At 54.1% G+C, this 114372-nt stretch carries 112 protein-coding genes, 3 rRNA genes and 3 pseudogenes (1 of these 118 running past the window's edge); 43 read left to right on the top strand and 75 right to left on the bottom strand.

The window, feature by feature from the left end; genetic code table 11:
• The 10 genes from panC to dksA form a co-directional block, all read right to left on the bottom strand.
• Nucleotides 1-813, bottom strand: the 5' portion of a protein-coding gene (panC, locus tag HZS52_RS02425; protein WP_190374086.1) for a pantoate--beta-alanine ligase. 60 nt of this gene lie to the left of the window's left edge; only the first 813 of its 873 coding nucleotides appear in the window; its start codon is at nt 811-813; the stop codon falls past the left edge of the window.
• 59 nt (nt 814-872) lie between these two features.
• Complete coding sequence (gene panB, locus HZS52_RS02420) at nt 873-1664, bottom strand: 3-methyl-2-oxobutanoate hydroxymethyltransferase (protein WP_022520694.1); 792 nt, start codon at nt 1662-1664, stop codon at nt 873-875.
• A 158-nt stretch (nt 1665-1822) separates the two neighbouring features.
• Nucleotides 1823-2317 carry a 2-amino-4-hydroxy-6-hydroxymethyldihydropteridine diphosphokinase gene (folK, locus tag HZS52_RS02415; protein WP_138801359.1) on the bottom strand — a complete coding sequence of 165 codons (495 nt, stop codon included), beginning with the start codon at nt 2315-2317 and terminating at the stop codon, nt 1823-1825.
• Nucleotides 2317-3699, bottom strand: coding sequence for a polynucleotide adenylyltransferase PcnB (pcnB, locus tag HZS52_RS02410; RefSeq protein ID WP_190374085.1), 1383 nt, complete (start codon nt 3697-3699; stop codon nt 2317-2319). Before pcnB ends, folK begins: the two co-directional genes overlap by 1 nt.
• Before the next feature lie 928 nt (nt 3700-4627).
• Nucleotides 4628-6022: a sigma-54-dependent transcriptional regulator gene (locus HZS52_RS02405; RefSeq protein ID WP_138801358.1), complete on the bottom strand. Its 1395-nt coding sequence runs from the start codon at nt 6020-6022 to the stop codon at nt 4628-4630.
• A complete protein-coding gene (locus HZS52_RS02400; protein ID WP_141441472.1) occupies nt 6000-8948 on the bottom strand; it encodes an ATP-binding protein in 2949 nt (982 codons plus the stop codon). Before HZS52_RS02400 ends, HZS52_RS02405 begins: the two co-directional genes overlap by 23 nt.
• A gap of 1 nt (nt 8949) precedes the next feature.
• Nucleotides 8950-9126 carry a hypothetical protein gene (locus HZS52_RS02395; protein ID WP_007111811.1) on the bottom strand — a complete coding sequence of 59 codons (177 nt, stop codon included), beginning with the start codon at nt 9124-9126 and terminating at the stop codon, nt 8950-8952.
• A 1-nt stretch (nt 9127) separates the two neighbouring features.
• A complete protein-coding gene (gene gluQRS / locus HZS52_RS02390) occupies nt 9128-10039 on the bottom strand; it encodes a tRNA glutamyl-Q(34) synthetase GluQRS (RefSeq protein WP_190374084.1) in 912 nt (303 codons plus the stop codon).
• Between the two features lie 113 nt (nt 10040-10152).
• Nucleotides 10153-11510, bottom strand: a protein-coding gene (locus HZS52_RS02385) for an IS3 family transposase (RefSeq protein ID WP_223828035.1) whose coding sequence is annotated in 2 segments (ribosomal slippage) — nt 10153-11028 and nt 11031-11510 — 1356 coding nt in all. Because the reading frame shifts where the segments join, the coding sequence is not laid out codon by codon here.
• An 89-nt stretch (nt 11511-11599) separates the two neighbouring features.
• A complete protein-coding gene (gene dksA / locus HZS52_RS02380; RefSeq protein ID WP_007111809.1) occupies nt 11600-12037 on the bottom strand; it encodes an RNA polymerase-binding protein DksA in 438 nt (145 codons plus the stop codon).
• Nucleotides 12038-12252: 215 nt separating this feature from the next.
• Between dksA and HZS52_RS02375 the strand changes: the two genes are divergently transcribed.
• Both HZS52_RS02375 and sfsA read left to right on the top strand, forming a co-directional pair.
• Nucleotides 12253-13413 carry an aminotransferase class I/II-fold pyridoxal phosphate-dependent enzyme gene (locus HZS52_RS02375; protein WP_190374083.1) on the top strand — a complete coding sequence of 387 codons (1161 nt, stop codon included), beginning with the start codon at nt 12253-12255 and terminating at the stop codon, nt 13411-13413.
• Entirely contained in the window at nt 13413-14141 is a 729-nt protein-coding gene (gene sfsA, locus HZS52_RS02370; protein WP_190374082.1) for a DNA/RNA nuclease SfsA, read from the top strand. Before HZS52_RS02375 ends, sfsA begins: the two co-directional genes overlap by 1 nt.
• Before the next feature lie 160 nt (nt 14142-14301).
• On the opposite strand, the gene HZS52_RS02365 is transcribed toward sfsA, so the two are convergent.
• From HZS52_RS02365 to HZS52_RS02340, 6 genes are all read right to left on the bottom strand, one after another.
• Nucleotides 14302-14751: a DUF4426 domain-containing protein gene (locus tag HZS52_RS02365; RefSeq protein ID WP_022520688.1), complete on the bottom strand. Its 450-nt coding sequence runs from the start codon at nt 14749-14751 to the stop codon at nt 14302-14304.
• A gap of 39 nt (nt 14752-14790) precedes the next feature.
• Nucleotides 14791-15384, bottom strand: a complete 594-nt coding sequence (gene metW / locus HZS52_RS02360) for a methionine biosynthesis protein MetW (RefSeq protein ID WP_027958266.1) — start codon at nt 15382-15384, stop codon at nt 14791-14793.
• Nucleotides 15384-16610, bottom strand: a complete 1227-nt coding sequence (metX, locus tag HZS52_RS02355; RefSeq protein WP_009287944.1) for a homoserine O-succinyltransferase MetX — start codon at nt 16608-16610, stop codon at nt 15384-15386. Before metX ends, metW begins: the two co-directional genes overlap by 1 nt.
• A gap of 217 nt (nt 16611-16827) precedes the next feature.
• Nucleotides 16828-17421, bottom strand: a complete 594-nt coding sequence (locus HZS52_RS02350; protein WP_190374081.1) for a YggT family protein — start codon at nt 17419-17421, stop codon at nt 16828-16830.
• Nucleotides 17422-17476: 55 nt separating this feature from the next.
• Nucleotides 17477-18301, bottom strand: a complete 825-nt coding sequence (gene proC / locus HZS52_RS02345; RefSeq protein WP_009287946.1) for a pyrroline-5-carboxylate reductase — start codon at nt 18299-18301, stop codon at nt 17477-17479.
• A 55-nt stretch (nt 18302-18356) separates the two neighbouring features.
• On the bottom strand, nt 18357-19073 hold the full coding sequence (locus HZS52_RS02340; protein WP_190374080.1) for a YggS family pyridoxal phosphate-dependent enzyme: 717 nt from the start codon (nt 19071-19073) through the stop codon (nt 18357-18359).
• Between the two features lie 32 nt (nt 19074-19105).
• Here HZS52_RS02340 and HZS52_RS02335 point away from each other — a divergent pair, with 32 nt between their 5' ends.
• The gene (locus tag HZS52_RS02335; RefSeq protein WP_022520685.1) at nt 19106-20149 is read left to right on the top strand and encodes a type IV pilus twitching motility protein PilT; all 1044 of its coding nucleotides are present in this window, start codon (nt 19106-19108) and stop codon (nt 20147-20149) included.
• A gap of 65 nt (nt 20150-20214) precedes the next feature.
• Here HZS52_RS02335 and HZS52_RS02330 read toward each other — a convergent pair whose 3' ends face one another.
• Entirely contained in the window at nt 20215-21354 is a 1140-nt protein-coding gene (locus HZS52_RS02330; RefSeq protein WP_027958271.1) for an anhydro-N-acetylmuramic acid kinase, read from the bottom strand.
• Between the two features lie 145 nt (nt 21355-21499).
• On the opposite strand from HZS52_RS02330, the gene tyrS reads away from it, so the two are divergent.
• From tyrS to HZS52_RS02300, 6 genes are all read left to right on the top strand, one after another.
• Entirely contained in the window at nt 21500-22699 is a 1200-nt protein-coding gene (tyrS, locus tag HZS52_RS02325; RefSeq protein ID WP_190374079.1) for a tyrosine--tRNA ligase, read from the top strand.
• Nucleotides 22700-23174: 475 nt separating this feature from the next.
• A 16S ribosomal RNA gene (locus tag HZS52_RS02320) occupies nt 23175-24707 on the top strand.
• A 247-nt stretch (nt 24708-24954) separates the two neighbouring features.
• Nucleotides 24955-27852, top strand: a 23S ribosomal RNA gene (locus tag HZS52_RS02315).
• A gap of 155 nt (nt 27853-28007) precedes the next feature.
• Nucleotides 28008-28123: ribosomal RNA gene (rrf, locus tag HZS52_RS02310) — 5S ribosomal RNA — on the top strand.
• The 16S, 23S and 5S rRNA genes sit together here, the layout of an rRNA operon.
• Before the next feature lie 350 nt (nt 28124-28473).
• A complete protein-coding gene (locus tag HZS52_RS02305; RefSeq protein WP_022520373.1) occupies nt 28474-28662 on the top strand; it encodes a hypothetical protein in 189 nt (62 codons plus the stop codon).
• 114 nt (nt 28663-28776) lie between these two features.
• A complete protein-coding gene (locus tag HZS52_RS02300) occupies nt 28777-29352 on the top strand; it encodes an isochorismatase family protein (protein WP_022520372.1) in 576 nt (191 codons plus the stop codon).
• Nucleotides 29353-29362: 10 nt separating this feature from the next.
• On the opposite strand, the gene yaaA is transcribed toward HZS52_RS02300, so the two are convergent.
• A complete protein-coding gene (yaaA, locus tag HZS52_RS02295; protein ID WP_022520371.1) occupies nt 29363-30142 on the bottom strand; it encodes a peroxide stress protein YaaA in 780 nt (259 codons plus the stop codon).
• Nucleotides 30143-30275: 133 nt separating this feature from the next.
• Nucleotides 30276-31307, bottom strand: coding sequence for an NADP(H)-dependent aldo-keto reductase (locus HZS52_RS02290; RefSeq protein ID WP_022520370.1), 1032 nt, complete (start codon nt 31305-31307; stop codon nt 30276-30278).
• Between the two features lie 249 nt (nt 31308-31556).
• Here HZS52_RS02290 and HZS52_RS02285 point away from each other — a divergent pair, with 249 nt between their 5' ends.
• Together HZS52_RS02285 and HZS52_RS02280 are read left to right on the top strand one after the other, a co-directional pair.
• Nucleotides 31557-32051, top strand: a complete 495-nt coding sequence (locus HZS52_RS02285) for a tetratricopeptide repeat protein (RefSeq protein ID WP_009288545.1) — start codon at nt 31557-31559, stop codon at nt 32049-32051.
• A 34-nt stretch (nt 32052-32085) separates the two neighbouring features.
• A complete protein-coding gene (locus HZS52_RS02280; protein WP_190374078.1) occupies nt 32086-32598 on the top strand; it encodes a hypothetical protein in 513 nt (170 codons plus the stop codon).
• A gap of 20 nt (nt 32599-32618) precedes the next feature.
• On the opposite strand, the gene HZS52_RS02275 is transcribed toward HZS52_RS02280, so the two are convergent.
• The 6 genes from HZS52_RS02275 to HZS52_RS02250 all read right to left on the bottom strand — a co-directional run bounded on the left by HZS52_RS02275 (nt 32619) and on the right by HZS52_RS02250 (nt 35915).
• Nucleotides 32619-33161: an LOG family protein gene (locus tag HZS52_RS02275; RefSeq protein WP_009288546.1), complete on the bottom strand. Its 543-nt coding sequence runs from the start codon at nt 33159-33161 to the stop codon at nt 32619-32621.
• Nucleotides 33162-33252: 91 nt separating this feature from the next.
• Entirely contained in the window at nt 33253-33774 is a 522-nt protein-coding gene (locus HZS52_RS02270) for a DUF501 domain-containing protein (protein WP_009288547.1), read from the bottom strand.
• Nucleotides 33775-33786: 12 nt separating this feature from the next.
• The gene (locus HZS52_RS02265; RefSeq protein WP_007111787.1) at nt 33787-34089 is read right to left on the bottom strand and encodes a hypothetical protein; all 303 of its coding nucleotides are present in this window, start codon (nt 34087-34089) and stop codon (nt 33787-33789) included.
• A 41-nt stretch (nt 34090-34130) separates the two neighbouring features.
• Entirely contained in the window at nt 34131-34538 is a 408-nt protein-coding gene (locus HZS52_RS02260) for an acyl-CoA thioesterase (RefSeq protein WP_027957662.1), read from the bottom strand.
• Nucleotides 34539-34624: 86 nt separating this feature from the next.
• A complete protein-coding gene (locus tag HZS52_RS02255) occupies nt 34625-35431 on the bottom strand; it encodes a hypothetical protein (protein WP_009288548.1) in 807 nt (268 codons plus the stop codon).
• Between the two features lie 52 nt (nt 35432-35483).
• Nucleotides 35484-35915, bottom strand: a complete 432-nt coding sequence (locus HZS52_RS02250) for a hypothetical protein (protein WP_022520367.1) — start codon at nt 35913-35915, stop codon at nt 35484-35486.
• Between the two features lie 37 nt (nt 35916-35952).
• Here HZS52_RS02250 and HZS52_RS02245 point away from each other — a divergent pair, with 37 nt between their 5' ends.
• Nucleotides 35953-37119 (top strand): MalY/PatB family protein, encoded by a 1167-nt coding sequence (locus tag HZS52_RS02245; protein WP_190374077.1) that lies wholly within the window; start codon nt 35953-35955, stop codon nt 37117-37119.
• A gap of 16 nt (nt 37120-37135) precedes the next feature.
• Here HZS52_RS02245 and HZS52_RS02240 read toward each other — a convergent pair whose 3' ends face one another.
• Entirely contained in the window at nt 37136-38080 is a 945-nt protein-coding gene (locus HZS52_RS02240; protein WP_190374076.1) for a co-chaperone YbbN, read from the bottom strand.
• Between the two features lie 207 nt (nt 38081-38287).
• Complete coding sequence (locus HZS52_RS02235; protein ID WP_190374075.1) at nt 38288-39346, bottom strand: SDR family oxidoreductase; 1059 nt, start codon at nt 39344-39346, stop codon at nt 38288-38290.
• Between the two features lie 140 nt (nt 39347-39486).
• Between HZS52_RS02235 and HZS52_RS02230 the strand changes: the two genes are divergently transcribed.
• Nucleotides 39487-40425 carry a LysR family transcriptional regulator gene (locus HZS52_RS02230; protein WP_141440076.1) on the top strand — a complete coding sequence of 313 codons (939 nt, stop codon included), beginning with the start codon at nt 39487-39489 and terminating at the stop codon, nt 40423-40425.
• Between the two features lie 488 nt (nt 40426-40913).
• Here HZS52_RS02230 and HZS52_RS02225 read toward each other — a convergent pair whose 3' ends face one another.
• Together HZS52_RS02225 and HZS52_RS02220 are read right to left on the bottom strand one after the other, a co-directional pair.
• Nucleotides 40914-42623, bottom strand: coding sequence for an ATP-dependent helicase (locus tag HZS52_RS02225; RefSeq protein WP_190374074.1), 1710 nt, complete (start codon nt 42621-42623; stop codon nt 40914-40916).
• Nucleotides 42623-44368 (bottom strand): ATP-dependent nuclease, encoded by a 1746-nt coding sequence (locus HZS52_RS02220; RefSeq protein WP_022520324.1) that lies wholly within the window; start codon nt 44366-44368, stop codon nt 42623-42625. Before HZS52_RS02220 ends, HZS52_RS02225 begins: the two co-directional genes overlap by 1 nt.
• A 416-nt stretch (nt 44369-44784) precedes the next feature.
• On the opposite strand from HZS52_RS02220, the gene HZS52_RS02215 reads away from it, so the two are divergent.
• The 3 genes from HZS52_RS02215 to HZS52_RS02205 all read left to right on the top strand — a co-directional run bounded on the left by HZS52_RS02215 (nt 44785) and on the right by HZS52_RS02205 (nt 48841).
• Nucleotides 44785-45627 (top strand): hypothetical protein, encoded by an 843-nt coding sequence (locus HZS52_RS02215; protein WP_022520323.1) that lies wholly within the window; start codon nt 44785-44787, stop codon nt 45625-45627.
• Nucleotides 45628-45936: 309 nt separating this feature from the next.
• Nucleotides 45937-46896 carry a toll/interleukin-1 receptor domain-containing protein gene (locus HZS52_RS02210; RefSeq protein WP_022520322.1) on the top strand — a complete coding sequence of 320 codons (960 nt, stop codon included), beginning with the start codon at nt 45937-45939 and terminating at the stop codon, nt 46894-46896.
• A 598-nt stretch (nt 46897-47494) separates the two neighbouring features.
• A complete protein-coding gene (locus tag HZS52_RS02205) occupies nt 47495-48841 on the top strand; it encodes a hypothetical protein (protein ID WP_190374073.1) in 1347 nt (448 codons plus the stop codon).
• 26 nt (nt 48842-48867) lie between these two features.
• Here the strand turns inward: HZS52_RS02205 and merR are convergent, their stop codons facing one another.
• Nucleotides 48868-49302: an Hg(II)-responsive transcriptional regulator gene (gene merR, locus HZS52_RS02200; protein ID WP_005798840.1), complete on the bottom strand. Its 435-nt coding sequence runs from the start codon at nt 49300-49302 to the stop codon at nt 48868-48870.
• Between the two features lie 71 nt (nt 49303-49373).
• Between merR and merT the strand changes: the two genes are divergently transcribed.
• From merT to HZS52_RS02165, 8 genes are read left to right on the top strand one after another with little or no spacing between them, the layout of a single operon-like run.
• On the top strand, nt 49374-49724 hold the full coding sequence (gene merT / locus HZS52_RS02195; protein ID WP_005798838.1) for a mercuric ion transporter MerT: 351 nt from the start codon (nt 49374-49376) through the stop codon (nt 49722-49724).
• Between the two features lie 13 nt (nt 49725-49737).
• Nucleotides 49738-50013: a mercury resistance system periplasmic binding protein MerP gene (gene merP / locus HZS52_RS02190; protein WP_004178136.1), complete on the top strand. Its 276-nt coding sequence runs from the start codon at nt 49738-49740 to the stop codon at nt 50011-50013.
• 27 nt (nt 50014-50040) lie between these two features.
• A complete protein-coding gene (gene merC, locus HZS52_RS02185) occupies nt 50041-50466 on the top strand; it encodes an organomercurial transporter MerC (RefSeq protein WP_000522996.1) in 426 nt (141 codons plus the stop codon).
• 38 nt (nt 50467-50504) lie between these two features.
• Nucleotides 50505-52190: a mercury(II) reductase gene (gene merA / locus HZS52_RS02180; protein ID WP_005798829.1), complete on the top strand. Its 1686-nt coding sequence runs from the start codon at nt 50505-50507 to the stop codon at nt 52188-52190.
• Nucleotides 52191-52207: 17 nt separating this feature from the next.
• The gene (merD, locus tag HZS52_RS02175) at nt 52208-52573 is read left to right on the top strand and encodes a mercury resistance co-regulator MerD (protein ID WP_005798827.1); all 366 of its coding nucleotides are present in this window, start codon (nt 52208-52210) and stop codon (nt 52571-52573) included.
• Complete coding sequence (merE, locus tag HZS52_RS02170; protein ID WP_005413392.1) at nt 52570-52806, top strand: broad-spectrum mercury transporter MerE; 237 nt, start codon at nt 52570-52572, stop codon at nt 52804-52806. Before merD ends, merE begins: the two co-directional genes overlap by 4 nt.
• Nucleotides 52803-52952: a hypothetical protein gene (locus HZS52_RS24810; RefSeq protein WP_223828161.1), complete on the top strand. Its 150-nt coding sequence runs from the start codon at nt 52803-52805 to the stop codon at nt 52950-52952. The genes merE and HZS52_RS24810 overlap by 4 nt, the downstream gene beginning before the upstream one ends.
• The gene (locus HZS52_RS02165; protein ID WP_005413391.1) at nt 52939-53142 is read left to right on the top strand and encodes a DUF3330 domain-containing protein; all 204 of its coding nucleotides are present in this window, start codon (nt 52939-52941) and stop codon (nt 53140-53142) included. The genes HZS52_RS24810 and HZS52_RS02165 overlap by 14 nt, the downstream gene beginning before the upstream one ends.
• Nucleotides 53143-53180: 38 nt before the next feature.
• On the opposite strand, the gene HZS52_RS02160 is transcribed toward HZS52_RS02165, so the two are convergent.
• From HZS52_RS02160 to HZS52_RS02145, 4 genes are read right to left on the bottom strand one after another with little or no spacing between them, the layout of a single operon-like run.
• Entirely contained in the window at nt 53181-53795 is a 615-nt protein-coding gene (locus HZS52_RS02160; RefSeq protein WP_010981357.1) for a recombinase family protein, read from the bottom strand.
• Between the two features lie 60 nt (nt 53796-53855).
• A complete protein-coding gene (locus HZS52_RS02155; protein ID WP_009288528.1) occupies nt 53856-55073 on the bottom strand; it encodes a TniQ family protein in 1218 nt (405 codons plus the stop codon).
• Nucleotides 55070-55978, bottom strand: coding sequence for a TniB family NTP-binding protein (locus HZS52_RS02150; RefSeq protein ID WP_190374072.1), 909 nt, complete (start codon nt 55976-55978; stop codon nt 55070-55072). Before HZS52_RS02150 ends, HZS52_RS02155 begins: the two co-directional genes overlap by 4 nt.
• Before the next feature lie 2 nt (nt 55979-55980).
• Nucleotides 55981-57663, bottom strand: a complete 1683-nt coding sequence (locus tag HZS52_RS02145; RefSeq protein WP_011494284.1) for a Mu transposase C-terminal domain-containing protein — start codon at nt 57661-57663, stop codon at nt 55981-55983.
• A 135-nt stretch (nt 57664-57798) separates the two neighbouring features.
• On the opposite strand from HZS52_RS02145, the gene HZS52_RS02140 reads away from it, so the two are divergent.
• From HZS52_RS02140 to HZS52_RS02110, 7 genes are all read left to right on the top strand, one after another.
• On the top strand, nt 57799-59493 hold the full coding sequence (locus tag HZS52_RS02140; protein WP_223828034.1) for a KAP family P-loop NTPase fold protein: 1695 nt from the start codon (nt 57799-57801) through the stop codon (nt 59491-59493).
• The gene (locus tag HZS52_RS02135) at nt 59493-60323 is read left to right on the top strand and encodes a hypothetical protein (RefSeq protein WP_009288526.1); all 831 of its coding nucleotides are present in this window, start codon (nt 59493-59495) and stop codon (nt 60321-60323) included. The genes HZS52_RS02140 and HZS52_RS02135 overlap by 1 nt, the downstream gene beginning before the upstream one ends.
• The gene (qatC, locus tag HZS52_RS02130) at nt 60320-61585 is read left to right on the top strand and encodes a Qat anti-phage system QueC-like protein QatC (protein WP_009288525.1); all 1266 of its coding nucleotides are present in this window, start codon (nt 60320-60322) and stop codon (nt 61583-61585) included. Before HZS52_RS02135 ends, qatC begins: the two co-directional genes overlap by 4 nt.
• Entirely contained in the window at nt 61582-62340 is a 759-nt protein-coding gene (qatD, locus tag HZS52_RS02125; RefSeq protein WP_009288524.1) for a Qat anti-phage system TatD family nuclease QatD, read from the top strand. Before qatC ends, qatD begins: the two co-directional genes overlap by 4 nt.
• Nucleotides 62341-62609: 269 nt before the next feature.
• A complete protein-coding gene (locus HZS52_RS02120; protein WP_223828033.1) occupies nt 62610-63035 on the top strand; it encodes a hypothetical protein in 426 nt (141 codons plus the stop codon).
• An 835-nt stretch (nt 63036-63870) separates the two neighbouring features.
• A complete protein-coding gene (gene abiEi / locus HZS52_RS02115) occupies nt 63871-64401 on the top strand; it encodes a type IV toxin-antitoxin system AbiEi family antitoxin (protein WP_223828160.1) in 531 nt (176 codons plus the stop codon).
• Nucleotides 64388-64675: a hypothetical protein gene (locus HZS52_RS02110; protein ID WP_039860691.1), complete on the top strand. Its 288-nt coding sequence runs from the start codon at nt 64388-64390 to the stop codon at nt 64673-64675. The genes abiEi and HZS52_RS02110 overlap by 14 nt, the downstream gene beginning before the upstream one ends.
• Here the strand turns inward: HZS52_RS02110 and HZS52_RS02105 are convergent.
• Entirely contained in the window at nt 64672-65145 is a 474-nt protein-coding gene (locus HZS52_RS02105; protein ID WP_190374069.1) for a DUF1440 domain-containing protein, read from the bottom strand. The two genes, HZS52_RS02110 and HZS52_RS02105, sit on opposite strands and share 4 nt — an antisense overlap.
• Nucleotides 65146-65445: 300 nt before the next feature.
• Between HZS52_RS02105 and HZS52_RS02100 the strand changes: the two genes are divergently transcribed.
• Nucleotides 65446-66189 carry an antitoxin Xre/MbcA/ParS toxin-binding domain-containing protein gene (locus tag HZS52_RS02100; protein ID WP_009288520.1) on the top strand — a complete coding sequence of 248 codons (744 nt, stop codon included), beginning with the start codon at nt 65446-65448 and terminating at the stop codon, nt 66187-66189.
• Nucleotides 66190-66811: 622 nt separating this feature from the next.
• Here the strand turns inward: HZS52_RS02100 and HZS52_RS02095 are convergent.
• The 19 genes and pseudogenes from HZS52_RS02095 to HZS52_RS01990 all read right to left on the bottom strand — a co-directional run bounded on the left by HZS52_RS02095 (nt 66812) and on the right by HZS52_RS01990 (nt 86462).
• Nucleotides 66812-67024 (bottom strand): hypothetical protein, encoded by a 213-nt coding sequence (locus tag HZS52_RS02095; RefSeq protein ID WP_039860689.1) that lies wholly within the window; start codon nt 67022-67024, stop codon nt 66812-66814.
• Nucleotides 67025-67404: 380 nt separating this feature from the next.
• Nucleotides 67405-67887, bottom strand: coding sequence for an AbrB/MazE/SpoVT family DNA-binding domain-containing protein (locus tag HZS52_RS02090; RefSeq protein ID WP_190374068.1), 483 nt, complete (start codon nt 67885-67887; stop codon nt 67405-67407).
• Between the two features lie 101 nt (nt 67888-67988).
• Entirely contained in the window at nt 67989-70472 is a 2484-nt protein-coding gene (locus HZS52_RS02085; protein ID WP_009288518.1) for an EAL domain-containing protein, read from the bottom strand.
• 272 nt (nt 70473-70744) lie between these two features.
• A complete protein-coding gene (locus HZS52_RS02080; protein WP_039860685.1) occupies nt 70745-72082 on the bottom strand; it encodes an APC family permease in 1338 nt (445 codons plus the stop codon).
• Between the two features lie 163 nt (nt 72083-72245).
• On the bottom strand, nt 72246-72998 hold the full coding sequence (locus HZS52_RS02075; protein WP_039860683.1) for a glutaredoxin: 753 nt from the start codon (nt 72996-72998) through the stop codon (nt 72246-72248).
• Between the two features lie 481 nt (nt 72999-73479).
• Nucleotides 73480-75764: pseudogene (locus HZS52_RS24725) on the bottom strand (IS3 family transposase).
• A gap of 247 nt (nt 75765-76011) precedes the next feature.
• Nucleotides 76012-76254, bottom strand: a pseudogene (locus HZS52_RS02050) (transposase); the annotation flags it as partial.
• A gap of 78 nt (nt 76255-76332) precedes the next feature.
• Nucleotides 76333-78645, bottom strand: a complete 2313-nt coding sequence (locus HZS52_RS02045; RefSeq protein WP_190374064.1) for a heavy metal translocating P-type ATPase — start codon at nt 78643-78645, stop codon at nt 76333-76335.
• Nucleotides 78638-79096 carry a hypothetical protein gene (locus HZS52_RS02040; RefSeq protein WP_008958467.1) on the bottom strand — a complete coding sequence of 153 codons (459 nt, stop codon included), beginning with the start codon at nt 79094-79096 and terminating at the stop codon, nt 78638-78640. Before HZS52_RS02040 ends, HZS52_RS02045 begins: the two co-directional genes overlap by 8 nt.
• Nucleotides 79097-79123: 27 nt before the next feature.
• Nucleotides 79124-80461: an APC family permease gene (locus HZS52_RS02035; RefSeq protein ID WP_008958468.1), complete on the bottom strand. Its 1338-nt coding sequence runs from the start codon at nt 80459-80461 to the stop codon at nt 79124-79126.
• Between the two features lie 220 nt (nt 80462-80681).
• Complete coding sequence (locus HZS52_RS02030; protein WP_022522184.1) at nt 80682-81026, bottom strand: hypothetical protein; 345 nt, start codon at nt 81024-81026, stop codon at nt 80682-80684.
• A 40-nt stretch (nt 81027-81066) separates the two neighbouring features.
• Nucleotides 81067-81243 carry a DUF2933 domain-containing protein gene (locus HZS52_RS02025; protein WP_008958470.1) on the bottom strand — a complete coding sequence of 59 codons (177 nt, stop codon included), beginning with the start codon at nt 81241-81243 and terminating at the stop codon, nt 81067-81069.
• 1370 nt (nt 81244-82613) lie between these two features.
• Nucleotides 82614-83024, bottom strand: a complete 411-nt coding sequence (locus tag HZS52_RS02020; protein ID WP_223828032.1) for a c-type cytochrome — start codon at nt 83022-83024, stop codon at nt 82614-82616.
• Nucleotides 83025-83076: 52 nt separating this feature from the next.
• A complete protein-coding gene (locus tag HZS52_RS02015) occupies nt 83077-83943 on the bottom strand; it encodes a WD40/YVTN/BNR-like repeat-containing protein (protein WP_008958473.1) in 867 nt (288 codons plus the stop codon).
• A 23-nt stretch (nt 83944-83966) separates the two neighbouring features.
• On the bottom strand, nt 83967-84710 hold the full coding sequence (locus HZS52_RS02010) for a cytochrome c biogenesis CcdA family protein (RefSeq protein ID WP_008958474.1): 744 nt from the start codon (nt 84708-84710) through the stop codon (nt 83967-83969).
• 15 nt (nt 84711-84725) lie between these two features.
• The gene (locus HZS52_RS02005; RefSeq protein ID WP_008958475.1) at nt 84726-85109 is read right to left on the bottom strand and encodes a hypothetical protein; all 384 of its coding nucleotides are present in this window, start codon (nt 85107-85109) and stop codon (nt 84726-84728) included.
• Between the two features lie 12 nt (nt 85110-85121).
• The gene (locus tag HZS52_RS02000; RefSeq protein WP_008958476.1) at nt 85122-85670 is read right to left on the bottom strand and encodes a TlpA family protein disulfide reductase; all 549 of its coding nucleotides are present in this window, start codon (nt 85668-85670) and stop codon (nt 85122-85124) included.
• Between the two features lie 14 nt (nt 85671-85684).
• On the bottom strand, nt 85685-86125 hold the full coding sequence (locus tag HZS52_RS01995) for a DUF411 domain-containing protein (RefSeq protein WP_008958477.1): 441 nt from the start codon (nt 86123-86125) through the stop codon (nt 85685-85687).
• A gap of 100 nt (nt 86126-86225) precedes the next feature.
• The gene (locus HZS52_RS01990; protein WP_190374062.1) at nt 86226-86462 is read right to left on the bottom strand and encodes a hypothetical protein; all 237 of its coding nucleotides are present in this window, start codon (nt 86460-86462) and stop codon (nt 86226-86228) included.
• 245 nt (nt 86463-86707) lie between these two features.
• Here HZS52_RS01990 and HZS52_RS01985 point away from each other — a divergent pair, with 245 nt between their 5' ends.
• Nucleotides 86708-87133, top strand: a complete 426-nt coding sequence (locus HZS52_RS01985; protein ID WP_008958479.1) for a MerR family transcriptional regulator — start codon at nt 86708-86710, stop codon at nt 87131-87133.
• Here the strand turns inward: HZS52_RS01985 and HZS52_RS01980 are convergent.
• From HZS52_RS01980 to HZS52_RS01940, 10 genes and pseudogenes are all read right to left on the bottom strand, one after another.
• Nucleotides 87130-87865, bottom strand: a pseudogene (locus tag HZS52_RS01980) (sulfite exporter TauE/SafE family protein). The gene HZS52_RS01985 and the pseudogene HZS52_RS01980 overlap by 4 nt on opposite strands.
• Entirely contained in the window at nt 87866-88408 is a 543-nt protein-coding gene (locus HZS52_RS01975) for a protein-disulfide reductase DsbD N-terminal domain-containing protein (RefSeq protein WP_008958483.1), read from the bottom strand.
• Entirely contained in the window at nt 88405-89217 is an 813-nt protein-coding gene (gene lgt / locus HZS52_RS01970; RefSeq protein ID WP_008958484.1) for a prolipoprotein diacylglyceryl transferase, read from the bottom strand. Before lgt ends, HZS52_RS01975 begins: the two co-directional genes overlap by 4 nt.
• A 67-nt stretch (nt 89218-89284) precedes the next feature.
• The gene (locus tag HZS52_RS01965; RefSeq protein WP_035586998.1) at nt 89285-89812 is read right to left on the bottom strand and encodes a DsbE family thiol:disulfide interchange protein; all 528 of its coding nucleotides are present in this window, start codon (nt 89810-89812) and stop codon (nt 89285-89287) included.
• Between the two features lie 89 nt (nt 89813-89901).
• Complete coding sequence (locus tag HZS52_RS01960; RefSeq protein ID WP_008958486.1) at nt 89902-90579, bottom strand: TVP38/TMEM64 family protein; 678 nt, start codon at nt 90577-90579, stop codon at nt 89902-89904.
• A 62-nt stretch (nt 90580-90641) separates the two neighbouring features.
• A complete protein-coding gene (dsbG, locus tag HZS52_RS01955; protein ID WP_008958487.1) occupies nt 90642-91472 on the bottom strand; it encodes a thiol:disulfide interchange protein DsbG in 831 nt (276 codons plus the stop codon).
• Between the two features lie 65 nt (nt 91473-91537).
• Nucleotides 91538-91666, bottom strand: a complete 129-nt coding sequence (locus HZS52_RS24600) for a hypothetical protein (protein WP_008958488.1) — start codon at nt 91664-91666, stop codon at nt 91538-91540.
• Nucleotides 91667-91699: 33 nt separating this feature from the next.
• On the bottom strand, nt 91700-94174 hold the full coding sequence (locus HZS52_RS01950) for a heavy metal translocating P-type ATPase (RefSeq protein WP_138801702.1): 2475 nt from the start codon (nt 94172-94174) through the stop codon (nt 91700-91702).
• A gap of 79 nt (nt 94175-94253) precedes the next feature.
• The gene (locus tag HZS52_RS01945) at nt 94254-94661 is read right to left on the bottom strand and encodes a heavy metal-responsive transcriptional regulator (RefSeq protein WP_008958490.1); all 408 of its coding nucleotides are present in this window, start codon (nt 94659-94661) and stop codon (nt 94254-94256) included.
• Nucleotides 94662-94732: 71 nt separating this feature from the next.
• Nucleotides 94733-95368: a peroxiredoxin gene (locus tag HZS52_RS01940; RefSeq protein WP_083023027.1), complete on the bottom strand. Its 636-nt coding sequence runs from the start codon at nt 95366-95368 to the stop codon at nt 94733-94735.
• Between the two features lie 246 nt (nt 95369-95614).
• On the opposite strand from HZS52_RS01940, the gene HZS52_RS01935 reads away from it, so the two are divergent.
• Nucleotides 95615-96337 (top strand): cytochrome c biogenesis CcdA family protein, encoded by a 723-nt coding sequence (locus HZS52_RS01935; RefSeq protein WP_144815962.1) that lies wholly within the window; start codon nt 95615-95617, stop codon nt 96335-96337.
• 420 nt (nt 96338-96757) lie between these two features.
• Nucleotides 96758-97087, top strand: coding sequence for a four-helix bundle copper-binding protein (locus HZS52_RS01930; RefSeq protein ID WP_101146744.1), 330 nt, complete (start codon nt 96758-96760; stop codon nt 97085-97087).
• A gap of 160 nt (nt 97088-97247) precedes the next feature.
• On the opposite strand, the gene HZS52_RS01925 is transcribed toward HZS52_RS01930, so the two are convergent.
• The 6 genes from HZS52_RS01925 to HZS52_RS01900 form a co-directional block, all read right to left on the bottom strand.
• Nucleotides 97248-97664, bottom strand: coding sequence for a hypothetical protein (locus HZS52_RS01925; protein ID WP_139041537.1), 417 nt, complete (start codon nt 97662-97664; stop codon nt 97248-97250).
• 130 nt (nt 97665-97794) lie between these two features.
• The gene (locus HZS52_RS01920; protein ID WP_008957453.1) at nt 97795-98559 is read right to left on the bottom strand and encodes a copper resistance protein B; all 765 of its coding nucleotides are present in this window, start codon (nt 98557-98559) and stop codon (nt 97795-97797) included.
• A 9-nt stretch (nt 98560-98568) separates the two neighbouring features.
• Nucleotides 98569-100422, bottom strand: a complete 1854-nt coding sequence (locus HZS52_RS01915; protein ID WP_144815965.1) for a copper resistance system multicopper oxidase — start codon at nt 100420-100422, stop codon at nt 98569-98571.
• A gap of 68 nt (nt 100423-100490) precedes the next feature.
• Entirely contained in the window at nt 100491-101825 is a 1335-nt protein-coding gene (locus tag HZS52_RS01910) for a sensor histidine kinase (protein WP_144815969.1), read from the bottom strand.
• Complete coding sequence (locus HZS52_RS01905; protein WP_008957450.1) at nt 101812-102477, bottom strand: response regulator transcription factor; 666 nt, start codon at nt 102475-102477, stop codon at nt 101812-101814. Before HZS52_RS01905 ends, HZS52_RS01910 begins: the two co-directional genes overlap by 14 nt.
• Nucleotides 102478-102491: 14 nt before the next feature.
• Nucleotides 102492-102992 (bottom strand): cupredoxin domain-containing protein, encoded by a 501-nt coding sequence (locus HZS52_RS01900; RefSeq protein WP_022522201.1) that lies wholly within the window; start codon nt 102990-102992, stop codon nt 102492-102494.
• A gap of 560 nt (nt 102993-103552) precedes the next feature.
• Here HZS52_RS01900 and HZS52_RS01895 point away from each other — a divergent pair.
• Both HZS52_RS01895 and HZS52_RS24305 read left to right on the top strand, forming a co-directional pair.
• The gene (locus HZS52_RS01895; RefSeq protein WP_008957448.1) at nt 103553-104803 is read left to right on the top strand and encodes an ATP-grasp domain-containing protein; all 1251 of its coding nucleotides are present in this window, start codon (nt 103553-103555) and stop codon (nt 104801-104803) included.
• A 928-nt stretch (nt 104804-105731) separates the two neighbouring features.
• Complete coding sequence (locus HZS52_RS24305; protein WP_197672011.1) at nt 105732-106046, top strand: hypothetical protein; 315 nt, start codon at nt 105732-105734, stop codon at nt 106044-106046.
• Between the two features lie 149 nt (nt 106047-106195).
• Here the strand turns inward: HZS52_RS24305 and HZS52_RS01885 are convergent, their stop codons facing one another.
• Nucleotides 106196-106939 carry a copper resistance D family protein gene (locus tag HZS52_RS01885; protein ID WP_223828031.1) on the bottom strand — a complete coding sequence of 248 codons (744 nt, stop codon included), beginning with the start codon at nt 106937-106939 and terminating at the stop codon, nt 106196-106198.
• Between the two features lie 165 nt (nt 106940-107104).
• On the bottom strand, nt 107105-107476 hold the full coding sequence (locus tag HZS52_RS01880; protein WP_008957445.1) for a copper resistance CopC family protein: 372 nt from the start codon (nt 107474-107476) through the stop codon (nt 107105-107107).
• Nucleotides 107477-107834: 358 nt separating this feature from the next.
• Here HZS52_RS01880 and HZS52_RS01875 point away from each other — a divergent pair, with 358 nt between their 5' ends.
• Genes HZS52_RS01875 through HZS52_RS01870 form a run of 3 tightly spaced genes read left to right on the top strand, consistent with a single transcriptional unit; the run spans nt 107835 to nt 109011 of the window.
• Entirely contained in the window at nt 107835-108386 is a 552-nt protein-coding gene (locus tag HZS52_RS01875; protein ID WP_008957444.1) for a hypothetical protein, read from the top strand.
• A 36-nt stretch (nt 108387-108422) separates the two neighbouring features.
• On the top strand, nt 108423-108557 hold the full coding sequence (locus tag HZS52_RS24595) for a hypothetical protein (protein ID WP_008957443.1): 135 nt from the start codon (nt 108423-108425) through the stop codon (nt 108555-108557).
• A 13-nt stretch (nt 108558-108570) separates the two neighbouring features.
• Nucleotides 108571-109011: a DUF411 domain-containing protein gene (locus HZS52_RS01870; RefSeq protein ID WP_008957442.1), complete on the top strand. Its 441-nt coding sequence runs from the start codon at nt 108571-108573 to the stop codon at nt 109009-109011.
• Nucleotides 109012-109237: 226 nt separating this feature from the next.
• Here the strand turns inward: HZS52_RS01870 and HZS52_RS01865 are convergent, their stop codons facing one another.
• The 3 genes from HZS52_RS01865 to HZS52_RS01855 are packed head-to-tail and all read right to left on the bottom strand — an operon-like array spanning nt 109238 to nt 111961.
• Nucleotides 109238-110527, bottom strand: a complete 1290-nt coding sequence (locus HZS52_RS01865) for an ISL3-like element ISPpu12 family transposase (protein ID WP_004574636.1) — start codon at nt 110525-110527, stop codon at nt 109238-109240.
• A 21-nt stretch (nt 110528-110548) separates the two neighbouring features.
• Nucleotides 110549-111061, bottom strand: a complete 513-nt coding sequence (gene lspA / locus HZS52_RS01860; protein ID WP_004863699.1) for a signal peptidase II — start codon at nt 111059-111061, stop codon at nt 110549-110551.
• Nucleotides 111062-111064: 3 nt separating this feature from the next.
• The gene (locus HZS52_RS01855; protein ID WP_004574643.1) at nt 111065-111961 is read right to left on the bottom strand and encodes a cation efflux transmembrane domain-containing protein; all 897 of its coding nucleotides are present in this window, start codon (nt 111959-111961) and stop codon (nt 111065-111067) included.
• A 95-nt stretch (nt 111962-112056) separates the two neighbouring features.
• On the opposite strand from HZS52_RS01855, the gene cadR reads away from it, so the two are divergent.
• The 3 genes from cadR to HZS52_RS01840 all read left to right on the top strand — a co-directional run bounded on the left by cadR (nt 112057) and on the right by HZS52_RS01840 (nt 114285).
• Nucleotides 112057-112464, top strand: coding sequence for a Cd(II)/Pb(II)-responsive transcriptional regulator (cadR, locus tag HZS52_RS01850; protein WP_004364961.1), 408 nt, complete (start codon nt 112057-112059; stop codon nt 112462-112464).
• Nucleotides 112465-113162: 698 nt separating this feature from the next.
• Nucleotides 113163-113600, top strand: coding sequence for a DUF411 domain-containing protein (locus tag HZS52_RS01845; RefSeq protein ID WP_009288253.1), 438 nt, complete (start codon nt 113163-113165; stop codon nt 113598-113600).
• Between the two features lie 19 nt (nt 113601-113619).
• The gene (locus tag HZS52_RS01840) at nt 113620-114285 is read left to right on the top strand and encodes a class I SAM-dependent methyltransferase (protein WP_009288254.1); all 666 of its coding nucleotides are present in this window, start codon (nt 113620-113622) and stop codon (nt 114283-114285) included.
• Nucleotides 114286-114372: the final 87 nt, after the last annotated feature.

Raw genomic sequence — 114372 nt, 5'->3', positions numbered from 1 at the left:
TCGCGCCGGGCCCAGCTTGGCGGCGGCCAGCAGTACCGCATGGCGGGTCGCTAGGTTAATGGGGCCTAGCGTGACATCGCGCAGTTCCAAATAGTCCAGCGTAAAGCCCGCATCATACAGCGCGGTGTTGCCCTGGTGTAGTACCTTTTCGATAGGTTCTCCGCGCTCTAGCGCATCGCGAAGCGTACACAGCGTGCGGTAAAGCGCAGGGGCGATTGCACGCTCCTCGCTACTTAAATAGCCATTGCGTGATGACAGTGCCAGGCCATCTTCTGCGCGTACGATGGGCACGCCGATAATTTCGATGGGCATGTGCAGATCGCACACCAGCTTACGAATCACCGCAAGCTGTTGGTAATCCTTCTCCCCAAAGCAGGCGACGTCGGGCTGCACCAAATTAAACAGCATGCTAACCACGGTGGAGACACCGTCAAAATGGCCGGGGCGTGAGCCACCACACAGACCCTCACCCACCACGGGCACATGCACGCGGGTCTGGGCGTCCAAGCCGTTGGGGTAGAGCGAGCTCACCGCCGGGGCGAACAGCACGTCGCAGCCAGCCTCGATAAGCTGCGCTTGGTCGGCATCAAAGGTACGCGGGTAACCGTCTAAATCTTCGCCTGGGCCAAACTGCATCGGATTGACAAACAGGCTTGCGACCACGATATCGGCGTGCTGGCGCGCGCAGGCGACCAGCGCTAGGTGCCCGGCATGTAGGTTGCCCATGGTGGGTACCAGGGCAATACGCTGGCCGCATTGGCGGTAATCTCGCAGCGTGCTGCGTAGCTGATCAATGTCTCGCAAAGTGCGCATAGTCGTTTCGTATTAGTGACAAAAGGTGGTCGATAGACTAGATGTCTTAACCGTCATCTTTAAAAGCAGTGCTCTTGGGCTGGGAAAGTGCGTGTTTTGACCGCTTCATGGTAGCGCTGAAACGCAGTTTGAATACTGTCCGCCTCAACCATAAAGTTTTTCACAAAGCGCGGTGTGCGTCCGTGGGTGACGCCCAGCACATCGTGCATCACCAGAATCTGGCCATCGGTATCCGGCCCTGCGCCAATGCCAATCACCGGTACATCCAGCGCTTCGGTGACCGCTTTGCCCAGGCTGGCAGGGACGCACTCAAGCAGAATCACCGAGGCGCCCGCCTCGACAAGCACTTTTGCGTCATTAATGATGCGCTCAGCGTGAGCGGCGTCGCGCCCCTGCACTTTATAGCCACCTAGCTGATGCACGGTTTGTGGGGTTAAGCCCAGGTGGGCACATACCGGTACGCCGCGGCGGGTGAGTTCACGAATGCCATCTGCCATCCACGCTTCGCCTTCCAGTTTGACCAGCTCCGCCCCCGCGCGCATCACGGCACCGGCGTCTTCCAGCAGGCGCTCGGTGGTGGCGTTGCTCATAAAGGGTAGATCCACCATCAACAGGCTATGGCCTTTGCCACGCGCAGCGCAGCGGGTGTGGTAAACGATGTCTTCAATGGTGACGGGCAGAGTGCTGTTATGGCCCTGTAGCACCATGCCCAGCGAATCACCGACGAGCAGGACATCAATGCCTGCTTGGCTTGCCGCATGGGCAAAGGAGGCGTCGTAAGCGGTTAGGCAACTGAATGTCTCGCCAGCCTGCTTATAGGCCTGCAGCGTGCTTAGGGTGACGGTTTTCATGGCGTGCTCTCATGTTTTACGTGAGGCCGCTGCGACATAGGCAGCCGACCATTATTGATGCTGCATCCCTGCATACGCGAAGTGGCGTAACCGGCAATTGTTACCTGAATGGGGTGTCGGTGTCGAGATTTGTGTCAAATGGTAGCGTTAGCCGCACATTAGGCGTTAGATAAGCGTTCCAAGCCTTGGTTCTCAACACGTTCAAGCCAGGTGGATAGCGGCTGTTGGAGAAGGTCTAGAGAGGGGGCGATCTCTGCGAGGGGGAGCAGTACAAAGGCCCGGGCAGTCATTTGCGGGTGCGGTACGCGTAAACGCGGCGAGTTGATGTGCTCATTGGCGTAGAGCAGCAGGTCAAGATCGAGCGTGCGGGGCCCCCAGTGGCGCTGGCGGCGGCGGCGATGCTGCTGCTCTAACGCCTGAAGCTGGTCGAGTAGCGCCAGCGGCGAGAGCCGTGTCTCCAGCGCGGCCACCGCGTTGATAAAGTCCGGCTGATCCTGCGGCCCCACCGGGCGGCTGGCGTAAAGCGATGATGCTGCCACTAATCGGCTTAGCGGTAGCATTGCCAGCTCGTTGAGGGCCTCGCGAACCTGCTCGATAGGCGACTCTAGATTACTACCCAAGCCAATATAGGCGAGCTGGGGAGGAGTACCCACTACTCTGGCGCGCTCGGCTTACGGCGCCGTTTGCGGCGACGATCGCCCTGGCTGGCGGGGTCGCCGCCAACTTTTTGCAGCAGGCGACGCTGTTCGTGCTCATCGCCGCGCTGAAACGCCGTCCACCATTCGCCTAAACCACTGGGTATCTCGCCCGCCTGTTCGCGCAGCAGCAGCAGGTCATAGCCCGCTCTGAAACGCGAATGTTCGCGGGTTTGAAAGGCCTTTTTACCGCGCCGCTGGGGTAGGCGCTGCTGTAATTCCCAAATTTCCCGCATCGGGATGCCAAAGCGCTTGGGAATCGATGTGAACTCTAACTGACGGGAGACCACCTGCTGAGCGGCTGCTTGAAGCGCCGGAATGGGCGGCATGCCCTCTTGCTCCAGCGCTTCCTGGCGATGCTTGACCGGGGCCCATAAAAACGCTGCCAGCAGGAAGGCCGGGGTGACGGGGCGCTCTTCGGCAATACGTTTATCGGTGTTGGTCAGCGCCTGCTCAATCAGCTCTTCGGCCCAGGCGGCATCGGCCATGGCTTCTTCGGCCTCGGGGAACAGCATGCCGAACAGGCCGTAGTGGCTGAGTAGCCGGAAGGTGACCAAACCGTGGCCCGACATAAACAGCTTGAGGACTTCATCGAATAGCCGTGCTGGTGGAATCTGCAGCAGCAGCGGTGCCTGATCGTACATCGGCGCTTCGGTGGCGGGGTCTAGCGTGAAGTCGAGCTTAGCCGCAAAGCGCACCGCCCGCAGCATCCGTACCGGGTCTTCGCGGTAGCGTGTCGCCGGGTCGCCAATCAGGCGCAGGGTGCGGGTCTTAATATCCTCGGCACCATTGGCAAAATCAGTGATGCTGAAGTCGGCGATATTGTAGTAGAGCGCATTAACGGTAAAGTCGCGGCGCAGCGCGTCTTCTTCGATATTGCCCCATACATTGTCGCGCAGCAGTAACCCTTCATCGGACTGGTGGACAATGTGGTCGCCATGCTCGTCTTGGGGTTTGCCACGGAAGGTGGTGACCTCAATGACCTCGCGGCCAAAGCGCACATGGACAATCCGAAAACGGCGGCCGATCAGGCGCGAGTTACGAAATAGATCGCGAACCTGCTCTGGAGTGGCGTTGGTGGCGACATCAAAATCTTTGGGCATCTTGCCCAGCAGCGCATCACGAATGCAACCGCCCACCAAATAGGCGTCGAAACCCGCGCCGCTAAGGCGATAAAGCACTTTTAACGCGGCATCGCTAATATGCTGGCGAGAAACAGGGTGCTCTGACCGAGGGATGTTGCGCGGAGTGAGGGCGCTGGTGGTGCTCTCTTGGGGATCAAGCAAGGTTTTCAATTGCTCCCCCGGGCTGTGTAGGAAACGGGTAAATCCTTTAAACATGCGACGATTTCAACTCGCAGGTACGAAAAAATGGTCGTAAAAATAGTCGTTAGAAAACACTTCAAACGAGTACTGAACATAAACCACGAGTGGCTGAGTGTAGCCGACCCTTCATGGCTTGCAAAGAGCGGCTTGCAAAGTAGCGGCTTGCAAAGCACTTGACGCTGGCGGGGGCTAACACAGGTTTTAAACCCAGGCTCCAAACACGGAAAGGGGAGGCTAAAAGAGCCTCCCCTATCAAGCAATTAATCAGCGTCCGTGCTGCTATTTTTCTTCATGATGGCACATCGCCCTGAATACGCACCGCAGTCGGTAGGCGTAAGGATCACGATGGTTCCGACCGCCTCGTATTCAAAACAATAATCCAACCGCGAACTTTTCTCCCCCCGGGGTATTATTATTGGCGCCGGGGTGTACACACTGACAGCTATTGTTGTTGTTAGGATGCCAAGTCACATTGCACGTCGCGTCCTTTCGGGCCACTTGCTAACTTTTGTTGTTGTTCGCTGCGCCTGTGTTGCCTGCGCAAGCAAGTAATGAGATTCAAGTCTGTTGTTCTTGTTAGTACCGTTATCTCTACCTGGCCCTGTTGTTTTTGTTGTGGCTCAGGTTGTGGCGAGGTCATGTTGTTTTTGTTGGTGACCTGGCGCTATGCCCAGTTTGTTTTTCTTACCCAGTAATACTGCAGACCCTGTGCCACCTATTTAATAAATTATAAATTTCAGAAGGTTGGAGTTTTTTAAGTCGCTGCGGAACTTTACGGCGCGAGAAGTGTTACCCCTTTCGCGCCCGTTTGTGCGCGGTGTTGTGTGGGAAGGTAACAGTACCTGGGTAGCGAAAGGCAGAATATTTCTTATTTAAATCAGTATATTAGACGATGGTCGTAGGGGTGGTGTGGAGGCACGAGTGGATAGCAATGCCCAGGTGCTTAACCTGGGCGCCGGGCGGTTTTTTTGCGCGGTATGCCAAGCCGCTGGCGTCGTTCCCAAAGGTTTTTACGGCTAATGCCCAGTTTTTGTGCCAATTCGGTTTCACTCATTTGGTCTTGGTGTTCGAGGACAAAGTGCTGAAAATAATCTTCTAAAGAGAGATCATCTTCATTCTCTTCAGCACTTTTATCACCGCCACCACTGGCAGCAGGTGTGCTGGACGCGCCAGAGGACGGATGGGGGCGTGGGGTGGTCGGCGCTAGGCCCAGGTCATCCGGGTGGATCAGATGCCCTTCGGCAAGAATCACCCCGCGCTCAAGGGCATTTTCCAGCTCGCGAACGTTACCCGGCCAAGGGTAGTCGCGCAGATCCTGGCGGGCTGCGCGGGACAAACGCAGGCCCGTGCGTTCGTGGCGCTTACACGCCTTGTCGAGCAGAATGTCGGCGATCTCAAGCACGTCGTCCTCGCGCTCGCGTAGCGGCGGCAGTTCGATCTGCATCACGTTCAGCCGGTAGTAAAGATCAAGGCGGAATTCGCCGGTTTTTGACAGTGCTCGCAGGTCACGATGGGTGGCCGCAATCAGGCGGACATTGACGTGGCGGGTTTCCACCGAGCCAATTTTACGAATTTCACCCTCTTGAAGAACGCGCAGCAGACGCGCCTGGGCATCCAGCGGTAGTTCACCAATCTCATCCAAAAATAGCGTACCGCCATCAGCGGCTTCGACTAACCCGGTGCGCGCAGCGCTGGCGCCGGTAAAAGCGCCTTTCTCATGGCCAAACAGCTCTGACTCGATCAGCGTTTCAGGAATCGCCGCGCAGTTGACGCAGATCAACGGTGCCTTGGCGCGCTTGCTCTGCTGGTGAATGGCGCGTGCCACCAGCTCCTTGCCGGTACCTGACTCGCCAAGAATCAATACGGTGACATCGGCCGGGGCGGTTTTACTAATACGGGTGTAGACCTGCTGCATGGCAACGCAGTTGCCGATCATGGTTTGCCGGCTGCCGCCTGCATCGGTGATATCCGGGGGCGGACTCTGCTGCATCGACTGCTTGTGCAGGATCCGCTCAACGGTCTCCAATAGCTCCGCGTGGTCAAAGGGCTTGGCAACGTAGTCCACGGCCCCCTGTTTGAGCGCTTCCACCGCAGAGCGCATGCTGGCGTAGCTGGTCATGATCAATACCGGCACGGGGGCTGCGGCGGTGATCAGCGAGGTGCCCGGTTCGCCCGGCAGACGCAGGTCGCTGATGATGAGGTCGAACCCTGCGAGCTCAAGCTGGCTGGCCTCCTCAGCGCTGCCTGCTTCGCTGACCGTATAGTCGTGGCGTTCCAGAAGGCGCTTTAGCGCGCTGCGAATAATCGCTTCATCTTCAACAATCAGAATCCTGGGCATGGGTTGGCTGATCATCCTGTTGGTAAAGCGGCAGCCATAACGTAATGGCCGTGCCGCGAGGCTGTCCGGGGGGTGGCGAAGCCACGTCTATTTTACCCTGGTGCTCATTGATAATCTGGTAGGCCAATGAAAGGCCCAGACCGGTGCCCTCGCCGGCGGGTTTGGTGGTGGTAAAGGGCTCGAATAGGTGCTCGCGCACTCGTGGGTCGATGCCCTGACCGTTATCGGTTATCCGCCACCATGCAAGCTGCTCGTGGCGCCCTGCGGTCATGTGAACTTCTCCCCCTTGGCCGCAGGCATCCCGGGCATTGCTCAGCAGGTTGACCATCACTTGCGTTAATCGCTGGGCATCGCCGCGCACCACCACGTCGTCAGGCGTTTCATTGGTTAAGGTAACATCCTCTCCCGAGCGGGCGAGGTGGATCAAGTGCAGTGCATCTTCGCTAATGGATGCAAGTGCCACAGGTGAGGCAGGGAGCGGTACCGATTGGCGTCCCCCATGGGCAAAACCAACCAGTGAGTTAACGATTTTGGTGACCCGCTGGGTTAGCTGCTGGATTTGGTCGGCGGTCTCCAGCAGGGCGGGATCGTTGGTGTCGTAGCGAAGGTTTTGCGCCAGCGACGAGATGCCGGTAATCGGGTTGCCAATTTCGTGGGCGACCCCAGCGGCTAACTGGCCGATGGAGGCAAGGCGTGCTGCATGCACCAACTCATCTTCTAACCACTTCATTTCGGTATGGTCTTCAATCAGAATAACGCTGCCGCCACGGCTGTCACTACCGCTGAGAATCGCTTTGTGCAGGGTCAAAAAATAGTCTTTACCGTGCAGCGTGACCGCCTGTTTGTAGAGCGGTGTTGACGTGGTTTCCAGCACGCCGCCGAGTAGGCTGGGCCAGGGGGCAGGCAGGCTGTCGCGACGTGAACCGATCACGCTTTCACCGCTAATACCCGAGAGTTGAGAGAGCGCCTGATTCCACATTAGCAGCTCATCATCATCGCCCAGAACACACAGCCCCACCGGTAAATACGCCAGGGTTTGGCGATGATGGCGGCGCAAACCGTCGAGTTCACGGGCTAACCCTGTCAGGCGTGACCGGTAGGCTTCCAAGCGGCTCTCGACAAAATGAATATCGTCGGTTTCAGGGGTGTCGTCGTGGCGGTAGGGTAGATAGCGATCAACAATATCCCGTGCCACCGATGGGCCCATTAGGCCCGAGAGATTGGCCTGAATACGGTCACGCAAGCGACGCAGCGCGTAGGGCCGGCGCTCCTGGGGCGTTAAATTGAGTGCTTGCAATGCCCGCTTCACTTCACGGCTAGCCGCCTCATCGCCGAGGGCATGGGCTAAGTGAGTCGAAAAATCGCTCGCTGTGGCGGCTTCCAGTGGAAAGCGCTTGGAGCGGATAACGGCATCGACGGAGCACGCTTCCGCGGCGGACTGCTCACCTTCAGAAATACGCGTAAACAGCGATATCACAATCAACAGCAGGATATTGACCGCTAACGAGAGCAGCGTGACGTTGTACCAAACCGGCGCACCAGTGTCGGTAAGCGGGGTAAAGGGCAGCGTCGGTACGGGTAGCGAGAACATGAGCGGCAGCCATAGCCCCCATAGCCATACGCCGACGCCTGCGATGAGGCCAATAATCATGCCTTTACGGTTAGCGCCCGGCCAGTAGAGCAGCGCCAGCATGCCAGGCAGGCACTGGGCCATGCCGACAAACGCGGCTAATCCCAAACCGATAAGCCCATGATGGCGACCTACCCACTGGTAAAACACCCAGCCGCTGATAATCACAGCGACCACTAGCCCACGGCGCAGCCACAGCAGCCAGCCGTAGAGATCACTGCGCGCTTCCGGGGGCCTCGCTACCAGTACAATATGATTAAGCACCATGCCGGAAAGCGCCAGCGCAATCATAATCATGGTGCCGCTGGCGGCGGCTAGCCCGCCGATAAACGCCAGCGCCCCTACCCACCAGTGTTCGGTCATTAGGTAGGCGGCATAGGCGGCGATGGGTATGTCGGGATTGACCGACTGCGCGGCCCACCAAATCAACGGCACGGGTAGCGCCATTAACAGCAGGAAAAGCGGCAGCGCCCAGCTCGCTTGTAGCAGGGTATGCCGGGATAGACTTTCTGAAAAACTGATATGAAACAAATGCGGCATCATAAACGCCGCCGCAAAAAACAGCAGCAGGAGAGTTCGCCACTGGGCCGGGTCAAGTTTGGGTGTCTGTTGTTGGAGGAGAGCGCCAGGGCCCTCCAGCCACAGCTGCAGGTCGCCTGGGCCGTCAAACACCATCCATAGCGCCACCACGCCGAGCCCCAGCATGGCCAGCAGTTTAACAATGGATTCAAACGCAATGGCGCTAAGCAGAGTGTCGTGGCGGCCGTGAGACTGGCTGTGGCGGGCACCGAAAATAACCGCAAAGGCGGCAATTACGGCGCAAAAAAGTAGCGCAACGCTACCTCCCGCTTGGCTGGCGGTGATGATATTGATGGCTTCGCCCAGGGTTTGGACTTGAATGCCGAGCAGTGGCAGCACCGCCAGTAGACTGACGATGGTGACCAGCGTACCCGCCCAACGAGAGCGAAAGCGAAAGGCAAACAGATCCGCCAATGACGTTAGTTGATAGGTGCGGGTGATGCGCTGGATGGGCACCAGTAGCACAGGGGCGAGCAAGAAGGCGCCCGCTGCGCCCAGGTAGTAGGCGAGGAAGCCAAACCCCGCGTGGGCAGCCATTTCCACGCTGCCGTAAATCGCCCAGGCGCTGGCATAAACACCCAGGGCAAGGGTGTAAACAATCGGGTGGCGGGTAATACGCACCGGCACCCAGCCGCGCTCTACCGCAAAACCGCAGCCAAACAGCAGTGCCAGGTAGCCTAGCCCAAGCAGTAGGACGCCGACTATCTCAACGTGCATCTCAACGTTCATCAAGCTTTCTCTTCTGCTCCAGCCAGAGGGTTAACGCAATCAACCCACCCCAAATCGCAAACGGCCGGTACCAGGCGGCCTCAGGGTCGCTCCAGCCATTCATCAGCAGCGGAGAGAGCAGGTAGCCGCCAAACACCAAAAACAGCATGATGCGATAGACATACATATCAATCTCCTACTGGAGGTGAAGAGGGATTTAAACGGTGTGCCGTTGGGTTTAAACGTGCCAACGACCAGTTCGCTACCGCCCAGTGTAGCTGAGTCGCGGGGGGCTCTGAGGCCAGTTCTTGTGGCGGCGCTTGATCAAGCGCTTCCAGCGCCTGAAAGAGCTGCTGGCGCACTTTCTGCTCGTCTTCTGCCAGGGCCGGGGCCAGGTTTTGCTTGGAGAGCTTTTGCCCTTCAGCGGTCACAATGAGTGGCAGATGCAGGTAACGCGGCTGCGGTAGCTGAAGTGCGCTCTGCAATTGGCGCTGCCAAGGGGTGTTATCGAGCAAATCGAGCCCGCGTACCACATCGGTAATCTGCTGCTCGGCGTCATCCACTACCACGGCGAGCTGATACGCCCATAGGTCATCTTTGCGCTTTAATACCACATCGCCTAGTTCAGCCGGGTCAAACTGCTGCTCGCCGAACAGCCGGTCTTGCCAGCGGATAGGGCGCTCGCCACGGTCGCTGCGCAGCCGCCAGGCCACCGGTTTACTCGCATCGCAAACGCCATCGCGGCACCAGCCGGGGTAGATATCAAACGCCTGCCACTGCTTGCGCGAACAGCTGCAGGGATAGGCCAGGCCGAGTTGGACAAGCTGGTCAAGCGCCTGTTGGTAAGCATCGCCGCGGGTGTGCTGCCACATTACCGCTTCGTCCCACTCCAGCCCGAAGGTTTCCAGCTGGCGAAGGATAGTGCTCGCCGCACCTTCAGGGCAGCGCGGTGGGTCGATATCTTCAATGCGCACCAGCCACTGCCCATCGGCCGCGCGGGCATCTAAATAGCTGCCTAAGGCGGCGACCAAAGAGCCAAAGTGCAGCGGGCCAGAGGGCGTAGGGGCAAAGCGCCCCCGGTAGCGAGCAAAATCAATCATGGTAGCGTCATTGTTGAGAGGGGCTGGTTATTTACAAAAAGCTATTCACAAAAAGCCATTCACAAAAACGGGCACCCTAATGAACTGACCCCATAAACTTGGACAGTGAAAAACTAAGCGGCCAAGGCCTGATTTCGGTACTGCACCGGACTCAGGCCTTTTAATTTGGTCTTAATCCGCTCGTGATTGTAGTAATGGATATAGTGCCGAATGCCCGCCTGTAATTGCTCAATGGTGTCAAAGCGGTTCAGGTAAAAATATTCTGACTTCAGCGTACCAAAGAAGCTCTCCATTGCGGCATTATCCAGGCAATTGCCTTTGCGTGACATGCTCTGAATCACGCCATGCTCGCTGAGCTTACGCCGGTAAGCTGACATCTGATATTGCCAGCCTTGATCAGAATGCAGTAAAGGCGCGTCTTGGTCGGCCAACTTAGCCAAGGCTTTCTTGAGCATCCCCCCTACCAGCGAGTACTGCGGCTGTTTCTGCATTGAGTAGGACACGATTTCCCCGTTGTAGAGATCCATCACAGGCGACAAGTACAGCTTTTCGCCTCGGATATTAAACTCCGTGACGTCGGTTACCCACTTTTGGTTGGGTCGTTCAGCATGAAACTGGCGGGCAAGAAGATTGGGAACACTGGCCTGTTGTCCACGATAGGAGCGGTATTTCTTCGGGCGTACCAACGACTTCAAGCCTAGATGCTGCATTAGGCGCTGGACTGTCTTATGGTTGACCTGCTCGCCCGACTGACGCAACGCTGCTGTGATTCGGCGATAACCGTAGCGGCCTTTGTGATGCTCGTAGAGGACGTGAATGCGTCGCTTCAGACCAGCATGCCGATCTTCCAACTGCTGAGCCCTTGCCTGATAATAGAACGTACTACGCGACAATTCTGCTACTTTTAGCAGCACCGCCAAAGGGTGGCCTTGCTTCAGCTCAAGGACTATCTGCGCTTTTTCTGCGCGGCTTGTTCTTTTGCCTGACGCAAGGCCCTCAACTTTTTTAGGTAGGTCACCTCAGCACGCAAGTACTCATTCTCTTGGAGCAGCTGCTCCAGCGAGCTCTTATCAGTCAGTGGAAGTGGGGGCTTTGGGGGCTCTGTTGTAGGCATCTTCGTCGGACGTCCTCGGGCTTTAGGCTCCAACGCTTGGAAGCCTCCTTCATGATACTGGCTTTCCCACTGCCGTACGATGCTCGTACCACCTCGAATATCGAACAGAGTCGTCGCTTGTAAGGCTGATAGCTCCTCTTGCCTCATCTGTTGCAACACCGCTAATTTGAACTCAGCGCTGTAGTGGGTGAACTTTTTCTGCAAGCCACTTAGACCATGCTGTTCAAAGTGTTTAACCCAACGCCTGACGGTTGTAGGGCCAAGACCGTACTGTCTGGCCAGACTCTTGTAACCCTGCTGTCCTTCTGCGTAGCGTTGCACTACTAGTAACTTGAACGCTTCATTATGTTTCGTCATGAAAAACACCCCAATCGTTGGATGAGTGTCCAACTTTTGGGGTGCAGTTCATAAGGTGCCCGCGTTCGAGTAGCACGGTCTTTTAGCGCTCAGCCGCCTAGCTGTTTCTCTTTGAGTTCCGCCAGGGTTTTGCAATCCACACAAAGGGTGGCGGTGGGGCGAGCTTCTAAACGACGAATGCCGATTTCAACGCCGCAGGCTTCGCAGAAGCCATAATCATCATCATCGATGTTATCTAGCGTCTCGTTAATTTTCTTGAGCAGCTTACGCTCGCGATCCCGGGTACGCAGTTCCAGGCTAAAGCCCTCTTCCTGGGTAGCACGGTCGGCGGGGTCGGCGTAGTTGTTCGCATCTTCCTGCAGGTGGCGTACGGTACGATCCACCTCTTCCATGAGATCCTGTTTCCAATCCAGCAGCAGCTGACGGAAGTGCGCTAGCTGCTGCTCGTTCATATACTCTTCACCCGGCGCTGGCTCATACGGAGTGAAGGACTTGGACGCTTCCGGTTTCTTTTCTGCTACTGGCATGGGACTGCCCCTTACATATGTGACTACTGATCGACCATGAGCGATTGTCACGATCTCACGCCAAAGGGATGCTTGTTTAGCTGAAAAATGACTGGGTTGCAAGCATAATGGTGAGCTGTCGACGATTGTTTGGCCTTGAATATGACTAGCGCCATGTTTTAGTTAGTTTTTCAATATTTGTCCAGTTTCAAAAATGATTAGATGAAGGAGCCGTTATGGCCTGGAATTCGCGTGTCGATCACGTTGCCCCTTTTCGGGTCATGCATTTGCTGGAAATGGCCCAGGCGCGGGAAGCCGCCGGCCACGATGTGATTCACCTGGAAGTAGGCGAGCCGGATTTTGCTACCCCCGAGCCCATTATCGCTGCCGGGCAGCAGGCGTTGGCCAGTGGCCATACCCGCTACACCCCAGCGGCTGGGCTGCCCGCACTGCGCGAGGCGATCGCCGGACATTACGCCGAGCACTTTAACGCTACGGTGGATCCTGCGTGTATTTTGGTAACGCCCGGGGCGTCGGGGGCGCTGCTGCTGGCAAGCCAGTTATTAGTCGAAACCGGCTCGCGGGTGCTGATGGCTGACCCTAACTACCCCTGCAATCGTCACTTTATGGCGCTAGCTGGCGCTGAGATTGATGCGGTATCCGTGGGGCGAGATAGCGGCTGGCAGTTGGACGCTGCCCTGGTCGCCCAGCATTGGTGTGAGGACACAAGCCTAGCGATGTTGGCGTCGCCCTCTAACCCTACCGGCCACACGTTGAGCGCGCAACAGCTCTCTGCAGTGCTGGCAGCGGTCGCAGAGCGCGAAGGCGAGGTCATCGTCGATGAGATCTACCAGGGCCTCAACTACGACGATGCACCGCTCTCAGCGACCTCGCTCTCCGCCAACGCCTTTGTGGTCAACAGCTTCTCAAAATATTTTGGTATGACCGGCTGGCGCCTGGGCTGGCTGGTGGCGCCAGAGCATGCAGTGGAGCCATTAACGCGGCTGGCGCAGAATATGTTTCTGGCCGCGGCGACGCCGTCGCAGCATGCCGCCCTGGCGGCGTTTACGCCCAAGTGCCGGGGTATTCTTGAACAGCGCCGTGAAACCCTGAAAGAGCGCCGCCAGGTGCTGCTGGAGGGCCTTGCAGGCTTGGGGCTGGCACCGGATCTCCCGCCCCAGGGGGCGTTTTATTTGTGGCTGGATATCTCCCGCTACAGCCGGGATAGCCAGGCCTTCTGTGAGCGCCTGCTGCAGGAAGAAAACGTGGCGATTACCCCGGGTATTGATTTTGCCGTACGTGGCGGCGAACACCATGTGCGCATTGCTTTCACCAATGATGTGGCTCGGCTGGAAGAGGCGGTGGCTCGGATTGCACGCTTTGTGGGCAGGCTGTGATGCTGACTTATCCGGCGCTGGTGCCGGGCACGCTGATCAAGCGTTATAAGCGCTTTCTCGCCGATGTGCGTTTGGATGATGGTCGCGAAGTCGTCGCCCACTGCCCCAATACCGGCTCGATGAAGGCGGTGAACGTGCCAGGGTGCCGAGTGTGGTTGTCACCCAGCGATAACCCCAAGCGCAAGCTTGCCTGGACGTGGGAGTTTATCGAGCTGCCCCAAGCGGATGGGCAGGTGGCGCTCGCCTCGGTGCATACCGGCCGCGCTAACCGCATCGTGGAAGCGGCGCTGGAGGCGGGGGCTTTGGCACCGTTGGCAGGCTACGCCACTCTGCGCCGGGAGGTGAAAGTGGCCGACGCCCGCCTCGATTTTAGGCTGGATGACCCAGAGCGGGGGCGGGCGTATATCGAGGTGAAGCAGGTCACCCTCAAAGAGCAGGACGGCCACGGCTACTTTCCGGACTCGGTGAGCGTGCGTGGTACCAAGCATCTGCATTCGCTGCGAGTGCTGGCAGAGCAGGGTGAACGGGCGGTGCTGCTGTTTTGTGTCGCCCATGAAGGTATTGCCGATGTGGCCGCCGCAGCCCATATCGACGCGACTTACGCGGCAGCCCTAGCGGAGGCCTCGGCCAGCGGGGTGGAAGTGCTGGCCTATGGTATTGAGGTGGTGCGGGAGCAACAGCGTCCCATTGGAGTGCGGTTAACCCGTAGCCTGCCTGTACGGCTGTAGATAGAGCAAGCTTTGCATACGTTGGCCTATGACCAGCGGCCGTGGGTAGTTGTAAGCAAGGGTCTTTCGCCATGGATGGCGAAAGTAGCGCCCAAGGATGGGTTTACAGCGCCCTTGCGTCAATCTACCTACGGCATGTCGAGAGCTATACAGGATTGACTTAGCGATCAATATAAAAACGCTGAATAAAGTTCACCGGTTCGGGGGCGGCGTTGCGGTCGTAGCGCACGCTTAGCTCAAAGCGCATGTTCTCATCGTCGAGTAGGGTAAAAGGCGCCAGGTGGTAGGTGGCATCGCCGTCGTGCACGGTGCGAAAGCTGAGCGACTCCTGGGCGCCTGTCAAGCCGCTTACGTGGCCCTGTACGCTGGCGTTAACGGGGCGGGTACTGCCATCCTCCTGGCGCTCGCGAACGCTTACATTAACCAGGCCGCGGTTGGCGCTGCGCTGGAGGTTGTTCGCTTGGGCCACTTCCGGGGTCAAAAAGCTGCTGTTCACCGCGCTGTAGTGAATCTCGTAATCGCCCACGCTGACGAACTGCTCAGCGTGGGCCCCAGCGGCGGCGAAGAGCATGCCGACAAGGGCGGCACTCATCATTAATCTGCGTAACATGGCGTGGCTCCTTGGGTTGCGTTTAAGCGCGATGAATATCTAGCGGCGACGAACGCGGAAAATGGCAATTTCACCAAATAGATTGGGCCATAGCCGCGATTTCCAGTGACCTTGATGATCCCCCACGCCCACCGCGCGATCAACAATCATCAAGCCCTTCTCGCGGCACAGATGCTCAAAGTCGTTGAACGTTGAGAGATGGATGTTGGGTGTGTCGTACCAGGCGTGGGGCAGCGATTTGGATACCGGCATATAGCCGCGCAGACCCAAATGAACACGGTGACGCCAGTAGGCGAAGTTGGGGAAAGTGATGATGCCCTCTTCGGCGACACGCAGCATTTCATCGAGCATCTTGTCCGGACGGCGCAGCGCCTGAAGCGCCTGGGTCATGATTACCTGGTCATAACTGTTATCGCAGAAGCTGCTTAAACCGTCATCCAGGTTGTGCTCAATCACGCTGACGCCCCGGGCGACGCAGGCATTAATGCCGTCATGGTCGATCTCTAAGCCATAGCCAGTCACGCCTTTATTGTTCGCCAGGGTCTCAAGCAGCTCGCCGTCGCCACAGGCGAGGTCGAGCACGTGCGCCCCTTCGGGCACCCAGTCATAAATCAGTTCAAGATCGGCGCGCATCATGGCGTCTCCTCTGAGCTCGTTGCATCTTCGCTTGCTTCATCTTTACCCACTTCGGCGAGGTTAAGCTCGCCGGCAGCGCGGTTCATAAAAGCGCTGAAGATGGCGTCGTAGCGCGGCTCTGAGAGTAAGAAAGCATCGTGCCCATGGGGCGAGTCGATGTTGGCGTAGCTAACCGCTTTGCCCGCACGAATGAGCGCATCGACCAGCTCGCGGGAGCGCGAGGGCGGAAAGCGCCAGTCGGTGGTAAAGCTGACAATCAAAAACGGGCACTGCGCTGGGGCCAGGGCTTTGGCTAAGTCGCCCCCTTGGGTCGCGGATGGGTCAAAGTAGTCCAGCGCTTTGGTCATCAGCAGGTAAGTATTGGCATCAAAGGCGGTGGAGAAGGTGTCGCCCTGATAGCGCAAGTAGGACTCCACCTGGAACTCAACGTCAAAGCCGAAGTTAAGGTCGTCGCTACGCAAATCGCGGCCAAACTTGCTGCCCATGGCGTCTTCGGACAGATAGGTGATATGGCCCACCATGCGCGCGAGCTTAAGCCCGCGTTTGGGTACGGTGTCGTGCTCGGCATACCAGCCGTCAAAAAACTCCGGATCAGAGCGAATCGCCTGACGGGCTACTTCGTTGAAAGCGATATTTTGCGCCGAGAGTCGTGGCGTGGCGGCAATCACCACCGCATTAGCCACCCGTTCCGGGTAGGTCATTGTCCATTGCATCACCTGCATGCCGCCCAGACTGCCGCCCACCGCGGCGGCCCAGCGCTCAATTCCCAGGTGGTCGGCAAGCCGCGCCTGGCTGGCCACCCAATCGCTCACCGTGACCATGGGGAACTCAGGCCCCCACTGGCGGCCGGTGTCGGGGTTATGACTGACCGGCCCGGTGCTGCCATGGCAGCCCCCCAGGTTATTGAGTGACACAACAAAAAAGCGGTTGGTGTCGATCGCTTTGCCGGGGCCAATATGGGCATCCCACCAGCCGGGCTTGCGGTCTTCTTCGCTGTGGTAGCCCGCGGCGTGGTGGTGACCCGAGAGCGCGTGGCAAATCAGTACCGCGTTACTGCGATCGGCATTCAATGTGCCGTAGGTTTCGTAAATCAGCTCGTAGGCAGGCAGCACTTTGCCGCAGGCGAGAGCGAGCGGCGTGTCGAAGCGTGCCACGTGCGGGGTGACCACGCCGACGGAGCCCGCCGGTCGGTCTGCAAATGCAAGCGTATCTGAGTCAGGCATTGAAGGCGCTAGTCCTGCTGAAAGAGGGCGACTGAAGTAGATCCTGTAAACCTCTGATTAACTATTGCGCTTGCCCATACGGCGTTAAAAATCGCCTCAAAATGCTCATTTACAACCTGTAAATTCCGCTTTTTCGTTGATTTTTGCCTTGTCTGGCCTGCACTCATTACGTTAATCAGAGGCTTCCTTGCTAAGAATACGGAGATGGCAGTTGCCATCACAGCCCGACCAGCGCGCCGGAAATGCCCGCCGCACGAATCAGGGCGCCGACCACCAAACCATCGATCAGGTTAATGGCGATAAACACCACGATAGGCGATAGATCGATCATGCCCAGCGGAGGAATCACTTTGCGTACCGGGGCCATAATCGGCTCTACCAACTGCATAACCAGCAGCGCACCTGGATGGCTGGCGTTGGGCGCTACCCAGCTCAAAATAATCATCACAATCAGGGCGAAGAAGTAGATTTTTAAAATTGCATTCGCCAAGGCGGCCGCACCGGCAATCAGCAGTCCAGCAATGGGTGGCATGCCAACGCCAATCACCATAAAAATGGCGATGATGCTAGCCACTTTCAATACAAAGCCTGCTGCTAAGGTGGCGAGGTCGAAGCGGCCAGCCACAGGGCCTAAAAAGCCTTGAAATAGCCCCACTACCGGCTGGGTGATTTTGACCACCGATTGGCTTAACGGGTTGTAGTAATCCGTCCGCGACGCTTGCAGCAGGAAGCGCAGCATGAGTAAAAAGAGGTAAATATTGATGAGGGTATTTACCAGCATTAACCCTGCACTGCCCAATTCATTGCCCATTATTATGTCTCCTTGATGATCCGGTAGCTTAGGCTGTGTTAGCCGAATGGCTGCATTAGCTGCCGCTTAGTTCCTTGGCCATTGCCTGGGCGCGGTCGGCGCAGGCCTGCATGGCGTCGGCAATCGTGGTGCGCAATTGTGCCTCTTCCATATGTTGAATGGCACGTTCGGTGGTGCCGCCCGGCGACATAACGTTCTGTTTCAGCGTGGCGGGGTCTTTATCACTCTGCTGCGCCATGGTGGCGGCACCCAGCGCGGTTTGAATAGCCAGGCGGCGCGCGGTAGCGGCAGGTAGGCCGAGTTTAACCGCGGCTTCTTCCATGGCTTCGAACATCAGAAAGAAGTAGGCCGGGGCGCTACCAGAAACAGCGGTGACTGCGTCTAACAGGGCTTCTTCTTCCACCCACTCCACAATGCCGACCGCTTCCATTAACTGGGTGGCCACGTCACGCTGGGCATCGCTGACGTTGGCATTGGCGTAGAGGCCGCTGGCGCCATAACCGACCAGCGAGGGCGTATTGGGCATGCAGCGTACGATGGCATTCTGGCCGCCTAGCCACTGGTCGATCGTGCCGGCATCCAGGCCGGCAGCAATCGAGATGACCAACGGCTGCTGGCGCTGAACGCTGTCGCGCAACGCTTCGCATACGTTGCGCATGATTTGCGGCTTCACCGCGAGTACCACCACATCGGCCTCAGCCACCGCCGCATTGTTGTCGGTGTCTGTATTGATGCCTAAGCGTTGTTTAATCGATGTCAGTTCGCTGTCATTCGGCGCGGTGGCGGTAATAGTAGAAGGCGCGACGCCGCTGTCGATTAGGCCGCCGATAATGGCGCTGGCCATATTGCCGGCCCCAATGAAGGTAATCTTATTCGCCATGGTAGGTGTCCCTTAAGTAAAAGTGTTCTACGTAAAAAAGTGGGCTACTTTTCGTCTAAGCCGATGGGCGAGCGCCGAAAATTGCAGTGCCCAAACGCACCAGCGTGGCGCCTTCCAGCACCGCTGCTTCTAAATCGTCGCTCATGCCCATCGAGAGCGTATCAAGGGGCGCGTCTGGCAAGCTGCTTTGTAAGGCGGTAAAAGCTTCGCGTAGTGCTGCCAAAGGCTGGCGCTGAGCACTTATATCCTCTGTTGGAGCGGGGATCGCCATTAAACCGCGCAGGCGCAGATTAGGCAGCGTGGCGACTTCTTTGGCCAATTCCTCTAACTCCTCGGGCAGCACACCAGCTTTGCTCTCTTCTCGGCTGATATTAATCTGCAGGCAGATATTGAGCGGCGCAAGGTGCGTTGGGCGCTGCTCGTTAAGGCGTTTGGCAATTTTTAGCCGATCGACGCTGTGTACCCAGTCAAAGTGCTCGGCCACAGAGCGGGTTTTGTTGGACTGCAGGGGGCCAATGAAATGCCATACAATGCCGTCAAGATCAGTAAGTTCGGCCTGCTTTTCCAGCGCTTCTTGCAAATAGTTTTCACCAAATTCACGCTGACCCAACTGCCAAACCTGACGAATCATCGCCGCAGGCTTGGTTTTGCTGACGGCCAGTAGCTTGGCTGCACCCTGGGCGCGCCCCGCGTTTTCTAATGCATTATGCAGGCGTTCAAGCGCCTGAGCGTATGAATGGCCGAGTGACTCGTTAAACGCGATGTCTGTCATACTCAAGCACCTTACCGCAGCTGGGAAGAGAGATGGATATTACCGAACTGCTAGCATTCTCGGCAAAGCAGAATGCCTCTGACTTGCACCTTTCGGCCGGTTTGCCGCCCATGATACGTGTTGATGGCGATATTCGTCGGCTCAATGTGCCCGCTATCGATAATAACGATGTGCGTAAATTGATCTACGCCATCATGAATGATCGTCAGCGGCGCGACTACGAAGAGCACCTGGAAATTGATTTTTCCTTTGAAGTGCCGGGGATCGCCCGCTTTCGTGTTAACGCCTTTACGCAAGCTCGCGGGGCGGGGGCGGTGTTTCGCACCATTCCCAATCAAGTACTTTCCATACAAACCCTTGGGCTCGGTGAGGTGTTCGAGCGCCTGGCGATGTTACCGCGGGGCCTGGTGCTGGTGACTGGGCCAACGGGGTCGGGCAAAAGCACCACGCTGGCCGCCATGATCGATTACATTAACGATCATCGTTACGAGCACATTCTCACCATTGAAGACCCCGTCGAGTTTGTCCACGTTAGCAAGCGCTGTTTGATTAACCAACGCGAAGTGCATCGCGACACCCATAGCTTTGCCGATGCGTTGCGTAGCGCGCTGCGTGAAGACCCGGATGTGATTCTGGTCGGCGAGCTGCGTGATCTGGAGACTATCCGCTTAGCACTGACCGCTGCTGAAACCGGTCATCTGGTGCTGGGAACGCTGCATACCACCTCTGCCGTCAAGACAATCGACCGGATCATCGATGTTTTTCCCAGCGAAGAGAAAGCCATGGTGCGCTCCATGCTTTCGGAATCGCTCCAGGCAGTGGTGTCGCAATCGCTGCTTAAACGTCAGGGCGGCGGGCGCGTAGCGGCCCACGAAATCCTCATGGCCACTTCTGCAGTGCGCAACTTGATCCGCGAAGACAAAGTGGCACAGATGTACTCAGCCATTCAAACCGGTGGTAGCCTGGGTATGCAAACGCTGGATGCCGCGCTGTCTCGGTTAGTCAATGAGGGCGTTGTAAGCATAGAGGAAGCCCAGGCTCAGGCTAAAGGCACTCTCGCCGCAAAAGCTGAATAATTTAAGCCTTGTGACGTACCCACTGCTTTTCTTTGAGGTCTAGGGGCGTATTCAAACAATGAGTATTAGGGGGCATAGATTCCGCCCAATACCCGGGGGCCCTGCGCGCCGGTGACTGAGGGCAAGTTGCCTGGCAGGTGGTGCAGACGCTGGTGCGCCAACCAGGCAAAGGCGCCCGCTTCAATCCAGTCTTCAGGCCAGCCGTACGCCGCTGGCGAAGTGAGCGTGGCGCGAGGGAGATGATAGGCAAGGCGCTGCATCAAATAGGCGTTGTGGGCGCCGCCGCCAGCGGTGATCAGCGTCAGCGGGCCACTACCGATCCGCAGTTGTTCAATGCCGTGAGCGACACTGACGGCGGTGAGTTCAGCCAGCGTCGCCTGAACATCGGCGGCGGCTTCCTGGCCGCTAAGATGTTTTCGTAGCCAATCCAGATGAAACAGCTCACGCCCTGTGCTTCTCGGCGGTGGTTGCTGGAAAAACGGTTCTGATAACAACCGAGCTAACAGCGCTTCATCTATCTTTCCACTAGCGGCCCAGTCGCCGTCCTGGTCAAAGCGGCCGCCCTGGTGCAAGGCAAACCAGCCATCCAGTAAAACATTCGCGGGGCCGGTATCAAATCCGATCACTGGATCGGTCGGCTGGCTAGAAAGCCAGGTGAGGTTGGCAAAGCCGCCTAAATTAAGTACCAGCTGATGCGCGTCTGCTCGCCCAAATAGTGCCTGATGAAAGGCCGGTGCCAGCGGTGCCGCTTGACCGCCTGCGGCTAAGTCTCTGCGACGAAAATCGGCGACCACCGTGCAGCCGGTGAGTTCTGCCAGCAAGCTTGGATTATCCAACTGCAGTGTATACGCCGGGCCGTCGCTGTGGCCTGCGGGGGCATGCTCAATGGTTTGGCCGTGACTGCCGATAGCACTGATCTGTTCTATACCCACTGAAAGGGGTGCTAATAAGTGCTGCACGGCTTGGGCCTGGCATTGGCAGAACGCGTGTTCCGCTGCTGCGAGCTGCGCAAAACTGACCTGCTCTGCATGGCACAGCTTAAACAGTAGGCGATGAAGCTCGTCCGGCATCGGTTCGGCATGGGTTGCCAACAGGTGCGGCGGCGAATCACCTTCGATGGCGATAAGTGCTGCATCGATACCGTCCAGACTAGTGCCGGACATCAGGCCAATATAGTAAAGCGGCGTAGCGGTAGGCGTTTTCATAAGCGAACTCGTACAAAGCTGGGCTGAGACTAAACCAGGGTGAGAGCGAAACCAAGGCTCAACCAAGGCGAGCGAGCATGGTAACATCGTCGGCTATTTATCACCTGAGCCCGGTAAGGGCGGTTCTTTATAGTGGAGAGAGGCAATGAGTGAGGTGGATCAGGCTTTAGCGCTGCTGTCGCGGGGTACGCATGAAATCCTGGTAGAGGATGAGCTAAAACAGAAGCTGGCTTCAGGCCGCAAACTGCGTATCAAAGCGGGTTTTGATCCCACGGCCCCTGACTTACACCTGGGGCACAGCGTATTGCTGACCAAAATGCGCCAGTTTCAGGATTTGGGGCACACGGTTATCTTTTTGATCGGTGACTTTACCGGGCGTATTGGTGACCCTACCGGTAAGAACGTGACGCGCAAACCGCTCACTGAAGAGGATGTGAAAGCCAACGCCGAAACCTATAAAGAGCAAGTGTTTAAAATCCTCGACCCTGAAAAGACCGAGGTACGTTTTAACGCCGAATGGTTTGGCGAGCTCTCCGCTGCCAAAATGATTGAGCTGGCTGCCCAAAGCACCGTCGCCCGTATGCTGGAACGGGATGACTTTGAAAAGCGCTATAAAGCCAATCAGTCCATTGCCATTCACGAATTTCTCTACCCGCTGGTACAGGGCTACGACTCGGTAGCGCTTGAGGCGGACGTGGAGCTGGGCGGCACTGACCAGAAGTTCAACCTGCTGATGGGGCGCGAAATTCAAAAACACTTCGGCCAGGAGCCCCAGGTGGTCATTACCATGCCGCTGTTGGAAGGGTTAGACGGCGTGCAGAAGATGTCGAAGTCCCTGGGCAACTACATTGGTGTCGATGAAGCGCCGGGCTCCATGTTCAATAAGCTGGTCTCCATGCCGGATAGCTTGATGTGGCGCTATTTTGAGCTGCTCTCTTTGAAATCGAACGAAGAGATTGACGCGCTCAAGCAGAGCGTTGAGCAGGGCGCGAACCCGCGGGATATCAAAATGGAGCTGGCCCGTGAGCTAATTGCCCGCTACCACGGCGATGAAGCAGCCGCCAATGCGCACAAGTCTGCGGGTAATCAACTGGCCGATGGCGAACTTCCGGAAGACCTGCCCGAAGTCACGGTCGATTTCGAAGGCAGCGAGCAAGCGCCCATTGCGGCAGTGCTCAATCGAGCAGAGCTCGCGAACAACAGTGCCCAAGCCAAAGATATGCTGGGTAATGGCCGGGTCAAAGTCGACGGCGACGTCGTTGCCAAAGACACCATGCTGGCGACAGGTAAGAGCTATGTTATCCAGGCGGGTAAGAAACGTTACGCCCGTGTGACGCTTATTTGAACTTTCTGTCAAAAAGCCCTTGCCAACCCGGCAGCGAATCCGTAAAGTACGCATCCGCTGCCGGGGACGCCAAGCGTTACCAGCGGTGAATGAAGGTGAAAACCTTCGGTTTGTCAGGAGGTTAGAGCAGGTTGTATCGCTCGCCTCGCTCGCTAAAAAAACAGCGATTGACAAACACCAGGAAATGCGTAGAATACGCCTTCCTCGCTGAGGCAAGCCAAGTCAACGGCAGCCCGGTTGCTTTCACAGCAACCTAACAGCGAAACAGCTCTTTAACAATTTGATCAGGTAATTCATGTGGGCGCTTGCTGATGTTGGTGACAAATCACCCAATATCAAGGCAAGCGACTCAAGCAATAAGGTTTTAAAGGATTCGTCCTTTGGGATCTGTTTTGAATGAATTCGTTTGAACCTTGAGCCAAGTTTGATCCGCTTTTGTTGCCTTCGGGTGACATGTAAGGATCACATAGATCTTAAACTGAAGAGTTTGATCATGGCTCAGATTGAACGCTGGCGGCAGGCCTAACACATGCAAGTCGAGCGGTAACAGGGGTAGCTTGCTACCCGCTGACGAGCGGCGGACGGGTGAGTAATGCATAGGAATCTGCCCGATAGTGGGGGATAACCTGGGGAAACCCAGGCTAATACCGCATACGTCCTACGGGAGAAAGGGGGCTTCGGCTCCCGCTATTGGATGAGCCTATGTCGGATTAGCTAGTTGGTGAGGTAATGGCTCACCAAGGCAACGATCCGTAGCTGGTCTGAGAGGATGATCAGCCACATCGGGACTGAGACACGGCCCGAACTCCTACGGGAGGCAGCAGTGGGGAATATTGGACAATGGGGGCAACCCTGATCCAGCCATGCCGCGTGTGTGAAGAAGGCCCTCGGGTTGTAAAGCACTTTCAGCGAGGAAGAACGCCTATCGGTTAATACCCGGTAGGAAAGACATCACTCGCAGAAGAAGCACCGGCTAACTCCGTGCCAGCAGCCGCGGTAATACGGAGGGTGCAAGCGTTAATCGGAATTACTGGGCGTAAAGCGCGCGTAGGTGGCTTGATAAGCCGGTTGTGAAAGCCCCGGGCTCAACCTGGGAACGGCATCCGGAACTGTCAGGCTAGAGTGCAGGAGAGGAAGGTAGAATTCCCGGTGTAGCGGTGAAATGCGTAGAGATCGGGAGGAATACCAGTGGCGAAGGCGGCCTTCTGGACTGACACTGACACTGAGGTGCGAAAGCGTGGGTAGCAAACAGGATTAGATACCCTGGTAGTCCACGCCGTAAACGATGTCGACCAGCCGTTGGGTGCCTAGAGCACTTTGTGGCGAAGTTAACGCGATAAGTCGACCGCCTGGGGAGTACGGCCGCAAGGTTAAAACTCAAATGAATTGACGGGGGCCCGCACAAGCGGTGGAGCATGTGGTTTAATTCGATGCAACGCGAAGAACCTTACCTACCCTTGACATCTACAGAAGCCGGAAGAGATTCTGGTGTGCCTTCGGGAACTGTAAGACAGGTGCTGCATGGCTGTCGTCAGCTCGTGTTGTGAAATGTTGGGTTAAGTCCCGTAACGAGCGCAACCCTTGTCCTTATTTGCCAGCGAGTAATGTCGGGAACTCTAAGGAGACTGCCGGTGACAAACCGGAGGAAGGTGGGGACGACGTCAAGTCATCATGGCCCTTACGGGTAGGGCTACACACGTGCTACAATGGCCGGTACAAAGGGCTGCGAGCTCGCGAGAGTCAGCGAATCCCTTAAAGCCGGTCTCAGTCCGGATCGGAGTCTGCAACTCGACTCCGTGAAGTCGGAATCGCTAGTAATCGTGAATCAGAATGTCACGGTGAATACGTTCCCGGGCCTTGTACACACCGCCCGTCACACCATGGGAGTGGACTGCACCAGAAGTGGTTAGCCTAACGCAAGAGGGCGATCACCACGGTGTGGTTCATGACTGGGGTGAAGTCGTAACAAGGTAGCCGTAGGGGAACCTGCGGCTGGATCACCTCCTTAAACGATGCGTCACGCGTTAGTAAGCGTCCACAATGAATTACCTGATCAGATAGCTGTTGATGCGCAGTGATAAGCCAGCCGCCTACGGCGTTGCCTTATCACTGCGTATAGCAGTCGCTCTTTAACAATGTATATCATGCTGACAAGAACACTTCGCAAGAAGTGCTTCTTAAATTGTGATACGTCTCAAGCGTATCCGGCAAAATGAAACGTGATCATTGCGAGTCCAGACTCCTTCGGGTTATAGGGTCAAGCAATGAAGCGCACACGGTGGATGCCTAGGCAGCCAGAGGCGATGAAAGACGTGGTAGCCTGCGATAAGGCTCGGTGAGGTGGCAACAACCTGTGACCCGGGCATTTCTGAATGGGGAAACCCACTCATCACAAGATGAGTATCGTGCACTGAATACATAGGTGTACGAGGCGAACCAGGGGAACTGAAACATCTAAGTACCCTGAGGAAAAGAAATCAACCGAGATTCCCCTAGTAGCGGCGAGCGAACGGGGACCAGCCCTTAAGCATGAGACTGATTAGGCGAACACGCTGGGAAGCGTGGCCGTAGCGGGTGATAGCCCCGTAGTCGAAAATCTGATCATGTGAAATCGAGTAGGTCGGGGCACGAGAAACCTTGACTGAAGACGGGGGGACCATCCTCCAAGGCTAAATACTCCTGGCTGACCGATAGTGAACCAGTACCGTGAGGGAAAGGCGAAAAGAACCCCGGAGAGGGGAGTGAAATAGATCCTGAAACCGTGTGCGTACAAGCAGTAGGAGCAGACTTGTTCTGTGACTGCGTACCTTTTGTATAATGGGTCAGCGACTTATATTCAGTGGCGAGGTTAACCGTATAGGGGAGCCGTAGGGAAACCGAGTCTTAACTGGGCGACACAGTCGCTGGATATAGACCCGAAACCGAGCGATCTATCCATGAGCAGGGTGAAGATTGAGTAACATCAATTGGAGGCCCGAACCAGGATCTGTTGAAAAAGATTTGGATGACTTGTGGATCGGAGTGAAAGGCTAATCAAGCTCGGAGATAGCTGGTTCTCCTCGAAAGCTATTTAGGTAGCGCCTCACGTAGTACCGCCGGGGGTAGAGCACTGTTTCGGCTAGGGGGTCATCCCGACTTACCAACCCGAGGCAAACTCCGAATACCGGTGAGTAGAGCGTGGGAGACACACGGCGGGTGCTAACGTCCGTCGTGAAAAGGGAAACAACCCAGACCGTCAGCTAAGGTCCCGAAATCCTGGTTAAGTGGGAAACGATGTGGGAAGGCTCAGACAGCTAGGAGGTTGGCTTAGAAGCAGCCATCCTTTAAAGAAAGCGTAATAGCTCACTAGTCGAGTCGGCCTGCGCGGAAGATGTAACGGGGCTAAACCAGGTACCGAAGCTACGGGTGAGTTTCTATTTCGATAGGAATTCGCGGTAGAGGAGCGTCGTGTAAGCCAATGAAGGTGAATTGAGAAGTTCGCTGGAGGTATCACGAGTGCGAATGCTGACATGAGTAACGATAAAGGGAGTGAAAAACTCCCTCGCCGGAAGACCAAGGGTTTCTGTTCGACGCTAATCGGAGCAGAGTGAGTCGGCCCCTAAGGCGAGGCCGAAAGGCGTAGTCGATGGGAAACGGGTCAATATTCCCGTACCGGACATGGTTGCGATGGGGGGACGAAGAAGGCTAGGTGAGCCAGGCGTTGGTAGTCCTGGTGAAAGTGAGTAGGCCGAGACCTTAGGTAAATCCGGGGTCTTAAAGCCGAGACACGAGACGAACTGACCACGGTCAGGAAGTCACTGATGCCACGCTTCCAGGAAAAGCCTCTAAGCTTCAGATCATGTGCGACCGTACCCCAAACCGACACAGGTGGTCAGGGTGAGAATCCCAAGGCGCTTGAGAGAACTCGGGTGAAGGAACTAGGCAAAATGGTGCCGTAACTTCGGGAGAAGGCACGCCGGCGTAGGGTGAAGAGACTTGCTCTCCTAGCCCGAACCGGTCGAAGATACCAGGTGGCTGCAACTGTTTATTAAAAACACAGCACTCTGCTAACGCGCAAGCGGACGTATAGGGTGTGACGCCTGCCCGGTGCCGGAAGGTTAAATGATGGTGTTAGCCGCAAGGCGAAGCTCTTGATTGAAGCCCCGGTAAACGGCGGCCGTAACTATAACGGTCCTAAGGTAGCGAAATTCCTTGTCGGGTAAGTTCCGACCTGCACGAATGGCGTAATGATGGCCACGCTGTCTCCACCCGAGACTCAGTGAAATTGAAATCGCCGTGAAGATGCGGTGTACCCGCGGCTAGACGGAAAGACCCCGTGAACCTTTACTATAGCTTCACACTGGACGCTGATGTTGCCTGTGTAGGATAGCTGGGAGGCTTAGAACTCTGGACGCCAGTTCGGAGGGAGCCAACCTTGAAATACCAGCCTGGCATCATTGGCGTTCTCACTCAGGTCCGTTATCCGGATCGAGGACAGTGTGTGGTGGGTAGTTTGACTGGGGCGGTCTCCTCCTAAAGAGTAACGGAGGAGCACGAAGGTACCCTCAGCACGGTCGGACATCGTGCAATGAGTGCAAGAGCATAAGGGTGCTTGACTGCGAGACAGACACGTCGAGCAGGTGCGAAAGCAGGTTCTAGTGATCCGGTGGTTCTGTATGGAAGGGCCATCGCTCAACGGATAAAAGGTACTCCGGGGATAACAGGCTGATACCGCCCAAGAGTTCACATCGACGGCGGTGTTTGGCACCTCGATGTCGGCTCATCACATCCTGGGGCTGAAGTCGGTCCCAAGGGTATGGCTGTTCGCCATTTAAAGTGGTACGCGAGCTGGGTTTAGAACGTCGTGAGACAGTTCGGTCCCTATCTGCCGTGGGCGTTGGATGTTTGAGAAGGGCTGCTCCTAGTACGAGAGGACCGGAGTGGACGACCCTCTGGTGTTCCGGTTGTCACGCCAGTGGCATTGCCGGGTAGCTATGGTCGGACGGGATAACCGCTGAAAGCATCTAAGCGGGAAGCCCCCTTCAAGATGAGACATCCCTGAGGCCTAGAGCCTCCTGAAGGGCCCAGCGAGACCAGCTGGTTGATAGGCACGGTGTGGAAGCGCTGCAAGGCGTTGAGCTAACGTGTACTAATGGCCCGTGAGGCTTGACCCTATAACACCCAAGGGGTCTGGTCGCGATGATGACGTCAATGAAAACCGGATACGCAGCGTGTGGCCCAAGCGACATAACGCCAGGGCGACAGGCGATGAGACGCACACAATTAGCAAGCAACGCTAGAGTCAGCATGATGTACATTAACAGTTACGCCTGACGACCATAGCACGCGTGAACCACCTGATCCCTTGCCGAACTCAGAAGTGAAACCGCTTAGCGCCGATGGTAGTGTGGGGTCTCCCCATGCGAGAGTAGGTCATCGTCAGGCACTTATTTGAAAAAATCCCTCGGGGCTGATGCTCTGGGGGATTTTTTTTGCATGGTCGTGAGGGGGAAGGCGTGAGGGGTAAATAGTGAGGAGTGAGGGGGAATAGTGGGTAGAAAACGGTGGTGTAGGGGTAGCTAACGAATATCCTGTTCCACCTCACACCTCACACCTCACACCTCACACCTCACACCTCACACCTCACACCTCACACCTCACACCTCAGCGCGATTTCCAGGCATTTTATTCCAGATATAACAATAGCTTGTGCATTTAACATGGTATTGTTGCCACGCAGCATCTAGTATTATGTTGCACGTACCCAGAAGTAAAATCTCAGGAGGAGAAACGGTATGACGACGCAAGTAGCCAAGAAGTTAGCAATCGCTCTATTTATGGCTTTGATGGCAGGCGGACTGATCGCTTGTGATGATCAAGGGCCTGCTGAAGAAGCGGGTGAAAGCATTGATGACGCCGCAGAAGATGCCGGGGAGAGCATGGAAGAGCTCGGCGAAGATATGGAAGAAGCGGCCGAGAACTAGGCCGAGCATTTGTTTGATGAGTTAACCGAAGCAGTCGCTGAAAAGCGGCTGCTTTATTGTTTGTATCGCGTCTATTATGGTTAGCCTGAATAACGATAAAAATGAGGTGGCAACGTGCTACTACAACGCGATAAAAGCCTGTTGTTAATGGTCGATTTCCAGGCGGGTCTGCTGCCTGTAATCGATGGTGGTCAAGAAGCCATGAATGAAGCGGCTTGGCTAGGCGAAATGGCGTGCTTGCTTGAGGTGCCTGTATGGTTAACCGAGCAGTCTCCAGAAAAACTGGGAGGATCCTCGGCATCACTGCTCGCCTGCCTGAATGACTATCGGCTCTGGCAGAAACAGCATTTTGGGGCCATGGCGGAAACTGAATTTCGTGAAGCGCTAAACGCAACGGGTAAAACACAGATTGTACTGTGTGGAACAGAAGCGCACATCTGCGTGCTGCAAACGGGTTTAGGGCTATTAGAGGCAGGCTACGAGTTGTACTGGCTGAGCGACGCCTCTGCCAGCCGACGCCCGCAAGAGGCTGCGTTTGCCCGTGAGCGCGCCTGCGCGAGCGGTGCTGTGGCGGTGACGGCAGATATGGTGGCTTATGAGTGGCTTCACCGTTGCGATACAGCGCTGTTCAAAGAGGCGCACCAGCGCTTTTTAAAGCCGCGCGCGTCACGCCCCGTACGTTTCTATTAGGCCATTCGCTTTAGCGATCGGCTTCTTTACGAGTGAAAACGAAGGTATCCCCCTGGGATGCCGATGCATCGAAACGATAACCTGCCACATCGAACGCCTTGAGTTCATCTGGATCGTTGACCTGTTCCTGGATAAGCCAAGCGCTCATCAGTCCACGCGCTTTTTTGGCGTAGAAGCTGATGATTTTAAAGGTGCCGTTTTTCTCATCTTTAAACACCGGCGTAATGATCCGGGCATTAAGCTGCTTGGTATCTACCGCTTTGAAGTACTCATTCGAGGCGAGATTAACCAGCACGTTGGAGCCGCTTTCTGCAATGGCTTCATTAAGTGCAGGTGCCAGGATGGGCTTCCAATAGGCATACAGATCCTTACCGGCACTGTTAGGCAGCTTGGTGCCCATTTCCAGGCGGTAGGCCTGAATCAAATCCAGCGGCCGCAGCAGGCCATATAGGCCAGAAAGTATGCGCAGATGCGACTGTGCGTAACGGTTCTCCGCTTCGCTGAAGTTTTCTGCTTGCAGGCCGGTATAAACGTCGCCCTGAAAAGCCTGTGCAGCAGGTTTGGCATTGCTCAGAGTGAAAGGAGGGTGCCACTCCTCAAAACGCGCCGCATTCAGGCCCGCCAATTTATCGCTGATACCCATGAGTTCGCTGATTTGCTGCGGCGAGTAATCACGCAAAATAGTGATAAGCGCTTGGCTGTGTTTCAGAAAGTCGGGTTGTGACACTTGCTCTGTGGTCGGTGGGGTTTCAAAGTCCAGCGTTTTGGCGGGAGAGATAACGCTCAGCATCGCATGCTCCTGGTCGTGCCCTGATAAATAAAAGCCTGATATAAGTGGGCTCAGTATACCAAGCCTCGGCAAAGGCCGAGGCTATAGCGGTGATAGCCTTATGAGAGTCGGCTGTTTTTAAGGGCTGTTTGTTTTAAGGACAGGGATTGGGCATACGGCGGTGAATATCTTCGATTGCCTCTAGCACTTCGTTGTCCAGCTTGAGGCTCTCGCTGGCAAGATTGCTTTCCAACTGCTCCATGGTGGTCGCACCAATGATATTGCTGGTCAAGAAGCTGCGCGAGTTAACAAACGCCAGCGCCATTTGCGCAGGATCTAGCTCGTGCTTTTCAGCAAGCGCAACGTAAGCCTGGGTGGCCGCTTCGGCTTCGGGCGAAGTGTAACGCTTGAAGCGCTCATACAGCGTCAAACGACCTTTAGGTGGCTGCGCGCCATTCAGATATTTACCTGAGAGTACCCCAAACCCTAGCGGTGAATAGGCAAGTAGGCCGACATCTTCACGGTGGGCAATTTCCGCCAAGCCGACTTCAAAAGAGCGGTTAAGAAGGTTATAGGGGTTTTGAATAGACGCCACGCGCGGTAAATCCAGCTTATCGGCAAGCTGCAGTGAGCGCATCACGCCCCAGGGCGTGTCATTAGAGAGCCCAATAGCCCGTACTTTGCCTGCATCAACCAGCTCTTTCAGCGCATCAAGCGTCTCTTCTAGCGGCGTCGCATCTTCGTCTTCGCTATGAACGTAGCCTAGCTTGCCAAAGAAATTGGTTTGACGGTCGGGCCAGTGCAGTTGGTAAAGGTCAACGTAATCGGTGTTCAAGCGCTCCAGGCTTGTATCGATGGCCTGATGAATATGCTCACGGGTTAAACGCGGGCCACCCCGTATATGGTCAAGCCCTGGGCCTGCGGCCTTGGTGGCTATGATCAGATCGTCCCTGGCGCCACGCTGCTTAAGCCAACTGCCAATATAGCGCTCAGTTAAGCCCTGGGTCTGGGCCATGGGCGGAACGGGGTACATTTCTGCGGTATCAATAAAATTGATGCCAAACGCCACGGCTCTATCAAGCTGTTCGTGGGCTTCAGCTTCGCTGTTTTGCTCGCCAAACGTCATCGTGCCTAAACAGAGTCGACTTACCTCCATGCCGGTTCTGCCAAGTGGGCGCGTTTGCATTTTTATCTCCTTACTAAGGCGGAATTGCCACAAGATAAGCCGCCATTACCAGGCTGGTAAACGGCGTATGAATGGCATGTTAGCGAGGCTCATTGCAAGCAGCAAATTAATGGGGTTGAGTCGTCGCAAAGGCAGGCGTATGCTTGCCAGCCCATCGACCGGCTAAAGGCCGGTTTCTCGTGTGGTTGGCAGCTATTTTTGTGACTGCTAGCCCAAGGTTCCAACAGACGACAGGCAGGGTGGTTTGCCATGCTGCAGGCATCAACGTTGTTTACTCGGCTAGAATTTCGCCTAGCTGAACGGCTGTTTCATAATCACTGGCTGTTGCCGCGTTCACCGCGGACCCAGCGTTTAACGATGCGCTTGTTTAAGCGCTGTGCGGAAGCGGGTCACCCAGACGCGCTCTCCGTATACGGCCATATGCTGTTTCATCGCAGTCAGACGCCCCAGGACAAAGCGCGCGGAGCGCGGTACGTTCTGGAAGCTGCGCATGCCGGGGATGTAAAGTCACAGTACCAGGTGGCACAAATCCACGAACATGGCTGTGCCCAGTACCCGCGCCGTGAAGATTACGCGGTGACCTGGTACGCACGCGCCGCCCAGTCTGGGCACTATCTCGCCGCAGAGCGGCTTGCTCGCGCTTATCGCCTGGGTGAATTAGGCTTGGCGGTAGATGGTGAGCGTGCGGCTTACTGGCAGCGACAGGCGGATCAGCTGGCACTAAATAGCGTGGCCGCCGCATGAAGCGTTACCGCGTTTTGATTGAGTGAGGAAGGTTGTGTCCGAGACGCTACCCACAGTGCTAGATATTGAAGCGTCCGGATTTGGGCGCGGCAGCTACCCCATTGAAGTAGGCATCGCCCGTGCCGATGGAAGCAGCTGTGCTTTTCTCATTCAACCGCTGGAAGAGTGGACGCACTGGGATCCCAAGGCTGAACTGCTGCATGGCATCTCCCGTGATCGCCTTATTCAGGAGGGCTACCCGGTACGCCAGGTCGCCCACTGGCTGAACGATGAACTACGCGAGCTGGGTAAGGCGTACAGCGATAGTTGGGGGTACGACAATACCTGGCTGTCGCTGCTCTTCCATCATGCGGGTATGCTGCCGCGTTTTCGCCTTGAGGCGCTAAGAATTCTGCTTAGCGAAGAGCAGCAGGCAGTGTGGAGCGACACCAAAGAAGCGCTGATCGCCGAACAGGGTATTCACCGCCACCGGGCAGGTGAAGATGCCCGTTTACTGCAGCTGACCTATCAGCATACCCGCAAGCTCACCGAGCACCCGGGACGTTAGTAACTCTTCCCTCACCAGTTTTATAGCTGGGCCTCCAGCGCCTCAAGCAACTCATTGGGGGACGGTGCATCGAGCAGCATTTCGCGGGTGGGAGACGCCAAAAAGCCATGACTAACCGTGCTGTCTAAAAAGGTCAGTAGCGGCGAATAGAACTCGTCGATGTTCAGCAACCCCATCGGTTTTTCATGCAGGCCTAGATAGCCCCACGTCCATATTTCAAACAGCTCTTCCAAGGTGCCAATCCCGCCGGGTAAGGCAATAAAAGCATCGGCGTTGGCCGCCATGGTGGCTTTGCGTTCGTGCATGTTGCGCACCCGAATCAGCTCGCTCAAGCCAAAGTGGGCCTGTTCGCGCTCTACCAGGTGGTCGGGCATCACACCAATGACTTCACCACCGGCCTCAAGTGCTGCGTTAGCCAGCTCGCCCATCAGGCCAACGCGTGCCCCACCATAAACCAACGTGTGGCCGCGTTCAGCGAGGGTGCGCCCCAGTTGATTGGTGGCCTGGCGGAAGGCAGGGCTGTTACCTTCACGGGAGCCAAGATAAACGCAAATTCGAGCCATTCGTTTATTTCCTGTCGTTAAAAAATGAACGTGACTAAAACCGTAGCCAAAAAGAAAACGAGATTACTACGAGGCTTAGGTTAAAAGGGGCTTAGGGTAAACAGCGGTCTACCTGATGATGCTCATCCATCCACTGCCCAATCACATTATCACCGCACAGGTGGTGGGCGTACTGGGTGTGCAGGCAGCGTATCTGATGCCAGTTGCTAATGCCGCCAATGCCGCGTTCGGTCATCACGTTGGTGTAACCCAGCTTAGCGACTTCTTCACGCTGAGCATTACTCATATAGTCCCAGCGAGCGGTCACATAGTCGCGATGGCTCTGTTGGTAAGCCTCAAGAAATTCAGGCTCTTCCTGTAGGCGTTGTTCGAGCGCTTTGATAACCCCAACGGCTTCGATGCGGGAAATCTCAACTTTCAGAACATCGGAACAGAGCCAATACAGGGTGGGGAAGGGTTTACCATCGACAATCGGCGCCATACGCAGTACTAGCGGTGTACCTTCACCGTCGGTGGCGGCTACCGCTTCGATACCACGCGGTGCGCGGCCAAGCTGCTGGGCAATAATGGCGAGCTGACGTTCGTCAGGCGCTTGGTTGGTGCGTATCACCATTGGGTTGGTCTCTCACGAACGGTCGTCTTGAACAAATTTAGTCGAGCGGCCAACGGCACGGAAAAAGCAGCGATTGAGCTGTTCAGGCGAAGCGACATAGCACCACGTCCGCTCACAGTATTCAGCGGCTCGTGCCATTAGCACGTCATAAAGGCGATTGAAGGGGGCATCATAATCGTAGGGATCGGCACCAAACAAGCGGATATGCGGATAGTCGGCAAAGCGCTCAATAAAATAGCGCTCAAGGTCTGCCTCCACGGCGCGATGCTGGGCGACGTTGTCAGGGTCTATCCAGAGGTTGTAGCGGATTGCCATTATAAGGCTCCTGTTGCCCCGGTAGTGCAGGGCAGCGTCGATCAGGCGGGCTCAGGCGCGTCTTGAAGGTGCGACATTAGCGCCTCGCGCAGGTCACCCTCAATAGGCATGGCGCACTTGGCCTGGTGGTCATACTGCACCATAACCGTATGGCCCAGGTTAGTGAGCTTGCCGTGCTGCCGCGCCTCTTGGGTGACTGTAAACGAGCTATTGCCTAATCGCGTTAAGTAAGTACGTATTTCGATATCGTGACCGTAAAACAGTTCAGCCCGGTAGTCGACTTCCATGCGCGCCATAATCAAGCGCCACTGCTTGGGGTTTAAATCAGGGGTAAAGAGTTTGAACAAGTCATTTCGGGCAAGCTCAAACCACGCTGGCAGGCGGGTGTTGTTAATGTGCCCTAAGGCGTCAGTATCGTAAAAGGCGGGCTCAATGGTACGGGTAAACATGGCTTGTCCTTGTTATTAAAAAAACAGGTTATTAGTAAGGGTAATCGCAACGGCAACGTTTAGGATTAACCCAAGCAAGCGCTTGGTCAAGCGGTGCGGCGTTGATACCACGCAATGAGTTGCATCCACCCCAACAGCCATAGCGTGGCAGCAGCGAAGCCGACCAATGTGCCCCATAGCAACCCTAGTGTGCTGTAAGTATAGGAAACACATAGCGTGTAACTCAGTAGCGAGCCAAGTCCCATCGGGTAGTGCTTGATCACCGTCGCCACCGGCGCTGCCCCATGGTTCAGGTGTAGGATCAGCAAAAAAGGCAGCATCGTGACGGGAAAGGCGGCCAACGTTCCCGCCCAGGCGGGCGGCAGCCAGTGGGCCAGGCTGGTAATGGTAAATATGATCACCGTGGCAAGTGCCGCGCGGGCGGCAAGCGCCGGTAACGAAAACGTTCTGCTGGCGGGTATCCTGACATCAGTAATGCTGCGAAATAAGCCGCTGAACAGAGCAATGGCGCATAGCGTCACCAGCGTGCCGCTCAAACGCGTGAAGTTAAACTGAGCGAGCAGCGTGCTAACGGCGAGCCAGGCAACCAAGCCGCCCGCCACGCCGCCAATGACACCTTTAACGCCCGGCTGTCGTCCTGCCATCCAATAACCGGCCCCTAGCGCCATTGTGGCCGTAAAGCCCGCCAGGGTATGCACCGCACTTTGGGTCGCAAACTGAGGGGAAATTTCCAAGCCGATAAAAAATAGCGCCAAGGCCGTGCCTAACGGATAGCCCGCCAGCAGGCCCGCCATGCGCGGGCTAGCACGCACAGCAATCGCGCCTAGCCCCAGCACCATGCTGATCGAGAGCCCTAATTTCGCTAGCTGCCAAGTGAGAGGGACTTCAATCATGCGGCGTCATCCTTGCTGTTTTTGTTTGGGTGCTGTCAGCGCGCGCTTTTAATTAAACCAAGCGCAGGCCTTGCTGGTCGCGCCATGCGGCCTCAAGGGCATCTTTTAGGGGCGCTTTCAAGTGCGCGGGGAGCGCCTCCTGCGCCGCTTGGAGTGAATCAAACGAGCGGTTGCGTAGCCAGCAGTACGCCCAGGCGCAGGCTTCGGCGTCGCTATCGGGGGTCGGGCGAGCGGGCATTTGATTGAGCAGAAAGACCGCAGTGCGCGGCGCCCATAGCGGCATTTCACCTAGCTCATCCTGGCTCCACTGCTCCAGGGTGGCGCCGCTGGGCGTGGCGTCGGGTGTACCTAATTTAGCTACCCGTGCTGTTTCGGCCAAAATGAGCGCTAGCTGATCCGTATTCGCTTGCCCAAGCGAGCGCCATTGCCGCAACAGCGCCGATAGCCCCGCCCGCATCTTGGTATAAAAGTCATCTTGCGGCATGCTTGGCACAACCCCTATTGAATGAGTGAGATTTTTCATGGCCTACGATTTTGCCACGCCTGTGGAGCGACGCCACCCAGAAGGTGGCTGGGCATCGCAAAAATGGCACCGCTACGGCGACGACGTACTGCCTCTTTGGGTCGCCGATATGGATTTCCGCTCCCCACCTGCGGTGATTGATGCACTGCAGGCGCGGGTGGCCCACGGTGTATTTGGCTATGGCGAAGTGCCCGCTACGTTAACAGAAACCCTGTGCCAGTGGAGTGCCCACCACTATGACTGGCCCATTCAGCCGGAGTGGCAGCAGTGGCTGCCGGGCGTAGTGCCAGCTTTGCACCTGGCCGCGTTAGCGCTGACCGAGCCAGGCGACGGTGTCTTGACGGTGGCGCCGATCTACCCGCCATTTTTAGAGGTTGCAAAGCGCACAGGCCGATTGCCCCAGCAGGCGATGCTGGCAGCGCCTTCAACCCCCAATGAGCCTTGGCAGCTCGATATTGCCGCCTTGGAGGCCGCTATTACGCCGCGTACGCGCTTGCTGCTGTGGTGCCAGCCCCACAACCCTACGGGGCGAGTGTGGCGCCATGAGGAACTTGCAGCGCTGGCTGAGCTAGTGGAGCGCCACGACCTTTGGGTGGTCTCCGATGAGCTGCACTGCGACCTGTTATTGGACGAAGGCGCCCAGCACCGCCCGTTAGCCGCGGCATTTCCTGAATTAGCGAAGCGCACCATTACGCTATGGGCACCGTCGAAAACCTTTAACCTGGCGGGCTTAACCAGCGCCTGCGCGGTGATTCCCGACCCCGCACTGCGTGAGCGCTTTGCGACGGCTACCAAGGGGTTACTTCCCGATGGCAACGTGCTCGGCTTGGTCGCGGCGGAAGCAGCGTATCGACATGGCGAGCCGTGGCGCCAGGAGCTGTTAAGCGTGTTACGTGAGCATCGTGGGACGCTGCAGGCACGCGTAGCGGCTTGGCCGGGCGTGCGCTGGAGTGCGCCGGAGTCGACCTATCTAGCTTGGCTGGATATGCGCGAGGCAGGGTTAGGTGAGGCGCCCTACAAGACGTTGCTGAAAGAGGCGGGAGTAGCGCTTTCGGACGGGGCGGCCTTTGGCTGCCCCGGCTTTGTGCGGCTTAACTTTGGTACCACCGCTTCCCAGCTGGAAGCGGCGCTGTCTCGTATGGATTCCCTGCTGAAGCGGGATTGAAAGCCTTCAGAAGACCTTAGTACAGCATCGCAAAAAGCTTACGGCGGTAAGCAACGGTCAGCGGGTGGTCGGCGCCCAGGGCGTCGAATACCTGCAGTAGCGTTTTACGCGCCGCGTCATCGTTATAGGCGCGATCCTGCTTCATCAGCGCCAGCAGCGCCTCCAGCCCTTCATCATAATGACCGTCGGCCACTTGGCGCAGGGCGCGCTGGTACTGCGCTTCGCTATCGGTGCGATTGCCCAGGGCCGCAATCTCCTCGGCTGAGAGTGCCTGCTCACTAAACTCGATGCTGGCGCGTACGCCACGCGCAGGTGCCGCGTCGCGCTCTTCCGGGGGCAGGTTATCGAGTACTTCACGGGCCTCACTGCCGCGCCCTTCGGCCACCAATACCCGTGCGAAGGCTACCTGGTAGGCATAGTGCTCTGGGTACTGGCCCATTAGGGTTTGATAAATCTCTCGGGCAGCGGCGGTGTCACCGGCTTTAAGCGCTTCTTCCGCCTGCTCTTCAGGGGTTGGGGGCGCTTCGCCGGGGGCGGGGAAGTAGCGATTGAGCCACTCGCGCACCTCTTTCTCCGGCAGCGCACCCTGGAATCCATCGACTAAGCCACCCTGGCTAATCAGCTTCACATCGGGCACTGAACGCACGCCCAGCTGGCCGCCGATTTCGGGGTTTGCTTCAATATCGAGCTTGCCGAGCAGGAAAGCGCCCGCGTACTCAACCACCAGCTTCTCCAGCACCGCGAGCAGGGTGCTGCTGCTTGCGTTGGACGGCGAGTAGCAGCCCATTAGCACCGGCACCTGCATGGACGCTTCAAGCACTTGCTGAATATTGCCAGCATTGAGCTCGATAATGACATCTTCAGGGCGCACCGCCGCTTGTTCAGCGTTAGGCGCGGTAGCGTCAGCACTTCCGGTATCCGCCGTAAGCGGCTTACCTGAGCGGGGATCGATAATTTGCATGGGTAGACTCGGCATCAAAAAATGAACAATAGTTCCCCATGATATGCAGGCATTTGCCGGTGGATTCAAGGAAGAGGAGGGAAATAAAACTCACTGCTAGTGGGTATCAAGCTACATGAACCTGATAAAGCAGAAACAGGGCGCGGTTAGGCGCCCTGGATGAGCTACTATTTTTGGCATTGTTTCTGAAATTGCTTCTGAAATTACTTAAGGAATGATGCGCTCCGCGCGTAGGCGAGCGAACAGATCGAAAAACGCCGCGCGTGTTTCACGGAAGTGATCAAAGCCGAAATCTCGCGACTTGGTGACATCGTTGACGCACTCAAGCTCGCGCCCCAGGTCGGCATCGGTGTGCCACCAGGAGGCTAACTTGCTGACATCGGCTTCGACTAGCTCGTTCTTTTCGGCAATCTCGGCCCAGGTAGGCGCAATGTCGGCCATCTGGGTTTCGAGCGGCTGTGGCGTTTCCGGGCAGTCGGCTACTTCAAGCTCGAAGAATTCGCCAATTTCATGCCACAGTCGACGCCAGCGGAACACATCGCCATTGACCGTGTTAAAGGCCTCATTGTGGGCACCGGGCGTGGTCGCCGCCCACTCCATCTGCCGCGCCAACACCAGCGAATCGGTTAGATCGGTCAAGGCGTTCCACTGCACCTGCGAGCCAGGGAAGGTAAACGGCTTGCCCGTTGCCTTGCAGATAGAGGCGTAAACCGCCAGCGTCACGCCCATGTTCATGGCGTTACCGCGGGCATAGCCGATGACCGTGTGTGGTCGGTGCACGTTCCAGCTAAAGCCGTCCCGATCCGCCTTCGCGAACATGATGTCTTCGAGGGTGTAGTAAAAGTTCTCGCCAGGTACGCGGGGTGCTGATTCACGAAACGGCGTCTCGGTCTTGCCGCTACCGTAGTTCTCGAAGGCACCCAGATACTGCTTGGTGCCGGTCACCAACGAGACATGTGCCAAGCTTGCGCCCTGCAGGGCGTCGAGGAGGTTGTGCATCATCGCGCCGTTGGCCTCGACGTTAGCCTTTTCATTTTCGCGCCGCACCCAAGTGCAATAAAACACGTGGGTGATGGGTAGCCCCGCCAGTGCTTCCGCCGTAGCCTCGCGATCTAACAGATCGGCAGCGACGGGAATTACCCCTGCTTGATCAGAGGGGCGACGAGATAATCCATAGACACTCCACCCGCTAGCGGTGAGGTAGCTGGCTAAGTTGCCACCAGTGATGCCGGTCGCGCCGACGACTAATGCGGTGCCTTTGCGCATCGTTAACTCCTTTTGTAGACAAAATTTTCGGAACGGGCAGTGGAAATGTGCTTTGTGTCCGATGAAAAGCAGTCTGGTCGCCAAGGATCATTGCTACAATTGGAAAAATCGCAAATCTTTATTGTGCTAGGAGCAACTCGATGGATCTCAATGCGCTACGCATCTTTGAGCGCGTCGCCGCGACAGGAAGTTTTACCGCCACCGCACGCCACTTTCATCGCGCCGTGTCGTCGGTTTCGCGTCAGATTGCCTCTTTAGAGGAGGCGCTTGGTCAGCAACTGTTCTATCGCCACACCCGTGCCGTGACGCTGACCGAGGCAGGTTTGCGCTACTATCAGGAAGTTCGCGAGATACTTGAACGACTCGACCTGGCGACGGAAGCGCTAACGGCCCCCAATACAGCGCCTAGCGGCGTGCTGCGCCTCAATGCTCCCGTGGCTTTCGGCCAGCGCCAAATCGTGCCGATTCTGCATCACTTTCAACGCCGCTACCCGGCGATCAAATCCGAACTGATGTTAACCGATCAACTGACCGACCCGGTGCGCGAGGGCATCGATATTACCTTTCGTGTCGGCGAATTGGCCGATTCAACGCTGGTGGCACGCCGCCTAGCGTCAATGAACTACGTTGTGGTTGCTGCCCCCACCTATATACAGCGCTGCGGTAGGCCCAATACCCCAGATGACCTTGAACACCACGACTGCCTGCTCTACCAAGGTGAAATGGGTCGTCAGCGCTGGTACTTCCATCATGCCGAGCAGCCGCAAGCCTTTGCTTACAAAGTCGACGGCAGCCTGTATAGCAACGATGCCGAGAGCCTGGTGCGTGCCGCGCTAATGGGGCAGGGACTGGTGATGTTTCCCACCTGGCTGATCGCTGATGAGCTGGCCTCGGGCAAACTGCTGCCTCTGCTCGAAGCGTGGCGATGTGAAGTCGTGCCAGGCAGGCGCGATATCCACGTGCTCTACGCCCAGCGTCGGCTGCACACCCGCAAGGTAAGCGCTTTTTTGGATCATCTGTTTGAGATGGTTGGATCTACACCAGAATGGGATCGCTGGCGTGAGCAGCTGGCGGTGTAAGGGTTCAGGCACAAAAAAGCCGCTGCCTTTCGATAACGGCTTTCTCTGTTGTATTGGATAGCGAGATTCGCTGGCTTTGGCTTTAGAATAAAAGCGAACCGATGGCCTTCAGGGGGGATGAGACGCTGAACCCGAGAGCTTTTCTGACTACTCTCACCGAACTCTAGGCAATAAAAAAAGGCAGACCAGTAAGTAACTGATCTGCCTTTAAAAATATTGGTAGCGGGGACCGGATTTGAACCGATGACGGTTATGAGACTGATGAAATAGGGACATATTATATGTCCTAAAATTGCATCTAATGTTCTAAAATCATCATTAAAAAGGGTTTTTTTATAGGTTGCCTTCGTGGAGGCAGTGTCACTTAAGAACACATGAGGGAATTTATATTTGGCACAGAAGTAGGAGGAATTCCTTGAAAGGAAGTGACCTTCGGGCCAATCACAGGGCACAGTCAAGCTGTTGAGATAGGTCGAACGTAGATGACCTTATGCCTCAGTTTCCTGAAAGCCAAGATCGAGTAATCCTGGCCGTAAATCAACTAACGCACTGGCTGGCACACCAAGCCAAAACAAGTTCCGGGCGCGGGTAACCGCAACATAGCCAATACGCCCGATCTCTGTATCCACGCCGTTCATTAAGCCTTCGGCATGTTCCTTGTTTGTCAAATACAGCACTGCATCCAGGCTTTCTCCCTTCGCCTGATGAACTGTGTCAACGCGAATTCGGGGTCGGTAATTATTCCCATTCAGGTCAGCGGCAGATAGTAACGGTCCATCAGGCAAATCTCTTGTAGTGAGTTTGCTACCAAGCTTATCGACGCTCGTCAGACCACATTCTTTATTAATTTGAGCCAGTAAAGTTTTGACTCTATTAAGTAATAGGGGGTGCCACTGCGCTTTTCCATTGAGCGATACACCGGGCAGTCCCATATCAGGATTGCGAGTAAAAGCCCAGATGAGCCGACGTAACGCCTGATCCTCATGTTGGGATGTTAGCTTAGCCAACATCCCATTTGGAGCATCAACGAGTAGGTTGACGATACCGATAGCCACCAGCCTGAATGCACCTTGATAGTCTTTAAAACGCTCGCGCAGAATTGCAGCCTGTGTAAACCGTTTGACGATGCCCCAGCCCGGAGACCCTTTGTTGCCAGCCAGTTTATCTGCCTGTTTGCGTCCGCGGCAGAGTACCGCCGAACGCTCCAACCTAAGGCCAGCGGCCTCCACTGCTCTCTGAAACGAAACAATGAGTTGCTCTCTGTCATTCTTACCGTAAGCTACAAAGAAGGTACCATGGACTGTATCAGGCGCTTCCCTATCTGCGGCATCGGTTCGTCCGGCCAGATGGTTGGCCAGATCAAGGATTGGTGGCACGGACCGGAAGTTTCTCTTCAATTCGAGGCTATTTACGCCGTCACGTTGCCCGTACTTTGACAAGAACGCCCCATCAGCACTGGCAAATTCATAAATACCCTGATTTGGATCTCCTATCAGCGAGACCTGGCAACCAACACTCACTAGCTGCTCGATGATGACCTGATGAACCGTTCCGATATCCTGAGCCTCGTCAATCAGGATATGCGGATAACGGTGAACCAGAGCACGCAGAATCCCAGGTTGATCTGCTAACGTGCGATAGCACCAGTAACGCCCGAGGTTGTGTGTGTAGGCACCGATCCGCCCAAGGCGATGCACCACGTCTGCAGCTTGGGCAGTATTGAGCCTGTGCATTTCACTTTTAATATCCGAGTAGCAGAAGTAGACACCTCCAGCGTCAATACCGACCTGCATTTCATTGATAGCGCGCGGGTAAGGATCCGTTTGAAAGGTGAATCCTTTCAGAAATGCTTCTCCACCGGTCACAAGGAAAGCCGTCTGTTGCGCGCCCATCGTCCGATAGGCATGAGGGCGCAACACATTGCTGGTGATGAAAGTATCCAGCGTATTTATGTCCACGCGGTTGTTGACGTTGCTGCTGAGCCCCAGATCTTGATATTCCTTTCGGAAAGTATCTACAGCGACATTGGAGAAGGACAGGAGTGCCACACGTCCACGATGATTACCAAGTTTTTGACGAATATTGGCCAGACGTCGCACGGCAGTGAATGTCTTGCCGCTGCCAGCACAGGCAATTACTGACAAGGGCTCTACTGAGGCATCTATAACCTGCGTCTGCTCTTCGGAAGGGTGGTTCACTACTTGGCCTCCGCTGTTTGACAGGCATGAGAAATCGCATTCTGGATATAGTCTGGCACTACAAAAGCATTGCCTTCGGCAATAACTTGCGCCAGTGACTGGCCAAAGCGGCCCTTCTGCACATTATTTTGTTTGCGCTCAAACATGCCGCTGAATAAAGTCCGTGCTTTGGCTGCATCGCCATCTTCCTCTTCGACCTTAGTCTGGAGGTCTTGCGCGATTCTCGGGTGCATATTTCTAAGTGCAGCCAGCATTGCGATGCGATTAACGTCAACCAACGCCAGATCATATTCGAGAGTTTTGAGACCGCAGAAAACCTTAACGAGGGAATCCTCGTTTTTCTTCATCCTGGCGGTATTGTTTGAAACCCTAATTTCCTCGTCGAACGTGGGATAAACGGCCACCGTTTCTCCGGTTTCATCCGCTTCACTTACTGGATCCGCGTCGGTGATCACGGATACTGGAATTTTCAGGGCCTCCTCGCCAAACAGAGGCAAAAAAGAGTCAAAATTGAGTCCTTCGACACTGATTAGGCTGACGCCGTGCTTGCGCAGGTTATAGCCACACATTTCCGCGAGCACATTGACCAGCATCAATTCGGCCGCGCCTTCAACGAAGATGATACGACGGGCAAAAAACAGTTCAGCGCGGGTCACATCAAGGTAGCGTTCGAGCTTTTCTCTTTTTCCCCTTTCAAATTGGATGGTGCGTGGGAAGAAAGTCTCCACGCCAGTGGCTGTTTCGACCAGACAGGTGAGACTGTCGAGATTAGCAATGCTGGCGAAGTTGGGGGAATGGCTAGAAACAAACAACTGAACGGGCTTCTCACCCTCCCCATCTTGAATCGATTCCAGGTAATCTAGCAACACCGCCTGCAACTGCGGATGCAAGTGTGCCTCAGGCTCCTCAATGATCAGGCCTCGGTAACTCGCGTCAGCGTTCCTGGCCAGCTCACAGAGAACCACCGCCATGTAAATCAGATTGTTAAATCCAAGGCCGTTCTGTTCAATTTCGAAGTCGTCCACTACTAACGACAGGCGTGATGCCAGCTTCTGAAAATCGCTTCCGCTCAATCCCAAATCCAACACTTGGGCTAGCTGAGACCCTAGCATCGTGTCATGCCGACTTGTGATGGCCGAGTGAGCGGTAATAATCGGATCGTGGCCCCTTAGCTCTTCATCGAGCAGTTTAAGTGCTTCATTAATTCCATCACGACCTTCATCATCGGCAAGGAGCTGAAATAGTCGAGCCAGCTTGCTATGGCGATTGGGCTTGAGACCCTGTGAAGCATCTCTAAGAGGTGGCAGGTAGACACCGCGAAGGTTCTCGATCATATCCGCGGTCAGGCCTATCTCTTCATGGTCTCCACACCAACGCCTTACTCGCAGCCTGCCAATCTTGTCAGCTTCTGAATAACGGATGTTAATGTGAGCTTCAAACCTGCCATCTTCGTCCGGCTTCAGTGCTGCCAGAAAGTCTGCTTCGTCGTCTACGTCCAAATCCTGGAAGACGTACTTAAACTGGATGTCACCTGCCGGATCGCCCCCCTTTGGTCGATGCATATCGTCGTTGTTAAAGCGCGGGTATGGCTCGTCGTATCCTGCAAGTAGCGCGCGCAATGCATCAACAATAGCGGTCTTGCCAATGTTATTAGAGCCGACCAGGACGTTCAGCCCGGGCTGAAACTCAAGGTCAACAGATTGCAATTTTCTGAAGTTCGTTATTTTCAGTTTTGCTAGATACACTGATGTAGCGCCCCCTGTGGATCGGTTTTTAATTCATCCATTGTTATCACGACTGTGTAATCAACACATCACCTGCGCCCCATTCCAGAAAAGGTCATAAGCGGTTACCCCAGCAATAGCATGCTTCTATACCAATGTGATACCCCAAACCCTGGGGAGGAAAAGGGCTATTTCCGCTCCCTAAATAAATTTTATCCCGCTAGCCCTTTCTTAAATCGTTTCAAACCTTCGCGGTTACTGGGAGGCCACAGTGGCCTCAAGCCTGCCATATTTTGTACGCCTTGAGAGTGCTTACTAAAATTAGATATGCTTGTGGCAACAGGTACCTAAAGCTCATTAGAAATAAACGGTTTCGGGTACCGACAGCCTGAGAGAAGGCCGGTAAGCTATCTTTCAAACTTCACGGAGATAAGCACATGACCCACCTCAAGCCGCCAGCCTCTCCCCTAGCCGTTTGCGAAGACATTCTGCGAAAGAGTAAACAATACAATTTGGAGCATCACTGTTTGCCGAGTGAGAGCAGAGTGATTGATAGACTGTTGAACAGAGGCCACGAGCTGGAAAGCGCCTATCTGGAACTGCACCGTAAGCTCGGCCATCACCCTCATGCACTGCAGGAATTTCTCGCCAAGCTTTTGAGTACAGCCGCATTTTGGAAACCGGAAGACATGAAGGCCGCCCGTGCTAGTCGATATCGTCTCATTGAGGTCAATCGGCAGATTGCGGACAAGGCTATGGAGCTCTCGACGCTGCTGGATGAGCGCAGCGTGCTCCATAATCTTTCCGGCTTCGCCAGCAATACCCATTATCATGTCTGCGAAGTAATCGAAGAAGCCTCTGAACACAACCCTTTGTTTGGAATGGAGATTGGGGATAAGCTTAGCCGCTTACACTATCAATATGACCTAAAATATTGGCCATCACTAAGCGACTTCATGGACGAACTAGCCCAGGATGCTAGCGACGCAGATATTGAAGCTACTGATCCGCTAACCAAGGCGGCCACGGAGAGCTCTAGATCGTCAAAAGGTGATTTTCTCAGGGCCTTCCTCGCTGCCATCGAGGAAAGCAGTGCTCAGGTGTTTGGGCGGCTGCCCAGTGACTTGAAGATCACGGACAATACCATGGCCTCCTTGATTAACTGCGCACTGGAGCTAAAGGTGGACGAGATGGCATCCGCCGACTATGTGAAGCGCTTCCGGCAGAAGGAACGCGAGCGCAGTAGAAGGACATCCTATTGGACATCAGCCAGCAATTGAAAAGATTAAATAAACACTCTGCTCGGAAATACCTGATTCGAACAAAATTTCAATTTAAAAGTAGAGCGGTATAACCATATTGGATGTGCTATGCGTCACATGCTGCATCAACGCAAATGCTCCCATCATGAACGCTAACCGGGTCTCACAGTGCAAACAGGTCGTTTATTATCACTGGCTGCTTTGCGCCGTTGTGTGCATGCCATAGATAGGACGGATAACCTCTTGCCGAAATGCTAAATATATTTTTCTTTAAGAGCTGAAAAAGTCGTAAGATCAGGCAGGTCTTATAGGCTTGGAGTACTCATTTTGCCAAACGTTTTTTTCTCATACTGTCACGCTGACGAGGTGCTGAGAGATCAGCTAGAAAAGCAGCTCGCGATGCTCAAGCGTCAAGGTGTTATCGACAGCTGGCACGATCGAAGAATTGGTGCTGGTCAGGAAATCGACGCAGCCATTGATCAACATATCAACAGCGATGAGATAATTTTGCTGTTAGTGAGTCCTGATTTCATTGCTTCCGACTATTGCTACAACATAGAGATGGCGCGTGCCATGGAACGCCACAACGCTAAGGAGGCAATCGTCATTCCAGTGATTTTGCGAGCATGCGATTGGCACCACGCCCCATTTGGAAAGCTGCTTGGCACCCCCCAGGATGGAAAGCCGGTCACTCTCTGGCCGGATAGAGACGAAGCATTGTTACAGGTCGCGAAGGAGGTTCGCAAAGCGGCTGAAAGGTGGCGAAGCACTCAATCAAGCGCCGAACGCGTGGATGTTGGGGCTTTGATGCATACCCAGCAGTCTGTAGTTGCCGGCCCGCGTTCGAGTAACCTTCGAGTCGCTAAGACCTTTACTCAGCTGGACAAAGACCGGTTCCAAATCGACACATTTGAATACATTGCGCGCTTTTTCGAAAACTCTCTGAATGAGCTCCAAGCACGGAACCCAGGTTACGAAGGTGTATTTCGTCGAATCGATGCTAATCGTTTTTTTGCGACCATCTATAAAGATGGAGAGAGCGTCGCGACGGCGACAGTGTATGTTGGAGGGCAAATGGGAGCAGGGATCTATTACAGTCAGGGTGGTGACTCTTTCAGCAGTAACTCCTTTAACGAGGCTCTTTCGGTGCAAGCAGACGACCAAGCCCTTTACCTAACGAGCATGGGAATGGCTTTCCAAGGGCGTCAACATCAGAAGCTATCTCAGGAAGGGGCAGCAGAAATGCTTTGGGAAATCGTTATCGCGCCACTTCAGCGTGCAAGATAACTTCTCTATCGGAAACTGGGCCCCTGCTGATTCATGGGTGGTAAACCCTATCCCAAAATAGACTTTGCATGGGATAGGTTATTCCGATGGCTACCTTCTGAGTCTGCCTAGCGCTTGGGTGCTGGAACGTCTGTTGGGCCCACGCTCACTTTGGACGATTGTGACATCAAACTCGTCAATTACCAGTGAGCAGTGATAGTTGCCTTTTGCCCACGATACCTACTTAGAGTTAAGCAACTGTTTCCCTCAAAGTGGCCAAAGATATTTGGGCGCACCGCTAGTTGGTGCCCTAAAAATTTTTTGCCACCACTTGTGAACCACGCCACTCAGGCAACCCCTGGTCTGTCGTGCATGTAACGTTAAATGTTGTCTGGGCATGCCACACCTGTTCACGAGGTTTAGCAAGGCAGAATTTGTTTGGCTGGTGGCGACACCATCTTTAGTTATATGAGTAATCCAAAATGGCAGGTTGACAGCTCTGGTGCGCAACTACTTTGGCTACTCGTGCTTGGTATCAAGAGATATTGGTGGCTATCACTATTATTTATATGTTTTTTAGATATATAGTAACTGTCTATATAAGAATGAATAAGTCGTAATGGTAGAGCATACGTTCGCGGTCAAAAGAGACGATATAAGCACTGGTAAGCAAATAGCGCGCTTTGGCCACCCCTATCGCGATATATGCCAATGGGCTGCCCAGCATGATCTCAGTGATGCTCTGGAACTGGCTTTTTGGACGCTTGGATTGGATCACCAGGTCGTCGCGATTGGCAACCTGGTTAATGAATTTCACCATCCTGAATCAAAAGACATTCTGGCTCGATGGCGGCAAAATCCCACCCTTGCCTCGCTAGATGATCTGGCGAAAGCCATTCGTCAAGATCCCTTGATCAACCTTCAGTATCCTGCATTTCCTCATGCAGGAGACGCTACAAAAACGAAACAAACATATAAAGGCAGCCTTAAAGAGCAAACGTTTCTTATAACATTAATTACTTACCCGCTGCCTGGGGCGGAGCAATCATCTGAATACGTGTTAAGGCGTGCGCTACGCTTGTGGTTGATCGCGCAGGCGGCGAATCGGGTAGTGACAGAGCAGTGCTTAGCGGATCGAAATATCAGTACCGCAGCGCGCTTTTTGATTGCAGACCGCTATAAAGCGCAGTGGCAACTCGTTGATGATGTCTTGCGCCGTGCCCGACGTTACCTGACACCTGATATTTGGACATTTGAACGTTTTACTGACGCGTTGTCTTTGGCTGCTGAGCAGTACAAGCAAAGCCATACATTTGGTAAAAGTGGCACCGCATTCATCAATGCCATCATCGAGATTGCCAGTGGTGATACAAAACCTTTCACCACTCAGCGCGATTTCCCTCCGCAGCCTTTTGTGCATGCTGAGTTATCTGCACCCATTTCTGAGCCGACACCGTTAATAAGCCTTGATGAGTCATCTGAACAGTTCATAGAAGTATGTCCTAACCCGGCGGGGTTGTTAGATGAAGAGGCTAATGAGGCGATTTACTTACTGCCGGTTGATGCAACAGATACTCAGGCTCAACAAGAACTGACCGGGCGTAGCTTTTATCAACAACAAGCGGAAACGTCCCATTATCTACCGTGGAGCTATTCCAAGCTTTTACCACCTGAGCGTTTGCTGATTGAGCAGTGGATTACCCAGCAATTCAAGCATACTGATCAACGAGAGCGATTGGGCGGAACGTTAGTGTGGCTCGCGATACGTTTTTCGCGGTCTCTCAGCCAAGTGCTTGCAATGGGTATTGGAGATGCGCCCCAAGGGGAGTGGTCTTTATCATCAAACCTCAAGCAAATGCACCGCCTGCCACCGCTGTCATTTTCAGAAGGCGATAGCACGAATTATCAAAAGTCGGCCGCACGGTTTTTTCTGACGGTTGACGTCACCTCAGAAAACGGAAAATAAAGCACGCTTAGGCGTAGTTCCCTTGGCTACACCGCGTCGGTACTGCGCGGTTCTTTCTTCCCTTGCAGTGAAGCAATCAGCGGGCAAGAAACATTCCCCTGCCGCAGGTGGCAGGCACACACAAGTTCGGAAAGCACCGACTCCATACGCGCCAAGTCAGTCATTTTTTCGCGCACGTCCTTGAGCTTGTGCTCGGCCAGACTACTGGCTTCCTCGCAATGGGTGCCATCCTCCAGCCGCAGCAGTTCGGCTATTTCATCCAGACTGAAGCCCAGCCGCTGGGCTGATTTCACGAACCGCACCCGCGTTACATCCGCCTCGCCATAGCGGCGGATGCTGCCGTAAGGCTTGTCCGGCTCCGGCAACAAGCCCTTGCGCTGATAGAACCGGATGGTCTCTACGTTGACCCCGGCCGCCTTGGCGAAAACGCCGATGGTCAGATTTTCCAAATTGTTTTCCATATTGCTTGACTCCGTACATGACTACGGAAGTAAGGTTACGCTATCCAATTTAAATTCGAAAGGACACGCGCATGTCTGAACCACAAAACGGGCGCGGGGCGCTCTTCGCCGGCGGGCTGGCTGCCATCCTCGCCTCGGCCTGCTGCCTGGGGCCGCTGGTTCTGGTCACCTTGGGGTTCAGCGGCGCTTGGATCGGCAACCTGACGGTATTGGAGCCGTATCGGCCGATCTTCATCGGCGCGGCGCTGGTTGCACTGTTCTTTGCCTGGCGGCGCATCGTCCGACCGACCGCAGCCTGCAAGCCGGGCGAGGTGTGCGCGATTCCGCAAGTGCGCACCACCTACAAGCTCATTTTCTGGTTCGTCGCCGTGTTGGTCTTGGTCGCGCTTGGTTTTCCCTACGTCATGCCATTTTTCTACTAATCAGGAGTTCATCATGAAAAAGCTGTTTGCCTCCCTCGCTCTCGCCGCTTTCGTTGCCCCCGTGTTCGCCGCCACTCAGACCGTCACGCTGTCCGTGCCTGGCATGACCTGCGCCTCTTGCCCGATCACTGTCAAGCACGCGCTTTCCAAGGTTGAGGGCGTGAGCAAGACCGACGTAAGTTTCGACAAGCGCCAGGCCGTCGTCACCTTCGACGATGCCAAGACCAACGTCCAGAAGTTGACCAAGGCGACCGAGGACGCGGGCTATCCGTCCAGCCTCAAACGCTGATCCGTTAACCGAACTCGGGAGCGACACATGGGACTCATCACGCGCATCGCTGGCAAAACCGGCGCGCTCGGCAGCGTCGTTTCCGCGATGGGCTGCGCCGCCTGTTTTCCTGCCATCGCCAGCTTTGGCGCGGCCATCGGACTGGGCTTCTTGAGCCAGTACGAGGGGCTATTCATTGGCATCCTGCTGCCGATGTTCGCCGGCATCGCGTTACTCGCCAATGCTATCGCTTGGCTCAATCATCGACAGTGGCGACGCACGGCGCTCGGCACGATAGGCCCGATCTTGGTGCTGGCAGCGGTGTTTTTAATGCGGGCTTACGGCTGGCAGAGCGGTGGACTGCTCTATGTCGGCCTGGCCTTGATGGTTGGGGTGTCGGTCTGGGATTTCATCTCGCCAGCACATCGCCGCTGCGGGCCGGACAGCTGTGAATTGCCAGAACAACGTGGCTGACGGCAACAGCCGTAGCCACCACAGAAAAGGAAAAATACATGACCACCCTGAAAATCACCGGGATGACCTGCGACTCGTGCGCGGCTCACGTCAAGGAAGCCTTGGAGAAAGTGCCCGGCGTGCAATCGGCGCTGGTGTCCTATCCGAAGGGCACAGCGCAACTCGCCATTGAGGCGGGCACGTCATCGGATGCGCTGACTACCGCCGTGGCCGGACTGGGCTACGAGGCAACGCTTGCCGATGCGCCACCGACGGACAACCGCGCCGGCCTGCTCGACAAGATGCGCGGCTGGATAGGGGCCGCTGATAAGCCCAGTGGCAACGAACGCCCGTTGCAGGTCGTCGTCATTGGTAGCGGTGGCGCGGCAATGGCGGCAGCACTGAAGGCCGTCGAGCAAGGCGCGCACGTCTCGCTGATCGAGCGCGGCACCATCGGCGGCACCTGCGTCAACGTCGGCTGCGTGCCGTCCAAGATCATGATTCGCGCCGCCCACATCGCCCATTTACGTCGGGAAAGTCCGTTCGACGGCGGTATCGCGGCGACTGTGCCTGCGATTGACCGCAGCAAACTACTGGCCCAGCAGCAGGCGCGCGTCGAAGAACTGCGCCATGCCAAGTACGAAGGCATTCTGGACGGCAACCCGGCCATCACCGTTGTACATGGTGAGGCGCGTTTCAAGGATGAGCAGAGCCTGGTCGTCCGTTTAAACGATGGTGGCGAGCGCGTGGTAGCTTTCGACCGCTGCTTAGTCGCCACGGGTGCCAGCCCGGCCGTGCCGCCGATTCCGGGCCTGAAAGAGTCACCCTACTGGACTTCGACCGAGGCCCTGGTCAGCGACACCCTTCCCGAACGCCTAGCCGTGATCGGCTCGTCGGTGGTCGCGCTGGAACTGGCGCAAGCCTTCGCCCGGCTGGGCAGCCAGGTCACGATCCTAGCTCGCAACACGCTGTTCTTCCGCGACGACCCGTCCATCGGCGAGGCCGTCACAGCGGCCTTCCGTGCCGAAGGGATCAAGGTACTGGAACACACGCAAGCCAGCCAGGTCGCGCATGTGAACGGCGAATTCGTGCTGACCACGGGACACGGTGAAGTACGTGCCGACAAGCTGCTGGTCGCTACCGGACGGACACCGAACACGCGCAGCCTGGCACTCGACGCGGCGGGAGTCACCGTCAATGCGCAGGGTGCCATCGTCATCGACAAGGGCATGCGCACCAGCACGCCACACATTTACGCGGCCGGCGACTGCACGGACCAGCCACAATTCGTCTATGTGGCGGCAGCGGCCGGCACCCGTGCCGCGATCAACATGACCGGAGGGGATGCTGCCATCAATCTAACCGCGATGCCGGCCGTGGTGTTCACCGATCCGCAAGTAGCAACCGTGGGCTACAGCGAAGCGGAAGCGCATCACGACGGGATCGAAACCGACAGTCGCACGCTCACGCTCGACAACGTGCCGCGTGCGCTTGCCAACTTCGACACACGCGGCTTTATCAAGCTGGTCATCGAGGAAGGTAGCGGACGGCTCATCGGCGTGCAGGTCGTCGCCCCGGAAGCCGGCGAATTGATCCAGACGGCTGTTCTCGCCATTCGCAACCGCATGACGGTGCAGGAACTGGCCGACCAGTTGTTCCCCTACCTGACGATGGTCGAGGGGTTGAAGCTCGCGGCGCAGACCTTCAGCAAGGACGTGAAGCAGCTTTCGTGTTGTGCCGGATGAGGAAAAGGAGGTGTTCGATGAACGCCTACACGGTGTCCCGGTTGGCCTTTGATGCCGGGGTGAGTGTGCATATCGTGCGCGATTACCTGCTGCGTGGATTGCTGCGGCCAGTCGCCTGCACCACGGGTGGCTACGGCCTGTTCGATGACGCCGCCTTGCAGCGACTGTGCTTCGTGCGGGCCGCCTTCGAGGCGGGCATCGGCCTCGGCGCATTGGCGCGGCTGTGCCGGGCGCTGGATGCGGCGAACTGCGATGAAACTGCCGCGCAGCTTGCTGTGCTGCGTCAGTTCGTCGAACGCCGGCGCGAAGCGTTGGCCAATCTGGAAGTGCAGTTGGCCGCCATGCCGACCGCGCCGGCACAGCATGCGGAGAGTTTGCCATGAACAGCCCCGAGCGCATGCCGGCCGAGACGCACAAACCGTTCACCGGCTACCTGTGGGGCACGCTGGCCGTGCTGACTTGCCCCTGCCACCTGTCCATCCTCGCTGCCGTGCTGGCCGGCACAACCGCCGGTGCATTCCTTGTCGAGTATTGGGTCATCACGGCGCTCGGTTTGACCGGCCTGTTTCTTCTGTCACTGGCGCGGGCGTTGCGGGCATTCAGGGAAAGATCATGAGCGCTTCCCGGCCGGATGGATGGACTACGGCGGAGGGCCCAAGCGTTCGAGCGCGGGCAAGGCTTTCTGTTCGCAAAGCCGATGCCGGCGGCGGCATTCGCCGTCTTCGTCAGTCAATGGAGGGGTGCCACCATGAATGCAAATGATCCGACCGCCACCAGTTGCTGCGTGTGCTGCAAGGAAATTCCGCTCGATGCCGCCTTCACACCGGAAGGCGCGGAGTACGTCGAGCACTTCTGCGGGCTGGAGTGTTATCAACGTTTCCAGGCGCGGGCCAGCACTGCGACCGAAACGAGCGGCGAACCGAACGCTTGCGGTTCGCCGCCGTCAAATTGAGACAAACCACGCTTTCGCTACGTCGCCTCATGTCGGCATCAAATTCGGCTGAGTAGCTTCTCGCCATCTGGACGTAGCTCGCCCTTGGGTGAAATATGCCGATACAGGGTCTGCCGCGTGATGCCAAGTTCCTGGCACAGGTCGCCGACCTTGGTCTCTGACTGCCCCATTGCCGCCATCGCCAGCCGCAGCTTGGCGGCGGTCATCTTGAACGGCCGGCCGCCTTTCCGGCCGCGTGCCCGTGCTGAGGCCAGGCCCGCCACGGTGCGCTCGGCGATCAACTCGCGCTCGAACTCGGCCAGCGCGGCGAAGATACCGAAGACCAGCTTGCCGGCGGCGGTCGTGGTGTCAATGGCCGCGCCGTGCCCGGTCAGCACCTTGAGGCCGATGCCGCGTCCGGTCAGGTCATGGACGGTATTGATCAGATGGCGCAGGTCGCGCCCGAGCCGATCCAGTTTCCAAACGACCAACGTGTCGCCTGGCCGTAGTGCCTTCAGACAGCTCGCCAGACCGGGACGATCCTCGCGTTTTCCGGACGCTTGGTCTTCATAGAGATGCGCCGGATCAACACCGGCCGCGACCAGCGCATCGCGCTGCAAGTCCGTCGCCTGGGAGCCATCCGCCTTCGATACTCGCATGTAGCCAATCAGCATCTTGTACCTGTCACATATACGTTCGATTATGTGACAGTTTGCATCGGGAAGCTCTGCACGTCAAAATTTGTCACTTAACCCGTCATTCTGTCTAAGGCATGCAAAGGGTAGGCTAGGCTCATAATGTGACAGAAATTCCGGGGGGATGCCTTCCTTCGCGAAGGTGGCGCGCAACTGTTCCAAGGAAGCGGGGTCGCGCCGACCATAGGAAGCCAACGCGAACAGCGAGCGTGCCGTCTCGGGGTTGTGTCGTGCTTCAATGATGGCCTCATCAATGGCCTGGATTGCACGCTGCCAGTGATCGACGGGTTCGGGCTTCGGCGCTTTCGCCGGCAGGCCACTGGTGAACCCGGTTTGGGGCTCGGACCAGAATAGCTTTGCGTGCTCGCCTGGCGGGCTTATATCCCTCACCTCAATCAAGCTGATTGCCGTTGCCGCCGCCTCCAGCATCTGCAACCGTACTGCCGGGTTCAGAGTTTCATACGGTCGCCACAGACTTTGCCCAGCACGCAGCGGATGCCCGCAGCATTCCCAGATTTGGCGGAGATACCCCGCGTAGGTGCCGCACGTCGAAAGCGGGGTGTTCAGCTCATCGAGCAGCGTGCGTAGCAGCCTAAACCACAATCCGGCGTGGATGCGTCGGCGCGGCAACTCCACGTGGCCGGTCGTCAGTGCCTGCCAGGTACGCTGGTCCATCGCCGCAATCGCGTCGCTGGCAGTGCGCGGTTCGGCGTCGGCGTTCTCCCAGCCGAGAAACCGCCCTGGCACGCCCCAATAGGATTCCAGCCAGCAGCCATGCAGTGGGCAGCTCAGCATCAGGGGCAGCTTCCACGCGAGCAGTACGGCTTGGTTCTCCGGATCGTTCAGGCAGAGCGGACAGGCGCGGTGTATCGGTTGGGTGGGCAGCCAGGCACGCCAGCTCGTGATGGATCGCGTCTTACGGCGGAGTCTCGGCAGCAGTACCGAGAGCTGGAACGCATAGGTTTCCAATGCGGCTGGAATCTGATCATCAAGGCTGTCCAGTAGCCAAGGCACCCAGCCGGCGAAACTCATGCAGCGCAGCCGATCCAGCTCGATACCGCTCCGCTGGGAGAGCATCGCCAGCAGCGCCAGTGGTGGCGCGGTGTCCAGGTCATCAACCTGGCCGTGACCAAGATCGTGCTCCAGCAGCTCGGACACTTCCATGTGATAGCAAAGGGCCACGCGGTTGAGCCACGAAGACAGGGCTTCGGCTTCCCTGGGTGCCGGATGCAGTGGCCAGCGTGGCGCTGGCTTCACATCAGTTCCCGCTCGAATTGCCGCCGCCGCTCGCTGGGACCGGTGTAATCGGCCATGCTGAGCGTGCGGTGGTTGATCGCTTCCTCACCACTCTCCACGGCGGCCACGGCCGCCGCCATCAATAGGTGCGCCAGCTCGCCAATAGTGCCCTCGCTGCGCGTGAGCAGGTAGCGAGCCATGTCCAGCGTGGCAATCGACGAAGGTCGCCGCAGCGGGAGCGAAGCCGCGAAGCTGGCCAGCAGTGAACAGCAATCGTCGTTGGCCTCCCACACCGGCAGCATCATCGGCTCGAAGCGATTTTCCAACTGGTCATCCGAGCGGATGGCCAGGTAGGCGTCGCGTGTGCCCACACCGACCAGCGGGATGCGCAATTCGTTGCCGAGGAAGCGCAGCAGGTTGAGGAATTCCCGGTGGTTGACGCTGTTGCCGGCCAGGACGTTGTGCAGCTCGTCGATCACCAGCAAACGCACACCGAGCTTGCGCAGCAGTGTCAGCGCCAGTTGCTCTATTTCCGGCAGCCGTGGGCGCGGTCGCAATGGTGCTCCCATCGCCGCGAGCAGCGCGACGTAGAAGCGGATCACCGATGGCTCGGACGGCATCTGCACGACCAATACCGGGATGTGCTCCTGGTCGGCGTCGGAGCTGGCCGGGTGGGCGCGGCGGAACTTCTCGACGATCATCGACTTGCCGTTGTTGGTTGGACCGACCAACAGCAGGTTGGGCATGCGTTGTTTGTTTGGCCACGTATACAGGGCTTCCAGCCGGTTCAACGCCTCGACTGCTCGCGGATAGCCGATCCAGCGGTCGGCGCGAAGGCGATGGATGCGCTCGTCCGCCGGGAGACGGGCCAAGCCCTGGGCCGCCGGCAGCAGGTGGGACAGGTCGATGATGGGATATTCGTCCACGGCTACCACTCCTCAATCTGGTCGAACGGTTTGGCAGGTGGCTGGTTGTCCGCCTGCGGGTCTGCCATGTCCGTGTCCGCTGGTGGCGTGGTTTTGACAGGTTGTTCCGTTGACTTGAGATGCTGGCGTCGATCCGCGTCGCGCCGCGCCTTGCGCGTGGCTTTCTGCGCAGTGGTCACGATTTCGCGCATCTGCCCGATCATGCGGAACAGCGCCGACTCATCCACCTGTTCGCGCCCTTGCTGCCGCAATTTCGCCAGCGCCTGCCGTTGTTCCCAGAGGGTGACAGCCGGGTGCGACAAGGTACGGTATGGAATTTCCAGATAGTGCTGCCCCTCCGGCTCCAGCACCCAAATGCGGCTGATGTCGCGTGGGTCGCGCCGGATCAGGAACGCAGGCAGGCGGTCGCGCCGAGCTATCCACGGCTTGAGCGCATCGGCGTAGTAGTGGATGTGGTCGATGACGAAGCCAGTGCGGGTCAGGGTGCGGCGGAGGACGGGCAGGAAATCGACCAGAAAAGCCGTGGTGCGAGTGATGACGGTTGGAACGCCGGTACGCGCGACAGCTTCGGCCCAGCGTGCGGCCGGCGGTTGGAGCAGGCCGTTGTGCACGGAGCCGTGATAGGTGCCAACCGCCAATGCGAGCCAGCGTTCCAGCTCGCGCAGTGTCAGGGCGGCCATCTTCTCGGAGGCGTATTCCCCGCGCTGGTCAGGGTTGGAGAAGGTCGTCCCCGGCAATTCGTCGTGGATCATTTGCATCGCCGTGCCGATGATCCGTTCCACGATGCCGCCATAGTGCGGCTGCCCGAGAGGCCGATAGTCCAACCGGATGCCATGCTGCTCGCAGCCACGGCGTAGCGCCTCGCTCTTGAATTCGGCCGCGTTGTCCAGGTAGAGCAGCGCGGGCTTGCCGCTCATCGGCCAGTCCATTTCCACGTCCAACCTTTCCAACCAAGGGCGCTTGTCGCAACCGGCGTGTGCGAGGCACAGGCCGACCGAGACGGCAGATGGCGCTTCTAACGTGACCACCATGCCAACCACGCAGCGGGTGAACACGTCGATGGCGAGGGTCAGGTACGGACGGCCAATCGGTTGCCGGTCGCGCTCGTCCACCACGATCAGGTCGATGACTGTGTGGTCGATCTGTACCTGCTCCAGCGGTGCGGAGACTGGCGGAGGAACACCGCCAACACCTTGCAGGATGCGGGACGCATCCTGGCCTTCCCGAAGTCGAGTGGTCTTGAGTGGATCAAGGCTGGCGATCCGCAACGCGACCGTGTTGCGCGCCGGCATCCGCAGCTTTTGCAGCTTGCACACCCGCGCAACTTCACGGTGGAACGCCGCCAAGCTGCGCTTCTGCTTGGTCAGGAAGCGCTTTTGCAGTAGCTCGCGGATGATTCGTTCGACCGACTCCGGCAAGCGGCCTTTACCTTTGCCACCGCTCGACTGTCCAAGAGCCAAATCAGTGACCAGCCCCGAACCTTGCCGGGCACGGCGGATCAGGACGTAGACCTGCCGCCGGGACAGACCCAGCGCCTGGGCTGCTGCGTCGGCCGCTTCATGCCCGACCGTCTCCGACTGCGCCAACGGCCCAATGATCTCCGCGCGGCAGCGAGCACGCTCCCATGCCTGTTCTGACAGGGTGGCTACGCCGCGCTCGGCAATCGGTACGGTATCGGTCGCCATGCTCGCCTCGCTTTGGTGCACACGAGTATTGAGCATAGACGAGTTTCGTGCAGAGGAGTCCTGATATCGGGCTGTCAGGAGCCGTATGCACAGCAGGCTTCATGTCTCGTTGATTGGTGCAGTCGTCTTCTGAAAATGACATCGGCACCTGATGAAGGTAACAAGTCAGGAAATACCTTCGTTGTTCTCACTTTTAACCCATGGCTGTACCAAGACTTTGAATCCGCTCGCAGTGCTCTGCTTCAGATCGTAGGCGATGAGATTGTTAGACTTGCCCAGGAGAATGCAACCATTGCTGATAAGGCTTCTGAGCTATGGCGTCGTATCAATCTCTTAAGAATTGCCCAGCTAAGCGGCGGAGCTGCGCTGACGTTGACGACCGGGATTCCAGTTGGTGCACTCGGCAAAACATTTGACACCATCGCCGGTCTCTTCCCCTCGACAGAAAAAACAGGAGAGATGGAGGTAGATTATGAAGGTATCACAGCGGCGACTGATGGCTTGCTGAAGCCAAAAGAACCGTTCTCCATGCCAGCGCACATCCAGGCCTTCCGAGATACCTTGGAAAGCCTTCTCGCCGAACTTGAAATCACCTTGGTAATTTTCGTCGACGATCTAGATCGCTGTCTTCCTCAAACCGCAATTTCAACTCTTGAGTCTATTCGCCTGCTGCTTTTCATTCGTCGATGCGCATTTGTCGTTGCAGCCGACAACGATTTCATAAAGTCAGCTGTGAAAGTGCATTTTGATGGGGCTGGAATTTCGAGCGATGTTGCTACCAACTACCTTGATAAGCTTATTCAGGTTCCACTCCACGTTCCGCGGCTTGGTCTCAATGAGGCGAAAGCCTATCTGGTATTACTCCTGCTCGAGCGAGAGACTAATGCTGGCACTTTCACACGGGACCAGTTCGAAAGCGCTCTCAAGCTCATTCCCGAGAGGCTGCGAAACAGCTGGAGAGGCGATACTATCAATCAAGAGTTTCTATACGAACTAGTCGGAACAGACGACACATTTCGTAGCTTGATGAATCTCGCAGAGGGGCTGGCGTCACTTCTTCATCGTTCATCAGCAGTCAATGCCAACCCTCGGCTTATGAAGCGCTTCCTAAACACGGTTTATCTACGTGAGGCCCTTTCTGCGCCACAGGGGATCAAGCTAGATATAGCAGCATTGGCGAAATGGCACCTTATTGAGCGTTGTGATGAAGCTCTAGCAGAAGCGCTGGCTGGACAGGTGCATTCGGACAATGACGGTCGATTGCAAATCCTTGCTGAAGCAGAGAATGCTGCTGCAAGCAAAGGTCAGTTGCCCGAGCCCTTTAAGGACAACGCCTTCACTCGTCAGTGGCTCCAGTTGCCACCTGCACTCGGTACAGAAGATTTACGTCCACTGCTTCACCTGAGCCGGGACTCGGGTACTCGGGACTTTGGTGATGACAATATGATGCCTGACTCAAGAAAGCTTCGTGATGCTCTGAAGACAGCAACAAGCTCGCATCAGTCTCTCACAGATCTTATGCGAAAGGTCGGGCCGGATCAGACTGAGCTAGCGATGCTTAAGGCATGGCAGAGCTGCAGCACTACGCGTACCTGGAAGCGTAACAACGAAATCTTGATGCTTATTGAATGCTGCAAGGCCTTTCCCGTAATTGGAAAAAAAGCGGCCAGCTTGTTGGAGCAAGCGCCTTTAAAGCAAGTTGGCCCTGGCATCATTCCTACCCTGGGTGCTCAAGCATGGGCAAGTGTGGTTTTGGAGCGCTGGAGTGAAACAAACGAACTGACTACGCCTACTAAAAATGCGATTTTGAACCTGAATACGAGGCGCTGATGGGTACATCAACATCCAGTAGTGGTGGCCGTTCAGGCTCTCCTTTTGACCCAGAATGGCTTTCTCCAGATGGAGCGACACCAAGCAACTTTGATGGTGAAACCCAATCTGATTCTGAGCAAGATAATGTCGAGGGAGCGCCTGCCAGTGATTCACAAGCAGGTGAGAATGTTATTGCACCAGATCGTCGCTTTGGTCCTGCACGATCCCAACTGGGCTCTTACCTAAGAAACGGCAGCCGCGACAATCTCCGTGGTGCTACCCGGAGCATGGTGTCAAAAGGAATGGGAGGAGCAAGCCGCGCTGCTTCAACTATGCGTAGCACGGCGAGAGGGGCTGGTGCTCTCGGTCAGTTCCTCGCAGCAGCTCGGGATGGTACGGATCCGCGGGTAACCGACTGGGTGGCGCGTTGTCGGACGGCTAATCTTTCCGCTTCTGACTTGGCGCTTGAGGTCTTAAAAGAGGTCATCTCAGGTTCCGGCAGTATTGACGAAGAATCTTTGCGTGACTCCGGTACTGATGCGCTAGCCAATCTCTACGAGAATCACCCAGATGTCGATATTTTTGATCTGACAGATGCTCAAATTGCTGAGGTGATTGGTCTGACGATCGCTAACCAAATCTGTCAGCTCATCGATATGCAACTCGGGCAAACCTACGAAAAGCTCAAGCATGACCCCGCTCAGATTCAAGAACGTCGAACGGACATAAGGGAATGGGTCTGGGCAGAGGTACGGGTGACCTTGGAGGAGAAAAAAGCCTCATATGCGGACCCTAAGAGTTTGGCGCAGTCAGTCCTTCAATCCGCTTTGCAGGTATTTGCCGAATGAACAAGATTCTGTGCTCCACGGCGGAAAGAATCCCGCAGCAGCTGCAAGCAGGCGAGAGAGTGTTCTCGTATTTCAAAGGTGCCAAGCGCAATGGTGTGGGCGCCATTGCCAACCGTTGGCATGGAACACTGAAGCGAGTCGGGTTCCGGCCATCACCGGCAGTTTGGGACTTTGTACAGTTTTGTCTTGCAGTCTGTAGTGCTGACTTGGCCAGCCCCAGAAATACCAGTGCAGACGGGTGGACGCGCACGATCCAACTCACTGTAGGGCTTTGTGAACCACTGCGGTGGGTACCCCTCAAGCAACATCTTGAGGAAATGCTAAAGATTTTGACTGGCGACTACTGGACCCTGATTTTTAATGATGCAGGGGCTAAGCCTCCTCAGGGAGATGGTGACTATCTCCAGAACGACTGCGTTTCTTTGCTATCAGGTGGGCTCGATAGCCTGATTGGGGGCATCAATTTAGTGACTGAAGAAAAGCGCCCTTTGTTCGTTTCCCAGCTTGCGCATAAGGACTCGGAGCGGCAGCGACGCTATGCTAAATTGCTGGCAGGCACTGGCTCACATTATCAGTGGAGCCACGGCATAAGTTTCAAAGGTGTACGGGAATCGTCAACTCGTGCCCGGTCCTTGGCTTTCTACGCGTTTGCCGTGCTCGCCTCTACAAAGATCAATTTGCCAAAGCCGCAGATCTACATTCCTGAAAATGGCTTTATCTGTATTAATCCTCCGTTGGTACCTGGACGAGTGTCGAGCCTGAGTACACGCACAACTCACCCGCTCTTCATTGGCATGCTCCAGGATGTGCTTGATGAACTGGGGATATCTGTGGAGCTGGTATTGCCTTATCGCTTGCAAACCAAGGGCGAGATGATGCGAGGCTGCCTCGATCCAGAGAAGTTGAGAGAGTTGGCTTCAGACTCCACAAGCTGCGGGCGGTTCAGGACTTATAATCGTCAGCACTGTGGTCGTTGTGTACCTTGCCTGATTCGTCGCGCTGCGTTCTTGGCGTGGGAACCAGAATCCGATACCACCGACTATCGTTTTCCATCAGTAGTAGGCAGCGATAAGTCCGGTGGCCCCGATGACCCTATGGCAGTAGCTCTGGCTGTGCTTGATGCCAAGCAGAGAGGACTGGATCGATTCCTGGGTGGCACACTGGCCTTTGCTTCGATTGAGGAACGCCCCGACTATCGCCGAGTCCTTCAGCAAGGCCTTGCTGAACTGGAAGCCGTCCTTGTTCAGGATCAATTGCTTTGATTGATTTTCATTGCCACGTGGATCTCTATCCCAAAGCAAGGGCAGTGCATGCTGAGGCACTACGCCGCAACGTATTCACTTGGCTAGTAACTACGAGCCCGAAAGCCTTCCAGGCAACGAGCTCGGTGCTCGGTCATCACGAGTCAATGTTGATCAGCCCCGGCCTGCACCCTGAGATCGCTGGCGATCGTTTTCAGGAGTTGGATATTCTCATAGAGCTGATTGATGGCGCCAATGCTGTCGGTGAGATCGGTTTGGATGGCTCCAAGAGGTATGCCTCTAGCTACCTAAAGCAGAAGCAAGTTTTTGCTACTGCTGTGAAGCGATGCCATGACTTGGGCGGGCGTGCGCTCAGTATCCATTCGAGGCAGGCGGTTCCAGACGTGTTAACGCTACTTAGAGAGTTCCCTGACCACGGTATCCCGGTTTTTCATTGGTTCACCGGAACGGTATCGGAGCTTAAAGCCGCCGCTGCGCAAGGCTGCTGGTTCAGCATTGGCCCAGCAGCTTTCAATTCTTCGGCAGGGAAGGCATTGGCCAAAAAGCTTCCGAAGGAAAAGGTCGTTCCTGAAAGTGATGGTCCCTTTGCACAGTTAGATGACCAACCCGTGATGCCATGGGATTTCGAAATCACGGCCAGCCTGCTCAGCAAAGCTTGGGCAATGCCATTGATAGATGTTCAGTATCAATTGATTAGCAATGCCAAAGTATTGCTTGATCAGATGGGTTGTACTACTACGGCAAGTCTCATTTAATAGATAAATTGCAGCCATAACCCTTAAGATGAGTGGTTGTAAACTGGTGGTCTCATTTTATCAAGTGAGCGTGTGATGGTTGCCGTTAGCCTTCATTTTCTCACGAGTAGGTTGAGCTCAATAAGGTGTTAGTCGTTCTCCATCATTGACCGCTTATGCATGGTTAGCCTCGATTACCACGACTGTCAATTACGCGCTGGCTAGCTTATTTGCAAAATCCCTAGAATAATGGATCAGGACACATACCCAAGATAAGGGTGCCTAAACATATGACCACATCAATTAGTTTGCGCGAAGCAGAGATGGAAGCAAGAGCGCGTCGAGCCGTGATGGAAAGCGGCGATTGGTTAACTGCCGATGAGATATTGCAGTTGCCAGGCGTCAGCTCATGTAGTGACTGTGCTCAACCTGCGCAGTGGAAACAACAAGGTGATATTTTTACGATTAACAACCTTGGCACCGAATACTACCCTGCGTTTGGGCTTGAGAAAGAAGCTGGCTACCGACCGTACCGCGTCATATCAAAAATTATCGGCATCTTCAAAGATGATAAAAACGGATGGGGAATGGCCTTTTGGTTCCAGTCGGCAAATAGCTATCTCGGTGGGCTAAAACCTCAGGATCTGATAGTCACAGACCCTGATCTCGTTATCGACGCCGCTCTTGATGAGCTTCAAGAAATCATGCATGGGTAGTGAGTAGATCGATAAGGAATATTGGCAACAACGATCGACACGCTTCAATCGATCAAACAGGGTAATGAGGTCTCTGCCCTTAACAGGACGGGAGTTATGAAGAAGAGCTTCTCGCGGCAAGGGGGTTCAGTCGTGTGCGATGGATCACTCGCTATCACCCCATCGGGCCATGCTTTCACTGGCGTCGATGTTACTCAGGATACTTTTCCTCGATCAATCTGTGTCGGATGTTTTGTGGCGAGGTTAACTACCAACTAGCTGGAAGCCAAGCCAAAATAGAACCGCCCACACCAGCAAGAAGAACCCGCCAACTTGATACCCCATTAAGTTGGCTATATCCGACTCAACAGCAGGCTTGTCCTGCTATCACTCAAAAGTCATTTGGCAAGCCAGAAAAACCATCGCTACCAAGCCGGTGAGACAAACGGCACCTAGCAAAATCCTCTCCTTCGCGACAACCACCTTTTTCCTTTTTATTATATTTATGGGGCAGAGCCTTCTTACCCCTATTTTGGTGCATCCTCAATCAAACAGCCTAATCGCCATTGCTGCTTGCCTCACGACAACTCCGCTGCTGGAGATCCTGTTCCTGATGTTATTGGGAGCCGCTGTATCTAATGTCATATTCAGATTCCTAAAACGCTCGCTTTAATAATCATTGTTGCACTGGGCTCTAAACATCCGGCCTGAGAGGTTGGTGTGAATCGCTTTCTTGGCACAGGATCGGAACAATCGATAAATATAGGTAGCTGAGGGATCTTGGTCAGCTTTTGCGCGCCCACTTCTGTACGCCTAGACTATAAATATATAGTTTTGGTGTACACCTGTGAAACAGATGACAGCTCTGCAGCGACTGGACAGCTGGGACAAAATCGGGCGAAGCGTATTCACGCTAAAGGACCTGGCAAAGATATTTCATGAAGACAACCCAAAAACCCTTCAGGAAGGGATCAACCGACTGCGTAAGCATGGCATCCTCGAAGGCGTTGCCCGGGGCATCTATTGCTACGCCCTTTCTCGCACTCCCGACTCATACCGGCTGGAACGAATCGCTCGGGCCATGCACCGAGGGGAGTACAGCTACGTCTCGCTGGAGTCGGCCTTGTCTGAGTATGGAGCCATCTCACAAATCCCCGTCGATCGCCTAACCATTATGACCACGGGACGCAAAGGAACGCACTGCACCCCTTATGGAACCATTGAGTTCACGCATACAAGTAGGCCCATCATCGAGCTGCTGCCGCGCATGCGTGACATTGGTCGGCCGCTCAAAATGGCGACGCCTGACGCTGCCTGGGCAGATCTGAAAAGAGTGGGGCGCAATACGTATCTAGTAGATGTGGAGGTGATCCATGGACAGGATTGAGCCTGGGGTCTTTGCCAAGCTAGTTGACATGGCAATGGAAGAACCTGGACGTAAGGCGATGCGGCAAGTCATCGAAAAAGAACGTATGCACTTCGACATTTTATTCGCTCCAGCGTCGAAGAGTGCGATACACGTAGCGGTTAGCCGAGTAGAACCCGGCATCAACTCGAAGGGCTACGAGTTCGGGGTGATCGACTTCATCAACTGGGGCAGCAAGCGGGTGCAGGAGAATCTGGGCCATCGCGTCCCGAACCTGCAAATGGTGCGTGGCTAGTTCAGCCGTTGCCGAGAAGGGACGTCCCGTCGGTTCGCCAGGCACTCGCCGATCCATACGGTGCCGGCCCCCCACACCAGGTGAGCGACAATCATTAGCCGGCGGCGATTGGCTGGCTGACGGTGGGGCGGCGGGAGGATTTGCAGCGCCGGAATCCAGCCGAAATAGCTCGCTGCCCATATCGCCACGCCGTAGCTGCTGCCGTAGACCAAAGGATGCTCGACTCGTTGGCGTGTATAGGGGTATAGCGCCCCGGCGAGGGCACCATAGCCAAAGTGGCTGACAAGGCTTAGCTCGACACGCTGCTCTTCGTCTAATAGCGCATCCGCCTCCACTTTCTGCAGAAGGTTTTGGGTGAGCTCACGCGGCGGTAACGGGTAGCGCTCTTTTCGCGGGAGCGGCCGATAGAGTGACTCCATGGCTAGGGTCATGGGGACGGTGGCGAGCAGGCCGCCGATGGCACCGGCCAAATAGTGATTCGTGGCTTCCTCCTTGAAGCATATGCTGGCTTACATGGCTCTCCATAGTCGAGAATGTGGCCAAACGCCCGGTACTACGTGAAGCGCCATGATGTATGTTTTATAGATTGCTCTTTGAAAATAGGTAGTTTTTTTGCTGTTGATATCCTTAGGATCACATTGTGGGTCTATGCTGTCTCAGCACCTTTAACATGCCACTGCCGAAGAGTAATGCCAGACCATCTACCCTCAAGAAACCGCGTAAGCGTTTTGAGGATAAGTTGGTAGGTTTGTTGGGAGGAGAAAATCACTATGTCGCAAAAATACGATCCGCAAAGACCTACTGTCGCAGGCAATGCTAAAAGTCCTCTTGAGCGTTTAAAAGGATCTGTTCAGTATTACGATAAGCCGTTTGAGCCGGTGGACAGTGAGCACTGGGAAGCCGATTTCTTGGAGCCTAACAATGCCGTAAGGTCAGGAGAGGTTCCTACACACATTGCCCCGACGGGCACTCGCTATATTAGAATTCGTGAGGTACCAATAAGGCTACAAGACGGTTTTATACGTTATCTCACGGGTGCCGGATGTCCAGTGGTTGAAAACGAGGATGGCCCATTGGCTTATGAGATCGACTGGCTTGAATGGCGTCAGCATCGCCGTCCTGATCGTATTGCAGCGCATAATAGTGAGGAAACAGGTGTCGCAGTGATGCACACATTTCCAACTATTGCCCAAGAATGGGGGTTGTCAGATACAGACATGGCAGCGCTTCTAGAAATTAATATTGATAGTTATCGAAAGTGGACAGCTACGCCTTTACAGGCAAGCTTAACGGCTGAGCAGCTTGAACTTGCATCTAACCTCCTAGGTATCTACCGGTCGTTAACATCGCTATTTCCTCAAGAAGAAGGCCGACAACGGTGGCTTCATCACTTGATTGATAATGCCCCTTTTGGTGGTCTCTCTCCCATGGAGCTTATGAATCGCGGTGGTTTAGCGGCATTGCGCTCTCTTCGAGACTATCTTGACGCCCAACGGAAAGTTGGATTGGCTTGAATTACTCCATAGCCATGGATTTCGAGAATTATTCTCGTAGCGCTGAAATTTAAAAACGACACCATTAAACAACTCTTAACAGAGAGGCCCTCGTACTGCTGAGGATCTTATAGAACTGGGCCTAAGAAGAAGATCAACAACGCCCTGCCGGTTGGATCCTAGGTGCCTCAATTAGCGTTTGATATAGTTTTATCTGGGGTTTTAGCCAATTTTCTATAGATTGGCCATAGAGGCTTGTTTGATGTCTCCGTCTCGGTCATGTGTGCCTGGGCCATGCTCGCCCATTGGCGAATCTCTGGTAAATGCCTCTAAAACAGGAAAATTTTGTCGATTTTCGTTAGAGATCTAGCAATTAGCTCTTGTTTTTCGATGTCTGCTAGGTTTTTTAATTAGCACTCGGTAAGTAACTATCTTAAGCAGAAACTTTTTTATGCCACTCCTAAACGGTTGCTAACGAAATGTGTTTCATAATGGGATCGATGTTACCCAGTTGTCTCCGAAGGAGGCTCAAAGGGGCTGTCGTGCATATGCCTACCATCTGTCGGCATCAATGACGGGAAGGTGCCATCGATTGATGGTCTATCACTCGATTCTGAGCTTTTCTGCTAATTTCAAGTGCATATTACTTTTTGTTTAGCAACTCTTTTCTATGTTCGAAAATAACATCGCGTGCACGCTGATGTGCTTTACGCCGTGCTTGTAGCAAAGCTTCACTATCTTGTTCTTTCTCAGGATTTGTCGTTTTGCCCAGTATGAACGTTTCGCCGGAAGGAGTGGTGATGCGTAGAGGACGAGATGCTGTACCAGGCGCGTGTTCAAAGTCTTTTGCTGTCATCAGTGATATCTCTTTCAATTTATTTATAAATCTTAACAATGATAAAAGCAGATTTCCTGGCGTTAGCACCATTGTTATCCATTTTTCCTATGGGTTATGCCGTCACTTAATACTCCAGCACAGAACTCATCGTGCATAGATTCGTGCTTCACCTGAGGAAGCCTTATCCTCAGCTGGACTATGCCTAGGTTCAAATTCACCGGGGACGAGTAAGGCTATTTCATCCGCGTGGGCGGATTGTGGCGTGAGGTTGGCCACCAACTCTTTTTCAGAGTAGGGAAGCGGTTGTCTTCTTGCCCATTTTTCAGATGATTTGATCATAATTGCCCACCCGTAGTTAATGTGGCCACACAATTTGCGCGCCTGATATCAAACAATATTTATATTGGCCTCTTGGGGGCCGCGCATTCATCAAGCTGCTCCCGCCCCACTTCAGTTAGGTCACGCCAAGCGTGTACCTCGTCTGTTTCATCAGCATTCGCGTCACATTGGTCGAGCAGTAGCTCTAGCTTGTAGGGCCTTATTCTTGACGTTTCGGGTTGTGAAAAATCAGCATTGATTTGAGCCAGCCTTTCAAGAAGCCAGGCTTCCACTGCTAGGCAAATAGCATCATTTTCTTCTTCACCCAAGAGAGCAACACTATTGACTGAACGATGAATGAAAAAGTCATCAGGAATCTGTACCGTACCTCCGCCCCTCAAATACGCTATGATCTCTCCGCTCATTGCGGCCATATAGGCATCATCGCTTTGTAAACAAGCCAGGGCTTCACGAAACGTCTCTAACGGTTGAGGAAAACGGTCGCGTAGATCGAAAGAACGATACGCGAAAATTGCTTGGCCTATATCGTCCGATGTTCCCATTACTTCCTCCGTTTAATGCCCACCACCTAACTAAAATATAGATTTATAATTGCTTTCACTATTGAAATTTTTAGCATCATACCAAGTGCTTAAAATGTTCATCAATTTCTGGCACTAACGTGGTTGAGGAACAATTTATCAGGCACTGGCCTACCAAAGAGGAAGCCTTGATAAATTTTGCATCCCAGATTGGCAAGTACTAAGCGTTGTTCTTCTGTTTCAACCCCCTCAGCAATGACTTTAAGTTTCAAGCTATCTGCCAGTGCAACGATCGTCGCGGCTATAGGGGTCGCTTGCATATCAAGTGTTAAATCTCTTACGAAGGCGATGTCAATTTTGAGGGTGTTTAGTGGCAGTAGCTTAAGGTATGCAAGCGAGGAGTATCCGGTGCCAAAATCGTCCAGCGCAAAGCTGATACCGATACGCCGTAACCGCTGCATTTTTTCGATGGTGCCTGCAGGGTCGCTCAACAATAGGGATTCTGTTAGCTCCAGCGTTAAACGTTCGGGTGGGACAGCATTCTGTTCAATCGCCGCCATCACTTGATCCGTAAAATCTGGCTGCTGGAACTGGCGAACGCTTACATTGATTGAGAGCTTCAGGTTATGAAGATATGGGTCTTGGCGCCACTGGCCCAACAGGCGACACCCTTCCAGTAACACCCACTTTCCTAGCGGCAAGATAAGTCCTGTCTCCTCAGCTAAAGGAATAAAGCGCCCAGGTGAAATAAGGCCTTTGTCTGGATGATGCCAGCGCACTAGTGCTTCCGCACCTAAAACACACCTTTCGGCATCCACCTGAGGCTGTAAATATAAGCACAATTCGTCGTGGTCAATCGCATGCCTCAGTTCACGCTCAAGGGTCAGGCGCTCCTCTAATTCGTGCTCTTGTTCTTGGCGAAAGAGCTGAGGCTGCCCATCACGTTGTCGCTTGGCTTCTAGCAGCGCGAGACCTGCTCGCTTAAAAAGCTGTGCAGCACGCTCTTTTTTGAGTGGACTAAACGTCAGTATCCCCACGTTTATCCGACAAGGATAAGTGTGCCCTTGAAGCAGGTAATCAGCGGTCAAGGAGCGCAATATATCTTCAATGAGACGTGTTGCTTCCTGCTCAGCATCCGTTTGTTTTGTGAATGAAAGCTCTCCTAACAAGGCGAATTCATTGCCGTCTAGCCGCGCTACGTATACATCTGCCCCTGCCCATTGTTGAAGACGTTTTCCTAACTGGCGCAACAGCTCATCGCCTATATCTTGGCCTAAGCTGTCGTTCAACACTTTGAATCGATCAATATCTAAGAGCGCCAACAATGCTTGCCTGTTGACCCTATTATGGGCCTGCCCACTTTCAGACAAGCGTTCTTGTAAGGCCCGCCGATTTGGCAGTGTTGTTAGGGTGTCGTGGTAAGCCAGATAGCGAATACGCTGCTGGGCTTGTTGCTCTTCTGAACGGTCGCTTAGTAGGGCGACATAGTCGCTCTCGCTGCTGTCAGTATAGGTAACACGATTAACGCTCAGCCAGGCGGGAAATGGGTGTTCATTAGCATGTAACGCAGTGATCATACCGCTCCATTCACCATGCGTTTTTAGCGCTCGCCGAATATCTTCATTTAACGATTGGCTGTCTTTGGCATACGGTATTTGACTAAGTTTTGTTCCGACTAACTGCGCTGGATTCAATCCCGTTAGCCGCTCAAACGCTGCATTGGACAGACGGATGCGTGAGGTGTGATCTAGCAGTACGACACCGTCTTGAAGGGCGGCGATAACCTCAAGTAGCCGCGTTTGCGTCATGTGATGATGGCGCTCGCTATCCTGAAGACGACGCTGCACGCTGGTTGCCACTAACGTCAGCAATGCGGTAAAAACAGCAATACCGCCAATGAGATAAGTAAGCCAGTGAGCTTTTGGCAGCATCGAAGGAGCTGCTGAGTCGGGAATAGGCACAAACCATGCTGCTTGCATGGCCACATAATGCATCCCACAGACACCTAAAGAGACACAAAACGCTGCGATGAAGGCACAGCGTCTGGAGCGCTGCATCCCCCACTCCTGTTTGCATAAGCCGTAGGCATAAACACTTAAAATACCTAAACCAATGGCTACCAGAAGCGATAACAAGAAGAGGTCCATCGCATAGTACAGCTCAGCAGGCATACGCATAGCGGCCATGCCGCTGTAATGCATTACACCAATACCTATACCGAGGCTTATACCCGCAAACACCATGGCACGGTGTGTCGGCGCTTTACGGGCGAGTACCACCATCGCGCTATAGCTACCAAAAATCGCCGGAAAGATGGATAACAGTGTTAAAGCAGGCTCATGGGTGACCGGGAAGTCAAGAAGGTAAGCATGCATACCAATAAAATGCATGCTCCATACACCCAGCCCCATTGCACTAGCCCCGGCGAAGAGCCATACGCTGCGCCACCCTGAGTGAGCCACTTTGCCCACCAGTTTGATGATATCCAAACCAGCATAGGAAGCCGCCAAAGCTACCAGCCACGAAAGTATGACTAAAAAGGAGTCGTGCATCCCCTGAGTAGCATTCTGCGTTTGAGGGTCTAGAAAAAAATTAGACAGTGTCATTCATGGCCACTAATTATTTTTGAAATCATATGCTTGCAGAATTGATATCAAGCCTAATTGCATAAAGCAGCTTTCTAAACTTAATACGGTTTCTCTGAATACGATTTTCACAGCTTCAAACCGCCACTATAAATATTGTGTGGGATGGCAATACTAAGAATAACGCCGCTTTTTTAGCTCTTTACCTCGAGGAATCCATTTCTAAGTTGCTAAATATTCTAATTATTATTAAATATTTTGATCTCAGTGAAGCTGCATCTGTGAACCTATGGTTAGAGGGAGTGCGAAGTGCCGCTATCGTCCGAATTATTGCGCCTAGTAAGAAATAGCCATTCTCCTACCAATAATACGGCCATCACTATGGTGGCAACGATAAGAACCAGGGGGTCGGAAGTGGCTTTGACCCATACAAAGCCCCCTAATACAAAGGCATCTAACAAAATGGCGATGCTTGGAATGATCGCGTTAGCGCCTACGCTTTCCCTGAGATGGCGCAGTACTCCCCAATGGATGGCGATATCCATGATCAGGTAAAAAATAATGCCGAGCGCCGCGATGCGGCTAAGGTCAAAAAATGCGGTCAGCACTAAACCAAACACAATGGTGTACACCAGCGTGTGCTTCTGCAGGCTACCTGGCATATGAAAGTGGCGGTGCGGGACCAGGTTCATTTCGGTCAGCATGGCGAGCATGCGTGATACCGCGAATACACTGGCGATGATTCCGCCTGCTGTTGCCAGCATGGCTAAAATAACGGTAAAGCCAACGGCAGCTTCACCCAGCGCGGGCCGGGCCGCTGCCGCTAGCGAATAATCTTGCGTTGCAATAATTTCGGATAAGGAAAGGTTACTGGCAACGGCAAAGCCGACAAGCGCATAGATCACCACGCACAGGCCGATAGAGATCATGATGGCCTTGCCCAGATTACGTTTGGGGTTTTTCAGCTCCGAGCCGCTGTTGGTAATAGTCGTAAAGCCCTTGAATGCCAGAATACCTAACGCCGTTGCGCCTAAAAAACCGGAGATAGTTGGGGATGGTGCATCCCTGCCAGTACCCATTTCGATAGTATCGGCAATAAAAACACCGACAACACCAAATACGATGATGCCGCCAATTTTGATGAAACCCAGCACCGAGGCGACTGTCTCGATCAACTTATTGGCGGATAAATTAATCAAAAAAGCCGCTAGTAATAAGCCCACACCGAGTAGTGGCACAAACAGCAAGCGATCGCCCAGGTCAAATAACTCCAGAGTGTAAGAACCGAAAGTTCTCGCTAAAAAGCTTTGGGCGATCACCATGGAAAAATACATCAAGAGAGCGTGAAAGGCGGTAGGAAGCGTTGTGCCATAAGCTTTTTGCAAATACATGCCTATACCCCCGGCGGATGGGTAGGTATTGGACATTTTAACGTAAGAGTAAGCGCTGAAAGAGACAATAACCGCGGCAGCCAAAAAGGCTAGGGGAAATAGAGGGCCGGTCATTTCCGCCATCTGTCCAGTTAACGCAAAGATGCCTGCGCCGATCATTACTCCAGTGCCAAGTGCTACAGCACCGATGAGTGAGAGACTTCCTTCTTCGTACTGTGGCGTTCTATCCTGGTCAGCCATGCAAACACTCCTATGGAATAAGCCAAAGGCGTGCATGTTCACTGCCTTGGGCCAGCGTGGGATAAGTTCAACACCAAGTGTGGTTTAGTTAGCTGAACGCAACCTGAATACGGGCCAGTCAATTAACTGACCCATATCATGGCTTGGCATAAGAGGGAGGGTCTTACCCCAACAACATCCGCAACGGCATCCACAGCCCCATAGCGATCATTACGAGGTTTTCGGTTAGCGACACAAAACCCAGTGGCACATTGCTGTTACCGCCGACGCAGGCACATTTAAGCTCACGCTTGTCGATATACACGGCTTTAAAGACGGAGACTGCCCCCACCGTGCCAACAAATAGCGCCAGTGGTGCTACCAGCCAAATCAATGCCCCGGCCAGCATTAAAATGCCTGCAAGTGTCTCGGCGTAGGGGTAAAAATAGCTGTAGGGCACGTAGCGCTGGGCCAAAAGGTCGTAATTCAAAAACATGCTGCTGAAATTTTCGACATCCTGCAGTTTCTGCAAGCCCAGCAGCACCATCGCCGTAGCAACGGCGAACTCCGGCATGCGCGCCGTGAATAGTGTGCCCTGGGTCGCCCAACTAATCGCCAAGCCGATTAGCAGCGCAGTAGCGAAAATGGCAATGACTGGCCGATAAGTAGTTCCTTTTGCATTGGGAACGCTCATTCCTAAATGTTTGCGTAGCTCTTCGTAGCCACCTATGCGTTGGTCACCGATATACACCTGGGGCGTCGTGTCGACGTTTTCCTTTTGCTTGAACGCGTCGATTTCATCGCGAGACGTTAAGGTGTGGTCGTCGACCTTAAAGCCTTTGCGTTTGAGTAGATCAACGGTCTTCAGACCAAACGGGCAGATATGCTCGGCGGTTTTCATCCGGTAAACCCGCGCGTTTTGCTGTGATGATGCCATGGCAACCTCCCTATTTTTGCCTTATCAAGGCTACAAGCGTAGTGCCTGGGGTTGCCTATAGGTCAAGTATTGTATGTTTTACTGCCGTCGTATAAAGCTGGTAATCGTAAGTCGCCAGGGGCGATTAAGCCAAGAGGCATAAAACAACCACAGTGCCCACCCCTGCAATACCTATCGCGTCAAGCGTATCTAAAACCTCATCCTCTAAAGGATGGAAAAGGAGGTACAGAGGGTTGCTTACACTGCTTGAACTCAGTAGTAGGGATAGGCCACTCACCCCAATGCTGAAAGTAGCAATGATAAGTTCAATTGCTGTTATCTCAAAGAGCATGAGAAGAGCGGTTAGCAAGAGGGTTAAAATTACGCAAACTCGCAATGAAAACCATTGCCAGTGAATTAGCGTCTGATCATCATTAGTGCGGTCTCAATAACTAAGTGCAACACTTAACTTACTTGGTTATTGTGAATCGCCCCGGATATTCTAGACACCCGTTAGGCTCTTAAAGTAACGCCTTTCATACTCAACCGGTGACAAGTTATCACTTGTGCCGTGTCGGCGCTTTGGGTTGTAAAACATTTCGATATAATTGAACACGTCGCGTCTAGCCGCTTCCCGTGTCGAATAAATCTGTCGCTTGATCCGCTCTCGCTTGAGGAGTTGAAAAAAGCTCTCAGCAACGGCGTTATCATGACAGTTACCACGCCGACTCATGCTGCCCACCAAGTGATTGGCTTTCAGAAAGCTTTGTCAATCTCCGCTGCTGAATTGGCTTCCTTGATCTGAATGCACCATCACAGTTTCTTGTGGCTTGCGTCGCCAGACTGCCGATAACAAAGCATCCAGCACTAACTCCGTCGTCATACGAGACTTCATCGACCAGCCAACCACTTGACGGGAAAACAGGTCGATCACCACCGCTAAGTAAAGCCAGCCTTCGTACGTTCGGATGTACGTAATATCTGTCACCCAAGCAACATTGGGCGCTGTTACTTCAAACTGACGGTCTAAATGGTTGGGTGATACAACACCGGTTTTCCGCCGCCATAGCAGCCAGGGCGTCGTCGATAGCCCGTCTGAGAGCGTAAACCTTCCCTACGCATCAGGCGGGCCACTCGGTGCTTACCGCAGGCTTCGCCAGCCTCACGCAAATCCTGATAGACCTTGCGATAGCCATATACACCGCCACTTTCAAGCCACGCATGCTTGATCAATCCCAATAGACGCTGATCATCCCGGTCTCGATTAGACAGTGCTTTTTTACACCATGCATAGTAGCCACTAGGATGCACGGCCATCATGCGGCACAAGCGCCGTACCGGATATTGACTCGCATGCTTTTGAATAAACGCGTACCTCAGTCGGACTCTCTGGCGAAGTACGCGGTGGCCTTCCTAAGAAACCCGTTGGCTGGGGTCTGTTATTGGGGCCAATTCAAAGCCTAATGATTGCGCACGGCGTTGTAAATTACGAACAATACGTTGGTGGTAGCGTTCCTCATAGTAGTCAGCACCAGGATCTTGATAAACCCAGCCGTAGCGCAGGACGTTGTAGAATAAAACGGCAATTTTCCTAGCTGTCGCAGTGACAGCTTTAGCCTTACCTAGCCGACTCGCCAACCGGCGGTAAAAAGCACCAAGGCCTGTTTGAGAACGCCCAATAGTGGTGGCCGCTAGGCGCAGCAAGGCAGCTGCTCGATTCTTGGTTCGTCGAGTGCGTGACGAGAGTACCTTGCCACCGGAGATCTTGCTTCCCGGTGACAATGCTAGCCAGGAGGTAAAGTGTTTGACCGTGGGCCAACGGCTCATATCCGTACCACACTCGCTAATTAGCTTGAGCACCAAGTAAGGACCGAGTCCGTGGATCTGAGTTAGATCAATGCCCAGTACCTGAAATAGGGAATGGCGTACGTCGAACGCTGGCGCATTAGGGTTAGCATCCCGATGGCGAGCGTCAGGTAGGGAACCTTCAGGCGCTGGCGTTGCAAGTGAAAGCCGTTTGAGAGTCGCTTCAATAAGCTGATCGCATTCGGCGACATGCTCATGGTAAGTGTCGTACAAAGCGAGAGACTGACGCAGTGTGAGTAGATGTTCCTCGCGGTAGTGGCCCTCCAAGCTTTGACGAATTGTTTCCTCACTGGCTTTACAGCGCGGATCACGAAAGGAGGCTAGTACAGCGGAGTCATGCTGCCCCTGGACAATAGCGCGCAGAATCCGCATCCCTGTTTTACCGGTGATATCAGACACAACGTGATGAAGTTGCAAATTCATCTCCATCAATGCTTTCTGCATATGCTGAATATGAGAGGCACAATATTCCAGTAACCTTTCCCGCTGGCGTAGTAACGCTCGTAGACTGGCAAGCTCTTGAGTCGGACGAAAGCTGCCACGCAGCAGTCCATAGGAATGCAAGCGTTGTAGCCACTGAGCATCGTTGATATCCGTCTTGCGCCCTGGGACATTCTTGGCCTCACGGGCATTGACCAGAATCACGTCAAAACCGCGTTCTTCCAAGAGTTCGTAAACGGGGATCCAGTACACACCTGTCGATTCCATTGCGATGGTCACGATGTTCTTTTCCGCTAACCAATCAGCTAGGCGACGCAAATCGCCCGTAAAGGTATCAAAGCGTCGTACCGGTTGCGGATCCCGATCAGGGGGAATCGCTACAACATGAAAACGTGAACCAATATCTATCGCTGCGGCATTGGGGTGAACGACTTGTAACTTGTCCCGCTGCCGAGTGGAGCGGGAGGAATGACGAGCCATGACAGCATCTCCTCAGCAACCGAAAATGACGGAAGGGCCAGAGGAGGTGGCGTTGATGACATCTACCTTCCTAACCGGGATCACCTCAAACGGTGTCACCACTTTCAAGTCCAGAACGCCACCCGAGCCACGTTTTTTAACGGGGTCGACCACCAAAAAGCCAACGGCTGCGCCCCTGGCACACAAGCTGAGTATAGGGCGCCGTCGGGTTTCTGTACCTACAAGCGGGTGCCAACCCATAACGGTTTTTTAATATATCTCGCTCTTCTGACACGCGTTTTAGTTCAGCCTTCAAACGACGGTTTTCAGCTTGGAGATCATCATCTTCTTGCCGTTGTTCTACCGGCTTATCGTAGCGTTTGATCCAGTGGTACAAGCTGTGGCCTGACACGCCTAAACGCTCAGCAACCTCGGCAACGCGATGGCCGCGTTCTACCACCTGTTTAACGGCTTCGATTTTGAATTCTTCAGTGTAACGGGGACGGCTCATGGATCCTCCTAGGTACCTTTAGTATAAGGCCTAGAGGTGTCTACGAAACCCGGGGCGATTCATTGAGACCGTCATGTCTTACTTCATAGCAATCATCCTAAGTCGTAAAGCATTGCCAATCACGCTCACTGAAGAGAGTGACATCGCCGCCGCCGCGATAATCGGTGATAACAGCATACCTGTGAAGGGGTACAAAATCCCTGCGGCAATGGGGATGCCTGCCGCGTTGTAAGCAAAGGCAAAAAAGAGATTTTGGCGGATATTACGCATGGTGGCTTTAGAGAGTTTATGCGCCGTGGCAATACCGGTAAGATCTCCTCGCAGTAGGGTAACCCCAGCGCTTTCTATTGCTACGTCGGTACCGGTTCCCATGGCAATGCCGACATCCGCTGTAGCCAGCGCAGGTGCATCGTTCACGCCGTCGCCGGCCATGACAACAATGCGCCCTTCATCACGGAGACGCTGAATCACTCGGCCCTTGTCTTCTGGAAGCACTTCAGCTTCGACCTCATCAATGCTTAGCCGACGCGCCACAGCTTCTGCGGAGGTACGATTATCGCCTGTCAGCATCACCACTCGAATACCGTCAGCCTGGAGTGAACGAATGGCTTCTTCGGTGGTTTCCTTGATAGGATCAGCAATGGCGAGAAGCCCAGCCAAATTCCCGTCGATGCTCGCAAAGATGACTGTAGCACCGTCACTGCGCAATTGATCGGCGCGTGTGTCTTGAGACTGGGTGTTAACGCCTTCGCTTTCCATCAAGAGCCGATTGCCCAGGGCAATACGCTTGCCATCTATCTGGCCTATAACGCCCATGCCGTTGGGAGCCTCGAAGTCCAACGCTTCTGTTAATTTTACCTCTGCCTCTTTAGCCTTTTCGACTATCGCATGGGCCAAGGGATGCTCGCTGCCTCGCTCAAGACTAGCTGCCAAGCGCAAAAGCTCCGATTCAGCAATGCCTTCAGTGAGAATCAACTCGGTCACTCGTGGTTTGCCTTCGGTAAGCGTGCCGGTTTTGTCGACGACGACGGTGTCGACCTTCTCTAGACGTTCAAGAGCTTCGGCGTCGCGGATCAACACGCCTAACTGGGCACCGCGCCCTACACCCACCATAATCGACATGGGGGTAGCGAGGCCTAGCGCGCACGGGCAGGCAATGATCAGAACACTAACCGCCGCAATCAGGCCAAACGCCATCGGCGGGGTAGGGCCCCACAATGACCAGGCGATGAAAGCCACAACGGCAATGAGAATAACGACGGGTACAAAGATGCTGGCGACTTTGTCGGCAAGCCCTTGAATGGGTGCGCGGCTACGCTGGGCGCTGGCGACCATTTGCACAATTTGCGACAGCATCGTGTCTTGGCCAACCTTGTCAGCGCGCATGACGAATGATCCTTGCCCATTGATACTGCCGCCAATAACGCCATCGCCAACTTCTTTTTTTACCGCTAGCGGTTCGCCGGTAACCATGGATTCGTCAACGTTGGAACGACCTTCCATCACTTCGCCGTCTAATGGCACCTTATCGCCGGGGCGCACCCGGAGACGATCCCCTACCTGAACCTGGTCAAGAGAGATATCTTCCTCATTGCCCTGATCATCAAGGCGTCGAGCGGTAGCAGGCGCCAAGTCGAGCAGAGCACGAATAGCGCCAGAGGTTTTTTCACGAGCGCGTAGCTCTAATACTTGTCCCAGTAAAACTAAAACGACAATCACTGCCGCTGCTTCGAAATAAACGGCCACCGAACCATCGGCTTGACGGAAGGCGTCGGGAAAGATGCCCGGTGTGAGGGTGGCCAGCAAACTGTAGAGCAACGCGGTGCCGGTACCGATCGCGATTAGCGTGAACATATTAAGGCTGCGATGCACTAGCGAACGCCATCCGCGTACAAAGAATGGCCAACCTGCCCAGACGACTACCGGCGTTGCCAGCAGCAGTTGAATCCAGTTAGAGGTTTGCTGGGAAATAAAATGCATAAGGCCAAACACGTGGCCACCCATTTCTAGGGCAAACACGGGGAGGGTCAGTACTAGGCCGATCCAGAAACGCCTGGTCATGTCCTTGAGTTCGTCCGAAGGGCCGGTGTCAGCAGAGACGGTCTCAGGTTCCAGCGCCATGCCACAGATTGGACAGTCGCCTGGGCCTTCTCGTCGAACTTCTGGGTGCATCGGGCAAGTATAAATAGACCCCGAGGGTACTGACGCTTGTGACTGTTTGCTTGGCTCAAGATACGCATCAGGCTTGGCAATAAACTTTTCCTGACACTTTTCTGAGCAGAAGTACCAAGTCTTACCCGCGTGATCGGCACGGTGGCGGGAGGTATGGGGATCAACGTCCATGCCACAAACAGGGTCTTTCACCTTTGTCTCGTTATGGTCTTCAGACATCGTTCATTCTCCCCGTTTGGCGAACAAGGCGCATGGCTTCGTGCTCTTCAAGTGCTAAAAGGGAATCTAAGAGCTCTTTAGCCTCAGGAATTTCCGCTTTGCCAACGAGGGTTCGATAAAGGTTTATCGTTTGTTCATGGAAATCAAAAACCTCTCGGCAAATGTCGTCAACACTTAGCGTGGAATAGGGCGCATCGCAGGTACGATGCGTACGGATAGGTTTATGCTCCAAATAGTCATAAACGTAGGTTTTTAATGCTTTCGCGTCAGCAGTCTGTTCAAAGCGCGCCACAACGCGCTGCATTTCCGCTTCCTGTGCAGCTAAGTAATTGAGCAACATGCGAGCGCGCTCTTCTTCGTGTATATCGGCGCAATGAGCAAGGCAAGCTGCAAGATGCTCGTGTAACTGACGGGTCCAATCGATCAATTCACCAAAGGTTCTAACGTCCATTTGGTACCTCCTATAACGCTATTAACGTTAATGAGTGTGAGAGTGCTCGCTATCGTTTGAAGCGTCGCGTTTGGATAGGAAAATCCATTCGCCGAGTAAAAGAGTAGCCATTACTACGCCAGCAACGATGAGCACCATGGGGTCCGAGATGGCTTTTACCCATAAAAAGCCGATTAACACGACAGCATCTAGTAGTATGGCAATGCTAGGAATAACAGGATTAGCCCCCACTCTGTCCTTGAGATGACGAAGCACACCCCAGTGGATGGCCATATCCATGATCAGGTAGAAAATGATGCCTAATGCTGCGATGCGGCTCAGGTCAAAAAAAGCGGTGAGCACTAAGCCAAATACGATGGTGTACACCAGTGTATGCTTTTGTACACTGCCGGGCATGTGGAAATGGCGGTGAGGAACCAGCTTCATTTCTGTCAGCATGGCGAGCATGCGTGAAACGGCAAAGACGCTGGCGATGATACCGCCCGCCGTTGCCAACATGGCGAGAATGACGGTAAACGCAACTGCCGCTTCACCCAGTGCGGGACGGGCAGCGGCGGCCAGGGAGTAGTCTTGGGTTTCGATAATTTCAGGCAAAGATAGGTTGCTGGCAACGGCAAAACCGACAAGGGCATAGATCACCACGCATAGCGCAATCGAGATCGTGATAGCTTTGCCAAGATTCCGCTTAGGATCTTTAAGCTCCGAACCACTATTGGTAATCGTCGTGAAGCCTTTAAATGCCAGTATGCCGAGCGCCGTAGCACCTAAAAAGCCCGTTATCGTAGGCGTAGGTGCATCGTTGCCAGCACCCATTTCGATGGAGTCGGCAATAAACACGCCGACAATACCAAACACTATAATGCCACCTATTTTGATAAATCCGAGCACCGAGGCGACGGTCTCGATCAAGCGGTTGGCGGATAAATTGATCAAAAAGGCTATTAGCAGTAAACCAACCCCGAGTAGGGGCACAAATAGTGAACGATCCCCCAGGTCAAACAACTCAAGCGTGTAGGAACCAAACGTTCTCGCCAAAAAACTCTGTGCGATCACCATGGAAAAATACATCAGGAGGGCATGAAAGGCGGTGGGAAGCGTCGGGCCATACGCTTTCTGTAAATACATGCCAATCCCACCTGCTGATGGGAAGGTATTGGACATTTTAACGTAAGAATAAGCGCTGAAAGAGACAATGACGGCAGCGGCCAGAAAGGCTAGAGGAAATAGCCGACCAGTCATTTCGGCCATTTGGCCGGTTAGCGCAAAAATACCGGCCCCAATCATCACGCCGGTGCCTAATGCAACGGCACCGACCAACGAAAGACTGTTTTCTTTATATTGTGGCGTTCTATCCTGCCCAACCATGAAAGCGACTCCTTGTATTAACGGCAACCACAGCAGCAATAACTGCCGAGGACTCCTGTGCGGTGTTTTTTGATGCTATATAAATTAAATATAGAACCTATGTGCAGCCACATGGCAAATGACTAACGGAAGGTCTGATTTTGCGAGGCCACAGGCAAGCAGCTCTTACCCTAAACTAGCTAGTCTTGCTCCTGGTTGTGTCATGTAGCCGTTATGACTATTAATGACAGCTCCAAGGTTCCTGTTTAGCGTTGTCTTTAACGTTCTGATCGACGAAACGGTAATACTCCTTCTTAAAGCGGTTCCACCGATCAGCGCTGACCTGTATGTCATGGAGCTTGAGAATTTTTTCAACGTCATCGATGCAGAGCCTCAGCGCATCGTAAGCAAGGCTGATATTTCGGTTTTTCTCGTTGTAGACCACCTTATCCATTCCATAGAGTCGGTCGATATCTGACAGCGCTTCTTCAATGCGTTTGGATTTACTAGGCTTGATTTTTAAATTCCGAGTCACCAGTGTGTTTTTGGAAACACCCAAGCGGTGCTCTTGTTGTGTCGTTTTCATGGTCTTTCTCCCAGGCGCGTACATGTATATATAGAGTGGTTCAGTCCTTGTCTATTTTGTCCTTATGACCGCCGTGGTGTTTATGCATGAAAATATGCATCAGTGGGCATGCTGCCAAAAAGAGGAAAGGTAAGAACTGAAATAGGTGGAGACGGTGCTCGGTTCCAATCAGGTATCCCGCCCAAATGACAAACCCAGCAAGTGGCACCCACAACATCAGCAAACGACTACTTGTACTGTTACTCATAATCACCTCAGTAACTCGCCCAAAGAGCCAACAGCAGTTAAGGCCGTTGGTTTGGGAAAAATCAAATAAATAACCCCAATAACAGCATGGATGATTTGTCTGAACGCAACCTGAACAGCATCGGAGGGAAATATGATCCTGATCAAGCGCCTCGCAAAAAGTAGGCGATAATTACCCAAGCGGTATCCATAGCCTCATTCCCATCATCATTAGGTTTTCGGTGAGCGATACAAAGCTTAATGGGTATTACTGTTGCCGACACAGGCGCACTTGAGCTCACGTTTATCGAGGTATATCGCTTTAAAGACAGAACCTGTCACACGGTGCCAACGAATAGCGCCAGTGGCGCAGCCAGCCAGATAAGCGTATCGGCCAGCAATTAGTAGCTTCGGAAGTATCTAGGCGTGAAGGTAAACGTAACTGAAGGGGACTTGGCGCTGGGCGTGCAGGTCATAGTTGAGAAACATGGCGCTAAAGCTCGCTACGCCCTGCAGCTTTTGCAGACCCGGGGGTATGATCGCTGTGGCTACGGCATACTCTAGCACGCGTGCAGTGAATATTATGCACTGAACCTCCCAACTGGCAGAAAAATCGATGAGTAACGCAGTGGCAAAAATTGCCAGCACAGGGCGATAGGTGGTCGCATTAGGGTCTGAAACGCTAACTCCCAGGTGCTCATGAAGCTCTTCATAGCCGCCAATACGTTCATAGCCCAGATATCCCTGGGAAATCGTATCGACATGTTCCTGCTCTGTAAACGCGTCAATCTCTTATCGCGAAGTCAGCAGGTTTACGTTCACCTAAGGCCCATGTGCACGAGCAGGTCAACGATCTACAAGCCAAACGGACATATGTACTCTCCTGTTTGCAACCATAAGCGCGAGCGCTGGAGTGGGTCGTTGTCACCGTTATGAACCTCTTAGTTGTTTATTAACACTATATTGCTTACCTAACATAATAATCTAACTCCCTTCCACAGCCTTCAGATCAAATATGTGGCGCGACGAAAACTTTATTGTGAAGTGAGCCAGTCAATCTTACTAAGCCTGAAGGCGCCTCAGTCGTTAGGTAATAAGTTTATTTTATATGAAATTTGTTAACTTCCATGTCTCAACATAAACATTTGAGATTCGCTAAAGTGTATATTTATTCGCTGACAATGCGAAGTTGGTTTTCTAAGTAAGGGCTAGCATTCGCCGGGAGCAGGTTTGTCGGAGTTAAAAGGACCAAGAGGTTGTTTTCTACTTAATAACACAAGTGGGCGGTTGAGACGGTAGCTAACAGTGTGGTGACCCATAAGGTGACTAAGAAAATTTGTTATAGGGCATAGACACTATTATTTACTCTGGGGGTATTCCAGTTTGTATTGGAAAGGGGTTCTCAATACTTTCGTCTGCTTGGTGACGCCTTTGCTCTTGTGTCCATAATATCTTGAGATAATTCACCACATCTCGTATCTCGCTGGGAGCCAAAACTTCCTGATACGCTGGCATCGTTAGCCTATCGGTTTTATTCCAGGGGTCGCGCCAACCCTCGGCAATAATTCGGTAGAGCATGGCATCAGAGTGTTTCCAGGTATGGCCCTCTGGCCCATGTGGTGGAGCAGGTAACTCGCCTAGAGCATTTTGCTCTTCCCAGTTGGGCATGCCTTCGCCTTGTGTACCGTGGCAACTAGCACAGTATTGTCGGTAAACTCTTTTTCCGTCTTCCAGCTGAGGAGTATCGCTTGAAAAAGGACGGTCCTCAGCCATGGCGTGCCCCACAACCATTAGCGTCAGCCATGAGGCAGTGAAAAAACAGTGCTTACGCATCGGGATAAGTCCAGGATTGGCCTTCGTCTTCACTGTGTAGAAGTTCCCCTTTCTGGTTTAAACCATAGAGAGTGTCTTTGGCGGAGAGTGTGAGTGCAACGAGCTCTGTGCCGTCACCAGCTACTTGTTGCCACTCTTGACCACCCGTTTCACTACGCCATAGTCCTTGCTGTGTAACCACATAGACTCGCTTTGGGTTGCCAAGGCTATAAGCCACATCATAGACGCTGCCAGCATCAAGTGCTCCGGTCGGTCTCCAACCGCAAAAGCAGTCCATCGATAGACGCACCGCATCGTCCGATACCCCGTAGAGCCAGCCGGTCTGCATGCTGCCTTCCATGTCAGAGTGGACGAGTCGGTTAATCTTTTGTGAAGGACCACTGTCCATTTTTTTCCAGGTGGTGCCAGCATCCTCGCTTTGGTAGATGCCGTCTTCTTCAATTACCGCATAAAGTGTTTCGTTCTGACGGCGATGTACAGCTAGCGCAGTAACCTCTCGGCTAGGTAGGTTAGCGCTAAGCTCTTGCCAGGTTTCTCCATTGTCGGTGCTACGCTGCACCCCGATTGAGGGGCCTGCGATATAGAGCGCTTGCGGATCAGTGGAGGGGACCGATACCGCGCGCAACTGGCCTTCATTCACGTCTTCGGGCAAGGGAATCGCATTCCAGGTCATGCCTTCATCGGCACGCTGGAATAGTTGGTTAGCCTCAATTTTAAACAGTCGTTTGCCTGTTACGTCATATTGCAGTGCAAGCAACCCTTCTTCAGTTGCCAAGGCCGTAATGGCGCTGCCAAAGCTGACTGCGGCCAAGCCTGTCAGTAAGAAGACACGTAAAAAACGACTCACGATCATGTGCATTTCAATATTTCCTTAAATAACGATTAGCCGATAACACCTAGGGCAGGGAAAGTACGCAATAACCAATATGACAGCTCGGATAGTTTGCCTGTGATCATTAAGCTACCCATCAGAATCATGATCAACCCAGCCGCTATATGTATGAAATGCCCCCAGCGACGCAGGAATTTCTGGTGCTTTATGAAGCGATCGAGCGAAATAGCACTCAGCATGAAGGGCACACCCAGACCCAAAGAATAAACGCCGAGCAACGCCATGCCGCTCCAGGCGTTGGCCGTGGAAGCGCTGACGGTAAGAATGGCACCCAAAATCGGGCCAATGCAGGGGGTCCAGCCAAATGCAAACGCTAAACCAAGCAGATAAGCCGCACTGCGGCTTCCGCCGACGTCCTTCAGTCGACCCATAAACCGCCATTCTTGCTGAAACCAGCGCCACGGCATGAGCCCGGTCATGAAGGCACCAAACAGGATGACGATAAGGCCACCGACTAGGTTTGCTTCTTGGCGATACACCAACAGCAGACGACCAATGGCTGTGGCACTGGCTCCCAGCATCAAAAAAACGGTTGAAAAACCGAGCACGAACCACATTGACTGGGTTAATACCCGAAGACGCTCTCGTCTATCCGCTTCCTGTAGTTGTCCGAGCGAGCGGCCGGTCATGAATGAAAGATAGCCAGGCACAAGTGGCAAAACACAGGGCGAAATAAACGAGATCAGGCCTGCCAGAAAGGCAGTGGCAAGTCCTATATTGGCTACTTCAAGCATTATCCTTTACCTATGCTAGGCTTGGAATTTTGACGAGGACTGCTTGATTGACTCGCTTTGATCTACTATTTGGTGAGTGGTGGGCGCTGTGTCGGCATTCACTTCTGAAGCGTCTTCTACCTGGGCCTGAACATTGGTAGCGTCGCTTTGCTCGGTCGCTTCACCTTTTTTGTCTTTGCACTTCATTATGCATAGGCCTAATCCGCACATAATGAGACATGGCAATAGGCTCAATAGAATAGGCGCGATGCCGAGCAAGACCAGGTTATCCCAGCCAAAAGCAAGGCCGCCAGCCACTGCCACGCCACCCAGCAACATCAGGCCGCGAGGCCCTGTCAACAGGCCTTGTAGCCCCGATTTTTGTTTGCTCTGTTGGGTTTTGTCGTCACAACAACTCATGGTGCTACCTCATTATCTGGTTGCAATCATTTCGGTAAGAAAGTCGATCATGTCTTGAGTGTTCCACTCGGCTTCCCCCACGAGGCGCCCAATTTCTTTGCCTTGGCGGTCAAGTAGCAGCGTCGTGGGAATACCTACAGCCCCAAGATCTGCACTAGCCATCCCGGTTTTATCTATATAGGGAGCCAGATGCTCAATGCCTATCTCTTGATAAAATTCATTAACAATCTCGATCCCCTTACGGTCGATCGATAAGGCGACCACTTCAAAATTATCGCTGCCAAGCTCAGCCTGGAGGGCATCTAAAGTGGGCATTTCCTCTCGACAAGGCCCACACCATGTTGCCCAGATGTTGAGTAAAATCAGTTTTCCTTCAAAGTCAGCCAACGTTAAAGGGGTGCCGCCGCTATCCTCGAAACTGATTTCCGATACGTCGTTGGGGGTGGCCCAGAGAAGAAACCCTTGTGGCCCTGAGCTTTCTGACGGGGCGGCCATGGCAAGGGATGTGGCAGTCATCAGAAATACGGCTACGAGATATCCTGCCAGGATGGGTAGTTTCATCGCCACACTATCCCTTAGTGAGTCGCGTAAATGTCGGGGCTATCGGTCGGTTGCGAGGCTATGGCATAGACCTCGAGCGGGCCGCGTTTTTCTCCCGACATGCCCGGTGAGCCAAGCGGCATTCCCGGCACACTCAGCCCTATGATAGAGGGCTTTTCATCAAGCACTTGGGTCACACTCTCAACAGGCACATGCCCTTCGAAGAGATAGTCTCCTACGACCGTGGTATGGCAGCCATGCAGTTCTTCAGGGACGTTATACTCGGCTTTCATTTCCACTAGATCATGGGTGTCGACCGTCTCCACGTCGAAGCCGTTTTGTTCCAAATATTTGGCATATTCGGCACAACACCCGCAATTGGGATTTTTGTAGAGGGTCGCTGATATATCAGCCGCCAATCCCGATACGGGAAAAGCCAGCAAAGACGTAACAGCTAACGCTTGCCAATGTTTCATATATTGAGTGTCCGGTTAGTTAACAGGGCGGAAGGTCTCATTGACGCTGCCCGCATAAGAAAAAGGTTGCTTGCGTACAAGCAACCCCATCCGAGTCGTTTCAAGCGTCGTCGTTCTCATGCTGCATGTTTTCCATCATGGCGTTACATTTTTCCATCACGGATTTCATATCGCCCATCATGTCGTGCATACCACCTTCTTGCATCATATTGCTATGCATGTCATTGCCCTCCATCGGCTCCTGCTGATTCTCTTCTTGGGCAAGAAGCGAGCTAGCTCCGAAGCTACTGGCAGCAACAATGGCGGTAAACAGGATCGCAGTATTACGTTTACGCATGACACTCTCCTCCGTGTGTGAATCACTCTGCCAAACGAGCTGGTGGTAGGACTTGATTACGGTTTTTACCTTGTGGCAGAGGTGCTTTTGTAAGATATCCTTAAAGCAGACTTTAAGGTCAAGGCCTCATTTTAAATTTCGATGTACAACCGAAAGGTTTGCCATAAACGCTCAATTGAAGACTTGACCTTTGGGCAGCCTGGCGGTTGTAAGCTGGCTACGAGTAAACAAATGAGGGTAAGCCAATGCGAGTTTCCGAGCTGGCTCAGACGGGAGGGGTAACGGCAGAAACAGTACGTCACTATACAAGGGAAGGGTTGTTGCAACCGCACCGCGACCCGCGCAACGGTTATCAACTCTACGATATAGAGTCCTTGGGGCGCCTACGTTTTATCGACTGCCTGCGTTCGCTGGGCGTTAGTCTTCCAGAGATCAAACAAATATTATCTTGGGCGGATCAAGGCACCGTAGAGTTTAATGAACCAGTACCACTCGCCACTCAAAGGCGACGTCTGAACTTGCGGACCCAAGAACTCCAGGTGATAGAGCGATGGTTAGATAACATGAACCAAGACAAGATGACTGAAAGCTTCAGTCTGAAGGAACTAATCGAATCGCTTGGGACAGGTAAATTAGTTTTCGAGGCTAATGATTCGCGAAGTAATCATTAGTGATGCGGCGAAGTCATGGCACTGTGCGTATCCATCATCCCTATCATGGATTGCAGATGCCAGAGTTGCCAGACGGCAAACGTAATAATCAGCAGCGCTGCTAGCGTACGAGTCGCGGGGCTACGTATCCATATTGAGACACGGCGCGCTGCCACTCCGGTCGCTAGGACGGCAGGCAAGGTGCCGAGCCCAAAGGGCCCCCATCATCGCGGCGGCACGCAATGGCTCGGCTACAGCAAGACTCCAGGCCAGCATCGAATAGATTAGCCCACAGGGCATCCAGCCCCATAGCGAGCCAAGTGCGAATGCTTGGGGTACTTTTACAACAGGCATCAAGCGACGGCCTATTGGTTCGATGCGGCGCCACAGGACGCGCCCCAGTGCCTCGATACGTAGCAAGCCCTTCCACCAGTTGGCGATATACAGTGCCATTAGTATCAACATGACCGCCGCCAGGATACGCAACACCAGGGCGAAGCTGTCCAGTGCATGGTTGAGCACGGAACCGAGCAGGGCCACCAAGGCACCAGCGATCATGTAGCTGCTGATACGACCTAAATTATAGCCGAGCAACAGACCTGCTAAACGCCTCGGCTGTCGCATGCTGGGGGGCACAGCAAAGGTCAGGGCACTCATGATGCCGCCACACATGCCGATACAGTGCGCGCCTCCCAGCAAGCCGAAGACGAAGGCCGCCGCCAGCGGCGGCAGGCTCATGTCGGCGGGATTCATTTAAGGGGCACCTTTGGAGCTACCCGCCGTATCACGGGAGGGGCTGATGGTGAAGGCCGCCGGAGGCGAACCGTACGGTGATACGAGTTCGACCTGTTCGGGTGGATAGCAGAGTCCTTGGTCGGAACAGCCCTGAAAGGTCACCATGATGGCCAGCGGCCCGGTAACGGTGTCGCTCGCCTCGATGGGCGCACTCACCAACACCTGATCGTAGAAAACGTTAATGTTCCCTAAAGACGCGTGCGACATTGGCTCGCCAGGAGGCAAAGCCAACTCACCGAAATTGATATCTTGAGAGAGACTCTCAATCGCGAACTGATGCCGGTGAAGGTAGTAATTTTCGGCGGCGGTGAAGCCGATATAAACTCGATCATCGTCTCGCCAGGCGGTGGTTCGGAAGGCTTCTTTAGCCGGTAGAAAGTCACGTTGGGGCGAACGGTTAAAGGGGGAACTTTTGTCACCAACCTCAAACATCTCTTCACGTGCCGCTACCGGGGTGACTATAAAGAGTGCCACCGTTAGAAAAGCGAAGACTTGTTTCATGAGTTTAACGCCGCCTTTGGCTTATCCATTGGCTGACCTCTGGACCAAGCGACCAGAGCAAAGCCCGCGACGATCATTGGTAGTGTCAGTAGCTGCCCCATGGTTAACCAGCCAAAAGCGATGAATCCCAACTGAGGGTCGGGGAGGCGCACGAACTCTACGATGAAACGGAAGGCTCCATACAGAAGCAGGAACAGCCCAGAGATGAGGCCCCGCTGACGTGGTCGGCGCGATAGCCACCACAGCACGGCAAACAACACGACACCTTCAAGGGCAAACTCGTAGAGAGCCGAAGGATGCCGTGGCTCTGGGCCCAGCTCCATCATGGATGGAAACACCATTGCCCAAGGTACATCACTAACTCTCCCCGGTAACTCGTGATTGATGAAGTTCCCGAGGCGACCCGCTCCCAGGCCGATGGGGACTAACGGAGCAATGAAGTCGGTCAGTTGAATAAAAGCCAGTTGATGTTTGCGAGCAAACAGCCAGGCAGCCACTAACACACCGGCAAGGCCGCCATGAAAGCTCATGCCTCCTTCCCAGATTTTTAGTAACCAAAGGGGGTTGGCTTGCAGTTGTTCGAGCCCGTAAAACAGTGCATAGCCAAGGCGGCCGCCAACGATGATGCCGATGGCGGCGTAGAAGATCAGGTCGCCTATATCATCGTGGCTTAGGCCGAGTCGGTGGGCGCGACGCCGACCCAACCACCAAGCGGCCACTAGCCCGATTACATACATTAAGCCATACCAGTGAATCTGAAGAGGGCCTATGGCGATGGCGATCGGGTCGATTTGAGGGTATTGCAGCATATATCTTCCTTAATCAATCGTTACTGTTGGAGTCATCAACAAAAATTATTGCGTCTTAAGAGCCGTTTTATCGTTTCCACTTCTCGACTTCCTGGATGACTCGCTCAACATCTTCAGAAGTTATGTAACCTGTATGTTTGTAACGAATAGTGCCCTCGGTATCGACCAGATAGCTTTCGGGTGCGCCATAAACACCTAGCTCAAAACCTAGGTTACCCTCTGGATCAAAAATATTGACTTCAAAAGGATTCCCAAACTCGTCAAGAAACTCGAGTCCCTTTGCCTGGGTATCCTTGTAGTTGATGCCAACCAAGCGGACGCCTCGCGCGGCTAAGTCCAATAACTGCGGCATTTCATGCTTGCAAGTGGGGCACCACTCTCCCCAAACATTGACCAATGTCACCTTATCTTTAAAAAGAGATTCATCAACGACCCTTGAGGGGTCTTCCAGCGTCGTCAGGTTGAAGGCCGGAAACGGCTGAGCTAACAAGGGGGAATCTCTGGCGCTAGGATCCATTGATAAGCCCTGATAAAAGAAAAAGCTCAAACCAAAAAAGCCCAATAGGGGTAAAAATAGCAATGTCCGAGATTTCACGTATACGTCTCACAGGTAGTAGCGGGTAAGTGCCTGCTGAGCATTGTTAGTGCTTACGGAAGTTGATTTGGAGCACTAGGTTGCATCGGTCATGGCTTCCGAGCCCATAGGCGTTTCGCCAGCAGCGGCAGCAATGTGATGCCACTGATGAGGACCAGCGCGATCGTGAGACCACGGGAGTCGGCGGTAATTAGCACTTCGCCGAACTTGACGATCAGATACGCCGTGGGGATTACGCCGGCCAATGTGGCGATCAAAAAGCGCCAGAAGGACAGGGGTGTAATACCTGCCGCGTAGCTGATGGCATCAAACGAAATGAAGGGCACCAATCGGGATGCAAAAACGATGAGCATCAAGCCGGTTTGAGAGCGTTCCTTCCCCAGCCAGTTAAGGATGGGACGCGTACGCGACCAGCGTTGCATTACCTCATAGCCGAGCAAACGAGCAATGCAGAAAGCGAGCAGAGCGCCGGCTTCGGCACCGATAACGACATAGGCCGTTCCCCAAACTGGGCCGTAGATCGCACCGGCCACCATGGCAATCGGACCACTGGGGATCGGGCTCATGACAATGGCCGTAATCATCATAAAGATGATGGCCAATGGCCCCCAGACGCCCAACCCATCAACCCATTCACGCAAGGCCTGCTTATCGGTCAAGACCGACAAGGCGCCGGTCTCCATCAGGATCCAATAGAGGGACGCCAAGCCCATCAGTAGAGAGAGCCCCAAAAAGAGCTTTTGCTTTACACTAAGCTTGGTTGCCATGTCCATCTCAGTTGTGGGGAGCAGGGAGACATGTCATCTCAGCCCTGTACCGTGATGGAGTATCATTCAACACCCAATATTTCGCGAAGCTGGTCGGTCGACACTGCACCATTGATACGCTGTACTTTCCCGGCTTCATCACGGTAGTAGCTGGTCGGCGTCCCTGTAGCACCGGCCTCGCGCATGATCTGGGCATGCTTTCTGAGCAGCGCTTGACTCTCCTCCGACGGCTCCACCGGTTTTATGCCGCCATTGCGAAATTCCAATTCATGGGTTTCGAGAGCGCTAGCCGGATTGTCGGCTTCAAGGATTGCGGCAGCTTTGCGAAGACTGTCCTCTGATAGCACGCCGACCAGCACGTGACGAAGCTGTAGTACGCCTTGCTCGATTAGCGGGCGTGAATTCTTCCAGAGTGCGTTGCAGTAGGGGCAGTTGGGGTCTGTTAGTGTGTAAACAATATGCGATGCATCATCATTCCCCTCCGAGATAAAACGAGTGTTTTCAAACGCACTCCAGGCAGCTTCCAGCATGGGTTCCAGCACCAGAGCCTGAAGCTGGCTTTCCATGACGGCATTGCCCTGGGGGTCGATTAACGTACCAATGACGGCATAGTCGGAAGAGGAAGAAATATAAGCCGCCATAGGCTCATTATCATAAGACAAGGCATAGCCTTGGAGGTCGTCAGGCGCTTCGAAGATGCCATGGAATGTGAACCCTTGATCCACCAACACGGTAATCGTCTTGGGCAAGGGAGACTCAGTATTAGCGGCAATGCCGGCCTGATGACTCTCATTGGCATCGGTTCCTGCTTCCTGCGCCAACGCAGGCAACGTAATAAGACCTAACAGACCTGCAGCGGCTAGGTAATAAGTAGAATGTAGGATATGCCTCATGAATGCTCTCTTTATCAATTACTGTTTTTCCAAGGGATTAGGTCGATCACATTTACTGGCTGGTTTTAGTGCTTCTTATTAAAAAACAGGTACTTGATAAGCGCAGCAACACCAAGCCCCAGTGCAATAATCAACAAGATCGCTATTAGGCCCATCCCCGCCATACCCCACATGCAACTATCACTTCCCATCATTTTGAATTCCTCTTTAACACTACGGTGTTTGGTTTAGGCGCGATGAACAGCCTCGTTTGGACGTGGTGTGGCATTGCCGGGATCTGGCGTGAAACGGCGTAGCCGCAACGAGTTAGTCAGTACAAAGACACTGGAAACACTCATGGCAGCCGCCGCCAGCATGGGGCTGAGCAATACGCCGATGAACGGATAGAGCACGCCCGCCGCCACGGGGATCAACGCTACGTTGTAGCCATAGGCCCAAACGAAATTGCCGATAATGGTCCGGTGGGTACGCTTGGAGAGCGCCGTGGCATTGACGATGCCTCGCAAATCGCCACTCATCAGCACCACATCGCCGGACTCGATGGCAATATCGGTGCCAGTGCCGATCGCAATGCCCACGTCGGCCTGGGCCAAAGCGGGCGCATCATTGATCCCGTCCCCCACAAAAGCGACGCGCTTGCCCTCCGCCTGGAGACGCCGGATCTCTGCCGCTTTCTGGTCGGGCAGTACCTCGGCGAGAATCTGCTGGATGCCAACCTGTCGGGCGATAGCATCGGCAGTGGCACGGTTATCGCCGGTGAGCATGGCCACTTCCAGCCCTTGCGCTTTGAGTGCTGCGATGGCCTCGGCAGAGCCCTCCTTAAGTGGATCCGCCACCGCGATGACTGCAGCAAGCTGGCCGTCTACCGCGGCATAGAGCGGGCTCTTGGCGTTCTCGGCAAACACCTTGGCGCGTGTTTCTGCCTGGCCGAGCTCGATTTCCAGCCGAAGCATGTAACGATCAGCTCCCACATGTACCAAGTGGCCGTCGACCTCGGCTTCAATGCCGTAGCCAGGCTCGGCACTAAAGCGACTGACCGAGGGTAATTCCAGCCCGCGGGCCTTGGCGCCCTGTACAATAGCCTCGGCGATGGGGTGCTCGCTTTGAGCTTCCACCGCCGCGACCAGTCGCAGCACCTCGTTCTCATGGCCGTTGATCGCTTCGAAGTCGGTCAGCTCGGGGCGCCCCTGGGTCAAAGTGCCGGTCTTGTCCAGCACCACCGTATTCATTTTGGCCAGCGTCTCAAGCGCCGCCCCTTTACGAAATAGCACTCCCATCTCGGCCCCTTTCCCGGTACTGACCATGATGGCCGTTGGGGTGGCTAGGCCCATCGCACAGGGGCAGGCAATTAGCAGTACGCTAACGGTAGTGACGAAAGCAAACGACAAAGACGGCGCCGGTCCGAAAGCGAACCAGAGTGCAAAGGTCATCGTGGCGATAGCGATGACCACGGGAACAAATACACCAGCAACCTTGTCGGCCAACTGCTGGATGGGGGGCTTCTCCGCTTGGGCCGTTTCCACCATCTTGACGATCTGCGACAAGACAGTGTCGGCACCGACTCGCGTGGCCCGAAAGGTAAGTGCACCGTTCTTGTTGATAGTGCCACCGACGACTTCGGAATCTTTCTGTTTGGCGACCGGCACGGGCTCACCGCTGATCATCGACTCATCAACGTAAGAGTGACCCTCCTCGACGATGCCATCGACTGGAACACGCTCCCCTGGGCGAACCAAAATACGATCGCCTGTGACGACGGCGTCGATAGGCAGCTCGACGGTTTCATCCTCGCGTATGACGCGGGCAGTTTTCGCCTGTAATTGCAGAAGCTTCTTGATCGCCTCGGAGGTGCGGCCCTTGGCAATGTGTTCAAAATAACGACCGAGCAGGATTAGCGTCACGATCACCGCCGCCGCTTCGAAATAGCTCACGGCGGTTCCGACGGGAAAGAGCGTGGGCACCAGCAGGGCGGCGACCGAATAAAAATAGGCAGCGCTCGATCCGATCATAACGAGGCTGTTCATGCCTGGATTAAAATGCCGGAGTTCGGCGAAGCCGGCACGATAGAAGCGTGCACCTGCATAAAACTGCACCGGTGTAGCCAATAACCACTCGACGCCCATCCAGCCGCGATGCGGCATTAGACTCGTTAACAGCGTGTCAAAAGCGGGAATCATTTTTCCCATGGCGATGATGACTACCGGAATCGTAAATATTGCCGCGAGCACGACTCGGCGGCGAAGCTCGGCTCTCTCCCAGTCCTCGCTGTCCGTTGGTGGCGGCGTATCGGTATCCTGAGGTTCATAGCCTGCCTCGCGGATGGCATGCTGAATACGCGTTAACGAAACGGCTCCCGGCAGGAAGCGAACGAAGGCCTTCTGGGTAGCAAGGTTAACACTCACTTCCACCATGCCGGGCAGCTTCGTTAGCGTTCGCTCTATCCGAGAGACACACGATCCACAACTCATGCCGGTGATGGGAATGTCGAGACTTTCCACCACAGGTTGATAGCCCGCTGTTTCAATGGCGTTGAGTAGGCTAGTGGTCGTGGTACCTGCTTCGACCTGGATAGCCGCCTTCTGGGTGGCGAGGTTCACTTGAGCGTTGATCACGCCTGGCTGCTGGCTGAGTGCACGTTCCACACGTCCAACACAGGAAGCACAGGACATACCACGAATCTCGATATCGACGTTTTGCGCCATAATGAAGATCTCCTGTTAATTTATCGACGACCCGATATGCAAGCTTGATTCCCATGTTTGCTGTCGAGAAAATACTCGATCATTCAGCCTGCTCTGCGATAGCTTCAACAATCGGGCAGCCTTCCTGCATAGGCCCTTCGCCTGCACATTCGTCCAGTGTTTTCGATAATACGGCTTCAATTCGCGAGAGGTGTTTGATCTGCTCGCGCACCTTGTGCAGCTTCTCCCCGGCGATGCGCTTAGCTTGCGCCCGGTCGCCATTAGCATCCTGAAGCATTAACAGCTCCCGAATCTCTTGCAGCGTGAAGCCCCACTGCTTGGCATGGACGATGAACTGTAACCGATCCACAGCTTCCAGTGGGTAACGCCGATAGTTGGCATCGGTCCTCCTCGGAGGAGGCATAAGTTTCTCTTTTTCGTAGAATCGAATCGCCTGGCTAGCGACCCCGCTTCGTTCGGCAAGCTCGCCGATACTTAGTGTTTGCATAGCGTTACCTCACGATATTATTAATCTAAGCTTCTGGCAGCCTGACTCAACGAATCTATCGGTCGGGGCTCCTATTGCTCCGGTTGGCGCACGACCCTAAGGTAGGGCGTCTTGGTGTTCCAGCCTTCGGGAAAGTGTTGCCTAGCGTCATCATTCGATAGCGATGGCGAGATGATGACATCGTCACCGTTTTGCCAGTCAACGGGGGTGGCCACTTTGTGCTTGTCAGTTAGCTGAAGCGAATCGAGAACCCGCAGTATCTCGTCGACATTACGTCCTGTGCTGGGTGGATACGTCAAAGTGAGACGAATTTTCTTGTCAGAATCGATGATGAAGACCGTGCGCACCGTAAGTTTGGGGTCGGCTTTGGGATGGATCATTCCATAAAGCTTCGCTACCACCTGATCTTCGTCAGCCAGCAAGGGGTAGTTCAGGGCCGTGCCCTGAGTCTGTTCAATATCCCCCACCCAGTCGTGGTGAGAGCTGAGGGGATCCACCGAAACCCCAACCAGTTTGGCACCCCGCTGGGTGAATTCGTTCTTTCGCTTGGCAAACGCGCCCAGTTCTGTGGTGCATACTGGCGTAAAATCAGCGGGGTGCGAGAACAGCACCGCCCAGCTGTCGTCAAGCCATTGGTGAAAGTTGACCGTGCCTTGCGTGGATTCGATCGTGAAGTTTGGTGCTGTCTCGCCCAGTTGTAGCGCCATGGAAATGTCCTCATGTCATTCATTGAGTAGCCACCATAACTTTGAAGTCAACTTTAAGGTCAAGCTTGATGTGTAATATTTGCAATTCGATAGGAGACAAATAATTTGTCAATAAAGGTTGACCTTAAAGCAGCTGTAAGCCTTAAAATTCTTACGGCGTTAAAATGGATATGATAGGAGGTAGCACCATGGGATTGGTTCAATACCCTTGTTGGCCGTCTCCATAACTTAAGTTGCGATAACACATTGGAATCTCTCTCTTCCATCGGCTTGGTCGGCGCCTTTATCGGCGGATTGGTCTCCTTCTTCTCGCCCTGCACGCTGCCCCTGTTACCGGCCTACCTGTCGGTGGTCACAGGCGGTAGTGCCGGTAAAGCCGACAGGCGGTTAGAGGCATTGACCCTCAGTGCCTTCTTCGTCTTCGGCTTCAGCATCGTGTTCATCCTACTCGGGCTCGGCGCCAGTAGTATCGGGCAACTGATGCGAGGGTATCGCCAAGAATTCAACTGGGTTGCCGGCTCGGCGGTGATCGTGCTGGGCCTCTTTATGACCGGCGTGTTCCGATTGCCGCTATTCCAGCGTACCTTTCAGTTCACACCCAATGTCCAGGGTGGCTCCCCGCTGTCGGCGACAGTGTTCGGGGTCTCTTTTGCCATCGGTTGGACCCCCTGTATCGGCCCTATACTAGGCGCTATTCTGATGGCCACGTCTAATGCTGCTAGTGCCCAGGCTGGAATGATTTATCTAAGTGCCTACTCGGCAGGACTGGCGCTACCTTTTCTTGCCAGCACTTTACTGATTAACCGATTTGCTCTGCATCGGCAAAGCCTGGGAAGGTGGAGTGCCTATGCTCGCCCCGTGGCGGGCACGATTGTGATCCTGATGGGTATTGCTATCGTTACGGGGTATATGACACGGCTTTCAAGTATCATGGTTGACCTTTTCCCCTCCCTGGCGACCCTGGGGTAGCCAGGCCGTCAGAGAAGTAGAGATTAATTTTCATACTGACTCCTTAGGAAGCTGATTAGGCTGAGCTAGTCTCCTAAAAGGAGATTATTTTTATAATGCTTAGAGCTTAATTGCTTTCACTATTAATTTAGTTCTTCACCTAATTACTTTAATTAGGAGCTCGTGGCGAGGTAACGTACAAGCGCAGCGAACGCTTCAGTGTTTTTTTGAAAAAAACATTTATTATAGTAGGCCTTCCTGAATCCTAGCTGAATAATAAAAATTATGGCAAGTAACGCACAGCTACCTGGTTTATCTTTATATTTCGTGAGTATCTATCAGATTACCTTTCCTTGATTTTTCTTTTGGGTTGTTCTAGCTTTATCATGCCAAGCAGAAACTATGGTAAATAAAATATGGTTTAAAAAATGGAGAACCGAGATGGACTTAAAAAAATATGAAAACTGCATTGAAGCTTGTCACGTATGCGCTGCTTATTGTGACAAGTGTGCAACTGAGTGCCTAAAAGAAGACAACGTAAAAATGATGGCGGAATGTATTCGCCTTAACATGCAATGTGCTCAAATTTGTCGGTTAGCTGCCTCATTTATGGCACAAGAAAGTGAGTTTGCACACGAGATCTGCCGTCTATGTGCCGACATTTGTAAGAAATGTGGTGATGAGTGTGCAAAACATGATGCACCTCACTGCCAAGAGTGTGCTCAAGCTTGTCATCGCTGCGCTGAAGAATGTGCCGCAATGGCCAGCTAAGCTTCAAGCCAGCCGGGGCGAGCGCTTCGGCTGGGCGTCATTTTCTAGGGGGTTATATACATTAACTGAGGCTTTCAAATGTTGGTGTTTGCTTTTTTTAATATCTAAAAGGGGCTCGCTTGCGAACCCCTTTTGAATTAGTTATAATTAATAATGTCGCTTAGTAAGCGACATGTAGTTCATAACTGTTATTGCTATTTTCCTTAGTGCCCCCCATTGAGCTACCTGTCACCTCAAGCTGATAATTGCCCGGTTGCAGCTGACGAACAAGTTCAAAGTGACCCCGTGGACTGGACGCTTCTGCTACTTGTTTTCCAGTTTTGTCATAAAGCACAGCTGAAATGCGGTTGCCAGTGCTGGTAAAACCTGGGAAGTGCTCACTCGCTACTTTCAGTGTAGTCGCTTGTTCAATGTTAATATTGAAACGCTTCGATTGCCCCTGAGCAAGCATCTGTGTAGAAGATACGCCTCTTTCTAGTAAGGGAAGATCCTGTGTTGTATTGCCTAAGCTCGCTAATACAGGTGTAGAGAAGATACTTGCTACTACTGCACTAAAAACAATTGCTTTAATTTTCATGGTGGTTTACTCCGTTGGTTATTTACAATTTAATAATAACCTTAGAGTATGAATTGAAGCTGAATTTAGTGGTTTATTAGCAAAAAAAACGCCACCTTCCGGTGGCGCAAGTTATAGAGTGCTTAACGATTTAAAACATTAACCTGACACCTGCCACCACGCCGGTATCTTCGGTATTATTCCCACCAGCACGAGATAGGTCGGCGGTATCGCCATACTCTTTTACCCAGTAAGCGCCCACGTAAGGCGCAAAGCGTCTGGTCACTTCGTAGCCCAGGCGCATGCCGACACGCACTGAGTTAAGGCCCTCACCCACACCAAATTCCTCAACTTCGCTGGCAGCTACGGCAATTTCGGTGCGCGGCTGTAGGTAGAGCCGCTGTGTCAGGCGCAGATCGTACTCGCCCTCAAAACTAGCGGCCACGTCGCCATCTTCACTCACTTGCATAGCAACGTCGGTTTCAATGCCGTAGGGCATCACACCTTGTAGGCCGACAACCCCATAGGTGCGTTCGGCGTGATCATCGGAGAACACACCGCCTTGGTAACCGATACCCCCCTGTAACTCCCAAAAATCAGCCACTAGGCGACTATAGAGTAGTTCCAGGGATTCAAACTCAGCATCTTCACCGTCGCCTTGGACATTCTCGCCCTCTGACTTCAGGTAAACACGGTTGATATCACCGCCATACCAGCCTTGAAAGTCCCACACGACGGCCTCCTCGCCGTTATCGGGTACGCTATATTCAAGACGATCAAAGAGCGCCATACCCATATTGTGTTCCATCGTGGGCGCTGGCCAATCTTTCGGCGCGTCGTAACCATCTTCCGCATGGGCAGCGGTGGTCATGACAAACGCTAAGCTAATGCCAGTAAAATAAAGCTTAGTTTTCATACTGCCTCCTTAAGAAACCTGAACAACGCGGAACATTCCGGCATCCATGTGATAAAGCAGGTGGCAATGGAACGCCCAACTGCCTTCAGCATCTGCCGTAATCAGTGCCGAAACCCGCTCGCCGGGCTTAACGTTCAAGGTGTGTTTGCGCGGAATTAGCTCGCCCTGACCGTTTTCTAGCTCCATCCACATACCGTGGAGGTGGATAGGATGCTCCATCATGGTGTCGTTGATCAGGATTAGGCGCAGCCGCTCATCTTTCACAAAATGGATTGGGCCGGTCACTTCGCTAAACTTCTTGCCGTCGAACGACCACATGTAACGTTCCATGTTGCCGGTCAGGTGCAGCTCAAGCTCACGGCCTGGTTCGCGGCGGTCAGGCCATGGCGTGAAGGCTTTAAGATCGCGGTAGACGAGTACTCGACGTTCGTTGGGGTCGATGCCTATGCCCGCCTGGTCGTAGCGAGAGCCGGGCTGGGCTTCACCGGCAATGAGAATGCCGTTTTCGCCGACTTTCGCCTGCTCGCCCGACATGCCGCCCACATTAGAATGATCCATGCCCTCCATGTTGGAATGATCCATCCCCTCCATATTAGAGTGATCCATGCCTTCCATACCAGCATCGTCACCGCTCATTCCCGGCATATTGGAGTGATCCATACCTTCCATATTCGACATGCCTGAATGATCCATACCTTCCATGTCACCCATGCCATGAGCGCCCATGGCTTCCATGCCGCGGTCGGCAATTTGGCGGCGCTTGGGAATCTCCGCCTGCATGCCTTCACGCGGGGCTAGCGTGGCGCGAGCGTAGCCACTCCGATCCATGGCTTCGGCGAAGATGGTATAGGCTCGATCATCTTCTGGTGAAACAAGCACATCGTACGTTTCCGCCACGCCAATACGGAACTCATCAACAGGCACGGGTTGCACTGGCTGGCCATCGGCAGCAACGACGGTCATCTTCAAACCAGGTATACGTACATCAAAGTATGACATCGCCGACCCGTTAATCACGCGTAGTCGTACCCGCTCACCAGCCTTGAACAGCGCATTCCAGTTTTCTTGGGGGGAGTGACCGTTAAGCAGGTAGGTATAAGTACTGCCGGTCACATCGGCGATATCCCGAGAACTCATGCGCATTTTGGCCCACATACCGCGCATCTCGGCGGTTTGTGAGAAACCCTTTTCGCGAACATCGGCGAAAAAATCAGCAATCGTGCGCTCTTGGAAGTTGTAATAGCCTTCCATGGTTTTCAGATTACGAAATACCGACATGGGGTCTTCAAAGGTCCAGTCGGTGAGCAGTAGCACATGCTCACGGTCGTAGCGGATGGGTTCGCGCTCGGCGGCGTCAATTATCAACGGCCCGGCGTGGCCGAGCTGTTCCTGCAAGCCGGAGTGGCTGTGGTACCAGTAGGTACCGTTCTGGCGGACAGGAAAACGGTAGGTGAAGGTTTCACCAGGTGCTATGCCTGCAAAACTGACCCCAGGCACACCGTCCATCTCCGGTGGCAAGATGAGGCCATGCCAATGGATCGACGTGGACTCATCCAGCAGGTTGGTAACACGCAGTACGGCGTCTTGACCTTCTTTCAGACGAATCAGTGGGCCAGGGCTAGTACCGTTAATGCTAATAGGGTGGGCTTCTTGTCCGTCAATCGGAATGGATTCACGGCGGATAGCCAGTGATATCTCGGGCCCTTCTTCGACGCCCTGTGCATAGACATTCGTACGGCCCCAGGGGTTTGCCCAGGCGGGAGTTAGCCCCATTGCGGCAGCGGAACCTAACCCTAAGGCAGCACCGCCTTTTAGGACTTGCCGGCGAGAAAGCGGGTGAGAAATAATGCTTGAGCGTGCCATGTGTAACTCCCATCAATGATGAATGACACCATCTTGATGGAAGAACCTGAAACAAAGCTGAATAATGATTAATTAGCTACTTCACCCGCTAGAGGCAGGATAATCGTAACGCGCAGTCCACCCAGTGGACTGCGCTCAAAATACGAGTGCCCTGAGTAGCGGGCAATTAGCTGCGCAAGAATCGACAGGCCTAAGCCGTAGCCGGGACGGCGTTCATCCAGTCGTGTGCCACGCTCTCCCAAGCGCGAAAGATCCTCTTCTGCAACGCCGAGGCCGTCATCATCAATGGTGAGCGTGAGTGTGGTTGCGGAGACGGCAATATCGCAATTAACGCACCTATTCGACCATTTGCCAGCGTTATCGAGCACGATGCCTAATATTTCAGAAAAGTCGTGAGCCTCAATAGGCACTTGGTCTTTCTCGCCTGCCGAGTGGGCGAGGTTGAAGATACGCTCAGGGTAAAGGCTGCGGAACATCTCGATGAGCCGTGAACTATCACGCGTGACGTTGGCCATTCGCCCCGCGTTAGGGCCTGCAATACGTGAGCGACGCAGCTCCGCATCCAGCTGGGCGTTAATATCCTCAATACGGCTGAGCAGTTTATGGCGTCGGGTTTCATCAATGGGCCGATTGCCACGCAGTACTTGGGTAACGGCTGCCAGCGGGGTTTTTAATGCATGTGATAGGTTCGCGACCGACTCTCTGGAGCGCTTCAAGCGAAGGTCAATGTCATCCATAAACCAGTTCAACTGGTCGACTAATTCATCTAGCTCAGAAGGGGCTATTAATGACAAGCGATCACGTTTGCCCGCTCGCAATGCTTCAAGCTGTTGACGCAGTTGCCAGAGTGGCTTAAGTCCACGATTAACCGCTAACATGTTGAGTATGATGAGCATTCCTAACAGCACGCTGGCAATCCCACCGACCCACCAGTGCAATGTTGCAAGCCCTGCTTCTACTTGAGAGAAGTCCTCACCCACCAGCAGCACACCCTGCGTGCCCTGCCATTCAAAATGGCGACGATAGACGAGCATGTGTTGCTCGCCGCGATTCACGTCTATTAGAGCATTGCCGCTTTCATCTAGCAGCGGAGCCAGCTGTTGCTGCCATTGTGGGTCGGAAGCGCTGACCGAGCCGTTGAAGCGGAGTACGTAGAGATGATGAAAGACTTGATAGCCTTGGCTAACCGAGTCAAGCGCGGCAGGCACGGCGGCTTCACCTTGCTCAAGCTGCGTGACGGCATGGTCGGCTTCGCGCTGAAGACGCTCACCCAAAAAATCCCGAGCAAGATTCTGTAACAATATGCCATGCAGTAGCCAGGTCGTCACCACTACGAATAGTGCCACGCCTCCTAGCCAGGCGAGTAGTCGAAAACGTAAACTGCGCCGATCAATGTGAAGCAAAGAAATACCCCTGGCCGCGGCGAGTTTGGATAATTGATTTGCCTAGATAACGGCGCAGACGAGCGACATAGACTTCGACCAAGTTAGGTGCGGCGGCATCCTGTTCCAGGGCATAGAGCTGCTCTAATAACTGCTCTTTGGAGTGAATGCGATCTGGATGCAGCATTAAGTAGCGTAGTAATCGAAACTCCGTCGCCGTGAGCGAACGCCAAGTTTCTCCCTCTAGACATACTCGTTGGCCTGCTTTATCCAGCGATACGCCATTGAGCGTCACGACTTGAGATAACTGACCAGACTGCCTGCGCAGCAGTGCCTTCAAACGGGCCATAAGCTCGGCTTCATGGAAGGGTTTTGCTAGGTAATCATCGGCACCCGTTTCAAGACCAATGACTTTATCTTCCCAAGTATCGCGCGCCGTCAAGATCAAGATAGGCGTGCTGCGTTTTTGCTTGCGCCACTGGGCTAGTAGATCTAGTCCCGAGCCATCGGGCAAACCGAGATCTAAGATAGCCAGCTCGTAATGCTCGGTTGCCATGAGCGACTTGGCCGCTTTCAATGAAGCGGCCAAGTCGACAAGGTAACCGTTGTCCTTGAGACTCTCTGCCAAGCTTTCTGCCAGCAAATCATCATCTTCGAGTAGCAACAGTTTCATGGGTAAACGTCAGATTAGAAAGTAAAATTGCCGTACATGCCGGATTCGTAATGGCCGGGAATGTTACAAGCATACTCTAGCTCGTTAGTATTATCAGGAACACTCCATAATAGAGTCCCGGTCTCACCAGGTGCAATTGTGACGCCTGCCATGCTCATATTGGCCATATCGTGGCCTTCACCTTGTGACATGTTTGACATGTCATGACCTTCGCCATTTGCCATGTCTAGCATCATTTGACGATGCTCTTCCTGGGCTTCTTTACTGCCAATCACAAATTCATGCTCTAAATTGCCGGTGTTGGTGATTTCAAATTTAACCACCTCCCCAGCCGCCAGTTCTAGCTCTTCAGGGTCGAACCACATATCGCCAGCCTCAAGGCTGATCGTGCGGTCAACGTCAGCCTCGGTTAGGTTATTGCCACCACCGCCGTGGCCGGGTGCAGCCAGCGCCGCGCCCGTGATCAGACTTAATGAAAGGGCAAACAAAGACGTTGTTAAAAGAGTGTAGCGCATGGTCATTTACCTCAGAGGTTATTGTCACCCGTTCTTTATACGGTGTTAACCTGAAACGAGCCTGAACCTACAGTAAAAATATGACCTGCCGGATAAGTAGCTATCACGAAAACTTGCAAGCGCAAGGCCTTATTTCGGGACCTTTTTTAATTCAATACAGCATCTTCCGCTTAATAGTGAAATTTGTTCAGTTGCCGATGTCGGCAGCAGGGATGCTCTTGGTCATCACTGCGCATCATTGTCGGCAGAAAATAGTTGCCCCTTGTTGATGATGATGGTAGCGCTAGTTACTTTTATCGCTATGACCGGACGTCGGCTTTCCACTTCATCTATATTAACCCTTGTGTCTACATTTCCTGAAAGTTTTGCCACAAGATGTTAATGCGAGCGTACAAGCACCATGAGCGCTCATCATCGACGTTGATCTATCAGCAGAAGGTGTAGCTCGTTAAATATCGCCCTCATGAACTCAATGACCAGCCGATGCTGGCCAGTTTGATCTAGATCAGCGTGAAAAAACCAGAGGACAGCTCTTGCAAAAGACCAGTGGCTCCCCAGGGATGACAGAAGCAGAAAGGCTGAACCAGCACTGCACCTGTATCACTCTAGACCGACGAGCAGCCACCCAAAGTCTTATCGACCAGTTGGGCGACGATGCCGATGAGGCCTTTATCCGTTCGACCTGGCATCAACTTTTCTCGAATGTCGCTGTCTTTGTCCCATCTCAGGTTCTGGAGCAGATGAGGGCCACTGTTCAGGCCATAGAAAACGCCGCCGCTCTTCCCGACTATCAGCGACAAGTACTGTCTTGGGCCCCGCAAAGTGCACAGTTAAACCCCGGCCCAGTAGGTGTCTTCATGGGCTATGATTTCCATCTCGGCGAGGACGGGCCTCGCCTCATCGAAATCAATACCAATGCCGGAGGTGCATTTCTTAACGCGATCCTGGTACGGGCCCAACTGCAGTGTTGTGGTGATGCTAAAAGTGCGGCCGGGTCTGCCGACTTCGAGGCTAAAGTGATAGCCCAGTTCGAGAGCGAATGGCGTGCCCAGCGTGGCAATGGACGTCTGGAGAGGATAGCTATCGTTGATGATCAGCCTATGGGGCAATACCTCTATCCTGAATTCAAACTTGCCCAGCAGTTATTACGGCGTCATGGCATTGATGCTCTCATCCTCTCGCCTGGCGACCTTCGGTATGAGTCAGGCATGCTATACAGCGGCGGTAAGCGAGTAGATATGGTTTACAATCGCTTAGTGGATTTTGGGCTCGAAGCACCCGGAAACTCCGCCTTACACTCTGCCTGGTTGGACGGAGGCGCAGTCATAACCCCAAATCCCCATGCACACGCATTGTTCGCGGACAAACGCAACTTGGCTGTGTTATCAGATCCCGCGACGCTTATGGCTTGGGGGTTGAGCGCTCAAAATGCCGAATTACTTCGCTCTTGTATTCCCCGTACCTTACAGGTCAGCGCTGATAATGCTGATACCCTTTGGCAACAGCGACGGCAGTGGTTCTTCAAACCTGTCGCAGGCCACGGAAGTAAGGGAGTGTACCGGGGAAGTAAACTCACCAAAAAAACATTCAGCCAAATCTTGGAAAGCGACTATATTGCCCAGGCCCATGTGCCTCCCTCCGAACGCCTCGTTCTGGTCGATGGACAGCGTAAAAATCTCAAGGTCGACGTTAGACTGTATACCTATCGCGGCACACTGTTAATGGCCGCAGCGAGACTTTATCGAGGACAGACGACCAATTTCCGTACGCCAGGTGGGGGGTTCGCACCTGTGCTTCTCATGAAAGATTAGTTATCAAAAATATGATCTAAAGAGTTTGTCCCACAACTTATGCGATTATCGTGATAGGGCGTGGAACTCATCTTGCAAGGCGATCGCCTCACTTCGGCCCGCGATTAGTTATTCGGAAATTGCTCCCAGCAACCTTTCAATTGCGCGCAAGTTTTTCCTGCGTTTGGATTTAAAGCCTGGAAACTTACAATATTATCAGCTACGCGGATGAAACCTCGTCAATGAAGGCTGCCCTTAAAGGGGTATCTCTGGAGCGATATAGATAGCCACCTAGCCGAGCGATGGCCTTCATATAGAAACCATGTCGCGTCGCTGACCCAGTCGAGGCGGTGGAATCGACCGGTCGACCAGAACTAATAAATGATCAGTAAAGAACCGTTGCTAGCAAGGCAGCCGGGAACTGATGCCTAAGAATGATCAGTCCGGATACGATGTAGCCGAGCATAATGCCGATGGTGAGTCGATCGGCTGTGGTGAAGCACATATCCTCAATCCGGTAGCCAGTTTTTCAGATTCCATCATATACGTGTGTGCTAACGCACAGATCGTGTGATGTCAGACCCTGAACATGATGGTGCGGGTCCGTGTCGTTTGATCGCCAAGGTATCGGTCGCGTTACTATCCGCGCTAGATAACGAATAGTGCATTATGGAAATACAATCCTAATAATGTCAGGAAGGGTCTCCTCATGAATAGAGTCAACACTGCAGCAATGGCTTTTTGTCTTCTCGCTGTTCTGCCTAGGGCAGCATCCGCCCAAAACTCAGAGTACGGCCCACAAGGGGGTGTCCGTGAGTTTTCGATCTCTGGAACTGGCAGTAACGATCGGAATTTTAATAGCGGAAACTTCGGCGTGAGACTGTTGATCTTGGTTGGTATCTGAGGGATAACATGGTTGCCGGTGTTCGGCAAAGCGTCAATTACGCCGATGTCGAAGGCGAAGGCGGGCGTCACAGATGGTTTCTGGAACGGCTCAACCCGTGGTTACCTAACCCATCAGTTCCTTGATGGTCGTGCGCGGCCCTTCGTCGGTGCTAGCCTCGGTGGTATCTATGGAGACGGCGTCAAAGACAGCGCCTTCGCGGGACGGGAAACGGGTATGAAATACTATGTTCTGCCCAAGGCCTATTTCCTCGCTCGCGCTGAGTATCAGTTCCTGTTCAGCGATACCGACGATGCCACCGATGCGTTTCAGGAGGACGGTATCTGGGCTTATACGATTGGTCTGGGCTACAATTTCTGAACCACATCAAGATGCCACGAACCACCACGGCCACGTGGCGGGTGTGCATCTCTTGTCGCGCGCGGATGGCATCGGCCTTGCCTTCCGGATAGCGTTGCTTATAGCTATTAAGCTAGGTTCTTAACTACCTAAGGTGGTTGTCCTGACGGTCACCCATTCGGTGATGTCACCCTTGTCAGCACCGCCGTGATCAGCAGGATAACCACGACCAGCACCACCTCCAGCGCAATACTGCGCTGCAAACGTCGTGGGGCTGTTGCATCGCCGCTCTCAAAGGCAGGTACAAGCCGCCACTTGTTCGCGGCAGCAAATAACAGCAGCACCGCGACAATCAATACTTTGCCGATCAAGAACTGTCCATATGCCGTGGTGAGCAGGGGTGTGAGACCGCCTGTTAGCAGCGTGGCCAAAGTGACGCCCGCCAGTACCAACACGCCAACTCCGCCCATGGCGAGTTGCCCGAAACGGGTCAGAATGCGGGCGGTATTGCCGTGGTTGTAATGTTGCCCCACTAAGTGGAACAGCGGCCACAGCGAGGCTACCCAGAATGCTGCCGCCATCAGGTGAACGATCAGCAAGACAGCCAGAACGAGGCGTGGGGTGTTTACTGTATGCCCCACCTGCACGAATGCCAGCATCACCAATAAAACGCCTACTAGGCTCAAGCTGTTGGCTGTTTTCGAGAACGCTAAGTTATTAAGCTGAATCGCCTGGACCAGCAGCAAACCAGCTACCACCAGTATTAGTCGACCCCCGGACGCGCCATCGAACACGATCCCGAGCAACATTGGGTTGGTTGCAGCCGCTATATTGCCGCCTCCAAGGTAACCAGCTTCTAAAGACCACTGGAACAGAATCAGGATGACCCCCGCCCAGGCAGAAAGGACACCCATGCGGGCGACGCGCCTCCGGTCGTGATCAGGGAGCCGGGGAAACGCTAGACGAAACAACACGGCCCCCGTCGCGACTAGGGCGCTAAGGTAAATCCCGGCCGCCACGAGAATCATCGCGACGGTCCAGACATCGAGGCTATTTACGGAGAACCACCAAGCCACGGGTCAGGGCTCGACCGAGAAGTTAAAACCGTCGGACATCATGTGTCCGTCATCCGATAGGCCGCGCCAGTGCACCTGGTAGTCCCCAGCCGAAAGAATTTCACCGGGCTTCACGACGTAGCGTTCGACCTGTTCACTGCCTGGCTGACCATCAAGAGGAACGGGGCCGTTTGGGCCTGTCACTTCAAACTGGGTGATGCGCATCATGCCACCAAACTCGATGCCAATCTCTGCTGGGGAATCCTGAATGGTGACGCCATCCTTAGGCGAAGTGCTTGCGCCCCCTTCATGGGCCAGCACTGGGATTGCTAGCGACAGCAACAGCGTTGCTAAGGTAGCGTGAATGATAGGGAGCGAACTCGTCTTCTTTTGCATACCGTATCCTTATATATTTTTAGGGTTGAATGGATGCCGTTACTTCATCGCGGAGGCGCTAAAACTGATTCGGCTGAGCCTTCTTACATCGTTCATCTGCCCTGTTTGGCGAACAAGGCGCATGGCGTCGTGCTTTTCTTCATGGAAATGAGTCGGTGTTAAAACGTGCCAACCTGAAACAGGGCTGAAAATGGCGGAAAAAATGATCTGTGACAACACTTAGGTATTGGGATCGGTTTCTCCTTTACCTTTGGGCCACCTATAGGTTGTAGGCTTATAACGAAAGCTAACTCCGCCTTCTTCCATTTTTAATGGATAAGGCGATGTCTCGACCAGCAACATGATAAGAGGAAATATCATGGTTAAGCACAAGATGATCTTTGCCATTGGTCTGGCTGCAAGCCTCAGTGTCCCCAGCAGCGCCATCTTCGCTCAAGGTATGAGCCAAGGCGCCCAAGGTCAGGGCAATATGATGGACGGCCAAGTCGGTATGGGTTCGGGCATGATGATGGGCAGTCAAGAAGGCATGTACCCAGGAATGATGATGGGAGGGCAAAGCGGGATGATGCCTTGTCCAATGATGGAAGGCATGGGGAGTATGTCCGGCATTGGCGGTATGCTCGACGAGCAGCAGATGAGTACCATGCGTGAGATGCGCCAAGAACACCGCGCGGCCCAGCTTGAGCGGATGGGCGAATTGATGAACCTGCGCGACGACATGATGCAAACCATGCAGACTGAACGCCCTGAACCAGAGGAAATAAAGGCGCTGCATGCTCAAATGGCCAACCTTCATGGCGATATGATGGCTGATAACGTGCGCATGCATAATCAGATGCAGGACTTACTGACCGATGAGCAGCGTGAACAGATGAGAGGAAGCATGCCCAGCCACCATGGCCCGCAATAAGCCTTGGCGATTGCCTCTTTTTTTAGGAGTGATGGCATGATGAACGCGGAATGTTTTGCTTTTATGGGGTCAATGGGGTGGCTAGGCTGGTTGATGCCCCTGGCCATGCTGTTATTAATTGGCTTGGCGATCGCTTCGCTGGCCAAGTACCTCTTCAGTCGTTCACGCTAAGGAGTTGAAAATAATGCAACATATGAGCACCAAGCTTTTACTCTCTGGTTCCATGCTGCTTGGGGCGGTCTCCGCCCAGGCGGCGTTACCGCCAGAGGCAACATTGTATAAAAACCCCCAGTGCGGCTGCTGTGACGCTTATGCACGCCATCTTGAAGAGCTCGGCGTAGAAGTGACGATTATTGACGATGTAGAGCTGGGTGATATTAAGCAGCAGGCAGGCGTGCCCTATGGCCTGGGTTCATGCCATACCATTGAGATGGGCGAGTATTGGATCGAAGGCCACGTTCCAATGGAAGCCGTGCAGGCGCTGTTTGAGGAACAACCCGATATTGACGGTATCGGTTTGGCGGGTATGCCCATTGGCACACCGGGTATGCCGGGGCCACAAGAAAGCCCTTACAATGTGTACACGTTTACAGGCCAGGAAGATGAGCCATTTATGACCCTTTAGTAGGGTGATAAAAGCTCGCCTGCTGTCTGCACGCCGTTCTAACGGACTCTTGTAGTACAGCAGGCGCATTCAAGTCATACATTACTAAAACGAAAGCGCTGTATTAAACTTAGGATTTACTTTGCTAGTGCGTTACGGGTCGATTCGTTACGGTAAGCTAAAAATAAGGGGTATACGGATTTAATGGTTGATGGGGCACCTTCACCCCATCAATCTGATACCACCCTCAGATGGTTGATAGATCGACTCCGTAGTTGAGTTCCTCTGCGAAGTCCGGCAGTCCGTAACCGATGGTTTTCTTGTAGAAAGGAGAGACCTTCGCAGTCGGTGCCTTCTTCTTGTGCTTCGTGGTGTAGAGCATTCGTGCCCGCATCACCTCGAAGGAGTAACCGCGCCCTTCACGGTTCTTGTCCTTGGCCAGTCGGTTGATGGACTCCGTGTAAGCGTTGGTGACGGGCATGTCCGTCTCGAAGTAGGTCATGGTCTCTTCGCGCCAGTTTCCCACTGCCCTGACCAGATCGCTCCAGACTTCCTTTTGGCCCTTCGGGATGGTGGCTATCCACTCGTCCAGGGCGGCTTCTGCCTGGAGCCGTGTGGTGGCGTCCCAGATGCCGTAGAAGCGCTCCTTGTGCTCGTAGGCGGCCAGCAGTTGCGGGAACGCGCCTGTCCAGGTCTCCATGATGAGGCGCTCCCGGTCTGAGACTTCGTGAGCGCGTTTCAGCAGGATTTTCCGGTCTCCCTTGAGAGTCCGGCTCTGGGACGGTTTCAGCTCCTTTCTGAGGCCCTTGCGCACTCTCTCTAGGGCATCGTTGGCCATGCGCACCACATGGAACTTATCGACCACGATACGGGCCTGGGGCAGCACAGCCTTGACCGCTGCCCGGTAGGGGTTCCACATGTCCATGCTGACGATCTCGACCTTCTGCCGGTCTTTCAGCTTCATCAGGTAGTTGGTCACCACGTCCTGGCGGCGGGTGGCCAGCAGGTCGAGCAGGGTTCGCTCCTCAATGTTGGTCAGAATGCAGCGGTAGCGCTTGTTCAGGTATAGCTCGTCAATGCCCAGGATGCGGGGCGTCTCGAAGCGGTGCCAGCGCCCCAGGAACTCGGCGCGGGCGTTGAAGATGTCGCGCACCGTCTTCTCGTCCAGGCCGGTCTGTGCCGCCACAAAGGTGTAGGGGTGGTTGAAGGATTCCTTCTCCACGTACTCATGCAGCCGCAGTGTCATACGGAATCCGTCCACCATCTCCGGTAGCTGGGGCCTGAATGTTGTCTTGCAGGCCCGGCAGGTGTATCGGCGGCGGACCACCCAGAGAGTGACCCGCTTGCCGTGGATGGGCAGATCACGATAGGGAACGTCACGCTTGCCGAACCGTACGAACTCACCCTGCACGCCGCATTCCTCGCAGGCGATGGGATCGGGCACGTCCACCTGGAAGTGCATTTCGTCGTCGGTTGATTTGCAGCCCAGTACTTGGTATTGCGGCAGGTGAAGGATGTTGTCGGGAAGTTCGGTCATGGTGTTGTATAGGCGTAGGTGTCAGTCAGATCCATCCGGCTCGGCATTGGTGTTTGCTTTTTTACCCAACAAGCTGCTGGAAACGAAAAGTAAGGCACCGAGGACAATTGCAATATCAGCCAGGTTGAAGGCCGGCCAATGCCAGTCTCGCCAATAGAAATCAAAGGAATCCACAACATAGCCGCGAAAGACCCGGTCAATCAGGTTGCCCATGGCGCCACCGAGGATAAGACTGTAAGCGATGGCTTCTCCTTTATGACGATTTTCAAGGATCAGCTTGATCAGAAAAATCGAGACCACTACCGCGATTCCGATAAAAAAGTAGCGCTGCCAGCCTCCACCATTCGCAAAAAGACTGAATGCGGCACCGGTGTTCCATAGGTGCACCCAGTTAAAGAACGGGGTCACCGAAACATACTCGCCATAGGCCATTGATTGCTGCACCAGCCACTTTACAGCCTGATCAGACGCTGCCAGCAGGCCCGATATGGACAATAGGGCATACGGCGAGAGCTTTTTGCCAATAATGAGCATTATTTAACCCTTCAACGCCAAAATGCGTCTGGCACCGTTAAGTACAATGCCCCCCGCGATGGTGCCGATAATCAGATCCGGATAATTGGAACCGGTCCACGCGACCAGGGCGCCGGCGGTGATGACCCCCAGGTTGATCACCACGTCGTTGGCCGAGAATATCCAGCTTGCCTTCATGTGCGCCCCGCCTTCCCGATGTTTGGATATGAGCAGCAGACAACTGGTATTGGCAATCAATGCGACGAATGCGATAGCCATCATCACCAGCGATTCAGGCTCACTACCGAATACAAAGCGTCTCACCACCTCTACGAGCACGCCCACAGCCAAGATCAGTTGCAGTACACCAGCAAGATGCGCGGCACGTACCTGCATTTTCACGCTATGTCCAACCGCATAAAGGGCAAGCCCGTACACCGCCGCATCGGCAAAATTGTCCAGGGATTCTCCAATCAGGCCGGTGGACTGGGCGATCAGACCGGCAGTCATTTCCACCACGAACAGAAGTGCATTGATGCCGAGCAACCAGCGCAGGGTCCCGGATTCTTGCTTAGCAGAAGCTGCCGAAAACTCGGCGGCCTTGATGGTCTCCGGATTTGCAGCGACGGTTTCCTGAAGCGAGGCGCCTAGCCCCAAGGTCTTCAGTTTCGAGGTGACGGGCTCGACCTCGCCGTCATGCACGACCTTCAGCCGGCGGTTCGACAAGTCGAAGGACAGCGCCCGAATCTCCTCAAAGCCGTTCAGGGCTAGGCGAATCATTCGTTCTTCTGATGGACAGTCCATCTTCGGCACGGCATAAACACTGACCCATCTCCCTGGCGCCTCGGAGGAGGCCTGTATATCGGTATCCGCTGCGGACGTTGCATCACCGCCACAGGCGCCACCACAGGATTTGCTCATGATACGACTCCACTTGAACAATGTTGTGGTACCATTTAAAACTATAAAGCTACTATAAGGTCAATAGAGTAAAGAATCCGTTGGGGAGGAGGCTGATGCGCATTGGTCAGTTGGCGCAGTTGGTAGGGGTCGAAACACAGACGATCCGCTTCTATGAACAGCAGGGCTTGTTGCCGCCGCCTGATCGGCAGGACAACGGTTACCGTGTCTATACCGAGAAGCATGGTGAGGGGCTGGCCTTCATCCGTCGCTGCAGAATCCTGGGCCTGTCACTGGCTGAGATTCACGAACTACAGAGCTATCAGGACGACCCTCATCAGCCTTGTACCGCCGTCAACGCCTTGCTCGATGATCACATCTCTCATGTGCGGTCGCAGATAACCGCTCTGCAAGCGCTTGAGAAACAACTCGTTTCACTGAGAGCGAGTTGCAACGATGACCGGGAAGTTGAGGCGTGTGGGGTTCTTGCTGGAATTAGCGAAGGAAACATGCACCAGCAGTAGGTGAAGCATCAACCAGATAATCCGATGAGATGCCGGTCTGTCTCACTCTCATGCAAAGGTAAGATCAACCATTTAATCCGCTTACCCATATTTTTTTGGGTTGAATGGATGTTGTTACTTCATCGCGGAGGCGTTAATAATAATTCGGTTGAGCCTTCAGGAATTCTTTGGCTTCAGGGGTTTTCGCTTTTTGGGCGGCGAGGTATTTGAGCAGCATTTGGACGCGCTTTTCGTCATGGAAGTGGGTAGCTGTTATAGCGTGCCAACCTGAAACAGAGCTGAAAATGGCGGAAAAAATGACCTGTGACAACATTTAGTTATTGAGGTCAGTTTCTTCTTTACCTTTGGGCCACCTATAGGTTGTAGGCTTATAACAAAAGCTAACTCTGCCTTCTTCCATTTTTATCGGATAAGGCAATATCTCGATCAGAAGCATGTTGAGAGGAAATATCATGGTTAAGCACAAGATGATCTTTGCCATTGGTTGGGCTGAAAGCCACAGTGTCTTAAACAGCGCCATCTTAACTCAAGCCATAAACCAGGAGTGATGCCATGATGAACGCAGATTGTTTTGCTTTCATGAGCTCGATGGGTTGGATTGCTTGGTTAATGCCGCTAACTTTTTTACTGTTGGTGGGGCTGGGGTTCGCCTCGCTGGCCAAATATTTGTTTAGTCACACACCTCAGGGAGACCGCTCATGAAACGTTTTACCACTACGGTATTATCTAGCGTTTTGCTGTTAGGAGCCGCCTCGGCTCAGGCCGCGCTGCCTGACGAAGCCACGCTCTACAAAAATCCTCAGTGTGGCTGCTGTGACGAATATGCGCGTCACCTTGAAGAACTGGGCGTAGACGTCACCATTATTGATGACGTCGAGCTGGGTGATATCAAGCAGCAGGCAGGCGTGCCCTATGGTCTGGGATCGTGCCATACCATCGAAATCGGCGAGTATTGGATCGAGGGCCACGTTCCGATGGAAGCCGTACAGGCGCTGTTTGAGCAACAGCCTGATGTAGACGGCATTGGCCTAGCAGGTATGCCCATCGGTACACCGGGTATGCCAGGGCCTCAGGAAGTGCCCTATGACGTGTATTCCTTTACTGATCAGGAAGACAAGGCGTTTATGACGCTATGAAATAAGCCGGGTCGATACAATGAATTCAAAGCACCACTGGGAGTCGGTATATCAACGCAATACTACTGACCAAGTGAGCTGGTTTCGGTCTCATTTAGAGGCCTCCCTTGATTATATCCAGGCAGCGACTCCAGACCCACATGCGGGGATTATTGATGTGGGTTGCGGTGAAGCAACGCTAGTAGATGATTTGCTGGCGCTTGGGTACGACGATATTACCGTTTTGGATATTTCGGAAAGCGCCATTGAAGCCGCAAAGCGCCGTTTAGGCAAAGCTTCCAGCCGCGTAACGTGGTGTGTTGGCGATATTACGCAAGTGATACTGAAGGCCCGTCGTTATGATCTTTGGCATGATCGCGCGGTTTTTCACTTTTTGCTGGACTCAAACCAGCGCGCAGCGTACGTACGGCAGCTGTGCTATAGCCTTGTACCCGGTGGGCATGTGGTGATGGCAACCTTCGGGCCAGAGGGGCCGACACGATGCAGCGGTTTGGACGTGGTGCGCTACTCGGCTACGCAGCTTAGCGAGCAACTTGGCCCTTCGTTTGAATTATTGAGTGATCATCTTGAGGTACACGAGACGCCAACAGGCCATTCTCAGCAGTTTCTGTACACCCATTTTCGGCATAAAGATGGCATAGGGCGTTCACTGAGCGTTCATCGTCATGGCGATGATATATTTTAAATGTAATGCGGTAACGAGTGGCACCATCAATAGCGACGGGACGTAAGGGCGGTAATCGTGCTTCTTTGCTTTTAATGTGTTGCATTT

It is taken from the genome of Vreelandella titanicae (genome assembly GCF_014697095.1).
Lineage (GTDB): Bacteria > Pseudomonadota > Gammaproteobacteria > Pseudomonadales > Halomonadaceae > Vreelandella > Vreelandella titanicae.
The sequence above is the reverse complement of the archived record's forward strand: the minus strand, read 5'-3'. Positions and strand labels throughout refer to the sequence as shown.

Coding starts and splice junctions, on each gene's coding strand:
- panB (WP_022520694.1), bottom strand. CDS start 1,664: ATGAAAACCGTCACCCTAAGCACGCTGCAGGCCTATAAGCAGGCTGGC.
- pcnB (WP_190374085.1), bottom strand. CDS start 3,699: ATGTTTAAAGGATTTACCCGTTTCCTACACAGCCCGGGGGAGCAATTG.
- HZS52_RS02405 (WP_138801358.1), bottom strand. CDS start 6,022: ATGCCCAGGATTCTGATTGTTGAAGATGAAGCGATTATTCGCAGCGCG.
- HZS52_RS02400 (WP_141441472.1), bottom strand. CDS start 8,948: ATGCACGTTGAGATAGTCGGCGTCCTACTGCTTGGGCTAGGCTACCTG.
- HZS52_RS02395 (WP_007111811.1), bottom strand. CDS start 9,126: ATGTATGTCTATCGCATCATGCTGTTTTTGGTGTTTGGCGGCTACCTG.
- gluQRS (WP_190374084.1), bottom strand. CDS start 10,039: ATGATTGATTTTGCTCGCTACCGGGGGCGCTTTGCCCCTACGCCCTCT.
- dksA (WP_007111809.1), bottom strand. CDS start 12,037: ATGCCAGTAGCAGAAAAGAAACCGGAAGCGTCCAAGTCCTTCACTCCG.
- HZS52_RS02375 (WP_190374083.1), top strand. CDS start 12,253: ATGGCCTGGAATTCGCGTGTCGATCACGTTGCCCCTTTTCGGGTCATG.
- sfsA (WP_190374082.1), top strand. CDS start 13,413: ATGCTGACTTATCCGGCGCTGGTGCCGGGCACGCTGATCAAGCGTTAT.
- HZS52_RS02365 (WP_022520688.1), bottom strand. CDS start 14,751: ATGTTACGCAGATTAATGATGAGTGCCGCCCTTGTCGGCATGCTCTTC.
- metW (WP_027958266.1), bottom strand. CDS start 15,384: ATGCGCGCCGATCTTGAACTGATTTATGACTGGGTGCCCGAAGGGGCG.
- metX (WP_009287944.1), bottom strand. CDS start 16,610: ATGCCTGACTCAGATACGCTTGCATTTGCAGACCGACCGGCGGGCTCC.
- HZS52_RS02350 (WP_190374081.1), bottom strand. CDS start 17,421: ATGGGCAATGAATTGGGCAGTGCAGGGTTAATGCTGGTAAATACCCTC.
- proC (WP_009287946.1), bottom strand. CDS start 18,301: ATGGCGAATAAGATTACCTTCATTGGGGCCGGCAATATGGCCAGCGCC.
- HZS52_RS02340 (WP_190374080.1), bottom strand. CDS start 19,073: ATGACAGACATCGCGTTTAACGAGTCACTCGGCCATTCATACGCTCAG.
- HZS52_RS02335 (WP_022520685.1), top strand. CDS start 19,106: ATGGATATTACCGAACTGCTAGCATTCTCGGCAAAGCAGAATGCCTCT.
- HZS52_RS02330 (WP_027958271.1), bottom strand. CDS start 21,354: ATGAAAACGCCTACCGCTACGCCGCTTTACTATATTGGCCTGATGTCC.
- tyrS (WP_190374079.1), top strand. CDS start 21,500: ATGAGTGAGGTGGATCAGGCTTTAGCGCTGCTGTCGCGGGGTACGCAT.
- HZS52_RS02305 (WP_022520373.1), top strand. CDS start 28,474: ATGACGACGCAAGTAGCCAAGAAGTTAGCAATCGCTCTATTTATGGCT.
- yaaA (WP_022520371.1), bottom strand. CDS start 30,142: ATGCTGAGCGTTATCTCTCCCGCCAAAACGCTGGACTTTGAAACCCCA.
- HZS52_RS02290 (WP_022520370.1), bottom strand. CDS start 31,307: ATGCAAACGCGCCCACTTGGCAGAACCGGCATGGAGGTAAGTCGACTC.
- HZS52_RS02285 (WP_009288545.1), top strand. CDS start 31,557: ATGCTGCAGGCATCAACGTTGTTTACTCGGCTAGAATTTCGCCTAGCT.
- HZS52_RS02275 (WP_009288546.1), bottom strand. CDS start 33,161: ATGGCTCGAATTTGCGTTTATCTTGGCTCCCGTGAAGGTAACAGCCCT.
- HZS52_RS02270 (WP_009288547.1), bottom strand. CDS start 33,774: ATGGTGATACGCACCAACCAAGCGCCTGACGAACGTCAGCTCGCCATT.
- HZS52_RS02265 (WP_007111787.1), bottom strand. CDS start 34,089: ATGGCAATCCGCTACAACCTCTGGATAGACCCTGACAACGTCGCCCAG.
- HZS52_RS02260 (WP_027957662.1), bottom strand. CDS start 34,538: ATGTTTACCCGTACCATTGAGCCCGCCTTTTACGATACTGACGCCTTA.
- HZS52_RS02255 (WP_009288548.1), bottom strand. CDS start 35,431: ATGATTGAAGTCCCTCTCACTTGGCAGCTAGCGAAATTAGGGCTCTCG.
- HZS52_RS02250 (WP_022520367.1), bottom strand. CDS start 35,915: ATGCCGCAAGATGACTTTTATACCAAGATGCGGGCGGGGCTATCGGCG.
- HZS52_RS02245 (WP_190374077.1), top strand. CDS start 35,953: ATGGCCTACGATTTTGCCACGCCTGTGGAGCGACGCCACCCAGAAGGT.
- HZS52_RS02240 (WP_190374076.1), bottom strand. CDS start 38,080: ATGCAAATTATCGATCCCCGCTCAGGTAAGCCGCTTACGGCGGATACC.
- HZS52_RS02235 (WP_190374075.1), bottom strand. CDS start 39,346: ATGCGCAAAGGCACCGCATTAGTCGTCGGCGCGACCGGCATCACTGGT.
- HZS52_RS02230 (WP_141440076.1), top strand. CDS start 39,487: ATGGATCTCAATGCGCTACGCATCTTTGAGCGCGTCGCCGCGACAGGA.
- HZS52_RS02215 (WP_022520323.1), top strand. CDS start 44,785: ATGACCCACCTCAAGCCGCCAGCCTCTCCCCTAGCCGTTTGCGAAGAC.
- HZS52_RS02205 (WP_190374073.1), top strand. CDS start 47,495: ATGGTAGAGCATACGTTCGCGGTCAAAAGAGACGATATAAGCACTGGT.
- merR (WP_005798840.1), bottom strand. CDS start 49,302: ATGGAAAACAATTTGGAAAATCTGACCATCGGCGTTTTCGCCAAGGCG.
- merT (WP_005798838.1), top strand. CDS start 49,374: ATGTCTGAACCACAAAACGGGCGCGGGGCGCTCTTCGCCGGCGGGCTG.
- merP (WP_004178136.1), top strand. CDS start 49,738: ATGAAAAAGCTGTTTGCCTCCCTCGCTCTCGCCGCTTTCGTTGCCCCC.
- merC (WP_000522996.1), top strand. CDS start 50,041: ATGGGACTCATCACGCGCATCGCTGGCAAAACCGGCGCGCTCGGCAGC.
- merA (WP_005798829.1), top strand. CDS start 50,505: ATGACCACCCTGAAAATCACCGGGATGACCTGCGACTCGTGCGCGGCT.
- merD (WP_005798827.1), top strand. CDS start 52,208: ATGAACGCCTACACGGTGTCCCGGTTGGCCTTTGATGCCGGGGTGAGT.
- merE (WP_005413392.1), top strand. CDS start 52,570: ATGAACAGCCCCGAGCGCATGCCGGCCGAGACGCACAAACCGTTCACC.
- HZS52_RS24810 (WP_223828161.1), top strand. CDS start 52,803: ATGAGCGCTTCCCGGCCGGATGGATGGACTACGGCGGAGGGCCCAAGC.
- HZS52_RS02165 (WP_005413391.1), top strand. CDS start 52,939: ATGAATGCAAATGATCCGACCGCCACCAGTTGCTGCGTGTGCTGCAAG.
- HZS52_RS02160 (WP_010981357.1), bottom strand. CDS start 53,795: ATGCTGATTGGCTACATGCGAGTATCGAAGGCGGATGGCTCCCAGGCG.
- HZS52_RS02145 (WP_011494284.1), bottom strand. CDS start 57,663: ATGGCGACCGATACCGTACCGATTGCCGAGCGCGGCGTAGCCACCCTG.
- HZS52_RS02140 (WP_223828034.1), top strand. CDS start 57,799: ATGACATCGGCACCTGATGAAGGTAACAAGTCAGGAAATACCTTCGTT.
- HZS52_RS02135 (WP_009288526.1), top strand. CDS start 59,493: ATGGGTACATCAACATCCAGTAGTGGTGGCCGTTCAGGCTCTCCTTTT.
- qatC (WP_009288525.1), top strand. CDS start 60,320: ATGAACAAGATTCTGTGCTCCACGGCGGAAAGAATCCCGCAGCAGCTG.
- HZS52_RS02120 (WP_223828033.1), top strand. CDS start 62,610: ATGACCACATCAATTAGTTTGCGCGAAGCAGAGATGGAAGCAAGAGCG.
- abiEi (WP_223828160.1), top strand. CDS start 63,871: ATGACAGCTCTGCAGCGACTGGACAGCTGGGACAAAATCGGGCGAAGC.
- HZS52_RS02110 (WP_039860691.1), top strand. CDS start 64,388: ATGGACAGGATTGAGCCTGGGGTCTTTGCCAAGCTAGTTGACATGGCA.
- HZS52_RS02100 (WP_009288520.1), top strand. CDS start 65,446: ATGTCGCAAAAATACGATCCGCAAAGACCTACTGTCGCAGGCAATGCT.
- HZS52_RS02095 (WP_039860689.1), bottom strand. CDS start 67,024: ATGACAGCAAAAGACTTTGAACACGCGCCTGGTACAGCATCTCGTCCT.
- HZS52_RS02090 (WP_190374068.1), bottom strand. CDS start 67,887: ATGGGAACATCGGACGATATAGGCCAAGCAATTTTCGCGTATCGTTCT.
- HZS52_RS02085 (WP_009288518.1), bottom strand. CDS start 70,472: ATGACACTGTCTAATTTTTTTCTAGACCCTCAAACGCAGAATGCTACT.
- HZS52_RS02080 (WP_039860685.1), bottom strand. CDS start 72,082: ATGGCTGACCAGGATAGAACGCCACAGTACGAAGAAGGAAGTCTCTCA.
- HZS52_RS02075 (WP_039860683.1), bottom strand. CDS start 72,998: ATGGCATCATCACAGCAAAACGCGCGGGTTTACCGGATGAAAACCGCC.
- HZS52_RS02045 (WP_190374064.1), bottom strand. CDS start 78,645: ATGTCTGAAGACCATAACGAGACAAAGGTGAAAGACCCTGTTTGTGGC.
- HZS52_RS02040 (WP_008958467.1), bottom strand. CDS start 79,096: ATGGACGTTAGAACCTTTGGTGAATTGATCGATTGGACCCGTCAGTTA.
- HZS52_RS02035 (WP_008958468.1), bottom strand. CDS start 80,461: ATGGTTGGGCAGGATAGAACGCCACAATATAAAGAAAACAGTCTTTCG.
- HZS52_RS02030 (WP_022522184.1), bottom strand. CDS start 81,026: ATGAAAACGACACAACAAGAGCACCGCTTGGGTGTTTCCAAAAACACA.
- HZS52_RS02025 (WP_008958470.1), bottom strand. CDS start 81,243: ATGTTGTGGGTGCCACTTGCTGGGTTTGTCATTTGGGCGGGATACCTG.
- HZS52_RS02020 (WP_223828032.1), bottom strand. CDS start 83,024: ATGGCTGAGGACCGTCCTTTTTCAAGCGATACTCCTCAGCTGGAAGAC.
- HZS52_RS02015 (WP_008958473.1), bottom strand. CDS start 83,943: ATGCACATGATCGTGAGTCGTTTTTTACGTGTCTTCTTACTGACAGGC.
- HZS52_RS02010 (WP_008958474.1), bottom strand. CDS start 84,710: ATGCTTGAAGTAGCCAATATAGGACTTGCCACTGCCTTTCTGGCAGGC.
- HZS52_RS02005 (WP_008958475.1), bottom strand. CDS start 85,109: ATGAGTTGTTGTGACGACAAAACCCAACAGAGCAAACAAAAATCGGGG.
- HZS52_RS02000 (WP_008958476.1), bottom strand. CDS start 85,670: ATGAAACTACCCATCCTGGCAGGATATCTCGTAGCCGTATTTCTGATG.
- HZS52_RS01995 (WP_008958477.1), bottom strand. CDS start 86,125: ATGAAACATTGGCAAGCGTTAGCTGTTACGTCTTTGCTGGCTTTTCCC.
- HZS52_RS01990 (WP_190374062.1), bottom strand. CDS start 86,462: ATGCGTAAACGTAATACTGCGATCCTGTTTACCGCCATTGTTGCTGCC.
- HZS52_RS01985 (WP_008958479.1), top strand. CDS start 86,708: ATGCGAGTTTCCGAGCTGGCTCAGACGGGAGGGGTAACGGCAGAAACA.
- HZS52_RS01975 (WP_008958483.1), bottom strand. CDS start 88,408: ATGAAACAAGTCTTCGCTTTTCTAACGGTGGCACTCTTTATAGTCACC.
- lgt (WP_008958484.1), bottom strand. CDS start 89,217: ATGCTGCAATACCCTCAAATCGACCCGATCGCCATCGCCATAGGCCCT.
- HZS52_RS01960 (WP_008958486.1), bottom strand. CDS start 90,579: ATGGCAACCAAGCTTAGTGTAAAGCAAAAGCTCTTTTTGGGGCTCTCT.
- dsbG (WP_008958487.1), bottom strand. CDS start 91,472: ATGAGGCATATCCTACATTCTACTTATTACCTAGCCGCTGCAGGTCTG.
- HZS52_RS24600 (WP_008958488.1), bottom strand. CDS start 91,666: ATGATGGGAAGTGATAGTTGCATGTGGGGTATGGCGGGGATGGGCCTA.
- HZS52_RS01950 (WP_138801702.1), bottom strand. CDS start 94,174: ATGGCGCAAAACGTCGATATCGAGATTCGTGGTATGTCCTGTGCTTCC.
- HZS52_RS01945 (WP_008958490.1), bottom strand. CDS start 94,661: ATGCAAACACTAAGTATCGGCGAGCTTGCCGAACGAAGCGGGGTCGCT.
- HZS52_RS01940 (WP_083023027.1), bottom strand. CDS start 95,368: ATGGCGCTACAACTGGGCGAGACAGCACCAAACTTCACGATCGAATCC.
- HZS52_RS01930 (WP_101146744.1), top strand. CDS start 96,758: ATGGACTTAAAAAAATATGAAAACTGCATTGAAGCTTGTCACGTATGC.
- HZS52_RS01925 (WP_139041537.1), bottom strand. CDS start 97,664: ATGAAAATTAAAGCAATTGTTTTTAGTGCAGTAGTAGCAAGTATCTTC.
- HZS52_RS01920 (WP_008957453.1), bottom strand. CDS start 98,559: ATGAAAACTAAGCTTTATTTTACTGGCATTAGCTTAGCGTTTGTCATG.
- HZS52_RS01915 (WP_144815965.1), bottom strand. CDS start 100,422: ATGGCACGCTCAAGCATTATTTCTCACCCGCTTTCTCGCCGGCAAGTC.
- HZS52_RS01905 (WP_008957450.1), bottom strand. CDS start 102,477: ATGAAACTGTTGCTACTCGAAGATGATGATTTGCTGGCAGAAAGCTTG.
- HZS52_RS01900 (WP_022522201.1), bottom strand. CDS start 102,992: ATGCGCTACACTCTTTTAACAACGTCTTTGTTTGCCCTTTCATTAAGT.
- HZS52_RS01895 (WP_008957448.1), top strand. CDS start 103,553: ATGACAGAAGCAGAAAGGCTGAACCAGCACTGCACCTGTATCACTCTA.
- HZS52_RS24305 (WP_197672011.1), top strand. CDS start 105,732: ATGTCGAAGGCGAAGGCGGGCGTCACAGATGGTTTCTGGAACGGCTCA.
- HZS52_RS01885 (WP_223828031.1), bottom strand. CDS start 106,939: ATGGGTGTCCTTTCTGCCTGGGCGGGGGTCATCCTGATTCTGTTCCAG.
- HZS52_RS01880 (WP_008957445.1), bottom strand. CDS start 107,476: ATGCAAAAGAAGACGAGTTCGCTCCCTATCATTCACGCTACCTTAGCA.
- HZS52_RS01875 (WP_008957444.1), top strand. CDS start 107,835: ATGGTTAAGCACAAGATGATCTTTGCCATTGGTCTGGCTGCAAGCCTC.
- HZS52_RS24595 (WP_008957443.1), top strand. CDS start 108,423: ATGATGAACGCGGAATGTTTTGCTTTTATGGGGTCAATGGGGTGGCTA.
- HZS52_RS01870 (WP_008957442.1), top strand. CDS start 108,571: ATGCAACATATGAGCACCAAGCTTTTACTCTCTGGTTCCATGCTGCTT.
- HZS52_RS01865 (WP_004574636.1), bottom strand. CDS start 110,527: ATGACCGAACTTCCCGACAACATCCTTCACCTGCCGCAATACCAAGTA.
- lspA (WP_004863699.1), bottom strand. CDS start 111,061: ATGCTCATTATTGGCAAAAAGCTCTCGCCGTATGCCCTATTGTCCATA.
- HZS52_RS01855 (WP_004574643.1), bottom strand. CDS start 111,961: ATGAGCAAATCCTGTGGTGGCGCCTGTGGCGGTGATGCAACGTCCGCA.
- cadR (WP_004364961.1), top strand. CDS start 112,057: ATGCGCATTGGTCAGTTGGCGCAGTTGGTAGGGGTCGAAACACAGACG.
- HZS52_RS01845 (WP_009288253.1), top strand. CDS start 113,163: ATGAAACGTTTTACCACTACGGTATTATCTAGCGTTTTGCTGTTAGGA.
- HZS52_RS01840 (WP_009288254.1), top strand. CDS start 113,620: ATGAATTCAAAGCACCACTGGGAGTCGGTATATCAACGCAATACTACT.